Annotated in this window: 83 protein-coding genes (1 of these 83 only partly in view); 48 read left to right on the forward strand and 35 right to left on the reverse strand. The window is 63.4% G+C overall.

Translation table 11 applies throughout. The features are described from left to right. The 7 genes from cpaB to AB3X86_RS09820 form a co-directional block, all read left to right on the forward strand. Window positions 1-798 carry the 3' portion of a Flp pilus assembly protein CpaB gene (cpaB, locus tag AB3X86_RS09790; protein WP_368595792.1) on the forward strand. 27 nt of this gene lie to the left of the window's left edge, so the window shows 798 of its 825 coding nt (coding positions 28-825); its start codon lies beyond the left edge, outside the window; its stop codon occupies window positions 796-798. 102 nt (window positions 799-900) lie between these two features. Next, window positions 901-2820 (forward strand): type II and III secretion system protein family protein, encoded by a 1920-nt coding sequence (locus AB3X86_RS09795; RefSeq protein WP_368595793.1) that lies wholly within the window; start codon window positions 901-903, stop codon window positions 2818-2820. Window positions 2821-2841: 21 nt separating this feature from the next. Further along, entirely contained in the window at window positions 2842-3156 is a 315-nt protein-coding gene (locus AB3X86_RS09800) for a hypothetical protein (RefSeq protein ID WP_368595794.1), read from the forward strand. A 68-nt stretch (window positions 3157-3224) separates the two neighbouring features. Next, window positions 3225-4436, forward strand: a complete 1212-nt coding sequence (locus AB3X86_RS09805) for a CpaE family protein (RefSeq protein ID WP_368595795.1) — start codon at window positions 3225-3227, stop codon at window positions 4434-4436. Between the two features lie 36 nt (window positions 4437-4472). Then, a complete protein-coding gene (locus AB3X86_RS09810; protein ID WP_368595796.1) occupies window positions 4473-5834 on the forward strand; it encodes a CpaF family protein in 1362 nt (453 codons plus the stop codon). A 52-nt stretch (window positions 5835-5886) separates the two neighbouring features. Beyond that, the gene (locus AB3X86_RS09815; protein WP_368595797.1) at window positions 5887-6864 is read left to right on the forward strand and encodes a type II secretion system F family protein; all 978 of its coding nucleotides are present in this window, start codon (window positions 5887-5889) and stop codon (window positions 6862-6864) included. Window positions 6865-6888: 24 nt separating this feature from the next. Beyond that, entirely contained in the window at window positions 6889-7857 is a 969-nt protein-coding gene (locus AB3X86_RS09820; protein WP_368595798.1) for a type II secretion system F family protein, read from the forward strand. A 10-nt stretch (window positions 7858-7867) separates the two neighbouring features. On the opposite strand, the gene AB3X86_RS09825 is transcribed toward AB3X86_RS09820, so the two are convergent. The 5 genes from AB3X86_RS09825 to AB3X86_RS09845 form a co-directional block, all read right to left on the reverse strand. Further along, complete coding sequence (locus AB3X86_RS09825) at window positions 7868-8509, reverse strand: trimeric intracellular cation channel family protein (protein WP_368595799.1); 642 nt, start codon at window positions 8507-8509, stop codon at window positions 7868-7870. Between the two features lie 57 nt (window positions 8510-8566). Further along, window positions 8567-9022, reverse strand: coding sequence for a MarR family winged helix-turn-helix transcriptional regulator (locus AB3X86_RS09830; RefSeq protein WP_368595800.1), 456 nt, complete (start codon window positions 9020-9022; stop codon window positions 8567-8569). A gap of 97 nt (window positions 9023-9119) precedes the next feature. Beyond that, window positions 9120-9647 carry an N-acetyltransferase family protein gene (locus tag AB3X86_RS09835; protein ID WP_368595801.1) on the reverse strand — a complete coding sequence of 176 codons (528 nt, stop codon included), beginning with the start codon at window positions 9645-9647 and terminating at the stop codon, window positions 9120-9122. Further along, window positions 9644-10231, reverse strand: a complete 588-nt coding sequence (locus AB3X86_RS09840) for a helix-turn-helix domain-containing protein (protein WP_368595802.1) — start codon at window positions 10229-10231, stop codon at window positions 9644-9646. The genes AB3X86_RS09835 and AB3X86_RS09840 overlap by 4 nt, the downstream gene beginning before the upstream one ends. A gap of 82 nt (window positions 10232-10313) precedes the next feature. Continuing rightward, the gene (locus AB3X86_RS09845; RefSeq protein WP_368595803.1) at window positions 10314-11372 is read right to left on the reverse strand and encodes a M23 family metallopeptidase; all 1059 of its coding nucleotides are present in this window, start codon (window positions 11370-11372) and stop codon (window positions 10314-10316) included. Between the two features lie 732 nt (window positions 11373-12104). On the opposite strand from AB3X86_RS09845, the gene AB3X86_RS09850 reads away from it, so the two are divergent. Beyond that, window positions 12105-14321 (forward strand): beta-glucosidase, encoded by a 2217-nt coding sequence (locus AB3X86_RS09850; protein ID WP_368595804.1) that lies wholly within the window; start codon window positions 12105-12107, stop codon window positions 14319-14321. A gap of 60 nt (window positions 14322-14381) precedes the next feature. Here the strand turns inward: AB3X86_RS09850 and AB3X86_RS09855 are convergent, their stop codons facing one another. From AB3X86_RS09855 to AB3X86_RS09870, 4 genes are all read right to left on the reverse strand, one after another. Beyond that, window positions 14382-15704, reverse strand: coding sequence for an amidohydrolase family protein (locus tag AB3X86_RS09855; RefSeq protein ID WP_368595805.1), 1323 nt, complete (start codon window positions 15702-15704; stop codon window positions 14382-14384). A 370-nt stretch (window positions 15705-16074) separates the two neighbouring features. After that, entirely contained in the window at window positions 16075-16491 is a 417-nt protein-coding gene (locus tag AB3X86_RS09860; protein WP_368595806.1) for a hypothetical protein, read from the reverse strand. 265 nt (window positions 16492-16756) lie between these two features. Next, window positions 16757-17296: a thioredoxin family protein gene (locus AB3X86_RS09865; protein WP_176382915.1), complete on the reverse strand. Its 540-nt coding sequence runs from the start codon at window positions 17294-17296 to the stop codon at window positions 16757-16759. A gap of 1 nt (window position 17297) precedes the next feature. Then, a complete protein-coding gene (locus AB3X86_RS09870; protein WP_176125871.1) occupies window positions 17298-18014 on the reverse strand; it encodes a cytochrome c biogenesis CcdA family protein in 717 nt (238 codons plus the stop codon). A 381-nt stretch (window positions 18015-18395) separates the two neighbouring features. Here AB3X86_RS09870 and AB3X86_RS09875 point away from each other — a divergent pair, with 381 nt between their 5' ends. From AB3X86_RS09875 to AB3X86_RS09890, 4 genes are all read left to right on the forward strand, one after another. Next, complete coding sequence (locus AB3X86_RS09875; protein ID WP_368595807.1) at window positions 18396-19439, forward strand: alpha/beta fold hydrolase; 1044 nt, start codon at window positions 18396-18398, stop codon at window positions 19437-19439. Window positions 19440-19819: 380 nt separating this feature from the next. Continuing rightward, window positions 19820-20167, forward strand: a complete 348-nt coding sequence (locus AB3X86_RS09880; protein WP_176382911.1) for a DUF4148 domain-containing protein — start codon at window positions 19820-19822, stop codon at window positions 20165-20167. Between the two features lie 40 nt (window positions 20168-20207). Next, entirely contained in the window at window positions 20208-20555 is a 348-nt protein-coding gene (locus AB3X86_RS09885) for a DUF4148 domain-containing protein (RefSeq protein WP_368595808.1), read from the forward strand. 86 nt (window positions 20556-20641) lie between these two features. Next, window positions 20642-21430 (forward strand): alpha/beta fold hydrolase, encoded by a 789-nt coding sequence (locus tag AB3X86_RS09890; protein WP_368595809.1) that lies wholly within the window; start codon window positions 20642-20644, stop codon window positions 21428-21430. Between the two features lie 23 nt (window positions 21431-21453). Here the strand turns inward: AB3X86_RS09890 and AB3X86_RS09895 are convergent, their stop codons facing one another. Next, window positions 21454-21927, reverse strand: a complete 474-nt coding sequence (locus AB3X86_RS09895; RefSeq protein ID WP_368595810.1) for an Lrp/AsnC family transcriptional regulator — start codon at window positions 21925-21927, stop codon at window positions 21454-21456. A gap of 336 nt (window positions 21928-22263) precedes the next feature. On the opposite strand from AB3X86_RS09895, the gene AB3X86_RS09900 reads away from it, so the two are divergent. Continuing rightward, a complete protein-coding gene (locus AB3X86_RS09900; RefSeq protein ID WP_368595811.1) occupies window positions 22264-22893 on the forward strand; it encodes a LysE family translocator in 630 nt (209 codons plus the stop codon). Window positions 22894-23155: 262 nt separating this feature from the next. On the opposite strand, the gene AB3X86_RS09905 is transcribed toward AB3X86_RS09900, so the two are convergent. The 5 genes from AB3X86_RS09905 to AB3X86_RS09925 all read right to left on the reverse strand — a co-directional run bounded on the left by AB3X86_RS09905 (window position 23156) and on the right by AB3X86_RS09925 (window position 25981). Continuing rightward, window positions 23156-23956, reverse strand: a complete 801-nt coding sequence (locus tag AB3X86_RS09905) for a glucose 1-dehydrogenase (protein ID WP_368595812.1) — start codon at window positions 23954-23956, stop codon at window positions 23156-23158. 107 nt (window positions 23957-24063) lie between these two features. Beyond that, the gene (locus AB3X86_RS09910; protein WP_013092523.1) at window positions 24064-24219 is read right to left on the reverse strand and encodes a DUF3309 family protein; all 156 of its coding nucleotides are present in this window, start codon (window positions 24217-24219) and stop codon (window positions 24064-24066) included. Between the two features lie 689 nt (window positions 24220-24908). Continuing rightward, window positions 24909-25127: a hypothetical protein gene (locus tag AB3X86_RS09915; protein ID WP_176106812.1), complete on the reverse strand. Its 219-nt coding sequence runs from the start codon at window positions 25125-25127 to the stop codon at window positions 24909-24911. 196 nt (window positions 25128-25323) lie between these two features. Continuing rightward, window positions 25324-25623 carry a hypothetical protein gene (locus tag AB3X86_RS09920; RefSeq protein WP_368595813.1) on the reverse strand — a complete coding sequence of 100 codons (300 nt, stop codon included), beginning with the start codon at window positions 25621-25623 and terminating at the stop codon, window positions 25324-25326. Window positions 25624-25711: 88 nt separating this feature from the next. Further along, window positions 25712-25981 carry a hypothetical protein gene (locus tag AB3X86_RS09925; protein ID WP_176382900.1) on the reverse strand — a complete coding sequence of 90 codons (270 nt, stop codon included), beginning with the start codon at window positions 25979-25981 and terminating at the stop codon, window positions 25712-25714. Between the two features lie 433 nt (window positions 25982-26414). Here AB3X86_RS09925 and AB3X86_RS09930 point away from each other — a divergent pair, with 433 nt between their 5' ends. Then, entirely contained in the window at window positions 26415-28574 is a 2160-nt protein-coding gene (locus tag AB3X86_RS09930) for a protein kinase (RefSeq protein WP_368595814.1), read from the forward strand. Window positions 28575-28602: 28 nt separating this feature from the next. Here the strand turns inward: AB3X86_RS09930 and AB3X86_RS09935 are convergent, their stop codons facing one another. Further along, on the reverse strand, window positions 28603-30633 hold the full coding sequence (locus AB3X86_RS09935) for an SUMF1/EgtB/PvdO family nonheme iron enzyme (RefSeq protein WP_368595815.1): 2031 nt from the start codon (window positions 30631-30633) through the stop codon (window positions 28603-28605). A gap of 311 nt (window positions 30634-30944) precedes the next feature. On the opposite strand from AB3X86_RS09935, the gene AB3X86_RS09940 reads away from it, so the two are divergent. The 9 genes from AB3X86_RS09940 (at window position 30945) to AB3X86_RS09980 (ending at window position 43647) form a co-directional block, all read left to right on the forward strand. Then, on the forward strand, window positions 30945-31448 hold the full coding sequence (locus tag AB3X86_RS09940; RefSeq protein ID WP_246391943.1) for a DUF4399 domain-containing protein: 504 nt from the start codon (window positions 30945-30947) through the stop codon (window positions 31446-31448). Window positions 31449-31494: 46 nt separating this feature from the next. Continuing rightward, window positions 31495-31932 carry a DUF4399 domain-containing protein gene (locus AB3X86_RS09945; RefSeq protein WP_176106807.1) on the forward strand — a complete coding sequence of 146 codons (438 nt, stop codon included), beginning with the start codon at window positions 31495-31497 and terminating at the stop codon, window positions 31930-31932. Window positions 31933-32184: 252 nt separating this feature from the next. Then, complete coding sequence (locus AB3X86_RS09950) at window positions 32185-32469, forward strand: hypothetical protein (protein ID WP_368595816.1); 285 nt, start codon at window positions 32185-32187, stop codon at window positions 32467-32469. 322 nt (window positions 32470-32791) lie between these two features. Next, on the forward strand, window positions 32792-34195 hold the full coding sequence (locus AB3X86_RS09955) for an efflux transporter outer membrane subunit (protein ID WP_368595860.1): 1404 nt from the start codon (window positions 32792-32794) through the stop codon (window positions 34193-34195). Window positions 34196-34433: 238 nt separating this feature from the next. Beyond that, window positions 34434-37046 carry an FHA domain-containing protein gene (locus AB3X86_RS09960; protein ID WP_368595817.1) on the forward strand — a complete coding sequence of 871 codons (2613 nt, stop codon included), beginning with the start codon at window positions 34434-34436 and terminating at the stop codon, window positions 37044-37046. Beyond that, the gene (locus tag AB3X86_RS09965; RefSeq protein ID WP_368595818.1) at window positions 37024-38397 is read left to right on the forward strand and encodes an HlyD family efflux transporter periplasmic adaptor subunit; all 1374 of its coding nucleotides are present in this window, start codon (window positions 37024-37026) and stop codon (window positions 38395-38397) included. The genes AB3X86_RS09960 and AB3X86_RS09965 overlap by 23 nt, the downstream gene beginning before the upstream one ends. Window positions 38398-38434: 37 nt before the next feature. Further along, window positions 38435-39187 carry a peptidylprolyl isomerase gene (locus tag AB3X86_RS09970; RefSeq protein ID WP_368595819.1) on the forward strand — a complete coding sequence of 251 codons (753 nt, stop codon included), beginning with the start codon at window positions 38435-38437 and terminating at the stop codon, window positions 39185-39187. Window positions 39188-39226: 39 nt separating this feature from the next. Continuing rightward, on the forward strand, window positions 39227-42295 hold the full coding sequence (locus AB3X86_RS09975) for a peptidase domain-containing ABC transporter (protein ID WP_368595820.1): 3069 nt from the start codon (window positions 39227-39229) through the stop codon (window positions 42293-42295). Then, window positions 42292-43647, forward strand: coding sequence for a sigma-54-dependent Fis family transcriptional regulator (locus AB3X86_RS09980; RefSeq protein WP_176366288.1), 1356 nt, complete (start codon window positions 42292-42294; stop codon window positions 43645-43647). Before AB3X86_RS09975 ends, AB3X86_RS09980 begins: the two co-directional genes overlap by 4 nt. Before the next feature lie 56 nt (window positions 43648-43703). Here AB3X86_RS09980 and AB3X86_RS09985 read toward each other — a convergent pair whose 3' ends face one another. Both AB3X86_RS09985 and AB3X86_RS09990 read right to left on the reverse strand, forming a co-directional pair. Next, window positions 43704-44474, reverse strand: a complete 771-nt coding sequence (locus AB3X86_RS09985) for a PP2C family serine/threonine-protein phosphatase (protein WP_368590870.1) — start codon at window positions 44472-44474, stop codon at window positions 43704-43706. A gap of 5 nt (window positions 44475-44479) precedes the next feature. Next, window positions 44480-44767 (reverse strand): hypothetical protein, encoded by a 288-nt coding sequence (locus AB3X86_RS09990; RefSeq protein ID WP_176106799.1) that lies wholly within the window; start codon window positions 44765-44767, stop codon window positions 44480-44482. A gap of 451 nt (window positions 44768-45218) precedes the next feature. Between AB3X86_RS09990 and AB3X86_RS09995 the strand changes: the two genes are divergently transcribed. Continuing rightward, complete coding sequence (locus AB3X86_RS09995; protein WP_176125855.1) at window positions 45219-45740, forward strand: lecithin retinol acyltransferase family protein; 522 nt, start codon at window positions 45219-45221, stop codon at window positions 45738-45740. A gap of 40 nt (window positions 45741-45780) precedes the next feature. After that, entirely contained in the window at window positions 45781-46032 is a 252-nt protein-coding gene (locus AB3X86_RS10000; RefSeq protein ID WP_018435181.1) for a hypothetical protein, read from the forward strand. A 4-nt stretch (window positions 46033-46036) separates the two neighbouring features. Here AB3X86_RS10000 and AB3X86_RS10005 read toward each other — a convergent pair whose 3' ends face one another. Further along, window positions 46037-46915, reverse strand: a complete 879-nt coding sequence (locus AB3X86_RS10005) for a LysR family transcriptional regulator (protein ID WP_184225266.1) — start codon at window positions 46913-46915, stop codon at window positions 46037-46039. Window positions 46916-47254: 339 nt separating this feature from the next. Between AB3X86_RS10005 and AB3X86_RS10010 the strand changes: the two genes are divergently transcribed. Further along, entirely contained in the window at window positions 47255-47746 is a 492-nt protein-coding gene (locus AB3X86_RS10010) for a DUF4126 family protein (RefSeq protein ID WP_368595821.1), read from the forward strand. Window positions 47747-47821: 75 nt separating this feature from the next. Here AB3X86_RS10010 and tehA read toward each other — a convergent pair whose 3' ends face one another. From tehA to AB3X86_RS10025, 3 genes are all read right to left on the reverse strand, one after another. After that, window positions 47822-48847 carry a dicarboxylate transporter/tellurite-resistance protein TehA gene (gene tehA, locus AB3X86_RS10015; protein ID WP_368595822.1) on the reverse strand — a complete coding sequence of 342 codons (1026 nt, stop codon included), beginning with the start codon at window positions 48845-48847 and terminating at the stop codon, window positions 47822-47824. Window positions 48848-49025: 178 nt separating this feature from the next. Beyond that, a complete protein-coding gene (locus AB3X86_RS10020) occupies window positions 49026-49376 on the reverse strand; it encodes a response regulator (RefSeq protein WP_176106793.1) in 351 nt (116 codons plus the stop codon). Window positions 49377-49381: 5 nt separating this feature from the next. After that, on the reverse strand, window positions 49382-50887 hold the full coding sequence (locus tag AB3X86_RS10025; RefSeq protein WP_368595823.1) for an RAD55 family ATPase: 1506 nt from the start codon (window positions 50885-50887) through the stop codon (window positions 49382-49384). A 215-nt stretch (window positions 50888-51102) separates the two neighbouring features. Between AB3X86_RS10025 and AB3X86_RS10030 the strand changes: the two genes are divergently transcribed. Both AB3X86_RS10030 and AB3X86_RS10035 read left to right on the forward strand, forming a co-directional pair. Continuing rightward, entirely contained in the window at window positions 51103-52149 is a 1047-nt protein-coding gene (locus AB3X86_RS10030; protein ID WP_368595824.1) for a phytoene/squalene synthase family protein, read from the forward strand. A 104-nt stretch (window positions 52150-52253) separates the two neighbouring features. Further along, window positions 52254-52502 (forward strand): hypothetical protein, encoded by a 249-nt coding sequence (locus AB3X86_RS10035; RefSeq protein WP_368595825.1) that lies wholly within the window; start codon window positions 52254-52256, stop codon window positions 52500-52502. Window positions 52503-52697: 195 nt separating this feature from the next. Here the strand turns inward: AB3X86_RS10035 and AB3X86_RS10040 are convergent, their stop codons facing one another. From AB3X86_RS10040 to AB3X86_RS10075, 8 genes are all read right to left on the reverse strand, one after another. Further along, a complete protein-coding gene (locus AB3X86_RS10040) occupies window positions 52698-53012 on the reverse strand; it encodes a DUF4148 domain-containing protein (RefSeq protein WP_176366282.1) in 315 nt (104 codons plus the stop codon). 199 nt (window positions 53013-53211) lie between these two features. Then, the gene (locus tag AB3X86_RS10045) at window positions 53212-54768 is read right to left on the reverse strand and encodes an alkaline phosphatase family protein (RefSeq protein WP_368595826.1); all 1557 of its coding nucleotides are present in this window, start codon (window positions 54766-54768) and stop codon (window positions 53212-53214) included. A gap of 151 nt (window positions 54769-54919) precedes the next feature. After that, a complete protein-coding gene (locus tag AB3X86_RS10050; RefSeq protein ID WP_368595861.1) occupies window positions 54920-55612 on the reverse strand; it encodes a hypothetical protein in 693 nt (230 codons plus the stop codon). Further along, window positions 55612-56094: a glycoside hydrolase family 108 protein gene (locus AB3X86_RS10055; protein ID WP_013092495.1), complete on the reverse strand. Its 483-nt coding sequence runs from the start codon at window positions 56092-56094 to the stop codon at window positions 55612-55614. Before AB3X86_RS10055 ends, AB3X86_RS10050 begins: the two co-directional genes overlap by 1 nt. A 53-nt stretch (window positions 56095-56147) precedes the next feature. Beyond that, window positions 56148-57623, reverse strand: coding sequence for a tetratricopeptide repeat protein (locus tag AB3X86_RS10060; protein WP_368595827.1), 1476 nt, complete (start codon window positions 57621-57623; stop codon window positions 56148-56150). A 285-nt stretch (window positions 57624-57908) separates the two neighbouring features. Then, a complete protein-coding gene (locus tag AB3X86_RS10065; RefSeq protein ID WP_368595828.1) occupies window positions 57909-58772 on the reverse strand; it encodes an ABC transporter permease in 864 nt (287 codons plus the stop codon). Window positions 58773-58788: 16 nt separating this feature from the next. Further along, window positions 58789-59583 carry an ABC transporter ATP-binding protein gene (locus AB3X86_RS10070; protein ID WP_026228638.1) on the reverse strand — a complete coding sequence of 265 codons (795 nt, stop codon included), beginning with the start codon at window positions 59581-59583 and terminating at the stop codon, window positions 58789-58791. Between the two features lie 39 nt (window positions 59584-59622). Next, a complete protein-coding gene (locus tag AB3X86_RS10075) occupies window positions 59623-60642 on the reverse strand; it encodes an ABC transporter substrate-binding protein (protein ID WP_176106783.1) in 1020 nt (339 codons plus the stop codon). Window positions 60643-60859: 217 nt separating this feature from the next. On the opposite strand from AB3X86_RS10075, the gene AB3X86_RS10080 reads away from it, so the two are divergent. The 5 genes from AB3X86_RS10080 (at window position 60860) to AB3X86_RS10100 (ending at window position 66252) form a co-directional block, all read left to right on the forward strand. Beyond that, window positions 60860-61537, forward strand: coding sequence for a response regulator (locus AB3X86_RS10080; RefSeq protein ID WP_013092490.1), 678 nt, complete (start codon window positions 60860-60862; stop codon window positions 61535-61537). 2 nt (window positions 61538-61539) lie between these two features. Next, on the forward strand, window positions 61540-62925 hold the full coding sequence (locus AB3X86_RS10085; protein WP_176125845.1) for a sensor histidine kinase: 1386 nt from the start codon (window positions 61540-61542) through the stop codon (window positions 62923-62925). A 126-nt stretch (window positions 62926-63051) separates the two neighbouring features. Next, window positions 63052-64092 carry an ABC transporter substrate-binding protein gene (locus AB3X86_RS10090; RefSeq protein WP_368595829.1) on the forward strand — a complete coding sequence of 347 codons (1041 nt, stop codon included), beginning with the start codon at window positions 63052-63054 and terminating at the stop codon, window positions 64090-64092. A gap of 50 nt (window positions 64093-64142) precedes the next feature. Continuing rightward, complete coding sequence (locus AB3X86_RS10095) at window positions 64143-65525, forward strand: sensor histidine kinase (protein WP_368595830.1); 1383 nt, start codon at window positions 64143-64145, stop codon at window positions 65523-65525. A 31-nt stretch (window positions 65526-65556) separates the two neighbouring features. Next, complete coding sequence (locus AB3X86_RS10100; RefSeq protein WP_368595831.1) at window positions 65557-66252, forward strand: response regulator; 696 nt, start codon at window positions 65557-65559, stop codon at window positions 66250-66252. 81 nt (window positions 66253-66333) lie between these two features. Here the strand turns inward: AB3X86_RS10100 and AB3X86_RS10105 are convergent, their stop codons facing one another. Beyond that, on the reverse strand, window positions 66334-67173 hold the full coding sequence (locus tag AB3X86_RS10105; protein ID WP_368595832.1) for a DNA-binding transcriptional regulator: 840 nt from the start codon (window positions 67171-67173) through the stop codon (window positions 66334-66336). A gap of 220 nt (window positions 67174-67393) precedes the next feature. Between AB3X86_RS10105 and AB3X86_RS10110 the strand changes: the two genes are divergently transcribed. From AB3X86_RS10110 to AB3X86_RS10145, 8 genes are all read left to right on the forward strand, one after another. Beyond that, window positions 67394-69256: a bifunctional 3-(3-hydroxy-phenyl)propionate/3-hydroxycinnamic acid hydroxylase gene (locus tag AB3X86_RS10110; RefSeq protein ID WP_368595833.1), complete on the forward strand. Its 1863-nt coding sequence runs from the start codon at window positions 67394-67396 to the stop codon at window positions 69254-69256. Between the two features lies 1 nt (window position 69257). Next, complete coding sequence (locus tag AB3X86_RS10115; RefSeq protein ID WP_368595834.1) at window positions 69258-70208, forward strand: 3-carboxyethylcatechol 2,3-dioxygenase; 951 nt, start codon at window positions 69258-69260, stop codon at window positions 70206-70208. Window positions 70209-70226: 18 nt separating this feature from the next. After that, a complete protein-coding gene (locus tag AB3X86_RS10120) occupies window positions 70227-71036 on the forward strand; it encodes a 2-keto-4-pentenoate hydratase (RefSeq protein WP_184225252.1) in 810 nt (269 codons plus the stop codon). A 35-nt stretch (window positions 71037-71071) separates the two neighbouring features. Beyond that, complete coding sequence (locus tag AB3X86_RS10125) at window positions 71072-72022, forward strand: acetaldehyde dehydrogenase (acetylating) (RefSeq protein ID WP_368595835.1); 951 nt, start codon at window positions 71072-71074, stop codon at window positions 72020-72022. A 13-nt stretch (window positions 72023-72035) separates the two neighbouring features. Next, window positions 72036-73061 (forward strand): 4-hydroxy-2-oxovalerate aldolase, encoded by a 1026-nt coding sequence (dmpG, locus tag AB3X86_RS10130; RefSeq protein ID WP_176106773.1) that lies wholly within the window; start codon window positions 72036-72038, stop codon window positions 73059-73061. Between the two features lie 101 nt (window positions 73062-73162). Then, window positions 73163-74425 (forward strand): 3-(3-hydroxy-phenyl)propionate transporter MhpT, encoded by a 1263-nt coding sequence (mhpT, locus tag AB3X86_RS10135; RefSeq protein WP_368595836.1) that lies wholly within the window; start codon window positions 73163-73165, stop codon window positions 74423-74425. Window positions 74426-74506: 81 nt separating this feature from the next. Further along, entirely contained in the window at window positions 74507-75391 is an 885-nt protein-coding gene (locus tag AB3X86_RS10140) for an alpha/beta fold hydrolase (protein WP_368595837.1), read from the forward strand. Window positions 75392-76048: 657 nt separating this feature from the next. Further along, window positions 76049-78277: an NADP-dependent isocitrate dehydrogenase gene (locus AB3X86_RS10145; protein WP_368595838.1), complete on the forward strand. Its 2229-nt coding sequence runs from the start codon at window positions 76049-76051 to the stop codon at window positions 78275-78277. 188 nt (window positions 78278-78465) lie between these two features. On the opposite strand, the gene AB3X86_RS10150 is transcribed toward AB3X86_RS10145, so the two are convergent. Beyond that, on the reverse strand, window positions 78466-78693 hold the full coding sequence (locus AB3X86_RS10150; protein WP_013092475.1) for a hypothetical protein: 228 nt from the start codon (window positions 78691-78693) through the stop codon (window positions 78466-78468). Window positions 78694-79046: 353 nt separating this feature from the next. Further along, complete coding sequence (locus AB3X86_RS10155; RefSeq protein ID WP_176126375.1) at window positions 79047-79943, reverse strand: LysR family transcriptional regulator; 897 nt, start codon at window positions 79941-79943, stop codon at window positions 79047-79049. A 98-nt stretch (window positions 79944-80041) separates the two neighbouring features. Between AB3X86_RS10155 and AB3X86_RS10160 the strand changes: the two genes are divergently transcribed. From AB3X86_RS10160 to AB3X86_RS10170, 3 genes are read left to right on the forward strand one after another with little or no spacing between them, the layout of a single operon-like run. Beyond that, window positions 80042-81346: a CitMHS family transporter gene (locus tag AB3X86_RS10160; RefSeq protein ID WP_368595839.1), complete on the forward strand. Its 1305-nt coding sequence runs from the start codon at window positions 80042-80044 to the stop codon at window positions 81344-81346. A 25-nt stretch (window positions 81347-81371) separates the two neighbouring features. Beyond that, window positions 81372-82745 carry an acyclic terpene utilization AtuA family protein gene (locus AB3X86_RS10165; RefSeq protein WP_368595840.1) on the forward strand — a complete coding sequence of 458 codons (1374 nt, stop codon included), beginning with the start codon at window positions 81372-81374 and terminating at the stop codon, window positions 82743-82745. Continuing rightward, the gene (locus AB3X86_RS10170; protein ID WP_368595841.1) at window positions 82732-83037 is read left to right on the forward strand and encodes a hypothetical protein; all 306 of its coding nucleotides are present in this window, start codon (window positions 82732-82734) and stop codon (window positions 83035-83037) included. Before AB3X86_RS10165 ends, AB3X86_RS10170 begins: the two co-directional genes overlap by 14 nt. Before the next feature lie 57 nt (window positions 83038-83094). Here AB3X86_RS10170 and AB3X86_RS10175 read toward each other — a convergent pair whose 3' ends face one another. Beyond that, the gene (locus tag AB3X86_RS10175) at window positions 83095-83805 is read right to left on the reverse strand and encodes a FadR/GntR family transcriptional regulator (protein ID WP_176126372.1); all 711 of its coding nucleotides are present in this window, start codon (window positions 83803-83805) and stop codon (window positions 83095-83097) included. A 414-nt stretch (window positions 83806-84219) separates the two neighbouring features. Between AB3X86_RS10175 and AB3X86_RS10180 the strand changes: the two genes are divergently transcribed. The 4 genes from AB3X86_RS10180 to AB3X86_RS10195 all read left to right on the forward strand — a co-directional run bounded on the left by AB3X86_RS10180 (window position 84220) and on the right by AB3X86_RS10195 (window position 90749). Continuing rightward, window positions 84220-85551, forward strand: a complete 1332-nt coding sequence (locus tag AB3X86_RS10180) for an MFS transporter (RefSeq protein ID WP_368595842.1) — start codon at window positions 84220-84222, stop codon at window positions 85549-85551. A 130-nt stretch (window positions 85552-85681) separates the two neighbouring features. Further along, entirely contained in the window at window positions 85682-87031 is a 1350-nt protein-coding gene (gudD, locus tag AB3X86_RS10185; RefSeq protein ID WP_368595843.1) for a glucarate dehydratase, read from the forward strand. 541 nt (window positions 87032-87572) lie between these two features. Further along, entirely contained in the window at window positions 87573-89846 is a 2274-nt protein-coding gene (locus AB3X86_RS10190) for a beta-glucosidase (RefSeq protein ID WP_368595844.1), read from the forward strand. Window positions 89847-89897: 51 nt separating this feature from the next. Beyond that, the gene (locus tag AB3X86_RS10195; protein WP_368595845.1) at window positions 89898-90749 is read left to right on the forward strand and encodes a peptidylprolyl isomerase; all 852 of its coding nucleotides are present in this window, start codon (window positions 89898-89900) and stop codon (window positions 90747-90749) included. A gap of 84 nt (window positions 90750-90833) precedes the next feature. Here the strand turns inward: AB3X86_RS10195 and AB3X86_RS10200 are convergent, their stop codons facing one another. Next, a complete protein-coding gene (locus AB3X86_RS10200; protein ID WP_368595862.1) occupies window positions 90834-92342 on the reverse strand; it encodes an MFS transporter in 1509 nt (502 codons plus the stop codon). Window positions 92343-92737 lie beyond the last annotated feature (395 nt).

Consider the following 92737-nt stretch of genomic DNA (forward strand, 5'->3'; position numbering starts at 1 on the left):
CTGACGATCGCCGTGCTCGCGGGCTTCGCGGCCGTGATTTTCGCGTCGCGCTGGCTGCTGCAAACGTCGTCGGGCGCGGTGACGTCGGTTGCGGTCGCCTCGTCGGACATCAGCCTCGGACAGCCGCTGAACCAGAACCTGATCCACATGGTCAGCTGGCCGACTTCGAGCGTGCCGCCCGGTGCATTCGCCGACGGCAAGGCGCTCGAAGGGCGCGTGCTGCTGACGAGTCTCTCGCCCGGCGAGCCGGTGCTCGAATCGAAGCTCGCGCCGCAGGGCACGAAGGGCGGCCTGTCAGCGGTGATCGGCGAAGGTCATCGCGCGATCACGGTGCGCGTGAATGACGTGGTCGGCGTCGCGGGCTTCGCGCTTCCGGGCAACTATGTCGACGTGATCGTCAATACCCAGCAGGCGAACAAGACGGACACGTCGCAAAGCATCTCGAAGATCGTGCTCGAAAAGATCCTCGTGCTCGCAGTCGCGCAGCAAGTGAGCCGCGACGACACCGCGCCGAAAGTGGTCAACGCGGTGACGCTCGAGGTGACGCCTGAACAGGCCGAGAAGCTCGACCTCGCGCGCAGTGTCGGCACGCTGTCGCTGGTGCTGCGCAACCAGATCGACAAGCAGACCCCTAGCACCGGCGGCGCGACCAAGCTGACCTTGCTCGACGTGCCGGCTTCGGCGCCGGCGGCCCCCGACGTGCATCCGATGCGCACGCACTATGCGGCGCGTCCGGCGCCCAAGCGCGACTGCGTCGGCGTGCTGTCGGGGGTGACGGGCAGCGTCGAATGTTTCTAGCGCGGTCGCGGCGCGCGGGTTCATGACAGACGCGGCGATCTGAACAAGAAGGCAATCAAAAGACGTCTCGGTTTACAACTATCGAGCGACGGGGGCAGCAACATGAAAACACAACAACGGTTCTCATCCGGCGGCGGCAAGCGTTGCCGCTCGCTCGGCGGCACGGTGCTCGCCGCCGCGCTATGCGCCGGACTTGCGGCCGCGCAAGACAGCGCGGCACAAACGCTGGCCGCCGCGCAAATGCCGCCAGGCTGGGGCGCGCAGACCGCGCCGCTGCCGGTCGGCCGGGGCGCCGTGCCGATGCTGGTCAGCAACACGCCGATGCCCAGCGGCGCGACGAGCGGCCGGACGGTCGCCCCCGTGCAACTGACCGGGCCGAACTGCACCGGCGAGATTCGCGACGAGTCGAGCGTGTCGGTGGCGGTCGGCAAGTCGACCCTGGTTCCGCTCGTCGAACCCGCGCGCAACCGCACTCTCGGCAATCCGGTCGTCGCGCAGGCGACGCTCGTGTCGCAACGCACGCTGTACGTGGTCGGCATGAGTGTCGGTACCACGAACATGATCGTGCAGGGCCGCAGCGGCGCATGCCAGATCATCGACGTGAGCGTCGGCGTCGATGCCGAAGGGCTGCAGCGCACGCTTGCGCAACTGCTGCCGAACGAGCGCGGCATTCGCGTGTCGAGCGCGGCCGGCAACCTCGTGCTCGCGGGCCGCGTGTCGAGCGGGCAGGCTGCGCAGCAGGCGATGAGCATCGCCGGCGCTTACGCGGGTGCGCAACCCACCCAGCAGGATCAGTCGAGCACCGCGAGCTTTGGCAACGGTGGTTCGATCTCGCAGCAAAGCACGAGTGTTAGCAAGGGCTCCGAAGTCATCAACATGATGACGGTCGATTCGCCGCAACAGGTGATGCTCGAAGTGAAGGTCGCTGAGGTCTCGAAGACGCTGCTCAATCAGTTGGGCGCGGCGGTCAACATCCAGGGCGGCTTCGGTTCGTGGACCGGCGCGCTGGTGAGCAGCCTGCTCGCCGGCGTCAGCAGCGGTGTCGCGGTGAGCAAGGCGAACAACAAGCCATTCAATATCGCCGTCGACGCACAGAAGAGCGACAGCCTCAGCAAGATTCTCGCGGAGCCGAACCTCGTCACGTTGAGCGGCCAGGAGGCGTCGTTCCTCGCGGGCGGCCGGGTCTTCATTCCTGTTCCGCAAAGCAACGGCACGGGCGGCTCGACGATTACGCTGCAGGAAGAAGAGTTCGGCGTCGGCCTCAAGTTCACGCCGACCGTGCTGGCCGGCAGCCGCGTGAATCTGAAGGTGGCGCCGGAAGTGTCGGAACTGTCGCCGACCGGCGTCACCGTAACGGCGAGCGGCACGAGCAACACGACGATCCTGCCGCTGATCACGACACGGCGCGCGTCGACGACGGTGCAGATGAACGACGGCGAGAGCTTCGCGATCGGCGGGCTGATTCAGAACAACATCACTGGCTCGCTGAAGGCGCTGCCCGCCCTCGGCGAGGTACCGGTGCTCGGCGCGCTGTTTCGCAGTACGTCGTTCCAGCAGGATCGCACGGAGCTGATCTTCATCGTCACGGTGCATCTGGTGAAGCCGCTGCCGGCGGGCGATTATCCGCTGCCGACCGATAGCTTCACGGGCGTGTCGGATGCCACCGTCTACGCGACCGGCAACATGGAAGGCCGCCGGCCCGCGGCGCAGGCCGCGGGCGCGGCGAACCCGAACGCGCCGCAGATGCCCGCGCAACCGCAAACGCAACCCGCGGCGCCCGCACCTGTTCCGACGCCGGCACCGACCGAAGGCTCGGCCGCACCCGCCGCGCTGCTGCCGCGCGACACCCAGGCGGACCGGCTGGCACCGTCAGCTGCGATGCCGCCACCGGACAAGGTGACAACAACGGCAGCGTCGTCGGCGCAGGCGCAAATGCAAACGAACGCCGAACCCGCGCTCGCCAAAGCCGACGCCCTGAGCCCAGGCAACCCGACGATCAAGACCACCCAGCCTAACCCGTAACGCGCCGCGAAGGAGACTCCCATGAAACTCGAACATCTTCTGATCACGCGCCGCGCGGCGTTGCTGCTGACGGTGTGCACTACGCTGGGCGGCTCGTTGAGCGGCTGCATGTCGAGCTCGCCGATCTGGGACGCGCACGTCGGCGACGCCGTGCGCACCGTAACGCAGATGCAGATCATCGATCCGCATGCGGGCGAGCACACGCCGTCCACGCCAGGCGTAGACGGCAAGGCCGCGGTCGCCGCGCAGCAGCAGTACGACAAGTCGTTCCAGACACCGGTCACGACGTTCAATCCGTTCGTGGTCGGAATCGGCAGCAGTGGCGGCGCTCAGTGATAGCGGACGTGGCGCGGCTGGCGGACGCACCATCCGCCGGCTAATTCGACAGCTTGGTATAGAACATCATGATCAACATCCTGGCTCTCTCTGAAGACGGCGCACGGCTCGCTCAGATCGCGCAGCTGAGCGGCGAAGCCGGCGACTACCGGATCACGCGCGCGATGGGCACGCCCTCGCTGCTCGGCGAACGCGGCGATACGCTCGACGCGTTCGATGTGCTGATCGTCGACTCCGCGTCGCTGAAGGACGCGGAGCTCGCGGTGGTGGAGCGCCTGCATCGCGAGCATGGGCGGCTCACCTGCATCCTGCTGATTCCTGACGCGTCGCCGCAGACGCTGATCGCCGCGATGCGCGCGGGCTTTCGCGACGTGCTGAACTGGCCGCTCGATTCGCACCAGTTCGGCGACGCGTTGCAGCGCGCACAGGCGCAGAGCCTGCAAGGCGGCACGCGCGACACGCGGATTCTGTCGTTCATGTCGTGCAAGGGCGGCGCGGGCACCAGCTTCATCGCCGCTAACGTCGCGCATGCGATCGCGACGCTGCCGCAGAAAAAGCGCGTATTGCTGATCGATCTGAACCAGCAGTTCGCCGATGCCGCGTTTTTGGTCTCCGACCAGACGCCGCCGTCGACGTTGCCGCAAATCTGCGCGCAGATCGAACGCATGGATGCCGCGTTCTTCGACACGAGCCTCGTGCACGTGAGCGACAGCTTCCATATCCTCGCCGGCGCGGGCGACCCGGTGAAGGCGGCCGAGATCAAGGAAGACCGTCTCGAGTGGCTGCTCGGCGTCGCCGCGCCGCATTACGACTTCGTGCTGTTCGATCTCGGCCAGACGCTGAACCGGCTGTCGATGCTCGCGCTAGATCGCAGCGACCAGATTCATATCGTGCTGCAGGCGAGCATGCCGCACGTGCGTGCCGGCCGTCGGTTGCAGGAGATTCTGTGCTCGCTCGGCTACGCGCAGGAGCAGATGCGGCTGGTCCTGAACCGCTATACGCGGCACGGCGAGCGGCCGCGCGCGGCGCTCGAATCCGTGCTCGGCATGAGCGCGTATCAGGTGATCCCCGAGGATGCCGAAACGGTGACCGATGCGATGAACCAGGGGTTGCCGGTGTCGAAGACCGGGCGCGGCAGCGGGGTTGCGCGCAGTCTGCAGGCGCTCGCCGAAAACATCGCGGCGCGCGAGACCAAAGCGGAGCGTTCGCGCGCGAAGGGCGAGTCGCTTCTCGGGCGGCTGTTCGGCCGCCAGTCGTCGCCGAAACTCGAAACGCTTTAACGCGCCAACGCCACACGATCAGAACAGGGGAACGTCATGTCGCTTCGTGAGCAGATTTCCGCGCAACGGGCGCAGCCGCTGGGCGAACGCCACGACCCGGCGAGCGCCGGCATGGTGCGCGGCGCCTACCAGAAACTGAAACGGGAGATTCATCAGGCGGTGCTCGAACGCGTCGAGCTCGAACGGCTGTCGAGGTTGCCGCCCGAGCAGGTGCGTCAGGAGATCGCGACGTTGATCGGACGCATTCTCGAAGACCAGAAGGCGCCCGCCAACGATCTCGAACGCCGGCAACTCGTCGGCGACGTGCACGATGAAATGTTCGGCTTCGGTCCGCTCGAAGTGCTGCTGCGTGACCCGACCGTGTCCGACATTCTGGTGAATACGCATCGTCAGACGTACGTCGAGCGCCGCGGCCGGCTGGAGGCGACCGACGTCACCTTCTACGACGACGCGCATCTGATGAAAGTCATCGAGAAGATCGTCTCAGGGGTCGGCCGCCATATCGACGAATCGAGCCCGATGGTCGACGCACGCCTGCCGGACGGCTCGCGCGTGAACGCGATCATCCGGCCCTGCGCGATCGACGGTCCGTTGCTGTCGATTCGCCGTTTCGCCGCGAATCCGTTGCAGGTTGCCGACCTGATCGAATTGCAGAGCCTGACGCCGCCGATGGCTGAAGTGCTCGACGCGCTCGCGCGCGCGAAGGTGAACATGCTCGTGTCGGGCGGCACGGGCAGCGGCAAGACCACGCTGCTGAACCTGCTGTCCGGTTTCATTCCGGGTGACGAGCGCATCGTCACGATCGAGGACGCGGCCGAGCTGCAGCTGCGCCAGCAACACGTGCTGCGGCTGGAGACGCGCTCGCCGAACATCGAGGGACGCGGCGAGATCACGCAGCGCACGCTGGTGCGCAATGCGCTGCGGATGCGCCCCGATCGCATCATTCTCGGCGAGGTGCGCGGCGCCGAAGCGCTCGACATGCTGAACGCGATGAACACCGGCCACGAAGGCTCGCTGTCGACGATCCACGCGAATACACCGCGCGATGCACTGACGCGCCTCGAAAACATGATGACGCTCGGCGGCCTGTCCCTGCCGACACGCACGATGCGCCAGCAGATTTCGTCGGCGATTTCGGTGATCGTGCAAGCCACGCGACTGACCGACGGCCGCCGCAAGATCGTCAGCATTTCGGAGCTGACCGGCATGGAGGGCGACATGATCAACATGCAGGAGATCTTCGTGTTCCGCCGCTCCGGGGTGGATACCAAGGGCAATGTGCGCGGCCATTTCTGCGCAACCGGCGTGCGGCCCAAATTCGCCGAACGCTTGCAGGCATTCGGCGTGGCGCCGTCGGACCAGGTCTACGATCCGGCGCGGCGCTTCGAAACGACATGACGTCGATGGGCCACGCGCGCTGTGCGCTCGCCCGTTGTTTCAGGAGACTTGCATGAGCCCGATTTTCTACGCGTCGATCATTCTGCTGTTCGCGGCCGTGGTGCTGGCGACGGGCGGCGTCTACGAGTATTGGAACAGCCGGCACGGCCCGGTCGCGCGCCGCGTCGATTCGCGGATTCGCGCGGTATCGGCCGGTGGTCCAATGAGCAGGCAGCGTCTGTCGATTCTGAAGTCGCGCACGATGGCCGAGTCGGCTGTGCTCACGCGGCTGTTGCTGCGCATTCCGCGCGTGCATGCGCTCGATCTGTTTCTGCAGCAGTCGGGGCTGTCCTGGTCGGTCGGGCGACTCGTCGGCACCTGCGCGGTGTTGCCGCCGTTCGTGCTGATCGTGGGCGCGAGCCTCGCGGTGCCGTGGGGCTTCACGGCGGGCGCCGCCGCGCTATCCGCGTTGCTGCCGTTCGTCTACGTACAGCGGCGACGCAACCGGCGCATTCTTCAGCTCGAACGGCAACTGCCCGACGTTTGCGACATGCTATCGCGCGCGTTGCGCTCGGGCCATGCGTTCACCGGCGCGATCGATATGGTCGGCACCGAGTTCGCCGAGCCGATGAGCGGCGAATTTCGCATCGTGTTCGACGAGATCAACTACGGTGTATCGATCAGCGAGGCGCTGACCAATCTCGCGACACGTGTGCCGATTCGCGATCTGCGCTACTTCGTGATCGCCGTCGTGATCCAGCGCGAGACGGGCGGCAATCTCGCTGAAGTACTGGACGGCATCACCACCCTGATTCGCGACCGCTTCAAGCTGTTCGACAAAGTTCGCGTGCTCTCCGCCGAGGGCAAGGTCTCCGGTTGGGTGCTCGGATTACTGCCGTTCGGCGTCGGCGGCGCGATGATAGCGATCAACCCCGGGTTCCTGAACGTGCTGTGGGAGGACCCGGCGGGCATCAAGATGCTCGCGGTGGCGGGCGCCAGCATGCTGTTCGGCATGCTGTGGATGCGGCATATCGTGAAGATCCGGGTCTGAACGCGAGGTCATCGGAGAAGGACCATGCAAACACTGAACATTACGCAGATTCTGTTGCTCGCCGCCGTATTCGCGATCGTCTTCGCGGCCGTGTTCGGCGCGATGCATCTGAGCACGCCGCGCGACATGAGCCGCCGCATCGAGCAGGCGGGCGGTGCGAATGCCGTGCCGGCGCCGGAGCAACTCGACGCCGCCGCGCAGACGCCGTGGTACGAAAAGCTCGTCGAGATCTCGCAGCCGATCTCGAAGCTGTCGGTGCCGAAGGACGGCTGGGAGCAATCCGCGCTGCGCGTGCAGTTGATGAACGCCGGCTGGCGCTCGGCCAACGCCGTGCCGATCTATCTGGCCGCGAAGACCGCGCTCGCGCTGACGTTGCCGCTGCTGGCGATGCTCGCGCTGTACGGCTCGTCGTTCGCGAGCTCGCTGCTCGAACGCGCGATCGTGCTCGTCGTGCTGGCCGCGCTCGGCTACTACCTGCCGAACGTCATGCTGTCGCGCCGCGCGGCAACGCGCCAGCGCAGCATCGTCGAGGACTTTCCCGATGCGCTCGACCTGCTGACCGTGTGTGTGGAAGCGGGGCTGGGCCTCGATGCGTCGCTGATGAAAGTCGGCGAGGAAATCCGCCTGCGCAGCGCGGTGGTCGCGAGCGAGCTCGAACTGATGCTGCTCGAAATGCGCTCGGGTTTCTCGAAGGAAAAGGCACTGCGCAATTTTTCGCTGCGCACCGGTGTGGAAGACATCGACTCGTTCAGTGCAATGCTGATCCAGGCCGAGCGCTTCGGCACCAGCATCGGCGCGTCGTTGCGCGTGCTGTCCGATACGCTGCGCACGCGCCGCCGGATGCGCGCCGAGGAGCGAGCCGCGAAGATTGCGCTGAAGCTGCTGTTTCCGTTGATGTTCTGTATATTTCCGGCGCTGCTCGTCGTGCTGATGGGGCCCGCGATGATTCATATCTATCGCGATCTGCTGCCTAGCATGGCGGGCGGCGCATGAGCAGAGCCTGTTATGAATTGTCGCGCGTCTCGGCGCGTCTGCCCTGGAAGACCGGGAGCCGCCAGCCGTAGCGCAGCGACGCGAGCCGCACCATCACGCAAGCCAACGTCGCGAACCACGGCGTCCACCAGTCCGTCCAGCCCGCATACGCAAAGCCGACCTGCACCGCCGCGCCGAACAGCGCGGCAGACGCATAGATCTCGCGCTCGAGAATCGCGGGCACGCGCGAGAGCACGACGTCGCGCATCACACCGCCGCCCACCGCGCTGACGACGCCGAGCAGAATCGCGAGTTCGGCATTGTGGCCATACGTGAGCGCTTTCTGCGCGCCCGACACCGCGAACAGACCGAGCCCGATCGCATCGAAGAACAGCACCGGCTGACGCAGCCGGCGCACCTGCGGATACGCGAGAATCGTCACCGCGGCCGCTGCGAGCGCGGTGGCCAGATAGCGCCAGTTCGACAGCCCCGCCGGTGGGATCGCGCCGATGCACACGTCGCGCACGATGCCGCCGCCGCACGCGACCATGAAGGCGATCACGACGATGCCGAACAGATCGAGCCGTCGTTGACGCGCGGCGACCGCGCCGCTGATCGCGAATACGAAGGTGCCGATCAGATCGAGAATGGTGTAGACGGCGTGTGAATTCACTGAGTGGTTTCGTGTTGGGCGAGCGCAGGGAGGGCGCTGCGAAATGCGGACCGTTGGTCAGGAGCTCGCGGGCGGCGCGCTAGCGGACTCGCTTTCTAGCAGGCTATGCGAAAGCTTGCTAAGCAGACGTTCGAGCGTTTTACGTTCGTTCGCGCTCAGCGCCTTCGTGAGCTCGACTTCAAGCTTGGTGCCTACCGCTTCGGACGCTTGCGCAACTTCGAGGCCGTGATGGGTGGCGCGTAACGCGATGCTTCGACGGTCCGATGCATGCACGTTGCGCGTGATCAGGCCGCGTGATTCAAGCTCGGCGAGAACTTTGGAAAGCAGCGTCTTTTCGATCAACGCGCGCTGCGAAACGGCCTTGGGCGTGATGTCGGGCTCCGCGCATACGAGGCGCAGCACGCGCAGCGCGCGCACGTCGAGATCCCAGCGCTCGCGGTAGACCAGGTTCGCGCGGTTGATCAGCAACGCGCTCGTCAGATCGAGCCTGAAAGTCAGGAAGTCCGAGTACAAGAATTTGCTCCGCTGTCGACCGTTATCCGTCGTGCAGGCATTATAGGCAAGTAGTTGAAACTTTCAAATACTTGCGCGGAACGGACTGCATGCGCAGTCAAAGCTGTTTGCAATAGAACGTGGTGGCGCAGAATGCGCCGTCGGGCATCAGCGCGTAGTTCGGCACGCTGCCGACGCGTTGCCAGCCGGCGCGCTGATAGAGTCGCTCGGCATCGCCGCCAGTTACGGTGTCGAGCACGAGAACCGATTTTTTCTCTTCCCGCGCGACGCGATCGAGTTCGTTCATCAGAGCCTGCGCGACGCCGCGGCGGCGTGCTTTTCTGTGCACCAGCATCTTCGCGACGTCGGCGCGATGCGGCTGATTTTCGGGTTGCGCGGTGATCAACTGCACGGTGCCGACGATGCTGCCTTCCCCGTCTTCAGCGATCAACAATGCGCGTTCTCCGCGCGCGACGCCCTCCGCGACGTTGCGCCAGAACGCGAGCGCGGTGTTGCGCGAGATCGGCAGCATGAAGCTGACCGACGCTCCGCCTTCCACGCAGTCGATCAGCACGTCGGCGAGTGCTTCGACGCAGGCCGCCGCTTCGTTCGCGCCGACGCGCCGAATGGTCACGTTATCGCTCATCCGATTCTCCGATCGTTGACTGGCATAGTGTTCAGCGCGACGAGATAGCGCGCGCGTTTGCGAGTAGGGTTACGGAACACGATCGGGCTGTCGAGCCGCATCGCCAGGCAGTCGCCTGTCTTGAGCCGCCAACTGGTGTCGCCGATCGTGATTTCCATCGACCCATCGAGCATCCATACCTGTTGATGGATGTCTGCGTCGCGTGCGCCAGTTTCGTAACTGACGCGCTGACCCGCGGGGAAGTTGACCTCGACCAACTGGATCGCCGAGCGCGCGGTCGGCGACAGATGACGCCGGACATAACCGGAGCTCGGGTCGGTCCATACCGGCTGTTCGGCCGCGCGACTGACTGGCGACGGCTCAGCCGCGGGTGCGCCCTCCTGCTCGAATAGCGACGCGAGCGGCACGTTCAACGCGGTTGCCAATTTGTCGAGCACGGTTGCGGTGGGGTTGCTCTGCCCGCGCTCGATTAGCGAGATATTCGAGCGGCTGACCTTGCTGCGTTCGGCCAGTGCGTCGAGCGACCAGTTCTGAGCGTCGCGTAGCGCTTTGACTCGCCACGCGATCAGGGCGTTGATGTCCATGTCGTCCAGTTTAAGGGATCGAGTATCCAGTAAACTAGAGAATGGTCTTTTTGGTGTCAATACCAGGCCATTGCCTCGTGCTTCAAGTCAACGAGCTTTGCTGCTTTTCAGGAATGTTCGGCGTGGTTTCGGCATTCGACGCCATCCTGCCCGCTGGTCTATCTAGAGGCAATGCCGCCAGTTGTTCACGCAGGGCGCCCGTCATGCTGTCGAACGCGATCTGCTGACTGGTCGTGAGCGGCGCAAAGCGGGTTTGGCTTGTCAACACGAGCGGATCGATCGGTCGACCATACTCACGCACCTCAAAATGCAGATGGGGCCCGGTGGCCGTGCCGGTACTGCCTACCGCGCCGAGTGGTTGTCCTTCGGTCACCGGCTTACCGACACGCAAATCGCGGGCGAACGCGGACAGGTGCGCGTAGTGCGTCGTAAAGCCTCGCGGATGACTGAGTACGACGATGTTGCCGTAACCGGCTTTGAAGCCAATGAATCGCACGGTTCCTGAGGCGGCCGCGCCGACAGGTGTTCCCTTCGGTGCGGCAAAGTCCACACCTGTGTGCATCATCTGTTTGCCCTTGACCGGATGGTTCCGGTAACCGAATGGCGAACTGAGCCGAACGTGATCGACAGGCATGGAAAATGGCTTGGTGGCAAGCCTGCGCCCGTCGAATGAATAGTAGTGTCCATCGGTGCGTCCCGGCGCGATGAACCACACGGCCTGGTGGACCTCACCGCCCGAGCGGAGCTCGACGGCAGTTAGACGCTTGCGCTGTACGTTCGTATCGTCGTGTCCATAGAGGACATGATACGTGTCGTCCTTGTGCGCAGGCGCGGTGACGTCGAGACGAGGAGCGAAAAGATGCGCGATCTGCTGTTGTATCTCCTCTGGCACGCTGGCGCGTGCCAGGGTGTCGCGCAACGTGCCTTCGATCCGTCCCGCGTAGAAACCGCTGTCGACCTCCGGCATGACAAACGGGGCAGCGTCGGCTAACTGACTGCGACTGTTTCTGCTAACAGATTCATTCGCGGCCGGCGCAGTCACCGTCAAGGCCAAAGAGGGTTGGCTTGCGCTTGATGCGTTCACGCGGCTGGCGATCTTCGCTTCCGTCACCCCGTCGGACGTACTCAGCATCGCAATCATGCCGCACAGCAATCCGGCAGCCGCTGGGGACTTAAATCGACAATACGCCGAGTTACCCACCTTGGTGGAAATGGCCTGAGCGCAGGAACAGACGTGACGTAAATAGCGCGAGCGCATCATTTTCAAAACCTCGCAGTCGGAAAAAGGGCTGCAGGGATGAATGACATCGCTTGAAACGCCGCGAAAACCCGATAAACCGACAGAGGGTTCTCTTTCGCGCCATACAACCCGGTAGGAAGAGCCTTTAGTCTATGGAGAGCGGTCAGCCGCCCATATCGGGAGAATCCGATTTTTGAGATTGGCTTGTTGTCAGCGCGCGCGATTGAGCTACGAGCGAGCGCGGTTCGTCAGCCTGGGTCTGGCGAACAACGAAATGCCTCGCTGGTCGCGTACGTTTTCCGCATTCACGATTGCCAATCAAACCTCGAATAACAATTTCCGCTTTCTTTATTCGATTTGATTCAATAACTTTCAATTGGATTATGTAAGAAAAGGCCTTAGCCCCATTACGCATAAAATTACGCGTATTAGTAAAACTACCGATGCTGTAGTCAGACTACATTCATACATTACTCACCACGGAGACTCGCTACAGCCCATCCAGCTGCGCTGATTCTTCTTCCAACAGGCAAACGTTTGCAGTCATCGCTGCATGCCTGTTTTCGCGTCCGCTTTCCACCCACTCGACGCGCTCCGTTGTCCCAAGAAGAGCACAATTTCGGAGAGACACCTATGCAGAAGAAACTATGGCCGGCCGTCGCGATAGCGGCGGCCGTGAGCGCTGCTGCGCACGCGGAAATGCCCACTCCTGGTCTCGACTTCGCACCCATGTCGACGGTGCTGAACGCGTTCGCGTCGGCGGCCGCGCATCGGCGCGCGGAAACGCTCGTCAACAAGATGACGATCGACGAAAAACTGCAGTTCATTCATTCGGAGTACGCGATGTCCGCCGTGCCGGGCGGCGGCGCGGGCTACATTCAGGGCGTGCCGCGTCTCGGCATTCCCGACCTGAACATGGTCGACTCAGCCACCGGTTCGGGCAGCACCAACCAGCCATCGACGACCTTCCCGGCGACGCTCGCGGTGGCGGCGAGTTGGGACCGCGCGCTGTCGTGGAACTTCGGCAAGCAGATCGCGATCCAGTTGCGTCAGCAGGGCTTCGGCATGGGCCTCGGCGGTGGCACCAACCTTGCGCGTGAGCCGCGCGGTGGCCGGCTCTTCGAGTATCTCGGCGAAGATCCGGTGCTCGCCGGTGAGATGCTCGCCGAACGCACCGACGGCACGCAAAGCCAGAAGGTCATCGCGACGATCAAGCACTACATGGGCAACGAGCAGGAACACAACCGCGGCGGCGGCAACAGCCAGATCGACGAGCGCACGATGCGCGAGCTCTATCTGCTGCCGTTCGAAATCGCCGCGCGGCGCGCGCAGCCGGGCAGCGTGATGTGCAGCTACAACGAGGTCAACGGCACCTATGCCTGCGAGAACTCGCACATTCTCAACGACGTGCTGAAGAACGACTGGCACTTCGAAGGTCAGGTGCAGTCGGACTGGGGCGCGACGCATAGCACTGCCTCCGCGATCAATGCCGGTCTCGACGAGGAAGAAGACGTCGGTTCGACCGTCTATCTGACGCCCACGCTGGTCAAGCAGGCGATCGCGAACGGCTCGGTGTCGACCGCGCGCCTCGACGACATGGTCGAGCGCAAGCTGTACGTGATGATCCGCACGGGTGTGATGGACGATCCGCCGAAGGGTGGCGCGACCATCGACTTCTCGGCCGCAAGAGCCTTTACGCAGTCGGTCGAAGAGCAGTCGATGGTACTGCTGACGAACGCCGGCAATCAGTTGCCGCTGTCCGCCGGTTCGCTGTCGCGTATCGCGGTGATCGGCGGGCACGCTGACGCGGCGGTGTTGACGGGCGGCGGTTCGGGCAACACCCGCGATCCGGTGACGGGCGCGTTCGCCGGTTGCGGCGGCTTGACGTTCGGCACCGAGACGGGCTGCAGCTGGTGGACCAACCCGTGGCTGAAGCTGAACACGCCGATCGTGTCGGCGATCAAGGCGCTCGCGCCGCAGGCCACGGTGACCTTTGCCGGCAACAGCGATCAGCAGTCGCCGTTTGCCGCCTATACGCAGCAGCAGATCACCCAGGCAGCAACGCTGGCCGCGAACTCCGACGTCGCGATCGTCGTGGTAGCGCAGCCGGCCGGCGAGGATATCGGCGATCTGCCGAGCCTGGGCCTCGCGAATCCGACCAACCAGGATGCACTCGTCGAAGCGGTTGCGGCGGCCAATCCGCATACGATCGTCGTCGTCGAAAGCGGCAACCCGGTGCTGATGCCGTGGAAGGACAGCGTGTCGGCGATCGTCGAAGCATGGTATCCGGGCGAAGGCGGCGGCAACGCGATTGCGAACGTGCTGTTCGGCAAGGTCAATCCTTCCGGCAAGCTGCCCGTCACGTTCCCGGTACGCGACCAGGACACGCCGACGTGGGGCACGAATGGCGCGTTTGCGGCGAACCCGGTGTACTCCGAGAAGCTCGATATGGGCTATCGCTGGTACGACTCGCAGAACATCACGCCGATGTTCGAGTTCGGCTACGGCCTGTCGTACACGCACTTCGCGTACTCGGGTCTATCGGTTCAGCATCTGCCCGACGGTCTGATCGATGTGTCGTTCAACGTGCGTAACGATGGGCGCGTCGCCGGTGCCGAAGTGCCGCAGGTGTATCTCGGCGTACCGTATCAGGGTGAGCCGCCGCGGCGTCTCGTCGGCTGGGACAAGGTTGGTCTGAACCCGGGCGAATCGCGTCGCGTGCACGTGGTCGTGACGCAGCGCATGCAGAGCGTGTGGGACACCACGAACAACCGTTGGCGCTATGTACCTGGCAGCACGGTGTACGTCGGCGCATCGTCGCGCGACATCCGTCTGCAGGGGCATGGCTAAATAGTGTGACGTCCTAGCGATCGCGGGCGCGCGAAGTTGCGCGCCCGCTTGTATTACCGATTACCCTTTCAGCGTGTTCTTGTAGAACTTTCCATCCTTCATCACGACCCGCAGGTTCTGCTCCGGGTTAGCCATCAGGTCGAGATTCTCGAGCGGATTGCCATCGACGAGAAGCAGATCGGCGTATGCACCTTCTTCGAGTACGCCGAGCTTGCGCGGATACGGATTGCGGTGCCCGGACAGCGCGAGTAGTTGTCCATTGGTGCCCGTTGCCATGGTCAATGCCTCAGCTCCGTTGTACCACCGCTTCATATGCGTGAGCATCCTGCCTTGCCCTGCGGCCACGGTCTGCGAAAAGATCAGGTCCGTGCCGAATGCGACCTTGATGCCATGCTTGCGCGCGAGTTTGAAAGCGCGATCGGTGCCCGCGATCACTTCGAGAAATTTCTCGCGGCTCTGTGGGGCGAGCGGGCCCACGTCGTCTTCGTTGACGAACGGCTGCGTGCTCAACCACGTGCCGTTCTTCGCCATCAACGCCGCAGTCTTGTCGTCCATCAGATGACCGTGCTCGACGCACTGCACGCCCGCCGCAACGGAGCGCTGAACCGCTTCTGGCATGTACGCATGCGTGAGGACATAGGTACCCCAGTCGGCCGCTGTTTCGACGGCCGCGCGCAACTGCTTTTCGGTAAAGGTGAGCATGTCGAGCGGACTGCGCGGCGTCGATACGCCACCGGAGCCGACCAGCTTGATCTGCGTCGCGCCCTGGATGAACTGCTCGCGCACGCGCAAGCGGACTTCGTCCTCGGTGTCGGCGATTGCGAAGCCACCGTCCCGCTCCAATTGGGTGACCTGGCTGCTGGTGCGCGGCAGCTCGGTCAGTGCGCGGAAATCGCCGTGACCGCCAGTGGTCGTGATCATCGCGCCAGACGGATAGATGCGCGGTCCGGAAATCATGCCGCTATCGATTGCCTGCTTCAGCGCGAATGACGGGCCGCCCGCGTCGCGGATCGTCGTGAAGCCGCGCAGTAGCGTGCGTTCCGCTTCAGCGCTTGCCGCGATATGGACGAGTGAAATGTCCGATTGAAGGATGACCTGAACCGGCACCGCCGCGAGCAGCGCATGCCAGTGCATGTCGATCATGCCGGGCATCATCACCTTGCCACCGCAATCGACCAGCGTTTTGCCGTCGATCGAAGCCGGTTGACCTCGACCCAACTGGCTGATGCTGTCACCCTCGACAACCATATAGAGGCCGTCACGCAACGTCGACGATTTGCCATCGAACAAACGGAAGTTCGTGAATAGCACCGGCTTCGCAGGCGGTGCTGGCGGCACGGTGGTTTGGGCATTGCTGAGCCCGGGCAGTACCAGACTCAACATCGAGGCGGCGAGACCAGTGACAAAACCGCGGCGCGACAGATCGGCGCTAATACGGCGGTTTGCATATTGCACTTGTGACTTGTCACAAAGACATGAGGAAGATGGACTGACTATTTTATTGCCAAGATACTTTCCTGAAGGCATAGCTCACCCCATGACGTGGACCACGGTGCATCGAAAGCCGCCGTCTGACTACAGTTCACAATTGGCGACGTGAGAGTCAAGCCAGCACAGAGTATCTGCTGCGAACGAGGATGGCAAATGCGGGAGCGGAGTGCGGAAATGATCGGTCGAACTAAGATAGCGATGCGACGAGCGGGCGTAGCGAGGGCCAGCCCGCCGGATCGATGAACGCCGAATCTTCGAGTATTCAGTGGCGGCGCTGAAATTCCCAATTGTCCGAACCGGACCGGCAGAATCGTGGAGTGAGATGCATCGTTTGTCCTCTTGCACTGAGGTCGATTGCCGCGACCCGGCATGTTCGCGCTTCTTCCTTGACCGTGTGTGAAGGCGTGATCGTCGCGTGGACACGAGGCCTGTTGCGCGTGGCCTCGTTCGTCCAGTCGAGTGTTTCGCCATCCTGCTTGGTATCGAGCGCCTGATTCACTGCGGACTGGATCGACGCGATGTCCGCTTGCCGCATCAGACTGATCGGCGTATCGCTCAGGAATCCAAGGTTGATGGCCGCGTGAGCGCCCATCGTTTCCAGCACGAGCAAGCTACCAATAACCGCTTTGTACAGCCGCGACGGTACTGACATGGGTTGGTTCTCCTGAGAAGAGGTCATGCGGAGATCGAAGGCCAGAAGGACAATAACGGCAATGACAGCCGATAGTACCATTGGAAAAGTCTTGACGAATACGCTCGTCCAGCCCGGGCGCGAAGGGTCCGTTTTACACCTTGAAAGCGTCGCCGGCAGCGAATCTGGAGCAGGGTTTGGTGGACGAAGAGAAGCCCGCCTGGCCCGACGATTCGGTTCAGGCGGGCTTGTGCGATCACAGCTCGATGTAGTCTGATCGTCGCGACCAGCGTCATCGCGACGGAGCGCTTCGTCAGTTCTTCTGCGCGAGCAGCGCCTGAATCTTCGCTTCGGTCTGCGCATAGTCGCCTTCTCCAAAGTGCGAGTAGACGATATGACCTTGCTTGTCGATCAGATAGAACGCGGGCCAGTACTGGTTGTTATACGCATTCCAGGTCGCGTACTGGTTGTCCTGCGCAACCGGATAGGTGATGCCGAGCCGCTTGAGCGCGGTCTTCACATTGCCGGTGTCGCGTTCGAACGGATATTCGGGCGTATGCACGCCGATCACCGTGAGCCCCTGATCCTTGTACTTCTGGTTCCAGCTTTTCACGTAAGGCAGCGTGTTGGCGCAATTGATGCAGCTATAGGTCCAGAAGTCGACGAGTACTACTTTGCCGCGCAACTGCTGCAATTTAAGCGGCTCGCTATTGAGCCATTGCGTGATGCCTGTGAGCTCGGGTGCAGGCGGCCCGCTTTCCTGCGGCGCGGCGATCGCGGCCGTACTCGCCGCGATCAACGCGCAAGCGGCAAACGCGGCGGACAGTGCGAAGCTTTTCAATCGGGTAGTCATGTCAAAGTCCTTTGAGTGAGGGGAAAAGGCCGGCGAGCCGCGCGTACAGCAGCACGTCGTACTGCAAATAGATGGCGAGTGCGGTCAGCATCACCAGTACGCCGAATACCTGTTGCAGACGCTCTGCGTGACGCGAGACGACACGTACGTGACGCGTCACGTAATGTCCGCCATAGATGATCGCGAGCATTGGAATCGCTGCGCCGATCGCATACAGCGTGAGCAGCAGGGCCGACCAACCGAGGTCCTGAGCTTTCACGACGAGCACGAGAATCGACGCGAGCACGGGTCCGGCGCAGGGTGTCCATACCGCGCCGAGCGACATGCCGAGCACGAAGCCACCCGCGTTGCCGCTGCCCGGCTGCGTGCCCGGAGCGATGGCCGCGCCGATCCGGTCGAGCGGTCCTTGCAGTTGCGCGACGAGCCAGTCATAGGGGCGCGGCCAGATACGCAGAAGTCCGGACAGTGCGAGCAACGCGATGCCGGTATTGCGCAGTACCTGTTGCGCGACGTGCACGGTGCTCGACACAGCGCCCAATAGCAGCGCGAAAGACGCGAAGGTCAGAATGAAGCCGGCAACGATGAAGAGCGGCCGCGTACGGCTCGGTTGTTCGACGGAAGTGCCGAGCAGGATCGGCATCACCGGCAGTACGCAGGGAGAGGCAATCGTCAGCAACCCGGCGAGCAGGGCGAGCGGAGTTTCGAGGGTACTGTGCATGATGGGCGTTCCGTTGGCTGGGATGACCATATTGGAACGCCCGCGCGTATCTGGTTTATGTCGGCGATCAGGCGCGGTTGCAAGGTTGTGTGTCCGCGCACGGCGCAGATACATTGCGACACAAACCGGCTCACGAGTCGACGCGCTGCGGTGGCTGCCGAGCGGTCCCGGCGTGAGCACCTCATTGAAATAGCGAAGGCGCTGTTGGTTGGCCTCACGCATTTGGTTAGTCGACCAGGGCCAAGCGTTGCCTACAAAGCAACGATGTGTGGACTTAGTTGCTCTTCCTGATGACAGCCTGCGCTGTCACCATTCGTCTCAAGCAGTATTCGATTCGTTTATTCCAATCCGTATCAAAGCTTGGCTCAAAGGAGAACAACCATGTCGGATCAGATCAATAGCCGTCGCCGCCGCTTTCTCGGAACGGCGGTTGCGGGTATCAGCCTGCTCGAATTGGGACTGAGCGGACTCGCGCATGCGCAATCGGCCGACACGGCCGGCAATGCGAAAGCAGGCGCGCGCGTGGCGTCGTTCCAGAACATTCGCTCAATCAATGCAGGCACCTTGAGCATCAGCTATGCGGAAGCAGGTCCGCAGAACGGACCGGTGGTCATTCTGCTGCACGGCTGGCCTTACGACATCTACAGCTTTGCCGAAGTAACGCCGTTGCTGACGGCGGCCGGTTATCGAGTGATCGTGCCTTACCTGCGCGGCTACGGCGGCACGCGTTTTCTGTCGGCCGATACGCCGCGCAACGGTCAACAGGCGGTGGTCGCGGTCGACATCATCAACCTGATGGACGCGCTAAAAATCGACAAGGCCGTGCTCGGTGGCTTCGACTGGGGCGCGCGCACGGTGAACATCGTCGCCGCGCTGTGGCCGCAACGCGTGAAGGCGATGGTGTCGGTGAGTGGATATCTGATCGGCAGCCAGGAGGCTAACCGCGCGCCGTTGCCGCCGAAGGCCGAGCTCGCGTGGTGGTATCAGTTCTATTTCGCCACCGAGCGTGGCCGCGCGGGTTATGAAGCGAACCGTCATGACTTCAACAAGCTGATCTGGCATACGGCCTCACCGAAATGGAATTTCGACGATGCCACGTTCGAGCGCTCCGCCGAATCGTTCAATAACCCGGACCATGTTGCCGTGGTGATTCACAACTACCGCTGGCGTCTGGGACTCGCGCAGGGCGAGCCGCAATACGACGAACTCGAAAAGCGCCTCGCGACCGGACCGACGATCGCGGTGCCGACCATCACGCTCGAAGGCGATGCGAACGGCGCCGCGCATCCCGAACCCGCTGCATACGCGAAGAAGTTTACCGGCAAGTATCAGCACCGCAACGTCAGCGGCGGCATCGGCCACAACCTGCCGCAGGAAGCGCCGAAAGATTTTGCGGATGCGATTCTCGACGTCACGCGCCTTTGATCGAGCCGGCGCTCGCCGGCTTTTCTCTTCTAAACAGAACCCCGGCAGCCGAACGCACGGCTGCCGGGGTTTTTTCATGGGCGGGCCATTTGCAGCACGCGCACAACTCGCGAGACGCATGCGACGCTGGCACTGCGCCGCATGTTCGGAAGCGGGGTTTTGTATCGCAACGTATCAACGGCGTACGCAGACAAACACGCTTGCAGAAATGGGGGGTGACGAAAACATTGCAGATACGTTGGAGCGTTCTAATGTCTTCACGCAAGGTTGATTCACGACGTTGCGTGTGAATCAGGCGGGGCATGACAGTGTATCTGCATTGATGGCTTTGTGTTCCGCTCAATCCTTATCCCTGATGGTTTGATACCCGGAGAAGACTCATGAAACTCGTTCAATCGCTGCTCGTCGCCGCACTCGTCGCCGCTCCTGTCGTTTCGTTCGCGCAATCGCAACCGCAACACGCGCTCACTCGCGCTGAAGTTCGCGCGCAGGTGGTCCAGTTGCAGAAGGCCGGCTATAGCCCGGCTAGTGACAACGCGCAATACCCGCAGAACATCGAGGCGGCAGAAGCGCGGGTCAGCGCCAGCAAGGACGCTACCGCGTACGGCGGTGTCGAGAATGGAAGCTCGGCTTCCAGCTCGCATCTGCCGATGAAGCATGCGGCTGCGCATGGAGCCAACGACGGCTCGAACGTTGTCGGCCTTGGCTCGATCTACGCGCACTCCTGATTCGTTGATCGCTGAATGTTCTGATACCCGGAGAAGACTCATGAAACTCGTTCAATCGCTGCTCGTCACCGCACTCGTTGCTGTTCCCGTTGTTTCGTTTGCGCAATCGCAACCGCAACAAGCGCTCACTCGTGCTGAAGTTCGTGCGGAGCTGGTCCAATTGCAAAAGGCCGGCTACAACCCGGCCAGCGACAACACGCAATACCCGCAGAACATCGAGGCGGCCGAGACGCGCATCAGCGCGGGCCATGACGCTTCCGCCTACGGCGGCGTCGCGAACGGCAGTTCGGCTTCGGGCTCGCACGTGCCGATGAAACATGCGGCGGCGGATCGCGTATATGACGGCTCCAACGTCGTCGGCCTCGGTTCCATCTACGCGCATTCGTGATCGACACAAATGAGCAAGCCGTCCGCGCGCATCGATTCATGTCGACGCGCGGACGCGTTGTTTAACCCACCTGACGAGAAAAAACGATGACCACGCTGCTGAAAAAAATTCTCGGTTCCGTTCTGTTGCTGGGCGGACTGTTCGCATTGCAGGCCACGGAGTTCGCGCAGGCTGCGCCGTCCGACGACCTGAAGGGCAAGAACGTCGTGCTCGTTCATGGCGCCTTCGCTGACGGGTCGAGCTGGGACAAAGTGATCCCGTTGCTCGAAGCGCGCGGCCTGCATGTCGTGGCCGTGCAGAATCCACTGAGTTCGCTCGCCGACGACGTGGCCGCAACCCGGCGCGTGATCGCGCAGCAAAACGGACCTGTGATTCTGGTCGGCCATTCATGGGGCGGCGTGGTGGTTAGCGAAGCCGGCAACGACGACAAGGTGAAGAGCCTCGTATACGTCGCGGCATTTGCGCCGGACAACCGCCAGTCCATCGCCGACATCACGAAAGACAAACCCGCTCCGGTCTGGGCTAACGAGTTGCGCAAGGACTCGGCCGGCTATCTGACGCTATCGACCCACGCGGTGCTCGACGACTTCGCGCAGGATCTGCCGCTGCCGCAGAAACGCCTGATCGCGGCGACCCAGCAGCCGTGGGCCGCTGGCTGTATCGACGACAAGGTGACGAACGCCGCCTGGCATGACAAGCCGTCGTATTTCGTGGTGTCGGGCCGCGACCGCATGATCGATCCGGCCTTGCAACTGGAGATGGCGAAGCACATCGAAGCGAAGATCACGCGCGTCGACACGAGCCATGTCGCGATGCTGAGTCAGCCGCAAGCGGTGGCCGACGCGATCATCGCCGCCTCGCGGGCCGCGCATTAAAGCGCGCGCAGGCTGATCGCCAATCAGATTGCGATCGATGGAATGCTCTTCATGCAGCGCAGCGCGAACATCGAGCGGCTATGGCAAATGCCTGCGATCTTGTAGAGCTTTTCGCGCAGAAAGCGTTCGTAGCCGGCGGTGCCGTCTACCGCGACCTTGACCAGGTAGTCGTAATCGCCAGACACCAGGTACGCTTCGAGTACTTCGCTGAGCGTGGCGAGTTCGGCGCCGAAGCGCGCGAGCGCGTCTTCGTCGTGGCGGTCCAGCGTGACTTCGAGCAGCACGACGTCCGCGAAACCGAGCTTCTGCTGATCGAGCAAGGCAACATAGCCGCGGATATACCCTTCGTTTTCGAGTTGCCGCGTGCGATTCCAGCACGCGGTGGTCGACATGCCGACCAGTTCCGCAAGATCCGCATTGCTGAGCCGGGCGTTCTTCTGAAGCTCGCGCATGATCTTGCGATCGAGGGCGTCGAGCGGGCGGTTTCGGGTGTTCATCAACGATGGTGGAAGAATATTTTGCTAAACAATATTGTAGGTGAAGATCGTTCCGAGTAGGCGGCATCAGAGGATGCGTTTAAGAAGCCTATCCAGCCGGGCTCCGGGTATATTTTCAACGTGCATTCATGCCCGGGACATCCGCCCGGACCGCAGGCCTCGCGCCGGCGATCCTCCGTGGCCAAAAGCCGCTTTTTCGGTGTCTCACCGCCTTCACGGTAAGGCGGCACGCGGGCGAATTCCGGCGTTACCCACGCCGGAAGGCGCGCTCACCGGGCATGGACGCATGTCGCCGCATGTGTCTATCGCAACTCTCTTTTGCCTGCTGATTCGCCAATGCCGATCCAGTTGTATGTTTCGTTTCTTCTCGCGTCCGCCGTACTCGTTTATTCGCCCGGGCCGGTCAATGTTCTTACGATGAGTCAGGCGCTAAGCGCTGGATGGCGCGCGGCATTGCCCTGTGTATGGGGTGGCACCTGCGCGGTATTGCTGCAACTCGCTTTTACCGCGTTGTGTCTGAACTCGCTATTGCTGATCGATGAGCACGCGCTAATCGTGATGCGCTGGGCCGGCGCGATTTATCTGGTTTATCTGGGCTTTAAACAATGGCGAAGCGGCACATTCGCGGCTTCGCCGCTTCTAGCCAAAGGCGCTGGACAACGCGGTTTGTTTTGGCGCGGCTTCGCGACGTCGGGCCTGAATCCGAAAACGCTATTGTTCTTCCCGTCTTTCTTTCCACAGTTCATCAGTACTTCGCCGAATGAAGTCCATTGGTCGGCCAATCATCAGTACTTTTTGCTGGCCAGTACTTTTGCACTGATGTTCGCGTTGGGCGTCGCATCGACGGCAATCTTCTCACACCGTCTGCGCACGGTTCTGCAGCGGCCGGCGCGGCTGCGCGTCGTGAACCGCCTGATGGGTAGCTTACTGGTTGGAATGGGCGCGCTGATGGCGGCGGTACGCTGACTACGAAACGAGCCGCATACCGCCGCCGTGGGGACAACGTCACCCTTATCGTCTGTACCGCGCGATATCAATGGAAAATGAGGTACAGGATGATCAGTACGATCAACGGAACGCCGAGTAGCCAGCCAAGCAGGTAAGGCATGATGTCATCTCCTTTCTTTAAGTTCGAATACGAAGGAGTGTCAGCAGGCCGCGTGCCTGAGTCGAAACGGCACCAGGCTGCGGCGCATAGGGGTGTCGTATCTCGTGCCCGTATCGTTCTCTAGCCGTTATTCGAGAAGCCCGGATACAGCGTCATCCCGCCATCGACGAACAGCGTCGTGCCGACGACGTAATCGCTTTCATCGGAAGCAAGCCACACCGCCGCCTTGCCGATATCTTCCACGGCGCCGACGCGTCCATAGGGAATCAACTGCAATAGTTTGTCGAGTGCCGCTTGCGAATCCCACGCGTCCTGATTGATCCGCGTGCGGATCGCGCCCGGCGCAATCGAATTGACGCGAATGCGCTCGGGTGCCACTTCCTGCGCCAACGATTTCATGAACATCTGAACGCCGCCTTTCGACGCGGCGTAATTTACGCGCCCTGCCCACGGAATGACCTCGTGAACGGAACTCATGCAAATGATCTTGCCGAGTGCTTTCGATACGGTCGTCGGGCCGCGGCGGCGGAATTCTTTTACTGCGGCCTGGCAGGTTAGAAACTGGCCGGTCAGATTCGTCGACAGCACGAGTTGCCAATCGTCGAGCGTCATGTCGGCGAATGCGCTGTCCTTCTGCAGTCCGGCATTCGCGACCACGATATCGATGCCGCCAAAGCGCGCGCGACTCGCCTCGAAGAGGTTCGCTACCTGAGCGGGACTGGATACGTCTGCCTGGATCGCGATTGCCGATCCACCGGATTCTTCTATTTCGTCGGCGAGCTTTTCATCAGGTTCCGCGTGCGAATGATAATTGAGCACGACCGCCGCGCCAGCATTCGCGAGTGCTTTGGCGACGCCATAGCCGATTCCCGAACTTGCGCCGGTAATCAGCGCCACCTGATTGGCCAGTAACTTTTCCATTTGAGTGCTCCGGCAACGACGAAAAGCGAAGCCGCCACCTACCGGCGCGCGACATCGCGCGGATAGACGGCGGCCCGCCTGTGGTGTTGCAGTCCACGACGCGTGGCCTATATCACGCCGGCAACCAGCAGAACGATCACCACGATCAATACGATGCCGAGTCCGCCGGTCGGACCATAGCCCCACGCCCGGCTGTGCGGCCACGCCGGAAAAGCGCCGATCAGCAGCAGAATCAGCACGATGAGAAGAATGGTTCCTAGCATGTTATGACCTCCGCCTGGTTGAAGGGGACCTGCTGTACCACGTTGCCCACAGGGCTGCAGGGTCATCCATAGAGAGCAAACCGTGTACCCAGGGCCGATCCTTTAAGAGGTTCACAGTGGCAGCGCACGCCGCGTGCGGAGATTCGCGAGTCAGTTAGAACGGCACCCATTGCGCTCAGAACATGACCCGGGTGCCGTTTTTCCAATTGCGGACACGTCGCGCGTCCTATAGAAGGTAGGGTCCGTTGATGCTGCCTTCGAAGATCGCGGTGTTGATGTCCCAATCGTCGACGGTGCCCGTGCCGCCACCGTCCACCTTGACGACTACCGATCGGCCGCCGCGCAACATTTCTCCTTGACGTGAAAAGGCGAGCACAGTGCGGCGCCCGCCTCGATTTCTGCAAGGGCTATGCCAACGTAGGGGAAGTGAGCCGCAAAATGGAGCGGGGGCCGCGATGCGAAACCTGGCAAGGATCCGCGCGATAGCCGCATTGAATCACACCGGATACGACCGCGATCTCGAGTCGAAGTGTTTGCGCGCGTCGCACGGGTCGCGTGCGAATGGTTTCGGCGCAGCGCAGGGTCGCGCGTGGCGAACCGACGCGTGCAACGCTCTATCGCAAGCCCAAACGGAAACGGCACGCGCCCTGTGCGCGTGCCGTGATGCTGAAACGCCCCCGCGAGCAATGCTAGCGGCGTCGCCCTTTGCGCGGCGCAGCGGCTTCCGCGATACGCAGATGCGCGTCCGGAAAGCCCGGCGGGTATTCGACGACGCGCGTCGCGGCCGGCACCAGCGGCGCGGCGAGACTCGAACGCGCGCCGACACGAGCGCCGCCGACGATCGCGGCCATCGCCTCGCGGTCGAGTTCGACGCTTTCGGTCAGATCCTTGATGCTCAGCTTGGCCATGACGGCTCCAGAAAAACGCGTCGGCGGCCAGACCCGTTCGGGTTCCGGCCGCCGGGCTCGGAATGTGTTCAGTGTGCTATTCGTTTTACTGCGGTCTCAACGCACTATCAGTATAGGAAATCCGTTCGCGGCGTGCGCGGTCGTGGCGCTGTCGCGGCAGAGAAGGAACCCCCCGGTCCCCTGCTGCTGCCCCGGCTTACACGGCGGAGAGGTTCGCGCCCGCCAGGATCGGATCGACTTTCAGCTTCGGCAGCACGACGCCCGGGCCGATAGAGCCGATGTCATTGAGCGCTGCGACATTGACGATTTGCTGTTGAGCCAGATTCTGAGTGACGTTGACATTGACGTTGACGTTGGCGATGCCGGCAAGGCTGCCGAGACCACCAGGGCCCGAGGGCATGGGCACGTTGCTGCCGGTGCCGCCGGCGATCCCGGACATGGTCCGGCGATCGAGTTCGCGCGCGCCGGGCAGATCGCGAATCATGAGGGATGACATGGCGTTTCTCCTAAAACGTATGGAAGGCGGACATGCATGGCTTGCGGCGAAGCGGCCCGCGACAGCGGGCGCCTCGCCGCGCCATGCATTAGTGGCCGTTAGAGTTGCTCGACACGACATACGGGCTGAGCGTCGAGTCGATGCCTTCGGAGAACGCAACGTTGTTGCCGTTGGCGTTCTGGAAGTTCAGTTCGGTGTTGATGAATTGCGAGGTGGTGCTGTTCTTGATGCGCGTCGGCGCATAGACCGGGGCGAAGCTGTAGTACTGGCTGGGGCCATAGCCACCGCGTACGGCTTTCATGGCCTTGCTGTCGAGTTGTTCGGTAACGGACAGGTCTTTGATCATCAGCGTTTTCATCGTGAGTCTCCTGAAGGAAGTTTTCGCAGTGTCGCGAGTGGTTTCGAGCAATTCGTTTGCTCGGGCATCACTAATGCACAGGCTGTGCCAGTGGTGGCCACGTATCCTGAGGAAATCGACGAAGCCTTGTCGTATAAGGGTTTTGCGCGAGGTTCGGCCGCCGTGCCGGTCCGCTCGAAACGCGTTGACGCGCTAGAGGCGGTGGCGGCAGTCCGACATCGCGGCGGACCCTGTTGGCTCGCACGCGACATTGCACGCCACACCATGCGGCGCGGCGCGCGGCTCATGCCTGGTTTGCCTGGTTTGCGAAAGCGCGGACCGGGAGCTAGTATCGAAGCGGCACATGTAACTGGATACGACAGCTTCTCTATCGACCCGCGTGGCGTCGGTCGCATGCGACACGGTCCAGCGGCAACGGCGGTGCTTCGCAAAAATGGCTAGCCTTGCGCGTGTGATTCTCGACTTCCAGAGCGGCGAGCTGTCGCGCGACGAGTTCGTCGCGCAGCTCGACAGCGCGTTGGCGACCGAGCAACTCGGTCCGACGCGGCTGCTGGAGACGCTGTACGCCGCGCATCACAAGTCACCGTTGCCCGAGGATCTCTATCTGGAAGTGCGGCGGCGCATCGAGCTGCTGCGCGTGTCGAACGTCGCGGCGGGTGGCGAGGAAACCGGCATACAGACCACGGTCGATCTACCGCCGCTGCGTTCGTCGAGCGCGGGCGGCGCTGGCAGCGCGGGCAGCGCAAGTACCACTGGAAGCACCGCGCACGAAACCATCAAAGGCATCGGCGATACCCTGAACAACCGCTTCGTGCTCGAAGAGTGCCTCGGCGTGGGCGGCATGGGCACCGTGTACAAGGCGCTCGATCTGCGCAAGCTCGAAGCGTCGGACCGCAAGCCCTATCTCGCGATCAAGGTGCTGAACGTCCAGTTTCGCGGCAATCCGAATTCGCTGGTCGCGTTGCAGCGCGAAGCACGCAAGGCGCAGGTGCTCGCGCATCGCAACATCATCACCGTGTACGACTTCGACCGCGACGGGCCGATCGTCTATCTGACGATGGAGTACCTGAGCGGTAAGCCGCTCAGCCAGCTGCTGCGCACGCCTGGATATCAGGGGATGCCGGTGCGGGCCGCGCTGCCGATCGTGCGCGGCATGTGCGCGGCGCTCGCCTACGCGCACGAGCGCGGCTTCGTCCATTGCGATTTCAAACCCGCGAACGTGTTTCTGACCACCAATGCCGAAGTGAAAGTGATCGACTTCGGCATCGCGCGCGTATTCCAACGGCCGGAAGAGGAGAGCGACGCGACCGTGTTCGATCCCGGCAGTCTCGGCGCGTTGACGCCGGCCTATGCGAGCCCGGAGATGATCGAGCATCGCGAGCCTGACCCGCGCGACGACATCTACGCGCTTGGCTGCATCACCTACGAGCTGCTGACCGGACATCATCCGTTCGACCGCCTGTCGGCCACGCAGGCGCGCAATGCCGAGTTCAAGCCGCAGCGTCCGCCGAATCTCGATGCGCGCCAATGGCGCGCATTGCGTGCCGCGTTGTCGTTCGACCGCAATACGCGGATGCCGAGCGTCGAGCGCTTTATCGCCGAGTTCGACAATGAAGCGCGCGCGGAGAAGTCCGGGTCGCTCGCATGGGCCGGGCTCGCTACGCTGGCCGTCGTGTGCGCGGTTACGGTGGGCGTGTTCGCTGTTCGCTCGGGGTCCAACCGGCAGCAGGCCGCGCGTTCCGAGGCGGCGGGACCGCTGGGCGATCAGGTCGATCGGGCGGCTGCGGCGTCCGCTGTCGCGCCTGCAACGAATGCCGCACAGACAGCGCCTTCGGCTGGCGCGAATGAAGGCGGTACTACAACGGGTGGTGCGGCCGCAACCGCGACGCCGGCGCCCGCGCCCAAGCCCGCGTTGACGCTTGCCGCGATCACGCCCACGCTTGCCCGCGTACCGTGTTCGGCTTTATCGGGCGCGGTGCAGGACCACGCACTGACGGTGCGCGGTTTCCTGTCGCAGCGGTACGGCGCCGCGCGTCTGAAGGAGACCTTGGCGGCGCTGCCTGGCGTCGATACGGTTTCGCTCGACGTGCGGCCGCTCGCCGACGACAAATGCGACTTCGTCAAAACGCTTGCGCCGTTTCTGGTGCGCAACTGGCAGGCGGGACGGGCAGCGTCGCTGCACATGCGACCGCCAAGCGGTTTGCTGACCGAGAACGACTCGCTGGTGGTCGACCTGAAAGCGCCTCCGTTCGATTCCTTCGCGACCGTCGACTACTACCAGTTAGACGGCCACGTCGTGCACATGGTGCCGAGCCGTCTGTGGCCGGACAACCAGATGCAGGCCAGCGGCGGTCCGTACACGATCGGCAGCAATGCGGGCGATTGGACCGTATCGAAGCCGTTCGGCTCGGAGATGGTGGTGCTGGTTGTGACCCCGGTGCCGCTGTTCGACAAGCTGCGCCCGGAAAGCGAAGCGCGCGCCGATTATCTGCGCGCGCTCGAGACGCGGTTGAAGCAGATCGGCGGCCAATACGGGCAGGATCGTCTATTGGCGGACTTCGCGCCGATTACGACCAAACCCGCCAAGCCATGATCCGTCAGAGAGCCAATCGAAACGGCCCTCAGCGCAAATCCTTGACGACGCGAAAACCGTTCTGCGATTGACGCACGCCCGCGCTGTATTTGAAGCGCGTCGCGCTGAGCATGTAGTCGCCGCCTTCGCGCCACGAGCCGCCGCGAATCGCGCGCATCTCGCAGCCGGGCGCGTCCCATGCGTGGCCGTCGGCGGGTGCGCCCTGATAGGAGTTGTGCCAGCAGTCGGCGGTCCATTCCCAGACGCCGCCGTTCATGTCGTACAGACCCAGCGGATTCGCGGCGAACGTGCCGACGCTTTCCGGTCCTTCCTTGTGCCACGGGTCGCCGCAGTCCTTGCAATTGGCGTTGCCCTTGCGCATCTGATCGCCCCACCAGTACGCGGTCGTGGTGCCGGCGCGATCCGCGTATTCCCATTCGGCTTCGGTCGGCAGACGGTACGGTTTGCCGGTCGTTTTGGCGAGCCATTTGACGTACTGCTGCGCGTCGTCCCAACTCAGATCGCGCGCGGGTGCGGTCTTGATGCTATTGCTCTCCGGGGTCAGCTTCTGGCATGCGCCGGCGGCGACGCACGCATTCCATTGCTCGACCGTCACCGGGAATTTGCCGATCGCGAAGGGTGCGCCGATGCTCACGTGATGCACGGGCTTTTCCGAAGGGTCGTCGGTATTGCTGCCCATTGCGAACGAGCCGGCGGGTACGGCGACCATGATCGGACAGGTGGCGCAGTCGCGGATTTCACCGGCGGTCGGCGGATGGGCGACGGTCTTTTCGGCGAAGGGCGCAGCGGCGGCCGTGGCGGGCGGCGTCGGCGCTGGCGCGGCAGCGGGGCGCGGTGGTGGCGGCGCGGCCGCGCTCGCTTGCGCCGCGGGACGCGCGACCTGGGCAGGCGGTGCGGGTGGCGCGACATGCCCGCTCTGCGCCGCGGGCGCGGCTGGTTGCGCACCACTCACCGCCGGAGTCGATGCCGCCGCGCGCAATCGATCGATACGCGCATGCGCGAGTGTGGCGAAGCGCCCATTCGGATAGGCCTTCAGATAAGCCTCGTAATCGGCTGGGTAGTTGCTGTCCTTGATCGACTCCCAGAACGTGATTTCGTATTGTTCGCCGCTTTCCTTCGGCATGATGCCGCGACTGCGCGGTATTGCGGCGCGATCGTCCGACGTAATCGACGACGCGATAGTGCGTTCGCCACTGGTAGGAATGGAAGTACGCGCTACGGAGAGCCACGGCTGCTGCGCTCCGCGAGTGGCGGCGCGCACCTCGGTGGCGACTTGGCGGAACAGCGCGGCGAGCGATTGGGACGATGCGTCGGCATCATCGAGCGCGTGCAGCAACGCACTGGTGTAGACGCCATGCCGTGGACCGTCCGCCGCGAAACCACCCGGCGCGGTTGCGTAGGCAATCACGGTGTTGGCAGCGAGCTTCGGTTGGTTGGTCGCAATCTCGGCGGGCCTAAATGGATTGTCGAGGCAGGTATCGAGAATCAGCAGATTGAGCCGGCCGGCGCGAGCCGATTGCATCGCCTGCAAGACGGTATTCAGTTCGACGCCGTTATTCAGCAACGACACCGGTGCGCGGTTATCGGCTCGAGCATCGAGTCCCGCCGGCAACAGCAGCGTTTGTCCGGCTACCTGCATGCCGTGTCCGGCGAAATAGAAGAGCCCGATATCGCCTGTCTTCAAACGTCGTTGAAATTCGTCGATCGCCGCGCGCATTTGCGGCGGCGTCGCATTCGTGCGCGTGATGACTTCGAAGCCACGCGCCCGGAGTGCAGCGCCGATCGATTCGGCGTCGCGCGGCGCGTTGGCGCGGATCGGGTTAGCGGCGTCGCCGTATTCGCCATTTCCGATCACGAGTGCGATACGCCGCGAATGGGTGTCGTCGCGTGACGAAGCAAAGGGTGAAGGAAGCAGAGCGGTATTCGCCGGCCGCCCCGGTTCACTCGTCACCGAAGCCGCACTCGGCTCGATGAATTCGCGTTGCGTCGCGGCACCGGCGCTATCCCACTGCGCCTGGATTGCCCCAACCACGCACACCAGCAGGAATCGTCGCCACATCGTTTTATCCTGTTTGTACCGGACAGAATTCAGGCATTCGCGCACCACGATCGCGCTGTCCGCGCTCATTATTAACGATAGCACGCGCTTCGCGTCATAACTGTCCGGGAGTCCTGAACGCGTCATACGGTTAACGAGCATTGCGTATCTTTTTGGCAAGTTACGTTCTAAGCTGATTCACAAAGTCACCTCACACGGCCGTTTTAACTAGGTGGCGGTCTACCGATTTCAATCCGCGACAAGCCGCTCGAACACCCGGATGGCCATCGATAGCCGGGCCCAGCCATGACTCCTGTTCGGGAGAGTGCGCTATGCGAAGAACCCGTGTTTCCTCTCTTTTCGGCAGACGTGATCCGGCACAAGCGCATTGCGGCGGATTGCGCGCGGCGGTGTGCGCGACGCTCGTCGCGGTTTGCATCGGCATAGGAACGGGCGGCGTCGCGCGCGCCGAGCAGACGGCGTCACCGCCGGGGGCCGAGGAGTACATCATCTGGCCGTCGGATGGCGCGGTGATTCACGGGGGCAAGCTGTGGGTGCGCATGGGACTGCGCAATATGGGCGTGTGTCCGAAGGGCATCGCGTTTCCGAATACCGGCCACCATCATCTGCTGATCGACACGGATTTGCCCGCGCTCGACCAGGAGATTCCATCGGACCGCCAGCACCTGCATTTCGGCGCGGGCGAAACCGACGCGCGCATCGAGTTGCCGCCCGGCAAGCACACGCTTCAGCTGATTCTCGGCGACCATCATCACGTGCCGCACAACCCGCCGGTGTATTCGAAGAAGATCACCATCACTGTGCTAAAAGACTAACGCGATCCGTTGGTTCGAACCGGTCAAGCCGGAACGGAGAGTCCTGATGAACAAGATCATTGCGGCCGCGGCATTCGTCGCGGCGGCGCTGACGGCATCGACAGCACCGCAGGGTGGGTGGGCCGCGACGCCGTCGCCGCCCAGCGCATACGCGTATATCGGCTATCCGAACGATGGCCAGGTGGTGCCCGCCAATAAGCCGTTTCGCGTGTGGTTCGGCCTGCGCTTCATGGGCGTCGCGCCGAAAGGCGTGAAGTACCCGAACACCGGCCACCACCATCTTCTGATCGATAGCGAGCTGCCGCCGCTGGATCAGGAGATACCCTCGGATCGCCACCATCTGCATTTCGGCGCGGGCGAAACGGAAACGATGATTTCATTGCCGCCGGGCAGGCATACGTTGCAGCTGTTGATGGGCGACGACATGCATATGCCGCATAACCCGCCGGTGTATTCGAAGAAGATCACAGTGATCGCGCGCTGACTGTCACCATGCAGCCAACAACGCGGCATGCCCTGTTGGCTGCGATCCACCATTCGCGAGCCCCCGCTCCGCCGGTCGGTAGCGACGCCACGGCGGGCGCGTTCTTCCAGGCCTTTACTGCAAGGCCATCATGACCCGGATAACGAAAGCGAAGCACTCCTGGCATAGCCCATGCATCAGTAGCGCCCGAGCAGACAAGTTGCTCGAACCCGACGCACCACGATGCGCTTTCCCTTTCCCAGGAGTTTTGCCATGAACACGCTGATGATCAAGGACCTGTCCAACACCGAACAACTCGACAGCAAGGCGATGAGCGCCGTGCGCGGCGGCAACAGCTACTACTGCCCGATGCCGTCATACCTCAGCTATGCGCCCGTCTATGCGCCGACCAGCATCAAGAACATCTGCACGACGCAGTCGATCAACACGGAAATGAACATCCAGAGCGCGAATGGCAACAACTCGGCGCTGGTCAGCGGTACGACGACCTACATCGAACCGACCGTGTACTCGAGCAATGTCAACGACGTGAAGTGAGCGACGCTCGCACGCGCGGCCCGAGCGGCCGCGTGGGCGCGCCGCCGTAGCCGCGTCGCTCAAAAAGACCATTCATTCAATCGTCCTTTCCACGCATCCTTCGCGTATCCGCCGCTCCCCTTCGAGATTTCCGCCGCTTCATCGCTGAAGCCGCGCGGACGCGGCTCGGCCTCGAAAAACCGGCCGTCTCGCGCGAAACAGGCGGGTGCAACTGGAGACAACCGTGTCAGCATCGCCGGATTCATCGCTCGGTTTGTCGTGTGATTCGCCGGACCTTCAGCGGGTTTGCGCCGCAGCCACGGCGCCGCGCCGCATCGGCCGCATGCTGCGCGGCCTCGGCGCCGCGACGATGTGCGCATTGGCGTTGAGTGCCTGCGTCGACGTCAGGATGCCGGCTTATCAACGCCCGGACACGCCGGCCAAGACATCATGGTCGGATCGCCAGGGCGCGCCGGTATCGGCCGCGGAGACGATCGAGCGCGACTGGTGGAAGGGCTTCCAGGACCCGTATCTGGATACGCTGATCGACAAGGCTATCGACGGCAACTTCGATATCCGGGTGCTAGCCGCGCGTATCGAAGTCGCGCACACGCAGATCAGCGAGACGGGCGCGGCCGCATTACCGACGGCGGACCTCGGTGCGGGCGCCGACTATTCGAAGACGACCGGCCAGCCTTTGACGAGGACCTACAACCTCGCGCTGCAGGTGAACTGGGACATCGACATCTGGGGCAAGGTCGAAAAAGGCGTGCAGGCGCAAAAGGCCGAATTCCACGCGACCGAAGCGGATTGGCGCGCGGGGTATCTCGAACTCGTCGCGAACGTAGCCAGTACCTATTTCCAGATCCTGCAATTCGACGACCAGATCGCCCAGCAGCAAAAGACCATCGCCACCAACAAGCAAATCCTGACGATCTACGAAGGCCAGGCGCGCAACGGGATCGTGCCGCAAACGCAGGTGTTGCGCCAGCAGGCGGAGATCAACCGCCTGACCAACGATCTCTACGATCTGCGCCGCTCGCGGGCAGTCTCGGACAACGCACTGTGCACGTTGCTCGGCGTGCCGGCCGGCGAATTCCATGTGCCGCAGGGCCATTTGCAGGAGCGCGTGAAATTGCCGGGCGTGCCCGACGGTTTGCCCGCGCAATTGCTGTCGCGCCGCCCCGATGTGGTGGCAGCCGAATTCAGGGTGCTCGAAGCCTATGACCTCGTCGGTCAGTCGAAGCTCGCGCAATTGCCGAGCATCGGCCTGACCGCTCAGGGCGGCACGGCAAGCTATGCGCTCAACCAGCTGCTGAAGTCGTTCACGTTCGGCCTGATGCCGAGCATCAACTTTCCGCTGTTCGATCCGGGTGTGCGCGCTCATGTGAAGGTGACCGAGGCGCAATCGAAAGTCGCCGAACAGCAATATCGGGTGGCCGTGATGGGAGCGTTCGAGGAAGTGGAGAACGCGCTCGTCAATCTGAGTGCGCATAAGGCGCAGCATGAGGAATTGCAGCAGCAGGTGGCGCGCTTGCAGATCGTGGCGGATCAGATCCAGTCGCAACTGCACCTTGGCGTGGTGTCGCAACTCGAGGTGTTCGAAGACGAGCGCACCTTGCTGCAGGCGCAACAGGCGTTGCTGGAAAACCACCAATTGATTCTGTCCGATACGGTAACGCTTTATAAGGCGCTCGGCGGTGGATGGTCCAGTATCGACGTGCAGGCGCAGGCCAAAGAAAAGTAACGAAGCATTGAGCTAATCCACGAGTTGGCGTACCACGCGGGTATTTCGTCGGGTGACGACTTATCCGCTGTCTTCTCATCCGGCGATCCAAATTGACACTCTCGATGCGTGACTTAAAATCCTTTAGGGGTCAGCGTTTGCGTGGCTCTTCGCGACAATATCGTTGGGCCGTCGTTCTTTGTCCAGTTCGCCCCGCGTTCCTGCCGCGGCAGGTAAACGCTTAAGCGATCCAGAGAAAATGGCCACCGGCGAAGCTCCGATTGCTGAAATGCGCACGACAGCGGACGCTGCTTTCGACGTGGTGTTGTCGCCGGTTGCGTGCGCGCAGCGCCCCGCGCTCGACGCCATTCGCATCGTCGACAACCTGTTCGCGGTCGGCCGCAGCGAAGCGCCGTTCAACGACTATCCGGCACAATTGACCGCCGGTCTGTCGCGCCGGCATGCGCGTCTTTTCATCGAGCATGGCGCGATTTACGTCGCCGATCTCGGCAGCAAGAACGGCACGACGGTCAACGGCATCGCGGTGCGGCAAACTCCCGCGCGCGTGCGCGGCGGCGATGAACTCTGCTTTGGCGGCGAACTGTGCTATCGCGTCGGCATCGAGCCGCGCGCGCGCGTCGTCACGGGCCGAAGCGCTTCGCCCCTCACTCATCTATTGCTGGTGCCGCAGCGCGACGATCTGGGTCTGCAACCGGTCGACGTGCTGGCTTTTCCGTTCCTGGTCAGCAAAACGGACGAGATCTTCTCGCGCTACAAAGACCGTTATCCGCACCAGGTCAATTACATTTCGCGGCGCCATGCGCACCTGTTTCTGAAGGGCGGCCAGCTCTATGTCGAGGACCTCGGCAGCACCAACGGCACGTTCGTGAATGGCCAGCGGATCGGCGAATCGGCGCTTGCGCTGGTGGACGGAGATGTCGTTGCATTTGGCGGCGACCACTTCGTCTACAGGGTGTCGCTACAGAACTCCGCCGACACCGAACCCACCGTGACCCAGTTCTCTCTTCGCCCCGCCGCCGACAGTGCCGCCGATGCCGACAAGACGACCTTCGTCGGCGCGGCGCATTCGTTTCTCGACATCTTTTGCGTCGATCCGGCACTGCAACGCGAAGACGAAGTGAACGAGGCGGCGCAATCGGGCTCCGCGCGCGCGAAGCGCGATGGAGCGGGGGCGGCAAGCGGCGCGCAAGCCGCAAAGGCCGCGCAGGCAGTACACCCTGCCGACACGAAAGACGGCGCGAATGAAAGAAGCGGCAAAGGCAAACCCGCGGGACGAAGCAAGCCGCGTCGCTGGAAGATGGTCGCCGGCGAACTCCACAAGGCGTTCGCGGACGGCGAGCGCACCAATGTGCGGCGCGCGGCGGCATGGGGCGGCGCGGGTGTTGCGCTCGTGGTTGCGCTTGGCGTGGGCCTCTATCTGCACGGTTCATCGGAACGCGAGTTGAAGAGCCTGCTCGCGAACGGTGACTACTCGAACGCCTTCACGATGGCGCGCGGCTATCTGGCCACGCACCCGGCGGACACCAGGATCAGCGCGCTCGCCAGCGAGGCGTTGCTGAAAGCGAACTTGCCGGGCTGGATCGAAGCCGTGCAAAAAGCGCAGTTCGACCGGGCCGACGCGCTGCTGAAGAACATGAGGGCGTTGAGCGCGACGGACTCCGATGCCGCGTCGCTGGTCGGCGAATTGCAGTGGATCGGCGATCTCGAACGCTTCGTCGCGGCGCGCGGCGGCGTCGACGCGCCGATCCGCATGTATGCGGACGAGGCGACGATCAACGGTCTGCTGCACCGCTGGGACGACGACGCGACGAGTCATCAGCGCGCGCTCGACCGGATTGCGAGCTATGTGCCGGCCTTCGCGGAGCCCTACGCGCACACGCTGAGCCATCTGCGCAAGCTCGAAAGCGACGATTCCGTGTACGTCGCCGCGATAGATCGGCTCAATGGCGTGATCCAAACCGAACTCTCGCGCGACAAACCCGACGCGCTGCCGCCGGTATTCGACGATTACGCACAGCGCTACCCACGGCTCGCGGGGCTCGACAGAGTGCGCGACGATTTGCGCCAATACACCGCGTTGCTGAATGCCGCATTGAGCCGCCAATTGACGTCGTTGCTCGCGATGATGAAAACGGCGCGCTTCAGCACGCCGCCTTTCCAGGCGCAATACCAGCAGCTTGCGGCGACGCGTTTGCCGTCGGCGGACATCGTTCAACGTCAGGACGCGGTTGATGCCGCGTGGCAGCGCGGCGACGCGCAGCAGGCGCTCAGCGAATTGCAGTCGATGCCGGCGAGCCCATGGTCCGACGTGCTCGCTGCCGAAGCGGCGCACAAGAAGGCGCTAGCCGATCGATACAACGATCTGCAGAAAACGCGTGGCGGCAAAGACTACGACCAGCGTCTGCTGTCGTTCTACGCGAGCCTCGATCCGCGCACCGACGCGTGGTTCGTGCAGGCGATCCAGAAAGACGTCGCCGCGTTGCATGACAATGCCCTCGCGCGTGCGCAGGATCTGTTGCTGCGCGCGCAAAGCCTGTGGAAAGAGTACCGCGCGAACGGCCCGATCGGCGGCACGCAGCGGCTCGAAGCCGGCATCTCGCCGGGCTTTCGCAGCGAGGCGCGCCTGCTTAGCGACGCGCAGACGGCGGCACGGCAGGGCATGCGCATCTATACGCAGCTAAAGGCCGATCATCCCGCCGACTTCGATCGCCTGCTCGCGGATATCGACGCCGAAGCGAGTTTGCAGCGCCGCTCGTTGACCGAGTTGCGCATGGTGCTGGACCCTGGGCTCCTGAAAGCGAAGCTCGCGTTGATTGGAGGCGATCAGAGTGAAACGCGATCCTCACCCTAGACCGTTGTCGGAGGCGCTCGAAGATCATAGCGTCGAAGGCATCGCGATCCTCACGTCCGAGCCGGTGCGGATTGCGCGCGCGCTGATCTGGGCGATGGTTGCGCTCGTCGTGTCGGGCCTGCTGTGGTCGTTCGTCGGCCGCGCGGATGTGATCGTCAGTGCGCCCGGCACATTGTCGCCGGAATCGGAGGTGCGGCGCATCTATACGCCGATCGACGGCGAGCTCGCGGATCTGTATATCGCCGAGGGGCAGCCGGTGTCGAAAGGCGACGTGCTCGCGCGGCTCAATGCGCGCGGCGCGATCGAAGCTGCGAGCAACGCGTTACAGGCGCAACTGAAACTCGAAGACGCCGAACGCGAATGGAAGCAGTTTCCGGAGAAAAAGGCGTTGATGGAACGCAAGGCTGCGTCGTTGAAGGCGCAACTCGAAGTCGAGGAGCGTCTGCACGAGAATCGCGTTTCGGAAGGCACGACCAAACTTGCCGAAGGGCAGAAGGCCGAACTCGACGAAGCGCGCAGCTCGCTCGATAATGCGCGCCGCGCGCGCGAAGCGGCGAACCAGGAACTCGATCGCTATTCGCGGCTGTTCGCGCAGCCGGGCGGCGGCGGCATCGCCGAATTGCAGGTCGAGCAGAAACGCACGGCCGCGCTCGAAGCGGATAACGCCTTCCGTGTCGCGCAGTCGAAGCTGGCCGAGCTGGACTTTCGCCTGAGCCATGAATACGCGCAGGCGAATGCGCAACTCGCGACGAGCGGGCAGCAAAGCACCGATCTGCAGCTGCAATACGATCAGGCGGTGCGCGACGTGACCGATGCGGAAGACAAACTGCGCGTGCAATTGCAAAGCGCGCGTCTGGAAGCCGATGCCGCCGCGCGCGTGCGCTTCGAGAACATCGATAAGGACAATTTTCTGCTGATTCTGGCGCCGGTTTCCGGCGTGATTACCGACGTCACGTCGACGCAGCGCGGCGACAAGATTCAGGCGAATGCACCGCTCGGCGGTATTGCGCCAAAAGACGCGCGGCCCGTGCTGAAGATCGAAATCTCCGAACACGACCGCGCCTTTCTGCACGTGGGCCTGCCGGTCAAATTGAAGTTCAATGCGTTTCCTTACCAGCGCTACGGATTGATCAGCGGCACGCTCGCGTATATCTCGCCGGCCACGAAGCCGTCCGCGCAGGACAAGCAACCGGTCTACGAGGGCCGCGTCACGCTCGAAAAGGATTACTACCAGGTGGCCGGCACGCGTTACCCACTGCGTTACGGCATGACGGCCAATGCGGAAATCGTCGTGCGCGAGCGGCGCCTGATCGACCTCGGTCTCGATCCGTTCAGAGAGGTGGCGGGTTGAGCGCGCGAATCAAACATCCCAGCAAGGAGCAGAACAAATGACCGCGATAGTGCGTATCGATGATGAAGTCGTGGACGTGGACGAGTTCATTCGTCTTCTGAAACTGACCGGCCAGTTCGAGAGCCTGATCGAGCAGATCGTGCGCGACAAGCTTACCGTCCATGCTGCGAAAAAGCAGGGCATCACTGTCAGCGCCGATGAAATCCAGCAGCGCGCGGACCAGTTTCGCCGCGTGCGCGGGCTGCATCGCGCGGCCGACATGAATCATTATCTCGACGCGCTACACGTGAGCCTCGACGAATTCGAGGCGTTCATTACCGACGGGCTCTATCAGGAGAAGATGCTCGACGACATCGGTAACGACGCGGCGATCCGTGATTACTTCGCGTTGAATTCACCGAAGTTCGACGCGATCGAAGTCAGCCATATTGTGCTCGATAGCGAAGGCAAGGCGAAGGAAATGATCTCGTACCTGCGCGACGACCCCGACGCCTTCGCCGAGATGGCGCGCGAGCATTCGATTGCCGATACGCGCGAGTCCGGCGGCGTGATCGGCAAGGTACTGCGCGGTTCGCTGAAGCCCGATATCGAGGCGAAGATCTTCAATGCGGCGGTCGGCGATCTGCTTGGTCCGTTTCCGTCGGCGGACCGTTCGTGTTTCGAGATCTTCGCGGTGACGGCCAAATATCCGGCCACGCTCGATGCCGACGTGGCGACCGAAATCCGCCGTTTGCTGCGCGAAAGCTGGCTGATCGCCCGCGCCCAGGAACACGTGATCGAAGCGCGCTAGTCCCCGACTAGCGCCCGATAAAGCGAGGTTCACCGATACATGGACGCCCCCCAGACCGCACCATCCGCGCCCTCCACCGCCGAATTTCTCGCTTCGGTGGAGATCCTGTCGCCATTCTCACGCGACGAATTGGAGCGGCTTGCCGAATACGCGCAGGCAAAGTTCTATTCGTTCGGCGAAACGGTGTGCTCGGCTGGCGAAGTGGCCGATGGTCTCTATGTGATCCGCTCGGGCACGGTGCGTATCTTTACCGAGGAGCACGGCAAGGAAACCAGCATGGGCGTGCGCAAGTCGGGAGAGATCTTTGCCGACATTGCGATGCTGCGCTCGTACGTTCACGAAGCGTCGGTACGGTCGTCCGGCAAGACCGAAGTGCTGTTCATTCCGCGCAGCGCGATCGAACCGGTGATGGCGGCCAACGCCGCCGCGCTGGCGTTCGTCGCCAGCTATGTTGCGATCAATTCGGCCGGCGGCTTCGTCGCGCAACTTTTCGACCTGCGCGGCAAGCTGAACAAGGCGGAACTCGAAGAGTACGTGCGCAGCGTCGGCGCAAAAAGGGTGGCTGCCGGCAAGGAGATTCTGAAACAGGACGGCCGCGAGGACCGGCGGCTTTATGTGGTGCGGCAAGGCCAGGTGCGCATCGTGCGGCACGAGGAGGGTCACGACTACACGCTCGCGACGCTCGGCGAAGGCGAGATCTTCGGCGAGAAGGCGTGCCTGATGCGCCAGGAACAGATGGCATCGGTGATTGCGACCACCGACACGCGGCTGCTCGTCATTCCCGAGCGCACCGTTCATTTCATGCTCGAACGCAATCCGAAACTGCGCGAAGTACTCGACGAGCGCATCCGCTATGGCGACCGCGAATTGCAGCGCCAAAAGCGGCTCGAACAGCGGCGCAAGCTGCCGTTGATGCTCGACCTGCAGAGCAGGCCGGAACTCGGCGAGAAGATCATCCGGCGATTCGCGCTCGTCGAGCAGGCCGAGGAAATGGATTGCGGCGCCGCGTGTCTCGCGATGATCTGCCGCCATTACGGCATTCCGATGACGCTCGGCAAACTGCGCGAACTCGCGAACGTGACGACCCAGGGTGCGACGCTCGACAGCCTCGCGCGCGCGGGTGAGTCGCTCGGCTTCACGACGCGCGGCGTGCAATGCACGTTCGATTCGCTGCGCGGCTTCGATCTGCCGTTCATCGTGCATTGGGAGGGCTACCACTATGTGATCGTGTATGGGCTGTCGAAAGAGTATGTCTGGGTGGCGGACCCGGCACTCGGTTTCAGAAAGCTGAGCGTCGAAGATTTCGAACGCGGCTGGAGCGGCACCTGCCTATTGTTTACCGGCGGATCGCAACTGTTGCAGATGTCGGCCGAGCGCTCGCCGTGGATTCGTTTTGTCGGATACCTGAAGCCGTACCGCAAGATACTCGGCTATCTGTTTCTGGCGACCTTCGTGATCCAGGTGCTCGGCGTGATTCCACCGCTGATCATTCAGAACATTCTCGACGGCGTGATCGTGCATCAGAACGTCAGTCTGCTGCATATGCTGATCGGCGGGCTCATCATTTCCAACGTCTTCACACAGTTGATGTCGACGATACGCGCGTACTTGGCGAACTTCATGGTCCGCAACATGGACTTCGCGATGATGTCGCAGTTCTTCAAGCATACGTTGTCGCTGCCGTTCTCGTTCTTCGCTAAGCGCAAGACCGGCGATATCTTCGCGCGCTTTCAGGAGAATCAGACGATCCGCGCGTTCCTGACCGAATCCACGGTGACGACCGCGCTGAATCTGCTGATGATCTTCATCTACTTTACGATCATGTTCGTGTACAACGTGAAGATGACGCTGGTGTTGATCGCATTCGTGATTCCGATCATGGGACTCACGGTGATCGCGACGCCGAAGATCAAGGGCTACGCGCGCGAGGTGTTTACGGCATCGACCGAGGCGAAGTCGTTTCTGATGGAGGCGCTCTCCGGCGTCGAGACGGTCAAGGGCATGGGCATCGAGCGGCCGGTGCGCTTGCGCTGGGAAAAGAAATACGCGAAGGCGCTCGAATTGCAGTATCGCGCACATGCATTCAATATTTTGGTCAGCTTTGGCAGCCAATTGCTTAATGCGGCCACGACGATCGCGATTCTTTGGGTCGGCGCGAATCTGGTACTCGCGCGTGAATTGACGATCGGCCAGTTGATAGCGTTCAATGCGTTCATGGGCAGCGTATTGAGCCCGCTGATGGGTCTCGTCGGCTTGTGGAGCATGCTCAACGATGCGGGTGTCGCGATGGAACGGCTCGGCGATGTGCTCGATATCGAGCCCGAACAGAAGCCGCAGGATCTGCCTTCCCGCGTCATGCTGCCGGAGCTGCAAGGCGAAATCAGCCTGCAAGGCGTGTATTTCCGCTATGGCGAAGAGGATTCCGCTTATGTGCTCGAGAACATCAGCTTCGATATCAAGCCCGGTGAACTGGTCGCGATCGTCGGGCGCAGCGGCTCGGGCAAAACCACGCTCGCGAAGCTGCTGGTCGGGTTCTATCAGCCGAGCGAAGGGAAAATGACCATCGACGGTTACGACTCCGGCGTGATCGACAAGGCTTATTTCCGCGCGCAAATCGGCTACGTGATGCAGAGCAACCTGCTGTTCTCGGGCACGATAGCCGAGAACATCGCGAGCGGCGACGACGCGCCGGACCGCCGGCGCATCGAGGAGGTCGCGAAAATGGCCGACGCGCATGGGTTCATCAGCAAGATGCCGCTCGGCTACGAGCAGGTGGTCGGCGAGCGCGGCATCGGCTTGTCGGGTGGTCAGATCCAGCGGCTGTGCATTGCGCGCGCGTTGTATCACGATCCGCGTCTGCTCGTATTCGACGAGGCGACATCGGCGCTCGACTCGCAATCGGAAAGCAATATTCTCGGCAATATGCACGACATCCTCAAGGGCCGCACGGCGGTGATCATCGCGCATCGGCTCAGCACGATCATGCGCGCGGACAAGATTCTCGTGCTGTATGAAGGCGCGATCGTCGAACAGGGCCGTCACGAGGAGCTGATCCAGCGCGGCGGCATGTACTATCAGCTCGTGCAGAAACAGTTGAGTGCATCATGATGAAGATACTCGACCAGATTGAAGAGGCGAGTCCCGCGATATCGTACGCGGGACTGATCGAGCGGATCGAGATCCTGCGCTCCACGTTGCGCTGGTCGTCGCGGCTCGAACGCGCCGATATCGACAAGCTGCTCAGGCAGGCCACCTCGTTGCGCGACGAAGTGATGCAGCTTTCGCACAAGGAGCGCTTCGTGCAGGCGGCCACCGCGGGCGAGCCGCAGACGAGCGCGGAGCAATCGCGTGGAGCGCGCCGCAAGGCGCTGCTCGAACGGAGCTTTATTTTCGAGGGCACGTTCGGCGACAATCCGCGGCTGCTCGAATCGCTCGAAATCGCGGAAAAAGCCGCGCCGACCGATTTGCCGGTGTTGATCGATGGAGAGAGCGGCACCGGCAAGGAACTGATGGCGAAAGTGATTCACGCGAATGGCGCGCGTGCGGACAAGCCGTTCATTTCGGTGAACTGCGGTGCGATTCCGGACAATCTGCTGGAATCGGAGCTTTTCGGGCATCGCAAGGGCGCATTTACCGGCGCGTCGAACGACCGCAAGGGCAAATTCGAAAGCGCGCACACGGGCACGATCTTTCTCGACGAAATCGGCGAGTTGCCGCTCGCGGGCCAGGTCAAGCTGCTGCGCGTGCTCGAAGCGCACGAGATTCAACGCGTTGGTTCCGACGAAACGATCGCGGTCGATACGCGCATCGTCGCGGCGACCAATCGCAATCTGCGCAAGCTCAGCGAGGAAGGACGTTTTCGCGAGGATCTGTTCTACCGGCTCAGCGTGATTCACGTGACGCTGCCGCCGCTGCGCGAACGGCGCGACGAAATTCCGTTGCTGATTGCGTGGTTCGGAGACGAAGCGGCGGGCACGCTGAAACGCCGGCCGGTCAGATTGACGCCGCGATTGCGCGACTTTCTGTTGAGCTACGCATATCCGGGCAATATCCGCGAATTGCGCAACGTGATGTATCGCATCTCATGTCTGGCTGCTGATATGGCCGACGTCGAGCACTTGCCGCTCGATATGCGACCGGCCGCACCCGGTTCAGCGGCGGCGCAGGCGGAGGGCGGGCAGGCGAGCGGCGAGCAGCCGATCAGTGTCGCGAATCTGATGTCGTTGAGCGACGCGAAGCGGGCGGCCAGCGACGACGCCGAGAAAGCGTTTCTCGAACGCGGACTGCGTGAAGTCAGCGGAACGGTCGCCGAGCTGGCGCGGCGCATCGATATGAATCGCTCGCACTTGCAGATGCTGCTGAAAAAGCACGGCCTGCACTCGAAGGATTTCCGCAATCGCAATGCGCCGCCCACGAAAAACGGCACGAACGAGCGCGATGACGAAGACGACGAAGGCTGAGTGAAGGACCACTGAAGGACCACTGAAGGCTCGCTCAAACGCGTGCCTGAAGACTATCAAGGCGCCGGATTCAGCAAGGTCTTGTCCGCCGCATTCGGGTCTTGCGCTTCGACGACCACTGCCGTGATGTTGTCGCGTCCGCCGCGCGCGAGCGCGAGGTCGACCAGTTCGCAACAAGCGTTTTCGCGCTCCGCCGAGGTCAGCACGCCGGCGATTTCGTCGTCGCTCAGTTCGTTGCTCAGACCGTCGCTGCACAACAGGAACACATCGCCGTCGGCGACTTCGATCGCGTCGTCGTCGAGTTCGAGCAGGTCCGTTGCGCCGACCGCGCGCGTGATCATGTGTTGCGCCGGATGATTGCGCGCCTCTTCGTCGGTGATGACGCCGAGCGAGCGCAGCTCCTCGACCTGACTGTGATCGCGCGTCAGTTGCCGTAACTGTCCGTCGCGGTACAGGTAGATGCGGCTGTCGCCGGCCCACACGTAGCCGCAGAAGCGATCGCAGGCAAGCAGCACGACCACGGTGCTGCCGATGCGCTGCACCTGGCGGCGCGCGGCTTCATCGCGCAACTGACGGTTCGCGAATTGCAGACGCGCGCGTACATCGGCGATCAGCATTCTGAGGCCGTGCGGCGCCGCCAGTTGAGTCAACGCGTCGATCACGGTGCGGCTCGCAACGTCGCCGACAGCGTGACCGCCCATCCCATCGGCGACAGCCCAGCGTCCCGCCTCGGGCTCGTTGAGGCAGGCGTCTTCGTTGATTTCGCGGACCCGTCCCGTGTCGGAACGCGCGGACGACGTCCAGCGAAATTGGCTCTCGCAGGTCACAACGGCTACACCATCTGGTTTCGGTTGCGTGCGTCTGGAGACACGGTGAGGGTCGCGTTCGCGCCGGTGTTGCGTACGTCGACCGACTGGAACTGGTTGATCATCTGGTTAGCATAGAAGTTGTTGGAGACCTCGTACAGATTGACCACCGGCCCAATGCTAGGCGTTTGCGGCACGTACGGCTGAATCCAGCCATAGATCCATGGCGCGCCGCCGCCACCGCGAATCGCCGCCATCGCTTTGCGATCGAGCGCAAGGTTCAGCGAGAGGTCGTTCAATTTGATGCAGGACATATCGTTCTCCGGTTGGCCGCGTGTGCAATGTGCGCGGCTGAATGGACCCTGCACCCGATGGTGCAAAGGCCATGCCAATCGGGGGCGGATTCGGCGCGAAGCTCGCAACGCTTTGACTGGCGTGCGTTTCGCGGCTCTACCTCGAAACGCGGCCGACGCAATCGGTCGGTTCTCGGCCAACAAGCCCGCCTTCGAACAGGTGTAGGACCCAACACATTCAGGCGGGTCTTCTTACGTTTTCCATTCACCTGAAGCAGCGCGCGACACGGCTCGCAAATGAGCGTCGCGCGCCAACAGATCCGTGCGATTTCTGTTGGTCTGGTACTGACATCTGCCTCTTCAAGAAACCACCCGATCGGCCGGAAAGCCCGTAAACACGGCCTTTCCGGCAACTGGCCCGGATGATGCAAAAGCTGTCGCAACAGTGTTGGAAATGCGAACGAGGCCAGCCATGAACACCCAAACGCTCGATACCCGCGACGACGAACCGCAATCCGCAGCCGCTCGTGACACCACATCATCGACGATCGATCTGCCGATCGGCGCGCATCTGGTTACGCAACGCAATGGCTACGAACATCACGGCATCTATGTCGGCAACGGCCGCGTCGTGCACTACTCGGGCTTTGCGGGTTCCGCGCATCGCGGCCCGGTCGAGGAAGTCGAACTGGCGCGCTTCGCCGCTGGCCATTCGATGTCGGTTCGGGCGACGCCGAGCGCGATCTACGTCGGTGCCGAAGCAGTGAGCCGCGCGCGCTCCCGCCTCGGCGAAAACCGCTATCGCCTGCTGACCAACAACTGCGAACACTTCTGCGCGTGGTGCCTGCTCGGCGAAAGCCGCAGCGAACAGGTGGATTGCTGCCTGCGCCATCCGAGCACTGGCGTGCGCGCACTGCTGTGCCTCGTGAAGGCGTTTGTCGAGAGCGGGGCGAGGAACGATCACCGCGCGGCGCAACTCGCGCAATTCGCGTGAACGCAGCGCGCCGGGAACGGGGCAATTCGAGGAGAACATCATGGTTGCCGCGGAAAAGAGCTTGCACTGGGCCGTCGACAAATGGCTCGCGCCCACGCCGTCGATGCCCGCGCGCGTCGTGCGGTTCTGCCATCGCGCGTCGCAACAGCAACGCTATGTATGCGTGCAGGCGTTGAAGCCGGAAGGATTGCTGTCGATTTTCTTCTTCCGCCACGGCGACGGTTCGTGGAACGTGTTCCCGCCGCAAGCCGAGCGGCCCGCGATGAACGGGTACGGCCGTACGGCCGCGTAGCAACTCAGGCGTGACCCGCGGTGGCAGCTTCCTTGGCGAGCCACTGACTGAACAGCAACATCGCCGGCGTCATGGGCTTGCCCTTCAGGCAGGTCAGCCAGTAGCTGCCCGCCTTCACCTCGACGTCGAACGGGCGCACCAGACGCCCGGTATTGATCTCCCGTTCGAACATCAACGCAGGCGCGAGCGCGATGCCCGCGCCTTGTATCGCCGCCTCCACCATCAGCCGCGACGAATCGAACACCGGCCCGCGCACCGGCCGCGGCGCGATGCCCGCGGCCGCGAACCAGTTGATCCAGTCGTCCATCCGGTACGAGCGCAGCAGCGTTTCGTTGGCGAGATCGTCGGGCCGCGTGAGGCGCGCGGCGATCTCGGGCGTGCAGAGCAGCGCGAGCGGCGCGTCGAGCAGCTTGGTGGCGAGCGAGCCGGGCCAGGTGCCGTCGCCGAAACGGATCGCGAAATCGAGCCCTTCGGTCGCGAGATCGACGAGGTTGTTATTGGTCAGGAGCCGCAGTTCGACGAACGGATGCGCGTCGCGAAACGACTTCAGGCGCGGCATCAGCCAGCCGACCGCGAACGTGCCGACCACACCGACCGTCAGCACCTCGTGGAAATGCCCGCCGTCGAACTGCTTGAGCACCGCCTCGATACGATCGAACGCGTCGGACAGCACCGGCCGCAGCGCGAGCCCTTCGTCGGTCATCGCGAGGCCGCGCGGCAAACGCTTGAATAGCGCGGTGCCGAGCCGCTCCTCCAGCGAGCGGACCTGCTGGCTGACCGCGGCCTGGGTCACGTTCAGCTCTTGCGCGGCGCGCGTGAAGCTCAGATGCCGCGCGGACGATTCGAACGCGCGCAGTGCGTTCAGCGGGAGGTACGGTCTCATGGTGCAGATAAAAGATTTTCTTGTGAGTGGGCTAACTTATCACCATCGGCCCGCTTCGCCGACTCCCTGGCTGTTATTCGCCAGTCGAATTGTGCGACACTAGGGCCACATCGACGGGGGCAATCGCAGGCCCGGCGCCGCGCGAGGCGCGCGGCGGCGAGTCGGCAATCAAGGGCCGGCAATTGTGAGCAACGGTGAATGGCCGCCGCGGCTTGCCTCGATGTAGGTAGTGAGAAGTTGACTGTCCAGATGGAATGCTCGACATGTTCTGCCGACGTTCGTCCAGGTAAGCCGTCGGCTCGTGCAACCTCGCATCAGTGCCCTCGATCGGAGTCCGCTATGTCCGTGTATGTTCTGGCCTTGCTCATCGGCGTCGTCGCCGGCCTTCGCGCGATGATCGCCCCCACCGCCGTCAGCTGGGCAACGCGCCTGGGATGGCTGCCGCTGCAAGGCACGTCGCTCGCGTTCCTCGGCGCCGCGGCCACGCCGTATATCTTCACTGTGCTGGCGGTCATCGAACTGATCACGGATCAATTGCCCGAAACGCCGAGCCGCAAGGTGCCGCTGCAGTTCGGCGCGCGCGTCGTGCTCGGTGCGCTGAGCGGCGCTGCGATAAGCGGCGCGCATGGGGGCCTCGCGGGCGGCGCGATCGTCGGGGTGCTGGGCGCGGTGGTCGGTGCGGTAGGCGCGGTGATCGGCACGCTCGGCGGCGCGAAGGTGCGCAGTTCGCTCGCGACCATGTTCGGACGCGATGCGCCTGCGGCGCTGATCGAGGATGTGGTGGCGATCGTCGCGGCCGCGTTGATCGTCGTGTCGATGCACGGCTTCTGATACGAACGCAAACACAAACGCGAACGCGGCGGCACGCTTTGCGCGTCGCCGCCGCGTTCGGTCGCTGCCTGCCGCTTATTGAACCCGGGCGATTCGCGCGGCCGTCGCGACTTGCTTGACCGGCGCGGTCGCCGCAGTCGAACCCGCCGCCACCGGCGGAATCAGCTTGCCTTGCACGAGCAGCTGAAGCGTCTTCACCACCAGAATCGCGATGATCGCGTTCGCCACCACGAATAGAACCGGCGCCGCGAAGTCGATCGGACCCGTTGCGCCGCGTTCGACGAGACGCAGCGCCATCGTCGGCAATGCCGCTACGCCGAAGCTGAACGCCCAGTAGCCGGGCGCGAATGCCTGTTGGCGAATCCACGGCAGCAAACGCAGCAGCATCAGCGCTTGAAACAGGCCGTAGCCGAGCAGTGCGAAGGCGAACAGATCGGGCGTGCCGCTCGTGAGGCTCAGATACGCGACACCACCGACGACCGGCGGCGCGAGCTGCACGCCGAGGGTCGGGCGCAGCGCTTCGGGCAGCGGTTCATGCACGGCGGCGCGATGCAGGATCATCGATTCGAGCGCGAGCCACGCCAGCACGCCGCCGCCGAAAAACAGCTCGCCCAGTTGATGGAAGCCGAATGCGGCCGAGCTCGTGGCCGCGACGAAACCCGCTCCCACCGTCGGCAGATAGATCGCCGGCGTGGTCAGTTCGGGCTTGCGGCCGCCTTGCCACAGCCGGCCATGTAGAGAGACCCCGAGCCCGAGTTGCGCGAGCGCCGCGATGCCGTATAGCGTCAGCGCGATGATGTGCGCGTACGGCTGCAGCAGTTGTGCGGCGAGCAGCGTCGAGATCGGCGCGAGCGCGACGAACGACGACTGCACCGGGTGGTCCAGTTCAGCGCGCGCGTCGGCGGTCTGCGCGAACCACTTGTGCGCGTACGCGAACAGAATCACGACCCAGACAGCGAGCGCCGCGACCGTCACTACGCTGCCCGCGACGGCCGGCAAATGCCACAGGCGGATTGCCACGCGCCACAGGTTGGCAAGCGCCAACGAGCCCACCGCGATACTGAAGAAGCCAGCGGGAACCGCACCACGATTGCTGTTCATGACGACCTCCGGAAGTTGCGTCGCGCTGCGGGTTGCTGTCGATGCGCGATCGATGGCGTACTGTAAAAGGCCGCGGAGAATCGCAGAACGCTGCAAACGCTCGACAAATGGCGCGAGCGTCTCAAGCTGTGCTTTTAGCGGGAAAAAGAGGCAGAGAAGGCAGGGAGGGAGCCCAGCGTCAACCGCCCATGCGCACCAGCATCGCCAGCAGCTGATCGAACGACAGCGGCTTGCGCGCGTACGCGATGTGTGGATTGGGCTGCACCGGAATGTCCGATGCGGCACTGCACAGGATGATCGGAATATCGCGCAGCTCCGGGTCCTCGTACAGCGCCGCGCACAGCTGGAGGCCCGACATGACCGGCATCATGCAATCGGACACGATGATGCCGGGCCGGCTCGAGCGGACCAGTTCGAGCGCGACGGCGCCGTTCGACGCGGTCCGCACCGCATAGCCGTGTCGTTCCAGCAGCAGCCGCCACACCGTGAGGATGTCGAACTCGTCGTCCACCACCAGAATGGTTTTCATGGCGGCTAGGTTTTTCGCCGCGATTGCAGCGTGGCCGACAGGCCCGGCGTCGATTGGATGCCGGCGGCGCCGGGCGAGCCCTCGATCACGTCGAGTCCTTGCGACGAAATCGACAGTTCGCGCAGTGACGTGTCGTGCGCGCTTTCGCGTTGCTTGACCACCGAAATCATGCGCCGCAGTCCTCCTTCGGTCTCGGCGTAGCGCAGCAGCACGAGGTTCTCGGTCAGCGCCGACACGCGCACGGCCTTCGCGTGGCCCGGCTCGCTGTACAGCGGCAGCTCTTCGGTGACGAGCGTCGTGACGGCCGCTTCGCGCAACTGATGCAGCAGTGCATTGAGGAACAGGCCGAAGCGCTCGGCGCGCAACGCCGAATCGCGAAAGCCCTCGACGCCGTCGATCACGATGCGCGTCGCGCCGGTCTGCCTGACGGTGGCGAGCGCTTTCGCCGCAATTTCGTCGATGGCGAGTTCGATCGCCGGCTGCCAAAGCACGATCAGACGGCCGTCCTGCCACGCATCGGCAAGCGGGATCGACACCGCTTCGGCTTTGCCGATCAGGCGCTGCGGCCCCTCGTAGAAGCCGAGATACACGCAGCGTTCGCTGCGTGCGAGGCCGGCCGCGAGGAACTGCAGGCACAGCAGCGTCTTGCCGACGCCGGACGGGCCGATCAGCGTGGTCGTCGAGCCTTGCGCGAAGCCGCCGCCGAGCAGATTGTCCAGATGCGGCAAGCCGAAGCCGAGCCTTGCTTTCAGATCGACGGGGCCCGGTCGCTGCGCGCACTGCGCTTCGAGGCGCGGGAACATCAGCAGCCCGCTGCCGGCGATGCGGAAGAAGTGCTTGCCCATCCGATGATCGCGCGCACGCATCTTGTGCACTTCGATCTCTCGCGCGCGGCGCATGCCGTCGTGATAGCGGTTCAGCTCGATCAGACCATCCACCAGCGTGTGCTCGGGATGCGGCTCGTTGCCCGACAGCGGCGCGAGCAGCAGCGTCGTGCAGTCCATCGCGGCGACCAGCGCGTTCAGCTCGTGGATGAACTTCGACAGCGACAGCTCGGTTTCGCTGAATTCGCGCGCGCTGCGAAAGCCGTCGACGATCATCAGGCTCGGCCGGTGGTCGTAGATGCTCGACGCGATCAGCTTCAGGAAACCGTCGAGGCCGTCCTGCATCAGCTCGTGATAGCCGGACACGAACAGCATCTGCTGCGCGACCGCGGTTTCGTCGAAGAAGCTCAGGCCTTTCAGGTGACCGAGCAGTTTGTCGTGCGATTCGGCGATGAGCGTCATGTACAGCACTTTTTCGCCTTGCCGTACCCGATGAAAGCCGATCTGGCTGGACAGGATCGTCTTGCCGGCGCCAGCCATGCCCTCCAGCAGATAGACGCCGCCGCTCACCAGACCGCCGCCGAGGATTTCGTCGAAACCGGGCACGCCGGTTTCGATATTGCGTCGAGCCGCGTCAGGCCGGGCCGCGTCAGACAGGCGGAAGGTGTTCGATGCTTCGGTAGTCATTGTCGATGTGTCTTTCAAAGTGCAAGCGACGGCCTGGTCGTGACCGTCCTCTGCTTAACCCCGTCGTGGTAGCAATCGCCGTTCCCGCTCGCGATTAGCGATGTCGCACGGCGCGGGAGCCCGTTACACGCGACATGACGGAGAGCGCGTATACAATGCGGCAGCGCCTGATCCCCGCGGGCTTTCACCCGCCTATTTGCCAACCAGTCCAACTCATGCCGAATTCGACCCGGGCCTTTCTTCTCGGTCCGCTCCTGAAAGGCGTTTCACGCTCCTTCTATCTGACGCTGCGCGTGCTGCCCATCGGCATGCGCGATCCGATCGGCCTTGCATATTTGCTCGCGCGCGCCGCCGATACCATCGCCGACACCTCGCTGATCGCGCCGGGCCAACGCCTCGAATTGCTGCTTGCGATGCGCGATCAGGTCAATGGCGTGGCCGTCGATAGTGCGCCGTTCCAGCGCATCGCCGCCGAAGTCGCGGGTCGGCAGACGCAGTCGGGTGAAAAGCTGCTGCTCGAATCGTTGAACCCCGCGCTCGACGTGCTCGCGCAACTGAGCGAGTCCGACCGCCACGCGGTGCGCGCGATCGTCACGACGCTGACCGAAGGCATGGAATTCGATTTGCGCACGTTCCCCGACGAACGCTCCGGCCAGATCGCGGCGCTGCGCGAATACGGCGAACTCGATCGCTATACGTATCTGGTCGCGGGCTGCGTCGGCGAGTTCTGGACCACGATGACATACGCGCACATGCCGGGCACGCTGAAGGAGCAGCCCGACACGATGAAGCAGCGCGGCGTGCGTTTCGGCAAGGCATTGCAGATGACCAACGTGCTGCGCGATTGCGGAAAAGACTTGCGCATCGGCCGCTGCTATCTGCCGCAGAGCATGCTCGAGCGCCACGCTCTAAGCGCGCGCGATTTGCTGCAACCGGCCAATTCGATGCGCGCGCGGCCGCTGCTCGTCGAACTACTGCGCAAGACGCTCGATCATTTCCGCGCAGCGCTCGACTATACGCTCGCGATTCCGGCGAGCGCGGTGCGCTTGCGGCTCGCCTGCCTGTGGCCGATCCTGATCGGCCTCGACACTTTGCTGCTGCTCGCGGATAACGACGCGTGGCTCGATCCGGCGAAAGTGTCGAAGGTGACGCGCGGTGACGTCTATCGGATCATCGCGTCGTCGCTGCTGCTGGTGCCATCGAATGCCTTGGTGCGCAATGCGATCGATAGCCGCATCGCGCGGATCGAGGCTCGGCTGTAGGCATAAACGATTTATTCTGGATCATTGAAACGTCAACAATCGGGAAAGCCCTAGGCCACTGCATTCGCGCTTCGCGTTAGTCTTTTCGAAAAGGAGACGAACCCATGCGACAAGCGTTCAATATTGCGTTGGTGCTTTTGCTTGGCTATTTGATGGCGGATCGGGCGTTGATGCGTGCGCAGGCGGGCGAGGTCGGCACGATTACGTGTCACCAGGGCGCGGCACTCGTTAAATCGGACGCGTTGAAAAAGGGCTTTGGTGACGCTGGCGCGAGCGCGCAGAGCGAGAGCTTCCTGTCGAGTTGCCTCGTGACCGGGCGTGGCCGGGTCGGCGATCTGATCGCGCGCGAGTGAGCGCCGGCAGCTGAGGATTCGTCACGGCGCACCCATAGCGCCGCGAAAAAGCGCCCAGACCGTGAAGGCCCGGGCGAAGTCATCGGGAGCCCGATGACGGAGGTAACACATATGAACTGGCCCGCGCTCGGAGCTACCCGAGCAGCGGGCCAGTTCATTTGAATCGGGGTGCGCGTCGCAAGGACGCGCCATCGCTTACTGACCGAAATAAACCGACTTCGGGCCACTCATCGGAGCCGCACGGCTCGTCTGGGTCGTACCGCTCACCACACCACCGAAGCCGGTAGCGGCTTGGCCGCCGCCGTTTTGCGCGTCGACGCGGGCTTGCGCAGCCTGGATGTCAGCCGGGTAGTGCGGGTCGGCGTGACCAGGTTGATAGCCGGCCTTTTCCAGTTGGACCAGCTCGGCGCGCACTTGAGCGCGGGTCACGGGCTGGTTGGCTTGTGCGAAAGCAGCGACCGGAGCGGCGACAGCGACGGCGATGACAACAGCTTGAATCAGCGATTTCATGATACTTACCTCCAGTTCACGGTTTTTTGTCTTGCTGCGAACGTGCTTGTTCGTAGTCAGTGATTGCATTGTAATTTGGTGAACTTGGCAGAGTAAGTCGTGATGCGGCTAATGTTTGTTGCGAAATTTGATATAAAAGCGCGGAACTTTCAGGGTTAACGCGTGGACGTTCTCTGCGCGGCCGGCGCAATGCGGAGTGCTACTTCTCCGACACCGGACTGACCGCCGAGGGTGTTGCCGTTGCCGGTGCCGGCGCGTCGTTTCGCGCGATGCCCGGCGTCGCGGCATGCACCGATTGCCGCAAGCGCGTGAACGCCTGGCTCGTGCGCGCATCTCGCTGGTCGCGTGCGTCGTAGAAGTCCTTGCTGAGCCACTGGCCGAGACTCGTCATCAGCGAGCCCAATGCGCTCTTGAAGCGCACCCATGCATTGCCGGTGCGCGCCAGTTGTGCGGCCCCCTCGACCGCCTCCGCGGCGAGCCGGTCCAGTTCCGCGTGCAGAAAGTCGGCGAAATGATGCAGGCCTTGCTGATTGCCATTCGACGATTTGCGCTCCAGTTCGACGTGCTCGGCAATCAGCGATTGATTGGGCACGCGAATGAACGGCGGTGTATCGGCGCGCGCGACGCCGTCACGGCGAATCGCCACGCCGAGGTTCGCCGATGCCGCGGTGCGCTCGCCGAGCGGTGGCATTTGCCACTTGTCGCACAGGTATTTCAACAGGCTGCAATGATCGAATCGTTCGTTGCATACGCCGGCTTCGCACCACGGTGACACGAGGATCGCGGGAACGCGCACGCCGAGTCGTTTGAAATCGAAGCTCGTGGTGTGGACGTCGGGTGCGACTGCGTCGGCCGGCGGCGATACGTGGTCGTAGAAGCCGCCGTGTTCATCGTAGAGGACCACCAATAACGTGCGCTCCCACAGCGCCTGATTCGAGCGCAGCGCATTGTAGGTGTCCGCGATCAGCTTCTCCGCCTTCATGATGTTGTGCGGCGGATGATCGTCGTTCTGCGCTTCGCCGAAGTACTTCGGCTCGATCAGCACAAATTGCGGGAATTGGCTGGCGGGTCCCGCTGCGTCCTCGAAGAACTTGTCGAAAGAGCGGTAATTCGCGAGGTTTTCCGCGCGTCGCTGGTTCTTCAGCAGAAGTGACGCGGGGAAGTCATAGAAATAGACGCTCCATGTTTTGCGCGCGGCGTTCAAGCGATCGAAAATCGTGTCCTGATCCTGCTCGGTGTACCAGCGTGGATTGAGTCCGTCGAGCCCCGAAGGCATGTCGATCTCGCCTTTCGAGGTACCCGTCAGCGCGAAAAAGCGGTTCGGCCAAGTCGGCCCCGGCAATGAAGAGAACCACCGGTCACACACGGTGAATTGCGAACCGAGCGTATGCAGCGCGGGCAGAAAGCCGAGCGGGTAATAGCCCATCACGTCTTGCCGCGCGACGAGGCTGCTCTTCGGGTAGTCGTTGACGAACGAACGCACGAAGCCGCTGTTGTCGGCGGCGATCTGATCCATCACGGCCTTGTGCTCGTGATTCGGATCGTGCTTCATCTGCCGCTCGCGCGTCGCACGCGGATAGAAGGTATTGCCTTGACCGTCGGCGTTCGATTTGCCGGCCGCGTTGCGCACCCCGTCCAGTTTGTCGTGCACGGCGTCGAGGCAGCCGAGCATCTGGTCGAACGAGTGATTCTCCATCAGCAGCAGCACGACGTGTTCGATCGGATCGTTCTGCACGTTCGGCTTTGCCTCACTCATCTTGATCGCTCCACTCGGGACGGGATGGATTTCGCGCTTGCCAACTTAGCGCAAAACGCGTGCTGGCGAAAGAGCTCTGCTTTGAAACGAACCTGCACGCGACGCTCGGCGTATCTCGTCGCGTGCATGATTCGCTCAACCTGGCATGGATTCAACTGCCGCCAGAGAAGATCGGACCTTGCCCGCCCGGCGCGAACGACGGGAAGGGGTCGCCGGACGGCGCGACCGCCGCCGGTGCATGCGCTCCCGGCTGCGACGCCGGTTCGCGCAACGTCAACGCGCTATCGGCGGTGATCGGTACACTCGGCTTCGCTAGCAGCTCGGTCTTGCGCATCGAGCCGACCGACGTGCCGAAGTAATAGCCGATGATGCTGATCCACGCGGTTCCCAACGCGCCGACGATCACGTTGACGAGATCCTTGTTGGTGCCCGGCAGAGGCTGAAACGCCATCAGCAGCAGAATGCCGAAGAAGCCGGTGGTGACGGCCATCGCGAGCACCTTCGGGACCCAGTCGCGATTGGCGACACCCATCGCGCGTGCATTCGCGGTATGGCTCGTGGCGATGCGGGCCATCTCGGCGTCGTGCGCGAGGCTCGACTGCGCGGCCGTCACCATCAACTGTTGCAGTTGCAGCGAGTTAGCGCTCTCGGCCTGGCGAAGTTTTTCGAGTGCGCCGGGGTCGTTCAACGCGGGTTCCACGAAGGCCGGGTCGCTCGGCGTGCCGAGCGCGTGCGAGATGATCGCGGCGGCGGCGGTCACGCCGAGGCCGACCGGACCACCCACGAGCCCGGCGAGAAGCGGGGCGGTGCTGCTGATGTTCGTCGCTACTTTAGACCAGTCCATCATGCTGCTCCCAGAAGAAGATTGGCTGCCATCCGTTCGGTCCAGCCGCGGCTGAAACTCGGCCACGAATGCAGATTGCGCAGGTACCGCAGACGATACGCGGCGAAGCGCATCACGAACTTCATCGGGTCGGCGTTCTTGACCGCATCGAGCGTGTCGGGGCCGAACTTGCCGTCTTCTTTCGCGCCGGACGCTTTCTGCATCCACAGCACGACGAGGCCGCCGTTGTAGTTCGCATCGAAAATCTGAAAGGCCACGCGCGGATCGAGTTCGTCGAGATGCAACGGGTCCCAGTACCTGCGCTTGGCGATCTGATGGGCGGTTTCGAGCGGCAGGTCTTTCATCGCGCCGTTGTAGCCCTCGCTGCGCGCGACGCGCGCCGTCACACCCCACATCGTTTCGCCGCCCGGATCGGCCGGATTGAAGCTGTACCCGCCTTCGTTTCCGATCAAGGCTTTGAATGCATCTTCGAAGCTGTCCATCGAACTGTCTCCTGTTCGGCTGTGTTGCCAACTCAAATGGCGATGCGCGCGGCTCAGGCCGCTCGCATCGCCTGTCCTACGGCGTCGCGTACCGTATCGAGCGAGGCCCGCAGCGGGTACGACGTCATCGGATTCGAAACGGGCGTGACGCGCTGGTCAGGCCTCGATGTCCGGGTGTCGGCTTCGTCGGGCGATGCGTCCGTCGAGAGCGCCAGCTCGCGTTCGCGCGCCGACAGAGTGGCGGCGTCGAGCTGCAATGCCTGTGCGTACTTGCGCGCGGCCTCGCGCAGAGCGCCTTTGTGTTCCAGCGCGCGGCCCCATTCCGCATAGGACGGCGCGAGATCGGGCCGCAACGCGACGGCGCGCGCGAGCTTTTCGATTGCTTCGTCGTAGTGGCCGGTCTTGACGAGCGCCTCGGCCCAGTCGTGCAGCGTGTCGACGGATTCCGGGTTCATCTCGGCGGCCCGTCTGAATGCGTCGAGCGCTTCGCGGTCGTGCCGGTTCGTATGCAACAGCACATCGCCGAGCAGCCGCAGGTTTTCAGCGGTGCGCGACGTTTCGTTCGCGCCGGTCCGCAGTTCCTCGAGCGCATCGTCGATGCGGTTCTGCTGTTCGAGCGCGATGCCGAGACTCGCGCGCAGCACGGCCGAGTCTTTGTACTGGGTCAATGCTTCGCGGATCTGCTGCTCGGCTTCTTTCGAGCGCTGCTGGCTGTCGAGCAACCACGCCTTGCCCGCGACCGCCCATTGGGCCTGTTCGGAAGAGGGCAGCGCGAGGACCTCGTCATAGATCTCGACGATCTCGCGATAGTCGCATTGCGCGAGCGAACATTTGGTCTTCTGCACTTGGGTGAACAGATGACTGGCGAGGATGTTGGGTTCGGCGAGGCGCATCGCCGTGGTTGCGATGTCGTGCACGAACTTTTCGAGGTCGCGCCCTTCGAACGGCACCGTGCTTTCGCGGCCGTTGAACGGGCCGTGTTCTATCTGCACATGCGCGACATACGAATCCGCGCTGTTGTTCGTCTTCGTGATGCCGACGTGCACGGCGACATCTTCGCGCTGGAGCAGGCCTTTGATGAAGCGCACCGTCGTCGCATACGACATCTCCTGACCCGGAATCTGGATGTCCTGCTGCGCGTCGTTGCTGGTCATCGTGTCGTGCGGAATCGATTCGGCGTCTCGCCCGATCTCCTTCATCGCCGACATGATCCGCTCGGCGACAAAGTTCGACGTGTAGCCGCGCTCGGTCAACGCTTGCGGCGTCTCCACCGGCGGCACCAGCAATTGACGCGTGAGCACGCCGCGCGCGACGAGGCAGATCGAACCGATCGTCAGCAAGATGACCAGCCACGGCAACACATATGGCCAGAGCCGCTTCGGCCCGCGGCCGATCACACTGGCGGTATGCAAGCCGAACAGCACGAATCGGCTGGAATGACGACGATGGCGGCGATTCGCGGCGTTGGCGCGTATGACCGCACCGCTGAACCCGTTCATCGACCGACGTTGAACCTGTGCACTCGACATGACCCACCTCGCTTCGATCGGCGACCGATGTTGGCGACCGCCCGACTTGCGCGGTGGGTATGCATCGAACGTGCCATGCCGCACGGAACGGGCTAGCAGGCCGCTGTTGGCTTGCGGTGAGGGGATTGAACGCAAGAAGTGTTGCGGGCCGGCCAACGTATCGGGGAAAACAGTCTGCCGGCGGGATACACAATGCGGGCTGGCAAATAAAAATGCCGCTCAGTCCGGAAGACTGAGCGGCATCGGTGAAGCGAACTACTGTTTGAGGACTTGCGCTGCGGCGGCTTAAACCGAACTCGGCCGCCACTTCAACAATCGATGCTCCACCGCGGTCAACAGGTAGTCGGCGGCAAGCGCGACCACCGCCAGCACGATCATTGCCGCGAACACGCCGCTCGCATTGAACGCACCCTGCGCGGTGGAGATCAGCAAACCGATACCCTGCTTCGAGCCGAGAAATTCGCCGACCACCGCGCCGACCAGCGCGAAGCCGAAGCTCACGTGCAGGCTCGCGAGAATCCAGCTCAGCGCCGACGGAATCACGACCGAGGTCGTCACCTGGCGGCGCGACGCGCCGAGGATCTGCGCATTCGCGATCATGTAGCGGTCCGCTTCGCGCACGCCCTGGAACGCGTTGGCGAACACCACGAAGAACACCATCACGACCGCGAGCGCGACTTTCGATGCCATGCCGAGCCCCAGCGCGATCACGAACACCGAGCCGAGCACGACACGCGGAATCGAGTTGGCGATCTTGATGTAGAGGCTGAACACGTCGGAGAGCAGCTTGTTGCGGCCGAGCACGATGCCGCAGACGATGCCCGCGACCGAACCGATGATGAAGCCGAGGCCTGTCTCTTCGAGCGTGACCCACACCTGCGTGAGCAGCGGACCTTGCGACGTGCCGTTCACGAACCAGTCGACGATCTGTTCGAAGATCGCGCTCGGCATCGAGAAGAAGAACGGGTCGATCCACTTCAGGCGCGCGGACAGTTCCCAGCCGCCGAGCACGATCACGAGCACCAGAATGCGCAGCGAAATCACCAGAACCTGGCGCTGGCGGATCTTCTTCTGCGCGATACGCTCGACGTGAGCGAGCGACGCGGCGTCGATGCCCGAGGGCATCATCTGTTGAGAGGGTGTAGACATGTTTGCCGTTCCTTGATTAACCGATCTGCACTTCTTCGCGCAGGTCATGCCAGATATCGCGCGAAATTTCGATGAAACGTGAGTCGTAGCGGATCTCCGACGTGACACGCGGTCGCGGCAGATCGATTTCATAGACTTTCTTCAGCGTGGCGGGGCGCGCGGTCAGCACGAACACGCGGTCGGCGAGCGCAATCGCTTCCTCGAGGTCGTGGGTGACGAACACGACCGAGCCGACGCCGCCCCACAATTGCAGCAGCTCGTCCTGCATCAACGTGCGGGTCTGCATGTCGAGCGCCGAGAACGGCTCGTCCATCAGCAGGATTTCCGGCTTGTTGATGAAGGTCTGCGCAAGCGCGACGCGCTTGCGCATGCCGCCGGACAGTTGATGCGGATAGTGCTTGCCGAACTTATCGAGGCCCACGCGGCGCAGCCATTCGTTCGCTTCGTCGTAGGCGGCCGATTTCGAACGGCCGCGATAGAGCGGACCCGCCGCGACATTGTCGAGCACCGAGCGCCACGGAAACACCGCATCGGCCTGGAACACGAAGCCGATGCGCGGATCGATGCCGTCCACCGGCGCGCCCATCACGCGCACTTCGCCGGTGGTCGGCTTCAGCAAGCCGGTGATCATGCTGAGCGTGGTGGACTTGCCGCAGCCGGTCGGGCCGACCACCGCGACGAATTCGCCGCGTGCCACCGACATGCTGAAGTCGCGCAGCGCGATCGTGGCCTTGCCGTCCGGGGAAATGAAACGGCACGACACGTTGCGCATTTCGATCGCTGGCGTCTCGCGTGACATAGGTTGATTCATCGGCGGGTGCCTCGCAGTTCTGTGAATATGAAAGAAGCGTTACTTCGACGCGGTCTTGACCGGCGCCGACAGGAAGTCGTTGGTGTAGGTCTTGGCGAGGTCGATATGCTTGCCCTTCACCGACGGATTGAATGCGGACAGCACCTTCAGCACCGTGTCCGGGCCGTCGGCGGGCATCTTGCCGTCTTTCGTGAACATCGGCAGCGACGCCTTCAGCGCGCCCACGTACAGGTCCTTGTTGTTGCCGTAGTAGTCCTTCGGCATCTGCGCGGCGATGTCCTCGGCGCTATGCGTCGCGATGAAGTTCAGCGTCTTCGCGAACGCGTGCGACAGCTTCGCCGCGTCGTCCTTGTGCGATTCGGCCCACGCGCGCTGCACGTAGAAGCTCGACGCGGGGTAGGTGCCGCCGAGCGCGGCGCGCGTGCCTTCCACGGTGCGCATATCGACCAGCACCTTCGCGTCGCCGGTCTTCAGCAGTTGCGAGACGGTCGGCTCCGTGGTCATGCCGGCGTCGATGCGGCTTTGCTTGATGGCGGCGATGAAGCTGTTGTCCGCGCCGACCGGCAACATCGTGTATTGCGTCGACGCCACACCGGCGCGCTGCGCGAGGTACTGCGTGAGGAAGCTCGTCGACGAACCGAGGCCGGTCACGCCGAGCGTCTTGCCTTTGACGTCGGCCATGCTCTTCAGCGAATCGGCCGCCTTCGTCGAGACCATTTCGACTTCGCCCGGCACCTGGCCGAAGACGACGAGCGCCTGCACTTCCTTGCCCTTGCTCTGCAGGTCGATCGTGTGATCGTAGAAGCCGACAACCCCTTGCACCGCGCCCGCGAGCAGTTCGTTCTCCGCATCGACACCGGCCGGCTGCGACAGGATTTCGACGTCGAGGCCTTCGTCCTTGAAGTAGCCGAGCTGCTCGGTGAGCTTGGCCGGCAGATAGATGATCTTGGTGGCGCCGCCGACCATGATCGTGATCTTCTCGGCGTGAGCGGCGGCCGAAGCGGCGGCAAGGGCGAAAGCAACTCCTGACACAACGGCAATCTGGCGCAAGGTACGCATGAAGCAGTCTCCTTAGGTGGGTCGCCGCGATCGAGGCGCGGCGCTTTCTGGGTGAATGGCAGCGATTATAGAAACGCGAAACCTTCTGCCAGCTTTCGGGGTTTGGCGCAAAACATGGGTGTTAACCCGACGATGCACCGACGACGCGCCACACTCCACGCGCGCAGCCCCCTTGTTTTAAGGCACAATCGACGACCTGACTTTTGCCGTACCCGCCATGAAGCTGCTGCTGATCGAAGACAACCCCACGCTTGCGCACTGGCTCGCGAAGATGCTGGAGCAGGAAGCCTTCGCGCTCGACGCCGTGCAGGACGGCGACGAAGCCGACCGCCTGCTGCGCACCAATCACTACGACGTGATCCTGCTCGACCTGAACCTGCCGAAGCTGTCCGGCAAGAACGTGCTGCGCCGGCTGCGTCAGCGCGGCGACGCGACGCCGGTGCTGATCCTGACCGCGAGCGGCTCGATCGACGAGAAGGTGGAACTGCTCGGCGCCGGCGCCGACGACTACCTGGTGAAGCCGTTCGAAGTGCGTGAGCTGATCGCGCGCATCAAGGTGGCGATCCGGCGGCAGTCGCCGTCCAAAGCGAGCGAGGTGGTGTGCGGCGACCTGTCGTTCGACATCGACACACGCCAGTTCACGCTGAAAGGCGCGCCGCTGAACGTGACGCCGCGCGAGCGTTCGGTGCTCGAAGCGCTGATCCTGCGCCTCGGCAAGACGGTGACGAAGCCGGCGCTGGTCGATGCGATCTTCACGCTCGCGGACGAGCCGAGCGAAGACGCGGTCGAGATCTACATTTCGCGTTTGCGCAAGAAGCTCGATGGCAGCTCGGCCGCGATCGTCACGCTGCGCGGGCTCGGCTATCTGCTGCGCAAGCGGGAAGACGACCAGTAACGATGTCCAATAGCCTGCGCATCCGTCTGCTGTGGTGGCTGCTCGTGCCGCTCGCGCTCTATGTGTTCGTGACCGGCAAGACCGAGTACGACAACGCGCGGCACACCGCGAATCTGGTGCAGGACAACCAGCTGGTCGCGTCGGCGCGGATGATCGCGGGCGAGGTCGAATGGAGCGACGGTTTTCTGCGTGTCGATGTGCCGCCCGCCGCCCTCGAGATTTTCGCGTCGCCATATCGCGACCAGGTGTTCTACAGCGTGCGTGTCGACGATGGGCGGCTGCTTGCGGGTACGCCTGATTTCCCGCCGCGTCCGCTGCGCGCGCCCGACGTGCCGGACTCGTACTACACCGAGTTGCACGGCCAGCAAGTGCGCGCGGTCGACATCGTGCGGTTCATGTACGACAACGGCGCGACGCGCCCCGTGCGCGTGACGGTCGGCAAGACCGTGCGCTCGCGCGACGCGATGACTCAACAACTGTGGCGGCCGCAACTCGTGCGCCAGCTCGAAATGATCGCGCTGGCGGTCGCACTCGTTTGCATCGGGCTCACGTTCGAGTTGCGCCCGTTGATGAAGGTGAAAGACGAGGTAGCCGACCGCGATCCGATGCAGCTCGAACCGATCCGCGTCGAGCGTCTGCATTCGGAACTGCGGCCTATCGTCGATGCGATCAATCAGTGCATCGCGCGGCTTGGCGTGCAGGTGGCGGCGCAGCGGCGCTTCATCGCCGATGCCGCGCATCAGTTGCGCACGCCGCTCACGCTGCTCGGCACGCAACTGCAGTTCGCGCGGCAGCAGGAAGGCCTGAATCCCGCGCTCGACGAAGCGCTTGCCGCGATGCATCGAAGCAATCGTTCGATGGTCGGTCTCACCAACAAGCTGCTGCTGCTCGCGCAGGCCGAGGCCGCCGACAACTCGCAACTCGCGATGGAACGCGTCGATCTGGTACCCCTCGCAATGGAAGTCGTCGAAGATCTCGGGCTGCTCGCGCAGGCGCGTGAAATCGATCTGGGCGCGGAATTGCACGGCGCGGCGCCGGTGCTCGGACATCGCGGCATGTTGCAGGCGCTGATCGCGAATCTCGCCGAGAACGCGATTCGCTATACGGGCAGCGGTGGCCACGTGACGGTCGCCGTGAGCGCGGATACCGAGGCCAATACGGTGACGGTCAGCGTGACCGACAACGGCCCCGGCATTCCGGCCGAGGCGCGCAGCCGCGTGTTCGAGCCGTTCTTTCGCGCGTCGACGGATACGGAAGGCACGGGCCTCGGTCTGGCGATCGTGCGCGAAATCGCGGACGCGCATCACGGCGAGATCGTGCTGAAGGCGGGCGAGGGCGGCAAGGGCGTGGATATCGCGGTGACGTTTCCGCGCGCGACGCCGAAGTGATCGGGACAAACCCGAGGTTCGCGCAACAAAAACAGCACTGAAAGCATCGGGAAGGGTTCGGCCCTTCAGAATCACGGGCAGGCGACCCGCGCGGCGCCCAGAGCAAGATAACGGAGACACCCGCAAATGAAGCTTTCCCCGACGCGTCTTTCGCGCGCGGCCTATGCCGTCGTGGCGGCGTCGCTCGCATGGTGCGCGCTCGCGAGGGTGGCGACGCCTGCGCAAGCGGCCGAGCCGGAGAAACTCGCGATCATGGTGGGCGGCACCAACAAGCTCATCTATCTGCCGGCGCGTCTTGCCGAACAGCTCGGCTATTTCAAGGCGGAAGGGCTCGACGTCGAACTGCTGTCGCAGCCGACTGGAATAGAGGGCGAGAATGAAATGCTCGCCGGCGCGGTGCAGGGCGTGGTCGGCTTTTACGATCACACTATCGATCTGCAGACACGCGGCAAGGAAGTGAAGACAATCGTCGTGTTCAGCCAGGTGCCGGGCGAAGTGCAACTGGTCGCGGCGAAGTCGGCCGCTTCGATCCGCAGCATGGCCGACGTGCGAGGCAAGACGCTCGGCGTCACCGGGCTCGGTTCCTCGACGAGTTTTCTGACGCAATACCTCGCACAGCGCGCGGGCGTGCCGTCCACGCAATACACGCTGCTGCCGGTCGGCGCGGACAGCAGTTTCATCGCGGCGATGCGGGAAGGACGCATTCACGCGGGTATGACGACCGAGCCGACCGTCACTCAGCTATTGAAGGCGGGCGACGCCAAAGTACTCGTCGATATGCGCAACGTCGACGGCACGCGCGCCGCGCTCGGCGGCATGTATCCGGCGTCGAGCCTCTACGTGCAAAGCACGTGGCTCGACGCGCATCCCGACGAAGCCGCGAAACTCGCGCGCGCATTCGTGAGGACACTGCGCTATATGCATACCCACAGCGCGGAACAGATCGCCGCGCGGATGCCAAAAGAAGACATCGGCAACGACAAGGCACTGTATATCAGCGCGTTGCAGGCTTCGCTGCCGATGTACACCGTCGATGGCAAGATGCCCGCCGACGGTCCGCAGACGGTGCTGAAGGTACTGTCGAGTTTCAATCCGGCGGTGAAGGGGCGGTATATCGATCTGTCGCGCACCTTCACCAACCAGTTCGTCTCTGACGTGAAGCCTTGAAAGCGGGCTGACCGCGTGGGTCGCATCGAGCACAAGAGGATCGGCACATCGTGTTTTCAGGTAGTTTGCGCGGACGCTTGTTGTGGTGGCTGCTGTTGCCGCTGGCCGCGTTCGTCTCCATTTCAGTCGTCATTTCGTATCGGTTCGCGCAGAACACCGCGGACCTGGTGCAGGACAATGCGCTGCTGTCGTCGATGCGGATCATCGGCGAGGATATTGACTGGGACAACGGTTCGGTGTCGATCCAGATTCCGCCGGCCGCGCTCGAACTGTTCGAATCGCCGGAACAGGACACGGTTTTCTATCGCGTCGAGGCGGGCGGCCATCGTTTGCTCGCGGGCATCCCCGATTTGCCGCTGCCGCCGCATGTGAGCGACAAGCCCACGCTTTATTCCACCCATTTCGCCGACGGCCGCGCGGCGCGCGCGGTCGCCTACGCGCGGCAGCTTTACGACTCGGGACACACCGAGGAAGTGATCGTCGCGGTCGCGAAGACGGAGGGCTCGCGCGACGCGATGGTGTGGCGTCTGCTGCGGCCGCAATTGTCCGGCGAAGTTCTGACGCTGGTGCTGGCGATGGTGTTCGTCTACCTCGGCCTGACCTTCGAACTGCTGCCGCTGATGAAGGTGAAGGACGACGTTGCCGATCGCAATGCGTCGCAGCTCGAACCGATTCGCGTCGCGCGTCTGCACGTCGAGCTGAGGCCGATCGTCGAGGCGATCAACCAGTGCATCGCGCGAATGGGCCAGCAGGCCGCGACGCAGCGTCAATTCATCTCCGATGCAGCGCATCAGTTGCGCACGCCGCTCGCGCTGCTGGCCGCGCAGATCCAGTTCGCGCGGCAACGCGATAGCCGCGACGCCCCGCTCGACGAAGCGCTCGCGGGCATGCACAAGAGCAGCCGCAAGCTGACCACGCTGACCAACAAGCTGTTGCTGCTCGCGCAGGCCGAGTCGGCCGCGCCGCTGAACGTGCCGGAGCGGATCGATCTGAGCGCGTTGATCGCGGGCGTGCTCGAGGAGCTGATCGCGTTTGCGCAGTCGCGAGAGATCGATCTGGGCGCGGAGCTGGAAGACGGCCTGTACGTGACCGGTGACGAAGCATTGACCGCGGCCCTCGTGACCAATCTGGTCGACAACGCGCTGCGCTATACGCAGGCGGGCGGGCGCGTCACGGTGCAGACGCAGCGGCGCGACGACATGGCGATCGTGCGTGTAATCGACAACGGGCCCGGCATCAAGGCCGATGCGCGCGAGCGAGTGTTCGAGCGCTTCTATCGCGCGTCGAGTCATGCGGAAGGGACTGGTCTCGGCTTGCCGATCGTGCGCGAGATTGCGCATCGCCAGGGCGGCAGCGTGACGCTCGAATCGAACGCAGGCGGCGCGGGCCTCGTTGCGACGGTCGAGATGCGCTTATGGCTCGGCGCAACCTGACGTCGCGCGACTCACCAATGAGAGGACAACGATGAAACTGCTGCTCGTGGAAGACGACGCCGACCTCGCGCGCTGGGTGATGAACCTGATGCAAGTCGAGCACTTCGCGATCGACTGGGCGCAAAACGGCGAATGCGCGGAGACGCTGCTCGGTCTGCAATGCTATGACGCGGTGCTGCTCGATCTGCGCCTACCTGGCATGAGCGGCAAGGAGGTGCTCGCGAGGTTGCGCCGCAAGCGCGACAACGTGCCGGTGCTGATGCTGACCGCGAATGGCTCGACCGACGACAAGGTGGCCTGCTTTTCGGCGGGTGCGGACGACTATGTGGTCAAGCCCTTCGATGCGCGTGAACTGGTGGCGCGCATCAAGGCGCTGATTCGCCGTCAGGCCGCGGGAGACAGAGGGCAGTCGACCGAATGCGGCAATCTGCGTTATCTGTTCGATTCCCGCGAATTCGTGCTGCAGGACCAACGCCTGTCGTTGCGCCGCCGCGAACACGCGATCCTCGAAGCGCTGATACTGAAGCAGGGCAAGACCGTCTCCAAAGCCACGCTGATGGACAAGATCTTCACGCTCGACGAAGAGCCGAGCGCCGACGCGATCGATATCTATATTCACCGGCTGCGCAAACATCTCGCGGCATCGACCGCGAAGATCATGACCTTGCGCGGACTCGGCTATATCTTGCGCGAAGAAGAACCGCACGAGGCATTTGCGTCCGCCTGAGATGACCGCGCGATAGGAGCGCGTTTGCACGCGGTTCCGAAGTGCCAGGCGGATGATCTTGATAAGGTTTCGAAAGCGGTCTCACGAGTTGCGCTCGCGCCCCGTACGCGTTTTAGCCGCTCCGCTCTTCGCGCTGCTCTGCGCCGCGAGTTCCTCGACCATCTCACGCGCAGCCGTCTGCAACTCGGGCACATAGCGCCGCTTCGCTTCCGCAAGCGACACCGCGCGCGACAGAAACACCACGTTCAAGCTCGCGAGCACCCGTTCCTCGAACACGATCGCGACGGCGACCGCGCCGATCTTCCCCTGGTCCGCCCAGTCGCCGTGATTCGAACCGAACCCATCCGCGCGCACGCGTCTCACGAGACTGTGGATCAACGCGTCGTTCGACGCGAGCGCCTTCTGCTCCTCGCCGCCCGCGCCCGCGCGCAGCAGATCGAGAATGTCCTCGCGCTCTTCATCGGGGCACATCGCGAAGTACGCGCGGCCCGCCGCGGTCAACAGCATCGGCAAACGGCGGCCGACCATCGCGCGATGAAACGACAGCGTACTGAAGCGGTGCGTGGTCTCGCGGATGATCATCGCGTCGCCGTCGGGCGTGGTCAGATCGGACGGCCACGCAACACGTTGCAGCAGACGCCCCATGACCGGCGGCGCGATGGTCGCGATGCGTTCGTCGTCCGTGAAGCCTTCGCTCAGCGCGCGCACTTTCAGCGTGAGCCGGAAGCTGTCGTCCGACGCGCTGCGCCGCACGAAGCCTTCTTCCATCAACGTCTCCAGAAGCCGCCGCGCGGTGGTGCGATGCAGGCCGGTCAGCTCGCTGATCTGCTGGCTCGTCGCGCGGCCGCTGTCCATCGAGTTGAGTGCTTGCAGCACCTGCAAGCCGCGCGACAGACCTCGCACGTTCGTGTATTTGGTCACTTAAAAACCTCAATTAAATCAGCTATGTGCATTCTATGCACATTTTCCAGATTTTGTTGAGCGGGCAGGTGGCCGGTCCTAGACTGCCAACAAATCAACGATTTCATGGAGACGCGAGCGGTTGCCCGCAGGCGATTTTCGCCGTGGCCAGCGCTGGTTCCCGCCGCCGCGCTCCGTGAATAGCTCGACCCGGTCAATCCGGTCGACATACGGAGACAACATGCCCCAACCGCTCGACCCGGTGGCCGCGCAAGGCCACAGCGGAACCGTCACCACCGACGTCGCGATCATCGGCGCCGGCCCGGTCGGTTTGATGATCGCCAACTATCTCGGCCTGCAGGGCGTACGCGTCGTGCTGATCGAAAAGCTCGAGAAGATCATCGATTATCCGCGCGCAATTGGCCTCGATGACGAAGCACTGCGCGTGTTCCAGTCCGTCGGCCTCGCGGATGCGTTGCTGCCGCACACGACTCCCGATCACTGGATGCGCTTCGTCACCCGCAACGGTCACTGCTTCGCATCGATCGAACCGCGCACCGACGAATTCGGCTGGTCGCGCCGCAACGCGTTCATTCAGCCGCTGGCCGATCGCGTGCTGTACGACGGCCTGCAACGCTTCCCGCACGTCGAGGTGCTGTTCGGCCACACCGTCAACTCGTTCACGCAGGACGGCAGCGGCGTCACGATCGAAGCGGAACACGCGCAGAGCGGCCGCCGCACGATCCGCGCGTCGTACATGGTCGGCGCGGACGGCGGCAACAGCTTCGTGCGCCGCACGCTCGACGTGCCGTTCGAGGGCCGCACGAAACCGAATCAGTGGATCGTCGTCGATGTGCGCAACGACCCGATCGGCTCGCCGCACGTGTACATGCACTGCGATCCACGACGCCCGTATGTCTCGGCCGCGCTGCCGCACGGCATTCGCCGCTTCGAATTCATGGTGATGCCCGGTGAGACCGAGGAAGAGCTGTCGAAGCCGGAGAACATGGCCGCGCTGATCCGCAAAGTCGTCGCCGAGCCGGACAAGGTCGACTACATCCGCAAGCGCGTCTATACGCACAACGCGCGCCTTGCGAGCAGCTTTCGCGTGAACCGCGTGCTGCTCGCCGGCGACGCCGCGCACATCATGCCGGTATGGCAGGGCCAGGGCTACAACAGCGGCATTCGCGACGCTAGCAACCTCGGCTGGAAACTCGCGATGGTGGTCAAGGGAGTCGCCGGCGATGCGCTGCTCGATACCTATACCGCCGAGCGCCGTTCGCATGCGCGCTCGATGATCCACCTCTCCGAAGTGGCGGGCGACATTTTCGCGCCGACGAGCCGCTTCGGCATCAAGTTCCGCGACGCGTTCGTGCGTACGTTCAACTGGTTTCCGGCGGTCAAGCGCTACTTCGTCGAAATGCGTTTCAAGCCGATGCCGCGCTATGAAAGCGGCGTCGTGTTGCTCGCGCACACGCCGCGCAAGCGTGGCTGGCTCGCGCGCGTGCTCGAACGCTCGGGCCATTCCGCGCCGGGCCGCCTGCTCGGTCTGATGAGCGAGAAGCGCGAGTCGCGCCTCGGCCGTCTCGTGTATGGACGCGACCCGCATTGTCATTCGCCGGTCGGCCGCATGTTCATTCAGCCGCGCGTGCGTACGGCGAGCGGCGAGATCGTGCGACTCGACGATGTGCTCGGCAACCGCTTCGCGATCGTCGGCTGGGGCGCGGAACCGACCTTCGGTTTGTCGGAGGAAGCGCGCGCGATCTGGCAGCGGCTCGGCGGCTGCTTCGTGGTCGCGAAGCCGGATACGCAACTGTCTTTTCATGACGACGTGCCAGAAGACGTGATCGCGATCGGCGATGTGAACACGCGGCTGAAGGACTGGTTCACGCGAGTGCCGGAGTCGGTCGTGCTGTTGCGTCCGGATCGTTTCGTCGCGGGCATGGGCTCGCCGCAGCAGGTGTCGCAACTGGTCGTCGAACTCGCGCGGAAGCTGCAACTCGACGCGGCAACGCGTGCGGATGTGGCGAATGCCGGCAACGAAGCAGCGTTCGCGCGCGACGCCGTTGCCACTCTCGCAACCGCTGCAAGCGCCGGAGCCTGATATGCCGATGCTGCTCGAATGCCTATCGCACACGCCGTTGCACGGCTATTACGATCCCGCGCCCGAAGTCGTCGCCGAAGTCGAGCGTGTGCATGCGGCGGCGCGTGCGCGCGTCGTCGAGTTCGATCCCCAACTGGTCGTCGTGTTCGCGCCCGATCATTACAACGGTTTCTTCTATGACGTGATGCCGCCGTTCTGCATCGGCGCATCGGCGAGCGCGATCGGCGACTTCAAGAGCCTCGCCGGTCCGCTGAATGTGCCCGCCGATACGGCGCTCGAACTGGCCGAAGCGGTGCTCGCGAGCGACGTCGACGTCGCGGTCTCCTACCGCATGCAGGTCGATCACGGTTGCGCGCAAGCGCTGGAGATTCTGACCGGCGGACTCGATCGATATCCGGTCGTGCCGGTGTTCATCAATTCGGTGGCCGCGCCGATGGCTTCATGCCGCCGCGCGCGTCTGCTCGGCGATGCGTTGGGCCGCGCGCTCGCACGCTCGAATCAACGCGTGCTCGTGATCGGCTCGGGCGGCATCTCGCATGAGCCGCCGGTGCCGGAACTCGCGGGCGCGAGCGAGGAAGTCGCCGAGCGTCTGATCGCGGGCCGCAATCCGTCGGCCGAGTCGCGCGCGGCGCGGCAGGCACGCACGATTGCGGCGGCGCACGCGTTCACCGCGGGCGACAGCCATCTGCATCCGCTCAATCCCGAATGGGATCGCTCGTTCCTGAAGCTGCTCGAAGACGGCGAGCTCACCGCGCTCGACGGCCTGACCAACAACGCAATCACGCGCGATGGCGGCAAGTCCGCGCACGAAATCCGCACGTGGATCGCCGCGTTCGGCGCGCTGAACGCGAGCGGCCCGTATCGCGCGTCGCTCGATTACTACCGTCCGATCCCCGAATGGATCGCGGGCTTCGGCGCGATGCACGCGCGACCCGTGACTGCCCACGTTTAACCGAATCTGGAATCCCCTATGAACACTCAAAGCAACATCGACGCGTTGGCCCTGCGCCTGCGCGAATCGGAACGTACGCGCGTGACCATCGCGCCGCTGCGCGACGACGCGCGTTTCGTCGAACTGCCGAACCCGGCCGACGCCGAGCAGCTCGCGTATGCGGTGCAGCAGGCCAACGTGGCTGCGCGCGTCGCGGCGGGCGAGCGCATCGTCGGCCGCAAGATCGGACTCACGTCGCCGGCCGTGCAGCGTCAACTCGGTGTCGATCAACCTGACTTCGGCGCGCTGTTCGCATCGATGGCGTATGGCGACAGCCAGCCGATTCCTCTCGGCGAGCTGATCCAGCCGAAGGTCGAGGCGGAGATCGCGCTCGTGCTCGAGCACGATCTGCTGCACGAGCGCCACACGTATGCCGATCTGATGCGCGCAACCGCGTATGCGGTCGCGGCGATCGAAGTGGTGGACAGTCGCATCGAGGGCTGGAACATCCGCTTCGTCGATACGGTCGCGGACAACGCGTCGAGCGCGCGCTTCGTGCTCGGCAGCCGCCCGGTGCTGCTGCGCGATGTCGATCTCGCGGCCTGCGCGATGACGCTGTCGAACGATGCCGAAGTCCTGTCGCGCGGCAATGGCGCCGCGTGTCTCGGCAATCCGCTGAATGCCGCTGCCTGGCTCGCGGATCGGATGGTCCGGCTCGGCACGCCGCTGCGTGCCGGCGACGTGCTGATGACGGGCGCTTTGGGCCCGATGGTCGCGGTCAGGCAGCCGGGCACCTTTAGCGCGCAGATCGACGGTCTCGGCAGCGTCCGCGCGACCTTCTCCGCATAAAGCAAGCACTCGCAAGCACTCGATTGGGAACTCATATGGCAAGCGAAAAACTCAAGGCCGCGATCATCGGCTCGGGCAATATCGGCACCGATCTGATGATCAAGATCCTGCGTCACGGCAAGCATCTCGAAGTCGCGGCGATGGTCGGCATCGATCCGAACTCGGACGGTCTCGCGCGCGCCGCGCGGCTTGGCGTCGCGACCACGCATGAAGGCGTCGAAGGTCTGACACGTCTGCCGGTATTCAATGACATCGACTTCGTGTTCGACGCGACCTCGGCCGGCGCACACGTGAAGAACGATGCGCTATTGCGAAAGCTGAAGCCTTCGATTCGCGTGATCGATCTGACGCCGGCCGCGATCGGGCCGTACTGCGTGCCGGTCGTCAATCTCGACGCGCATATCGGCGCGCCCAACGTGAACATGGTGACCTGCGGCGGACAGGCGACCATCCCGATGGTCGCGGCCGTGTCGCGCGTGGCGAAGGTGCATTACGCGGAGATCGTCGCGTCGATCAGCAGCAAGTCGGCCGGTCCCGGCACGCGCGCGAATATCGATGAATTCACCGAGACCACGTCGAAGGCGATCGAAGCGGTCGGCGGCGCGGCGAAAGGCAAGGCGATCATCGTGCTCAATCCGGCCGAGCCGCCGGTGATGATGCGCGACACCGTCTATACGCTGTCGGACCTCGCAGATCGCGCGATGGTCGAGGCGTCGATCGAGCAGATGGCCGCCGCGGTTCAGGCGTACGTGCCCGGCTATCGTCTGAAGCAGAAGGTGCAGTTCGACGAAATTCCCGCGAACGCGCCACTCAACATTCCGGGCCTCGGCCGCTTTAGCGGCCTGAAGACGTCGGTCTTCATCGAGGTCGAAGGCGCCGCGCATTACCTGCCAGCCTATGCCGGCAATCTCGACATCATGACTTCGGCCGCGCTCGCGACCGCCGAGCGTATGGCGCAGGCGCTCGTGCAGGCATCAGAGGCTTAAGGAGACTTCCCGCATGGATAAGAAACTGTATATCTCCGACGTGACGCTGCGCGATGGCAGCCACGCGATTCGTCACCAGTACTCGATCCAGAACGTGCAGGACATCGCACGCGCATTGGACCGCGCGAAAGTGGACAGCATCGAAGTCGCGCACGGCGACGGCCTGCAAGGTTCGAGCTTCAACTACGGCTTCGGCGCGCATAGCGACCTCGAATGGATCGAAGCGGTCGCGGATGTCGTCGAGCACGCGCAGATCGCGACGCTGCTGCTGCCCGGCATCGGCACGATTCACGACCTGAAGGCTGCGTACAACGCGGGCGCGCGCGTGGTGCGCGTGGCGACCCACTGCACGGAAGCGGACATTTCGAAGCAGCACATCGAATACGCGCGCGAACTCGGCATGGACACCGTCGGCTTCCTGATGATGAGCCACATGACCACGCCGGAGAACCTCGCCATCGAAGCGAAGAAGATGGAGAGCTACGGCGCGACCTGCATTTACGTGGTCGATTCGGGCGGCGCGCTGACGATGAACGACGTGCGCGACCGCTTCCGCGCGGTGAAGGCCGTGCTAAAACCCGAAACGCAGACGGGCATGCACGCGCACCACAACCTGTCGCTCGGCGTGGCGAATTCGATCGTCGCGGTCGAAGAAGGCTGCGATCGCATCGATGCATCGCTCGCGGGCATGGGCGCGGGCGCGGGCAACGCGCCGCTCGAAGTGTTCATCGCGGCAGCGGAGCGCATGGGCTGGAATCACGGCACTGACCTCTACACGCTGATGGACGCCGCCGACGACATCGTGCGTCCGCTGCAGGACCGGCCGGTGCGCGTGGACCGCGAAACGCTCGCGCTCGGCTATGCGGGCGTGTATTCGAGCTTCCTGCGTCATTCGGAAGTGGCCGCGAAGAAGTACGGTCTAAAGACCGTCGACATTCTGGTCGAGCTGGGCAAGCGCCGCATGGTCGGCGGCCAGGAAGACATGATCGTGGATGTCGCACTGGATCTGAAGCGCGGATCCGACGCAGTGGCCTCATGACCCAGACGCTGCGCGGTGGCGCCGCATGCCGCGCGCGCAGCGTTCATTTCATCCAGCAAGGTCGCCGCAAGAGCGACGCTGATTCAACATTGGAGACATTCATGCGGCAGTCAACACAAGCAACACAAATAGCGCAGTCGACGAAACCTCTTGCCAGCGGCGCGCTGACGATCGCGCTCTGCCTGATCGTCGCGCTGCTCGAAGGCGTCGACCTGCAATCGACCGGCCTCGCTGCACCGCGCATGGCGCGCGAATTTCATCTCGCGGTCGCGCAGCTGGGCTGGGCGTTCAGCATCGGCGCATTCGGGCTGCTGCCCGGAGCCGCGATCGGCGGACGTCTCGCCGACCGGCTCGGGCGCAAGCGCGTGCTGATGTGGTCGGTCGCGCTGTTCGGCCTCTTCTCGCTCGCGACCGCGCAGGTATGGGATCTGAACAGCCTGCTCGCCGCGCGCTTTCTGACCGGCCTCGGTCTTGGTGCGGCGATGCCGAATCTGATCGCGCTGTGCTCGGAAGCGGCGCCGCCGCATCAGCGCAACACCGCGGTCGGCGCGATGTATTGCGGCATGCCGTTCGGCGCGGCGCTTGCGGCGGTGGTCGGCATCGTCAGCCCGGGCGATGAGGGCTGGCGGCATATCTTCTACGTCGGCGGGTTCGGGCCGTTGCTGGTGCTGCCGCTGCTTGCGCTGTTCATGCGCGAGTCGGCGCAGTTCGTCGCGGCGCGTGCAACCACGGGCGCGCGGCACGATGCAGCCGCTAGCGTGACGCGCGCGCTGTGGCAGGAAGGGCGCGCGGGCACGACGATCGCATTGTGGATCAGCTATCTCGGCACGCTGATCGTGCTGTATTTCCTGATCAACTGGCTGCCGTCGCTCGTGTTGACGCGCGGTCTGACGCGCGTGCAGTCGGGTGTCGTGCAGATGATGTTCAACATCGGCGGCGGCATCGGCGCGATCGTGATCGCCGGCATGATGGACCGGATGGGCCGGCGCCGCACGGTCGCGGGCATGTATGTCGGCATCGTCGTTGCGCTTGGCGCGTTGCTGAGCGCGCACGGCGGCGCGTCGATGGCGTGGGGCGGGCTGCTCGCGGGGCTGTTCCTGGTCGGCGGCCAGTCGGTGCTCTACGCGCTGGCGAGCAGCCTGTACCCGACCGAAGTGCGTGGCACCGGCGTCGGCGCGGCCGTGGCGGTGGGCCGTCTCGGCTCGATCCTCGGACCGTTGATCGCGGGGCAACTTCTCGCAATCGGCCAGGGCGCGAGCGTGCTGCTCGGCGCGAGCATTCCGCTGATCGCGGTTGCCGCGATCGGCGCGTGGCTCGTCGTGAATCGCTCGACACTTCGATACACCGCGGTGGCCGCGCAGTAGTTTTGCGGCCTGAAATATGGAGCGGGTTCGCCGTCGGCGGCGGTTCGCAGTCACTCAACTCGTGAAACACAGGAATTCGACATGAGCAATACCAACACGCAAGCAGTGGCGATCAGTGAAGAAGCGACCAGCAAATTCGTCCGGATCACTGAAGATGGCCGCGAGGTGCAGCTGCACTACAACGACGTGGGGCAGGGCGCGGAAACGGTCGTGATGCTGCACGGCTCGGGACCGGGTGCGACCGGCTGGGCCAACTTCAATCGCAACGTCGAGCCGCTCGTCGCGGCCGGCTATCGCGTGATCCTGATGGACTGCCTCGGGTGGGGCAGGAGCGACCCGGTCGTCTGCAAGGGTTCGCGCGCGGAACTCAACGCGCGCTGCCTGAAGGCATTGCTCGATGCGCTCGATATCGAGCGCGCGCATATCATCGGCAACTCGATGGGTGGGCATAGCGCGGTCGCGTTCGCGCTCGCTGAACCGCAGCGCGTCGGCAAGCTCGTGCTGATGGGCGGCGGCACCGGCGGCCCGAGCCAGTTCGTGCCGATGCCGACCGAAGGCATCAAGCTGCTGCAGGGGCTGTACCGCAACCCGACCATCGAGAACCTGCAGCGCATGATGAGCGTCTTCGTGTTCGACACGAAGGCGTTGACCGAGGATCTGATGCAGGCGCGTCTCGCGAATATGCTGGCACGGCGCGACCACCTCGAGAACTTCGTCGCGAGCCTCGCCGCGAATCCGAAACAGTTCAACGACTATGGGCCGCGCCTCGGCGAAGTGGCCGCGCCGACGCTCGTGATCTGGGGCCGCGACGATCGCTTCGTGCCGATGGACGTCGGGCTGCGGCTCGTCGCCGGGATGCCGAACGCCGATCTGCATGTGTTCGGCCGCTGCGGGCATTGGGCGCAGTGGGAGCATGCGGACAAGTTCAACCGGATGGTGGTTGAGTTTCTCGGACGCGAGGGGTAAGGCGGGTCGTTATTGCGAGCGACTGGCGCGCCGTTGCGGCGGCGGGCTGGTTGCTTCTTTTTACCCGTTTCCCGGCGCTATACGACTTAAACCCGCGCGCGGCGAGTGACGCAATCACTCCGCTGCCGGCATCCGACTCGCACTGTTTCGCGTGCGAGCATCCCCGTCCGCGCCTCCCCCTCTTCCCCCGTCTAACCGTCGACTCCCGCACCATCGGATGCGGATCTGTCCACTCTGCTGTGGACGCTCGCGCGCCGTCCGTCGACGAAGCCGGCAGGGGACGTCGTGGCGCGCGTAGCGCAGGCCCGATTGGCAGGCGGCGACTGAAGCGCGCGGGACTTGCGGCTCCTCAATGCGATCCATTCGCATTTAGCCAAAAATAATATGTCGCAAGTCATCTATAAGATATCTGTCTTAAGACACGGCTAATCGGCCGCAAACCCTTGCCAGCCGGGGCTCGACCCTTTTCGGCGGGGTCTCGCGACCTGTTTGTTTGCCCACATTTAGCGGAAAACGCGCATATACTCTCGGTCGTATCGCAAAACGAAGGTCGCGGGGTTGCGTCGTGCCGAACCGGCGCCGTCGCCATCGCGCCGCGATTTGGGCTGGCCTCGACTGCCAACGCTCTGTCTATCACTTCCTAGCAAAGCATTAATCATGTCCACACCGCCGAAGATCATCTACACCCTGACCGACGAAGCGCCCGCACTGGCGACGTACTCGCTGCTGCCGATCGTCAAGGCGTTCACGCGCTCGTCCGACGTGCTCGTCGAAACGCGTGACATCTCGCTCGCCGGCCGGATCATCGCCGCATTTCCCGACTACCTGAGCGCGGAACAGAAGGCTTCCGACGATCTGGCGGAGCTCGGTGGACTCACCACGCGCCCGGAAGCGAACATCATCAAGCTGCCGAACATCAGCGCGTCGGTGCCGCAGCTGAAGGCCGCGATCGCCGAGCTGCGCGACCAGGGCTACAAGCTGCCGTCGTACCCGGACGTCGCGACGACCGACGCCGAGAAGGACGTCAAGGCCCGTTACGACAAGATCAAGGGCAGCGCGGTGAACCCGGTGCTGCGCGAAGGCAACTCGGACCGCCGCGCGCCGCTGTCGGTCAAGAACTATGCGCGCAAGCATCCGCACAAGATGGGCGCGTGGAGCGCGGACTCGAAGTCGCACGTCTCGCACATGAGCGGTGGCGATTTCTACGGCAGCGAGAAGTCGGCGCTGATCGCGCAAGCCGGTAGCGTGAAGATCGAGCTGGCCGCCGCGGACGGCACGACCACGGTCCTGAAGGCGAAGACGCCGGTGCTGGCAGGCGAAATCATCGACGCGTCGGTGCTGAGCAAGAACGCGCTGCGCAGCTTCATCGAAGTGCAGATCGCCGACGCGAAGGCGAACGGCGTGCTGTTCTCGGTGCACCTGAAGGCCACGATGATGAAGGTCTCGGACCCGATCATCTTCGGCCACGTGGTGTCGGTGTTCTACAAGGACGTGCTCGCGAAGCACGCAGAGGCGCTCGCCAAGGTCGGCTTCAACCCGAACAACGGTATCGGCGACCTGTACGCGCGTCTGAAGGATCTGCCGGCTGAAACGGCAGCGGCGATCGAAGCCGACATCAAGGCGCAGTACGAACAGCGTCCGCCGCTCGCGATGGTCAACTCGGACAAGGGCATCACGAGCCTGCACGTGCCGAGCGACGTGATCGTCGACGCCTCGATGCCGGCGATGATCCGAGAGTCGGGCAAGATGTGGGGCGCCGACGGCGCGCTGCACGACGCGAAGGCGGTGATTCCGGACCGTTGCTACGCCGGTGTGTACCAGGCTGTGATCGAAGACTGCAAGAAGCACGGCGCGTTCGATCCGGTCACGATGGGCACGGTGCCGAACGTCGGCCTGATGGCGCAAGCCGCAGAGGAATACGGTTCACACGACAAGACGTTCCAGATCCCGGCGAACGGCGTCGTCCGCGTGACCGACGAAGCCGGCGCGGTGCTGCTGGAGCAGCCGGTCGAGGAAGGCGACATCTTCCGTATGTGCCAGACCAAGGACGCGCCGATCCGCGACTGGGTCAAGCTCGCGGTGAACCGCGCCCGCGCGACCAACACGCCGGCAGTGTTCTGGCTCGACCCGGTGCGCGCGCACGATGCGCAGATCATCAAGAAGGTCGAACAGTACCTGAAGGATCACGACACCAACGGTCTCGACATCCGCGTGATGACGCCGGTCGACGCGACGAAGTTCTCGGTCGAGCGCATCCGCGCGGGCAAGGACACGATCTCGGTCACCGGCAACGTGCTGCGCGACTACCTGACCGACCTGTTCCCGATCATGGAACTGGGCACCAGCGCGAAGATGCTGTCGATCGTTCCGCTGATGGCCGGTGGCGGCATGTTCGAAACCGGCGCGGGCGGTTCGGCGCCGAAGCACGTGCAGCAGCTGGTCGAAGAAGGCTTCCTGCGCTGGGATTCGCTCGGTGAATTCCTGGCGCTGGCCGCATCGCTCGAACATCTGAGCACCGCGTATCACAACCCGAAGGCGCAGGTTCTCGCGAAGACGCTCGATCAGGCGACCGGCAAGTTCCTCGACAACGACAAGTCGCCGGCGCGCAAGGTCGGCGGCATCGACAATCGCGGCAGCCACTTCTACCTCGCGATGTACTGGGCCGAAGCACTGGCCGCGCAAACCGACGACGCGGCGCTGCAAGCGCAGTTCGCGGGCGTCGCGAAGGCGATGGCCGACAACGAGGCGAAGATCGTCGCGGAACTCGGCGCGGCGCAGGGCAAGCCGGTGGATATCGGCGGCTACTACCGTCCGAACGTCGAGCTGACCAGCAAGGCGATGCGCCCGAGCGCGACGCTGAACGCGATCGTCGATTCGGTGGCTTGACGCCGTACGGGCCGCTGATGCGGTAAGCGTCGCGGCCGCAGCTACGCGGGCCCGGAAAGCCACGCGGTAAGCGCGCAGCGCAACCGCGGACAAAGCCGCAAGCAGGACCGCAAATACGACAATGGCGCCTTCGGGCGCCATTGTCGTTTCTGCTTTCACTGCTACGTCGCCGTCGGTCATATACGTCCTTATACGTGAACGATTTCCCAATCGGCGAGCTTCTCCGGAATTTCGAGTGTCGACGTGTCGAGCTCGGACAGATGCTCGCAGCTCAGGCCGCGCGCGAGGTCGTCGGCGGCCTGTTGCGGGCTCGAGAATTCTCCGAGCGTTTCGTTGCCGTAGGTGGCTTCCCAGCCGTCCTGACCCGGCAGAATGTAGAACGCTCCCTGCGTCGAACCAAAGCGAAAGCCTTTCATTTTTTGTCTCCCAGTTGCCAATAAAAAAGCCGCGATTCGTGACGGCTTCTGCGCAATCTGTGGGTGGCCATTTCGCGAGGCCCCTCGAATCCGACTGCGTGAAGCGCGTGCTCTTGTGAAAGAGTCTACGTCAGGGAGTCGGCTGGCAAGCGGGCGTCAAACCGTTCTTTATCTTAAAAACATTTGTGTAAAAACAACGGGTTGCGCGTTTCATTTTGCGATGTGCAACGACGCCGGACATCGTGAAATGCCCGGTTTGTGCCCCGCACCATGATTTTTTACGACGCGCGGCATCGTTTCGTATCGTGAAAACTAGGGGCTGCGCGCGACGGGCAAAACGATGCCATGCGGCCCTATGACGCGTCGATCCGTTCGATCAGCATCGCGACGAAGGTCTCGCTCACCGGCGGCAAGGTTCGGCCACGCTTTCTGATCAGCGCGATGCGGCGCGTGAACGCGGCTTCGTCGATCGGCCGCGCGACCAGTTCGGGTTCCGCGCGTACCTCGCGTGCCGACGCCGGCAGGATCGTGATGCCGAGCCCGGCGCGCGCCATCGCGACCGCGCTCATCATGTAGGTCGGCTCGCAGGCGATGCGCGGCTCACATTGCGCGTCGGCGAACGCGCTGTCGACGACCGCACGCACGCTCGTGCCCTGGGCGGTCAGCACGAGCGGCTCGTTGGCGAGATCGGCGAGCGTGACGGGCCGGCGCCGCCGCGCGAGTGCGTGCTGCTTCGGCAACACGGCGACCAGCCGGTCGATGCCCTCATGCAGCACCTCGAGCCCGCTGTCGTTCAGCTCGCCGCCGGTCAGCCCGATATCGACTTCCTCGTTGCGCACCAGCGTGTTGACCATGCTCGCGACGACGTCGCGCACCTCGAAGCCGACGCGCGGCACGGCTTTTCTCAGCGCCTGCACCAGCTCGGGTAGCACGCTCGCCGCGAAGGTCGGCAGACAAGCGATGCGCACCGTGCCGCTCGCGCCTTCGCCCAGCGAGCGTGCATCGCGCAGCACGTGCTCCATGTCGTGCAGCGATTTCTGCAGCACGGGCAGCAGCTCGCGGCCGGTCGGCGTCAGCGCGACATTGCGGCTGTTGCGATCGAACAAGCGCAGGCCGACTGTTTCCTCGAGCCGGCGAATCTGCACCGTCAACGCCGGTTGCGACAGATGCAGCCGCGCGGCCGCGCGCGTGAAGCTGCCCGTTTGCGCGACCGCGATAAACGCCCGGATGTCCCGCAGATTCAGATCCATGATGATTTGTGATTGCTGCGATCAACTCATTTCAATTGTTTTATTGCTGCCGCGAACTTACGCTCGATCACACTAAAAAACAACCTGGAGACAAGCTCATGCTGCCATTGCTGGGGCTGGCTACCATCGTCGTGCTGCTCGGCGCGATCCTGTCCAAACGCATGTCGCCGCTCGTCGCGCTGATCGTCGTGCCCCTCGCGGCATCGCTGCTCGGCGGCTTCGGCCTGCAGACCAGCAAGTTCGTCGTCGATGGTCTGAAAAGCCTCGCGCCGGTCGTCTGCATGTTCGTATTCGCGATCCTGTACTTCGGCACGATCACCGACGCCGGCATGCTCGACCCGATCATCGAGCGTATCCTGCGCGCGGTCGGCACGCGGCCCACGCGCATCGTGATGGGCACCACGCTGCTCGCGCTGCTGATCCACCTCGACGGCTCCGGCGCCGTCTGCTTCCTCGTCACGATTCCCGCGATGCTGCCGCTTTACGATCGCCTGAAGATGGACCGGCGCGTGCTCGCCGCGGCGGTATCGATGGCGGCCGGTATCAACTTCCTGCCGTGGACGGGGCCGATGATTCGCGCGTCTGCGTCGCTGCATCTGCCGATCTCGGCGCTATTCAATCCGCTGATTCCGGTGCAGGCGATCGGCCTCGTATTCGTGTTCTCGATGGCGTACTGGCTCGGGCGGCGCGAGGAAAAGCGCCTCGGCCTCACTGCCGCGAGCGGGTCCGTGCCGATGCCCCAACGCGAACTGACGCCAGAACAACAGGCGCTGCGCCGCCCGCAAAACTTCTGGTTCAACATCGTGTTGACGCTCGTCGTGCTGGGCACGATGGTCGTGATGGGCGAGAAGATTCCGCCGGCCGTTATGTTCATGGTGGGCCTGTGCATCGCGTTGATGGTCAACTATCCGAACGTCGACATGCAGCGCAAACGGATCGACGCGCATGCGCGCGCCGCGCTGATGATGGCCGGCATCTTGCTCGCGGCCGGCGTGTTCACCGGCGTGATGCAGGGCAGCGGCATGCTGAAGGCGATGGCGCAGGCGGCGGTCGGCTTCGTGCCGCCGGCGATGGCGAGCCATATTCCGATCGTGCTCGGCCTGCTGTCGATGCCGCTCAGCATGCTGTTCGATCCCGATTCCTTTTATTTCGGCGTACTGCCGGTGATCGCGGAAGTGGCGGGCCAGCTCGGCGTGCCCGCAGTGCACGTCGGGCAGGCCGCGTTGCTCGGACAAATGACCACCGGTTTTCCGGTCAGCCCGCTCACACCCGCGACGTTCCTCGTGGTCGGCCTGTGCGGTATCGAGCTGGCCGATCATCAAAGATTCACGTTTCCCCTGCTGTTCGGCGCGTCGGTCGTGATGACGATCGCCTGCGTCGCGTTCGGGATCTTTCCCCTGTGAGCTTCATTGAACGGACGGGAGCACCATGACAGCCACTGAATCTGAACGCATCGTGCGCATCGGCGCTGGCGCGGGCTATTCGGGCGACCGCATCGAACCCGCGCTCGAACTCGCGGAACACGGCCACCTCGACTATCTCGTGTTCGAATGCCTCGCCGAACGCACGATCGCGATCGCGCAGCAGGCGCGCAGCAAGGACGCGGAGCTCGGCTACGACCCGCTGCTCGAAGCGCGCATGCGCGCGGTGCTGCCCGTCGCCGCGCGCAACGGCGTGCGTATCGTGTCGAACATGGGCGCGGCCAATCCTCGCGCGGCGGCGCGCAGGACCGCACAGATCGCGCGCGAGTTCGGTCTCGGCGCGCTGAGGATTGCCGCCGTCACCGGCGACGACGTGCTCGACGTCGTGCGTGCGGGCGACTTCCATTTCGTCGAATCGGGCGACGCGGTGGCCGCGTACGAGGACCGGTTGATATCGGCGAATGCGTATCTCGGCGCGAGCGGCATCGTCGACGCGCTGGCGGCCGGCGCGCAGATCGTGCTGACCGGGCGCGTCGCCGACCCGTCGCTGTTCGTCGCGCCGCTGGTCCACGAATTCGGCTGGCGCATGGACGACTGGCCGATGCTCGGCCAGGCGACGGTAATCGGCCATCTGCTCGAGTGCGCAGGGCAGATCACCGGCGGCTATTTCGCAGACCCCGGCTTCAAGGACGTGCCGAATCTCGCGCGGCTCGGCTTTCCGATCGCCGAAGTTGCGCGGGACGGTTCGGTAGTGATCACGAAGCTCGCGCAAAGTGGCGGGCTCGTGACCGAGGCGACGTGCAAGGAGCAGTTGCTGTACGAGATTCACGATCCGCGTCGCTATCTGCAACCCGACGTGGTGGCCGATTTCTCGCAGGTGCGCGTCGAGCAGGAAGGCCCGGACCGTGTGCGCGTCACCGGCGGTGGCGGCACGGAGCGCACCGCGACGCTGAAAGTGTCGGTTGCGTATTTCGACGGCTATATCGGCGAAGGGCAGATTTCGTACGGCGGACCGGGTGCGCTTGCGCGGGCACGGCTCGCTCTCGATATCGTGCGCGAACGGCTCGCGCTGACCGGTGTAGAGACGCGTGAACTGCGCTTCGATCTGATCGGCGTGAACGCACTGCACGGTGACACGGTGGCGGCTGGTCACGGCGAGCCGTACGAAGCGCGCGCGCGGGTGGCGGGGCGCACGGCATCGCTCGCGGAGGCGGTGCGCATCGGCAACGAGGTCGAGACGCTGTACACGAACGGACCGGCGGGCGGTGGCGGAGTGACGAAGGCGGCGCGCGAGGTGGTCGCCGTGCAATCGGTGCTGCTGCCGCGCGAGCATGCGACGCCGGCTTTCTCGCTAGTGGAGGCTCGAGATGAAACTACGTGAACTGGCTCATTCGCGCACCGGCGACAAGGGCAATACGCTCAACATCTCGGTGATCTGCTACGACGCGCGGCATTACGAGCGGTTGCGCGATGTGTTGACGCCCGAGCGCGTCAACGCGCATCTGCGTGAGGTGGTGCGCGGTGACGTGGTGCGTCATGAGTTGCCGGGCCTTGCCGCGTTCAACTTCGTGCTCGGCGATGCGCTCGGCGGCGGCGTTACGCGTTCGCTCGCGCTCGATGCGCATGGCAAATCGCTGAGCTCGGCGTTGATGGATCTGGACATGGGGGAATGAGCGGATGCTGCTGGCGGCGTGTCGTGTTGCGGGGCGGTCGGTCAGCCCCGCATGCGATCACACGCCAGCCTTCGTCAAGTCATGCGCGCGGCGCAGACGCTCGCGGCTGTTGCTCAGATGCATGCGCATCGCGGCGCGCGCGTCGTCGGCGTCCTGACGCTCGATCGCGCGATAGATCATCAAGTGCTCGCCGAGCACGCTACGCAGCACCTCGATATGGTCGAGCTCCGCGATCTCGGCCGAACCGAGCCGCGTGCGCGGGCTGACCGAGCGCCCGAGCTGGCTCAGCACGTCGAAGAAGTAGCGGTTGCCGCTCGCGCGTGCAATCTGCAGATGGAACTCGATGTCGTGTGCGAGCGTGTCGGTGCTGCCGCGCTCGAGTTCCGACTCGAAGCGATCGAGTGCGATGCGAATCTGCTTCAGGTTCTGCTCGGTACGCCGCGAGGCCGCGAGCGCGGCCGCGGCCGCTTCGACGTCGATCCGGAACTCGATGATCGCCATCACGTCGAGCATGCTGGTGAGATCGGCGGCGGGAAGCTGCATCGGCTTTTCCGCGGCGGGCGTGAGCACGAACGTGCCGATGCCGTGGCGCGTCTCGACGATCCTCGCTGCCTGCAGACGCGAAATCGCCTCGCGGACCACGGAGCGGCTCACGGACAACTGCTTCATCATCGCGACTTCGGTGGGGATGCGATCGCCTGGCCTCAGCGCCCCGCGACGAATTTCATCGGAAAGGGTGGCCACCACCTTTTCAGTTAGGCTGCTCATTTTTGTGGCTGGTTGACTGATCCAACAAAGTATCGCACAGGACTGTACTCGATTCTGCCGGGTTCGGCGGCATCGGCGCGGGCTATTTTTTCCGGGCGGACGCGCGATGAAGCGAAGATCAGGCGGACATTGGCGCAAACGCATGGGGTGCTGCTAGCGAGCCGCCAATTAAAGACATCGGACGTCTTATCTAGTGAGACCTCGAAGTGAGTTATCACCTTTGAAGCCTTGAATCCGCTATTATTTCAAGGGCGTTGATCCAGACATGCAGGGTAAACACCCAACTGGATTTGCGAAAAATAACGCGGTAGACTGTCGTCAGACAACGTATCAGACCTACCGGCGGGTCTCGCACTCACCTGTTGCGTCGCGCTGCGTTCCACCAGGCCACATGGCCGACAGGGGAGACAAATCTTGACATCAGTTCTGACTGCCGCGCTCGACCCGCTGGAATCAGCGGTCGCGAAGGTGAAGCGCAACGTGTTGCCGCTTTTCCTGATCATGTTCATCGCGAACTATATCGACCGCGTGAACATCGGCTTCGTCAACGCGCACATGAAGACCGATCTCGGCATCGGCGCGGCAGCCTACGGTCTCGGCAGCGGGCTGTTCTTCATCGGCTACGCGCTGTTCGAAGTGCCGTCGAACGTGCTGATGCAGAAGTTCGGCGCGCGCGCGTGGCTCACGCGCATCATGGGCACGTGGGGGCTGGTGGCGGGCGCGATGGCGTTCGTGTGGAACGATACGTCGTTTTACGTGCTGCGGTTCCTGCTCGGCGTCGCCGAGGCGGGCTTCTTTCCCGGCGTCGTCTTTTACTTTACGCAGTGGCTGCCGCAGAAAGAACGCGGCAAGGCGATGGCGATCTTTCTGTCCGGCTCGGCGCTCGCGTCGGTGCTGTCCGGCCCGATCACCGGCTCGCTGCTGTCGATTCGCGGCCTCGGCCTGCAAGGCTGGCAGTGGATGTTCCTGATCGAAGGCGGGTTCTCGATCGTGCTGTGCATCGTCAGCTGGTTGCTGCTGAAGTCGCACATCCGCGACGCGCACTGGCTCACCGGCGAAGAACAGCGCGTGCTCGAACACTCGATCGCGGCCGAACAGGCCGAGCGCGAGGCGCAGGGCGGCGCGCATCTGCCGACGATGAAGCTGCTGAAGGACCCGCAGATCGCGCTGTTCTGCTTCCTGTACTTCGCGATCCAGCTGACGATCTACGCGGCCACTTTCTGGCTGCCCACGATCATCCGCAAGATGGGCGGCCTGTCCGATTTCGAGGTCGGCATGTTCAACGCGATTCCGTGGCTGATCGCGATGGTCGCGATGTATGGTTTCGCGGTCGTATCGGCGAAGTGGCGTCATCAGCAGGGCTGGCTCGCGGTCGCGCTCGTCATCGCGGCGATCGGCCTGTTCGCGTCGACATCGGGCAACCCGGTGTTCTCGTTCGTCGCGATCTGCTTCTCGGCGATCGGCTTCAAGGCGGCGTCGTCGCTGTTCTGGCCGATTCCGCAGGGCTACCTCGATGCGCGCGTCGCCGCCGGCGTGCTCGCGCTGATCAACTCGCTCGGCAACCTCGGCGGCTTCTTCGCGCCCGCTACCTTCGGCTATCTGCAGCAGCACACGGGGTCGATCACGGGCGGCTTGTACGGCCTCGGTGTCGCGTCGCTGCTCGCGGCTGGGGCCGGCTTCCTGACGCGCAACAAGCCCGGCAATCGCGAGCCGGCGCCCGAGTCGTTGCGCGGCAACGCGCATTGACTACACTGACGGCTCGTATGCGGCCGTCAGTTCTTCTGTATTCGAGTTTCCATCCGGTCCGGTCGAACGTGCACGCAGCGCGCGGCGGCTTCCGCCGGCCGGCTTACTTCATCACACAGGTGCTTTTCCCATGTCCACCAAACCTACCGAATCGAACGCCACGCCGGTCGTCACCGAGCTGCGCGTCGTGCCCGTCGCTGGCCGCGACAGCATGCTGATGAATCTGAGCGGCGCGCATGGTCCGTTCTTTACGCGCAACGTCGTGATCCTGCGCGACAGCGCGGGCCATACCGGTGTCGGCGAAGTGCCGGGCGGCGAGAACATCCGCAAGACGATCGACGACGCGCGGCCGTTCGTGGTCGGTCAGTCGATCGGCAATCTGCAGGCGATCCTGAACAAGGTGCGCACGCAGTTCGCCGATCGCGACGCAGCCGGTCGAGGTCTGCAGACCTTCGACCTGCGCACGACGATTCACGCGGTGACCGCGCTCGAAGCCGCGCTACTGGACCTGCTCGGCCAGCATCTGGGCGTACCGGTCACGGCGCTGCTCGGCGAAGGCCAGCAGCGCGACGAGGTGGAAATGCTCGGCTACCTGTTCTATATCGGCGATCGCAACAAGACCGATCTGCCGTATGCGAACAACGCCGGCGCGCGTGACGACTGGGAGCGCGTGCGCACCGAACAGGCGCTGACGCCGGAAACGGTCGTGCGTCTCGCCGAAGCCGCGAAGGCGCGCTACGGCTTCAACGACTTCAAGCTGAAGGGCGGTGTGCTGCCGGGTGACGCCGAGATCGAGGCGGTCACGGCGCTGGCCGAGCGCTTCCCCGAAGCGCGCGTGACGCTCGACCCGAACGGCGCGTGGTCGCTTGCCGAAGCGGTGCGCCTGTGCCGTGACAAGCACGACGTGCTCGCCTACGCGGAAGATCCGTGCGGCGCGGAGAATGGCTATTCGGGCCGCGAAGTGATGGCCGAGTTCCGCCGCGCGACCGGCCTGCCGACGGCGACCAACATGATCGCGACCGACTGGCGTCAGATGGGTCACGCCATCCAGCTGCAATCGGTGGACATTCCGCTCGCCGATCCGCATTTCTGGACCATGCAGGGCTCTGTGCGCGTCGCGCAGATGTGCAACGACTGGGGCCTCACGTGGGGTTCGCATTCGAACAACCACTTCGACATTTCGCTCGCGATGTTCACGCACGTCGCGGCCGCGGCGCCGGGCAAGATCACCGCTATCGATACGCACTGGATCTGGCAGGACGGTCAGTTCCTGACGCGCGATCCGTTGCAGATCGTCGGCGGCAAGGTCAAGGTGCCGCAGAAGCCGGGGCTCGGCATCGAGCTCGATATGGACGAACTCGAGAAGGCGCACGCGCTGTATCAGCAGCACGGCCTCGGCGCGCGCGACGACGGCGTTGCCATGCAATATCTGATTCCGAACTGGAAGTTCGATAACAAGCGTCCGTGTCTCGTACGTTAGAGAGGATTTAACTCAATCGAAAGCCTGGCGGGCTGCACGAAAGGTGCGGTCCGCCAGGTTTTTTTGTTTTCAGGGCCGTCGACATCCTCGCTCGCCGCACACACTACTCATCTGACGTCCGTGCATATCTATTAAGTCATTGTTTTTATTGCTATCACGTAAACCCCAGTCGTCTGATGACGATTAAAACATTACGATGGCTTCACTGGAAAGCGGAACTTGTCCATGTTGAGGTGAACGTCGGGAACGAGAGGTTTCCAGCCAGGCCTACATGTCTTTTTAGATTCGGGCCATGGAGCAGCAGCAAGCGGAAAACTGGCAATAAATCGAATCGCAGTCCTTCACACTAAAACGACAAATGCGCGTCTCGCATTTGTGCATATAACAATTGAGGAAAGACATGTCTGTGAAATTCACTCAGAGGAGAACAGCCGCTGCCGCAAGTTTCGTATTCATTCTGGCGGCGTGCGGTGGCAGTGATAGTCCGAACACAACGGCGGCTTCAACGCCAGCTCCAACGCAGACATCCACCATGCCATGGATGAATACGTCACTGTCTCCCGAAGCACGCGCGGCACTGCTTGTCCCCGCCATGGCGCTTGCCGATAAGGAAGAGCAATTGGCCGGTTCGAATCCCGGCATCCTGCCTGAATTGCCGCAGTGCTACGGTGCACGGCACATTCTCGGCCTGACGAAGTACGCTATTCCGACGTTGCGCATCACCAATGGGCCCGTGGGTATCGGCCAGAACGACTGCGTTTCTCCGTCCGTATCGGGCTTCGCCGCCTATACGGACTCCAGCTCCGCCAAGGCGACCGCTCTGCCTTCAGCCATCGCGATGGCGGCTTCGTTCGATCCTTCCGTAGCAACCCAGTTTGGCAACGTGGTCGGCGTCGAAGGAGGCAATCTGGCACTGCACGTGTTCGAAGCGCCGGGTATGAACCTGGCCAGGTTGCCGGTGGGCGGACGCAACTTCGAGTACATGGGCGAGGACCCCTATCTCACCGGCACGATGGGTGTCGCCGAAATCCAGGCCGTGCAAGCCCACGGCATGATTGCGATGGCGAAGCACCTCGTGGCGAATGAGCAGGAAACGAATCGCATGACGATTCAGGAGAGCATCGACGACCAGACGTTGCACGAACTCTATATGCTGCCGTTCGAAATGGCGGTGAAGGCAGGCAACGTCGGCGCCGTCATGTGTTCGTACAACTCGGTGAATGGTTTTTCGATGTGCGAGCAGAAGCACATCCTGTCCGATGTGCTTCGCGGACAATGGGGCTTCAAGGGTTACGTGCAGTCGGACTTCTTTGCGGCGCACAGTACCGCGCCGACCCTTCTGGCAGGCATGGACAACGAAATGCCGCTGCCGCAGAACTGGTCGCCGGCAAACCTGAATGCGGCTTTGGCTTCGGGGCAGATTCAGACCTCGGATATCGACAATGCGCTGCTGCGCCGATACACGCAGATGTTCCGCGCGGGCATCTTCGATCGGCCCATTGCCCAGACCGACATCAACGCGACGGCTGACGGTGCGGTTGCCAAGCAGATCGGCGAACAGTCGGCCGTGCTGCTGCAAAACAACGGGACTTTGCCGCTGAAAAAGACGGTTCGAAACGTCCTTGTGGTCGGCAAGACGACACAGGTCTATGCGCAGCAAGCTGTTGCCGGCGGCAGCTCGGTCGGCCACCCGATGGGTTCGGGCGGCGGCAGCTCCGACGTCGTCGCCTTGTACACCGTGACGCCGGTGCAGGGCATCAAGGACACGCTAGCGAACCTCGGCAATACCGGTGCTCAGGTTCATCTGGCGCTCGTCGACGACAACAATTCGACTGGCACGATCGACGGCGCGGCCGCAACCATCTCCGATGTCACGTCAGCGGCGACCGGCGCCGACGCTGTGATCTTCATGGCCGGCTCCATGTCGGAGGAAGGTGCCGACCAGGCGACCTTTACCGACTCGACGGGGCTGACGCTCGACACAGGCAAGTTCCTGAATACGCTCGACTGGTATTCGCCGAAGTCGAGCTCGATCACCACCTCGAGTACCGCAAAGAACAGCAACACGCTCGCGTTGCTGCAGACCATCGTCGCGGCGAACAGCAACACCGTGCTCGTTCTGAAGGACAGCGCCGCCGAAGCGCTCGATCCGTCGATCCTCACCGGCGGGACATCCGCCGCGAGCGCGATTCTCGAGACGTGGTTCCCGGGCCAGGAAGACGGGCACATCGTGGCGGATCTGCTGTGGGGCGTCGCGAATCCGTCCGGCAAGCTACCTGTGACGTTCCCGCAGGTCGGCCAGGGCTTCATGGACTCGATTACGCCTTACCAGTACCCGGGCGTGTCGATCAACGGAAGCGCGACGGTCACCTACTCCGAAGCGCTGAATGTCGGCTACCGCTGGTACGACGCGATGGGCAAGACTCCGGCATTCCCATTCGGTTACGGTCTTTCGTATACGACCTTCACGATTACCAACCCGACCGTCAGTACCGGAGCAAACGGCACTTACACGGTTAGCGCAGTCGTGAAGAACACGGGTTCCGTCGCGGGCGCCGAAGTTCCGCAGGTGTACGTTGCGCTGCCGACGTCGGCGGGAGAGCCGCCCAAGCGTCTGGTGGGATTCCAGAAGGTGAGTCTGAATGCAGGCGGAACGCAGACCGTGTCGATCTCGATCGATCCCGCCGCGCCGAATCATCCGCTCAGCACGTGGAGTAAAGATGCGCAGCAGTGGACGATTCCGACGGGTTCCTACTCGGTGTATATCGGGAACTCGTCGCGCAGCCTGACGCTCGCGGGAACTATTACTAAATAAAGTCGAGTAAGGCGCCAGAGTCTGATCAGGTTCGATGCTTGATCGGACCTGGTGCTACACACACCAACGAAAGTGGTCCGCTTAATGAAAGTACTATCACGACGCATGTTGGCACTTGTGCTCGGTGCAATGCTCTCGCTGACGACGAGTGCAACAGAGAAGCCCTTTGTCACGGTCAATGGCAAACCGGTCTCTCAGGCCGATGCCGATTTGTACATCGGACAGGCGCATGCGCAAGGATTTTCCGATTCCCTACAATTGACGGACCATGTGCGGGACGAACTGATCCGGCGCGAAGTTCTGTTCCAGCAGGCGCAGAAAACCGGCTTCGACCGCAACCCGGAAGTCGCGGCACGCGCCGAGGCCGCGCGGCAAAAGATTCTCGCGCAGGCGCAGGCGACGTGGGAGATCGAGATCGTCAGAGCGTACATGCAGGACTTTCTGAAAAAGAATCCTGTCAGTGACGATCAATTGAAGGCGATGTACAACGACATGAAAGCAGAAGGCGGAAGCACGCAATTTAAAGTCCGCCATATCCTCGTCAAGGATGAAGGCCAGGCAAAAGACATCATCGCGAAGCTGAACAAGGGTGCGTCATTCGGCGACCTCGCAAAGGAATCGATCGATGCCGACACTCGATACAACGGCGGAGATCTGGGCTGGATAACTTCCAGCAAGGTGGTCAAACCGTTTGCCGACGCGGTTTCGCATTTGCATAAGGGCGAATACACGCGCACGCCGGTCAAGACCGGATACGGTTTTCATGTGATCGAAGTCGATGACACTCGCCCCTTGCAGGTTCCGTCGTTCGAAGACATGAAGCCGATGCTGTACCAGCAGGCGCAAGCGGAACTCGTCGACAGGATGGTGAAGGATCTTAGAGCGAAAGCCACCATTCAGTAAGCGGCCAAATCACGTTCGTCATCGTTGGGATGCGATTGAGAGCCTGATGTGACGGCGTCGGGTCTCTTTGTCTTATTCGCGCTCTCAGTTCTTGCGAAACACCACGTGCGAAATCCGTTGCACCAGCAGCGCGGCCGCGAGCGATGCCACCGCCGTCAGCCACACGCCCATATGAATCGACTGTACGAGGGCATCGCGCGCGCTATGGATCAGCGCGAGCGTATCGAGTCCCGACGACTTCATGTCCGCGATCAGCTGCGTGCGCGATGCATCGTCGATCAGGATGCGCAGATCGACGAAACGCGGCCGCCATTGCGATGAGGCCGGCTCGCCGAGCACGCTCATCGTGCGCGTGACGACGTCGCGATAGTGATGCTGCACGACCGTCGCGACGATGCTGGTGCCGAGCATGCCGCCGACCATGCGGGTCGATTGCAGCAGTGCGGTGGTGATGCCGAAGCGCTCGCGTCCGGCGATCTCCTGGCCGAATACGTTCAGATTGTTCAGGATGAAGCCGAGGCCGATGCCGACCGCGCCCATCGGCAGCACGATGCGCAAGCGCGGCGTATCCGGATTCGCGAAAGCGAGCGCGATCGACGCGAACATCAGCAGCCCGAAACCGATGGTCAGAATGCGCGTGGGCTTCTTCATGTGAATCACGATGCGCGTGTTCAGCAGACTGCCGAGCGCGATGCACGCGGCGATCGGCGTCGCGAGCAAGCCGGCCTGCTGCGGCGACAGACCGAAGCCGCCTTGCAGCAGCAAAGGCGCGAAGAAGATCAGCGAGAACATCACGAAGCCGGACAGCATGCCGAGCGTGAATAGCGTGACGAGCTGCGCGTCCTTGAACAGATCGAGCGGAATAATCGGGTGCGTGGCTCGCTTTTCGCACTTGAAGAGCGCGACAGCACCGATGGTCACGCACGCACCGAGCACGAGGTTGCCCACCGTGAGGCCACTCTTCGGCACTGCTTCGATGAACGCCTGCAGGCCGCCGAGCACGCACGCGACGAGTGCCGCGCCGAGCCAGTCGATCTTCACTTCGCCGTGCTGCGGCCGCCGGAAATTCGGCAGATGCATCCAGACGAAATAGAGCGCGGCCGCGCCGACCGGCAGATTGATGAGAAACGTCGAGCGCCAGCCGAAGTGCTCACTCATCCAACCGCCGAGCGACGGACCCGTCGCCGTGCCGATGCCGTAGGTCGCGGCCAGCACGACCTGCCAGCGCACGCGGGTGCGCGGGTCGGGGAACAGATCGGGGATCGATGCGAACGCAGTGCCGACCATCATGCCGCCTCCGACGCCTTGCAGGCCGCGCGCGATCGCGAGAAACAGCATGCTGTTGGCGAGGCCGCACAACACCGACGCGACCGTGAACGTGATCACCGCGGCAATCACGAAGCGCTTGCGGCCGAAGTAGTCGCCGAGCCGCCCGAACACCGGCACCGTGACGACCGACGCGAGCAGGTACGCGCTCGCGATCCACGCGAAATATTCGAAGCCGTGCAGCTCGGCGACGATCGACGGCAACGCGGTGCTGACGACGGTCTGGTCCAGCGCGACCAGCATATTGACAAGGCCGATGCCGAGCATCGCGTAAAGCGCGTGGCGAAACGGCAGGCCGGGGGCGGCGGGAACTGCGGCGGAACTGGCGGCGGGGGCGGTGGAATTCACGGATCGGGCGGAAGGCTGTTCGGGGTGGACGCTGCGCGGCGGACGGTCAGGCACCCGGCGATTGTACGCAAGTTGTCTGACTTCTCGAGGATTATACGGGTTTTCCCCTAGTCGAAACCATTCGTCGCGCGAAAAAACACGCTGCGACCTACGCTGCCGCGCGCATGCATCCATCGTTCGGGTGTGCGCGCATTGACTCAGGTTTTTTGTTACCGAGCTAGGCTCGTTGCCTCAAGTATTTTGCTACCTGTCAGACGGCTGGCAGGGGCGACTTATGACGAGGCGGCTCAGCATGACAACACGACGGGAATTGA

This window comes from Paraburkholderia sp. BR14374 (genome assembly GCF_040948685.1).
Taxonomy (GTDB): domain Bacteria; phylum Pseudomonadota; class Gammaproteobacteria; order Burkholderiales; family Burkholderiaceae; genus Paraburkholderia; species Paraburkholderia youngii.

Coding starts and splice junctions, on each gene's coding strand:
- AB3X86_RS09975 (WP_368595820.1), top strand. CDS start 39,227: ATGGACGCCCCCCAGACCGCACCATCCGCGCCCTCCACCGCCGAATTT.
- AB3X86_RS10120 (WP_184225252.1), top strand. CDS start 70,227: ATGAACACTCAAAGCAACATCGACGCGTTGGCCCTGCGCCTGCGCGAA.
- AB3X86_RS10150 (WP_013092475.1), bottom strand. CDS start 78,693: ATGAAAGGCTTTCGCTTTGGTTCGACGCAGGGAGCGTTCTACATTCTG.
- AB3X86_RS10085 (WP_176125845.1), top strand. CDS start 61,540: ATGTCCAATAGCCTGCGCATCCGTCTGCTGTGGTGGCTGCTCGTGCCG.
- AB3X86_RS09950 (WP_368595816.1), top strand. CDS start 32,185: ATGAACACGCTGATGATCAAGGACCTGTCCAACACCGAACAACTCGAC.
- AB3X86_RS10110 (WP_368595833.1), top strand. CDS start 67,394: ATGCCCCAACCGCTCGACCCGGTGGCCGCGCAAGGCCACAGCGGAACC.
- mhpT (WP_368595836.1), top strand. CDS start 73,163: ATGCGGCAGTCAACACAAGCAACACAAATAGCGCAGTCGACGAAACCT.
- AB3X86_RS10115 (WP_368595834.1), top strand. CDS start 69,258: ATGCCGATGCTGCTCGAATGCCTATCGCACACGCCGTTGCACGGCTAT.
- AB3X86_RS09940 (WP_246391943.1), top strand. CDS start 30,945: ATGCGAAGAACCCGTGTTTCCTCTCTTTTCGGCAGACGTGATCCGGCA.
- AB3X86_RS10190 (WP_368595844.1), top strand. CDS start 87,573: ATGAATACGTCACTGTCTCCCGAAGCACGCGCGGCACTGCTTGTCCCC.
- AB3X86_RS10155 (WP_176126375.1), bottom strand. CDS start 79,943: ATGGATCTGAATCTGCGGGACATCCGGGCGTTTATCGCGGTCGCGCAA.
- AB3X86_RS09860 (WP_368595806.1), bottom strand. CDS start 16,491: ATGACCTCTTCTCAGGAGAACCAACCCATGTCAGTACCGTCGCGGCTG.
- AB3X86_RS09865 (WP_176382915.1), bottom strand. CDS start 17,296: ATGACTACCCGATTGAAAAGCTTCGCACTGTCCGCCGCGTTTGCCGCT.
- AB3X86_RS10025 (WP_368595823.1), bottom strand. CDS start 50,887: ATGACTACCGAAGCATCGAACACCTTCCGCCTGTCTGACGCGGCCCGG.
- AB3X86_RS10090 (WP_368595829.1), top strand. CDS start 63,052: ATGAAGCTTTCCCCGACGCGTCTTTCGCGCGCGGCCTATGCCGTCGTG.
- AB3X86_RS10060 (WP_368595827.1), bottom strand. CDS start 57,623: ATGTCGAGTGCACAGGTTCAACGTCGGTCGATGAACGGGTTCAGCGGT.
- AB3X86_RS10200 (WP_368595862.1), bottom strand. CDS start 92,342: ATGCTCGGCATCGGCCTTGTCAATATGCTGGTCGCGCTGGACCAGACC.
- AB3X86_RS09840 (WP_368595802.1), bottom strand. CDS start 10,231: ATGGACATCAACGCCCTGATCGCGTGGCGAGTCAAAGCGCTACGCGAC.
- AB3X86_RS09920 (WP_368595813.1), bottom strand. CDS start 25,623: ATGTCATCCCTCATGATTCGCGATCTGCCCGGCGCGCGCGAACTCGAT.
- AB3X86_RS10145 (WP_368595838.1), top strand. CDS start 76,049: ATGTCCACACCGCCGAAGATCATCTACACCCTGACCGACGAAGCGCCC.
- AB3X86_RS10065 (WP_368595828.1), bottom strand. CDS start 58,772: ATGTCTACACCCTCTCAACAGATGATGCCCTCGGGCATCGACGCCGCG.
- AB3X86_RS09905 (WP_368595812.1), bottom strand. CDS start 23,956: ATGGAAAAGTTACTGGCCAATCAGGTGGCGCTGATTACCGGCGCAAGT.
- AB3X86_RS10125 (WP_368595835.1), top strand. CDS start 71,072: ATGGCAAGCGAAAAACTCAAGGCCGCGATCATCGGCTCGGGCAATATC.
- AB3X86_RS10170 (WP_368595841.1), top strand. CDS start 82,732: ATGAAACTACGTGAACTGGCTCATTCGCGCACCGGCGACAAGGGCAAT.
- AB3X86_RS10000 (WP_018435181.1), top strand. CDS start 45,781: ATGGTTGCCGCGGAAAAGAGCTTGCACTGGGCCGTCGACAAATGGCTC.
- AB3X86_RS09795 (WP_368595793.1), top strand. CDS start 901: ATGAAAACACAACAACGGTTCTCATCCGGCGGCGGCAAGCGTTGCCGC.
- AB3X86_RS09875 (WP_368595807.1), top strand. CDS start 18,396: ATGTCGGATCAGATCAATAGCCGTCGCCGCCGCTTTCTCGGAACGGCG.
- AB3X86_RS09995 (WP_176125855.1), top strand. CDS start 45,219: ATGAACACCCAAACGCTCGATACCCGCGACGACGAACCGCAATCCGCA.
- AB3X86_RS09870 (WP_176125871.1), bottom strand. CDS start 18,014: ATGCACAGTACCCTCGAAACTCCGCTCGCCCTGCTCGCCGGGTTGCTG.
- AB3X86_RS09935 (WP_368595815.1), bottom strand. CDS start 30,633: ATGTGGCGACGATTCCTGCTGGTGTGCGTGGTTGGGGCAATCCAGGCG.
- AB3X86_RS09900 (WP_368595811.1), top strand. CDS start 22,264: ATGCCGATCCAGTTGTATGTTTCGTTTCTTCTCGCGTCCGCCGTACTC.
- AB3X86_RS10175 (WP_176126372.1), bottom strand. CDS start 83,805: ATGAGCAGCCTAACTGAAAAGGTGGTGGCCACCCTTTCCGATGAAATT.
- AB3X86_RS09980 (WP_176366288.1), top strand. CDS start 42,292: ATGATGAAGATACTCGACCAGATTGAAGAGGCGAGTCCCGCGATATCG.
- AB3X86_RS10140 (WP_368595837.1), top strand. CDS start 74,507: ATGAGCAATACCAACACGCAAGCAGTGGCGATCAGTGAAGAAGCGACC.
- AB3X86_RS10010 (WP_368595821.1), top strand. CDS start 47,255: ATGTCCGTGTATGTTCTGGCCTTGCTCATCGGCGTCGTCGCCGGCCTT.
- AB3X86_RS09955 (WP_368595860.1), top strand. CDS start 32,792: ATGCTGCGCGGCCTCGGCGCCGCGACGATGTGCGCATTGGCGTTGAGT.
- AB3X86_RS10045 (WP_368595826.1), bottom strand. CDS start 54,768: ATGAGTGAGGCAAAGCCGAACGTGCAGAACGATCCGATCGAACACGTC.
- AB3X86_RS10080 (WP_013092490.1), top strand. CDS start 60,860: ATGAAGCTGCTGCTGATCGAAGACAACCCCACGCTTGCGCACTGGCTC.
- AB3X86_RS10055 (WP_013092495.1), bottom strand. CDS start 56,094: ATGGACAGCTTCGAAGATGCATTCAAAGCCTTGATCGGAAACGAAGGC.
- AB3X86_RS09970 (WP_368595819.1), top strand. CDS start 38,435: ATGACCGCGATAGTGCGTATCGATGATGAAGTCGTGGACGTGGACGAG.
- AB3X86_RS09850 (WP_368595804.1), top strand. CDS start 12,105: ATGCAGAAGAAACTATGGCCGGCCGTCGCGATAGCGGCGGCCGTGAGC.
- AB3X86_RS10035 (WP_368595825.1), top strand. CDS start 52,254: ATGCGACAAGCGTTCAATATTGCGTTGGTGCTTTTGCTTGGCTATTTG.
- AB3X86_RS10030 (WP_368595824.1), top strand. CDS start 51,103: ATGCCGAATTCGACCCGGGCCTTTCTTCTCGGTCCGCTCCTGAAAGGC.
- AB3X86_RS10070 (WP_026228638.1), bottom strand. CDS start 59,583: ATGAATCAACCTATGTCACGCGAGACGCCAGCGATCGAAATGCGCAAC.
- AB3X86_RS09845 (WP_368595803.1), bottom strand. CDS start 11,372: ATGATTGCGATGCTGAGTACGTCCGACGGGGTGACGGAAGCGAAGATC.
- AB3X86_RS09930 (WP_368595814.1), top strand. CDS start 26,415: ATGGCTAGCCTTGCGCGTGTGATTCTCGACTTCCAGAGCGGCGAGCTG.
- AB3X86_RS10075 (WP_176106783.1), bottom strand. CDS start 60,642: ATGCGTACCTTGCGCCAGATTGCCGTTGTGTCAGGAGTTGCTTTCGCC.
- AB3X86_RS09960 (WP_368595817.1), top strand. CDS start 34,434: ATGGCCACCGGCGAAGCTCCGATTGCTGAAATGCGCACGACAGCGGAC.
- AB3X86_RS09945 (WP_176106807.1), top strand. CDS start 31,495: ATGAACAAGATCATTGCGGCCGCGGCATTCGTCGCGGCGGCGCTGACG.
- AB3X86_RS10050 (WP_368595861.1), bottom strand. CDS start 55,612: ATGGACTGGTCTAAAGTAGCGACGAACATCAGCAGCACCGCCCCGCTT.
- AB3X86_RS09835 (WP_368595801.1), bottom strand. CDS start 9,647: ATGAGCGATAACGTGACCATTCGGCGCGTCGGCGCGAACGAAGCGGCG.
- AB3X86_RS09990 (WP_176106799.1), bottom strand. CDS start 44,767: ATGTCCTGCATCAAATTGAACGACCTCTCGCTGAACCTTGCGCTCGAT.
- tehA (WP_368595822.1), bottom strand. CDS start 48,847: ATGAACAGCAATCGTGGTGCGGTTCCCGCTGGCTTCTTCAGTATCGCG.
- AB3X86_RS09910 (WP_013092523.1), bottom strand. CDS start 24,219: ATGCTAGGAACCATTCTTCTCATCGTGCTGATTCTGCTGCTGATCGGC.
- AB3X86_RS09805 (WP_368595795.1), top strand. CDS start 3,225: ATGATCAACATCCTGGCTCTCTCTGAAGACGGCGCACGGCTCGCTCAG.
- AB3X86_RS10020 (WP_176106793.1), bottom strand. CDS start 49,376: ATGAAAACCATTCTGGTGGTGGACGACGAGTTCGACATCCTCACGGTG.
- AB3X86_RS09855 (WP_368595805.1), bottom strand. CDS start 15,704: ATGTTGAGTCTGGTACTGCCCGGGCTCAGCAATGCCCAAACCACCGTG.
- AB3X86_RS09885 (WP_368595808.1), top strand. CDS start 20,208: ATGAAACTCGTTCAATCGCTGCTCGTCACCGCACTCGTTGCTGTTCCC.
- AB3X86_RS09895 (WP_368595810.1), bottom strand. CDS start 21,927: ATGAACACCCGAAACCGCCCGCTCGACGCCCTCGATCGCAAGATCATG.
- AB3X86_RS09880 (WP_176382911.1), top strand. CDS start 19,820: ATGAAACTCGTTCAATCGCTGCTCGTCGCCGCACTCGTCGCCGCTCCT.
- AB3X86_RS09800 (WP_368595794.1), top strand. CDS start 2,842: ATGAAACTCGAACATCTTCTGATCACGCGCCGCGCGGCGTTGCTGCTG.
- gudD (WP_368595843.1), top strand. CDS start 85,682: ATGTCCACCAAACCTACCGAATCGAACGCCACGCCGGTCGTCACCGAG.
- AB3X86_RS10165 (WP_368595840.1), top strand. CDS start 81,372: ATGACAGCCACTGAATCTGAACGCATCGTGCGCATCGGCGCTGGCGCG.
- AB3X86_RS10160 (WP_368595839.1), top strand. CDS start 80,042: ATGCTGCCATTGCTGGGGCTGGCTACCATCGTCGTGCTGCTCGGCGCG.
- AB3X86_RS09820 (WP_368595798.1), top strand. CDS start 6,889: ATGCAAACACTGAACATTACGCAGATTCTGTTGCTCGCCGCCGTATTC.
- AB3X86_RS10005 (WP_184225266.1), bottom strand. CDS start 46,915: ATGAGACCGTACCTCCCGCTGAACGCACTGCGCGCGTTCGAATCGTCC.
- AB3X86_RS09915 (WP_176106812.1), bottom strand. CDS start 25,127: ATGGCCAAGCTGAGCATCAAGGATCTGACCGAAAGCGTCGAACTCGAC.
- AB3X86_RS09925 (WP_176382900.1), bottom strand. CDS start 25,981: ATGAAAACGCTGATGATCAAAGACCTGTCCGTTACCGAACAACTCGAC.
- AB3X86_RS10040 (WP_176366282.1), bottom strand. CDS start 53,012: ATGAAATCGCTGATTCAAGCTGTTGTCATCGCCGTCGCTGTCGCCGCT.
- AB3X86_RS09890 (WP_368595809.1), top strand. CDS start 20,642: ATGACCACGCTGCTGAAAAAAATTCTCGGTTCCGTTCTGTTGCTGGGC.
- dmpG (WP_176106773.1), top strand. CDS start 72,036: ATGGATAAGAAACTGTATATCTCCGACGTGACGCTGCGCGATGGCAGC.
- AB3X86_RS09815 (WP_368595797.1), top strand. CDS start 5,887: ATGAGCCCGATTTTCTACGCGTCGATCATTCTGCTGTTCGCGGCCGTG.
- AB3X86_RS10100 (WP_368595831.1), top strand. CDS start 65,557: ATGAAACTGCTGCTCGTGGAAGACGACGCCGACCTCGCGCGCTGGGTG.
- AB3X86_RS09810 (WP_368595796.1), top strand. CDS start 4,473: ATGTCGCTTCGTGAGCAGATTTCCGCGCAACGGGCGCAGCCGCTGGGC.